This window comes from Providencia hangzhouensis (assembly GCF_029193595.2).
Lineage (GTDB): Bacteria > Pseudomonadota > Gammaproteobacteria > Enterobacterales > Enterobacteriaceae > Providencia > Providencia hangzhouensis.
Window position 1 is genome coordinate 403,699 of record NZ_CP135052.1, and the last position, 115,343, is coordinate 519,041.

Here is a 115,343-nt window from a genome sequence, read left to right on the forward strand (position 1 = left end):
CCCCAAAGTTTTCAACTCCTTATATTCATCTGTGCTTAGTGGCTGCACTTCCATCATTAACGAACTGAAATAAGGGCGAATGATGGGGAATGTGTGGCGGAAGTAGTCCATACCCACTTTACTTTGGTGCTCCCCTGTAACCAGTAATAAGCTATCAAAACCAATTTTGCGAATGGTTTCGCACTCATTGATGATTTCAGCGTCATTTAGCGTTTTTCGCTTAATTTTATTACTCATCGAGAAACCGCAATAAGTACAATCGTTTGCGCATAGGTTCGATAAATAAAGTGGCACGTAAAAGCCAACAGCATGGCCAAAGCGTTGGCGGGTGAGTTTCTGGGCTTTTTGTGCCATCAGCTCAATATAGGGACGGGCAGCAGGGGAAAGCAGCGCCATAAAATCATCGAGTGTGAGTATATCTGCCGCCAAAGCGTGTTCCACATCGACAGGTGTTTTACTGTTTATCCGCAGTGTCGTATCGTCCCAATCCAGTGCTTGTAAGCGTTCTTGGAAACTTGGGATCATGATAAGGCTCCTAAAAAACGGGTCAATGGGCTGGACGCTTGCGCCTGTTGCTTCGGCGCAGCTAACCCGCTTTGATAAGCTAACTCAGCGGCTTCGACCGCGAGTTTAAACGCTTTTGCCATAAGTGCAGGTTGCTTCGCTACCGCGATTGCGGTATTGACTAAAACGGCATCGGCACCCATTTCGATGGCTTCTGCCGCATGGCTTGGCGCACCAATTCCGGCATCTACGACGACAGGCACAGAAGCTTGTTCAATAATGATACGGAGCATTTCTTTAGTTGCTAAGCCTTTGTTTGTGCCAATCGGTGAGCCTAATGGCATCACAGCGGCACAGCCTACTTCTTCCAAACGACGACAAAGTACTGGATCTGCGCTGCAATAAGGCAATACAACAAATCCCTCTTTAACGAGCTGCTCAGCGGCGAGTAATGTCTCGATGGGATCGGGTAGCAAATAACGCATATCTGGATGGATCTCAAGTTTGACCCAATTGGTACCGAGGGCTTCTCGAGCTAGGCGCGCTGCAAATACCGCCTCTTGGGCATTTTTCGCACCGGAGGTATTCGGTAATAGTTTCACACCCAATTCTTGCAGTGGCTGTAAAATACCATCATCTTGCCCACGTAAGTCAATACGTTTCATTGCCATTGTCACCAATTGACTGCCGGATGCTTCAATGGCGTCTTGCATTAGGTTGGCGCTGGCAAATTTACCTGTTCCAGTAAACAGGCGTGAGTGAAAAGTTAAATCTGCGATTTTTAACATTATTAGCCCCCAGCGATAGCTTGAAATAACAAGATATTGTCTTGGTCATTAATGAGATGTGAATCCCACTGACTCTTCGGAATGATCACTTGGTTGATAGCAAGTGCAGTTCCCACTATTGGCCGGTTGAGAGTGGAAAATAATTGATTAACCGTCAGTGGGGCGTCGAATTCCATAGGTTGGTCGTTAATTATGATATGCATGTTTCTTCCCGACAGATTGGACATTGCAATGACGGCGTTAATTGCAATGTATTCCATTGTTGCTGTTTCCCATCAAATAAACGCAATTTACCGCTCAGTGAAGAGGGAAGGCCGACAAGTAATTTAATGGCTTCCAGTGCTTGCAGCGTGCCGATGATCCCAACTACAGGCCCTAATACCCCAGCAGTGCGGCAGTTGCGCTCAGGTTCATCTTGGTCTGGATATAAACAGGCATAGCAACCGGTGCTAAATGGCGGCTCAAGTACCATTAATTGGCCGCCAAACCCAACCGCACTACCGCTAACTAAGGTTGTATTGGTCATGACACAAGCGGTATTGACCGCATGGCGAGTGGCCATGTTATCGCAGCAATCAAGCACTAAATCGACTTGTTCAGCTAAAGGAATTAAAGTCTCAACATCCAACTTCTGTGCGACAACATGGGTTCTTACCAATGGATTGAGCCGATGCAGCCTATCTGCGGCAAGCTGGGCTTTTGGCTGGCCGATATCATCGGTATCGTAAAGTACCTGCCGTTGTAAGTTAGAAACGTGCAAGTCATCGTGGTCAGCTAGCCACAATTCGCCGACACCAGCCCCCGTTAAATAAAGGGACGCGGGGGAGCCTAATCCCCCTAAGCCGACAATGAGGACTTTGCTATTTTTGAGTTTTTGTTGCCCCTCGGGACTAATGTCTTCGAGTAGTAGCTGGCGGCTGTAACGCATGAATTCTTGGTCACTTAACATGATTGAATTCCTTAAATCATTACTCACCCTGTTTTATGATGATAAAGCAGGGCGAGTTATGTGATTAAAAATTGGCTAGTTGGCAGTATTTCGCTCAATTAAATCCAACAACGTTTCTGTTGCAGCGCGCCAATCATCGGCTTTGGTAATCGCACTGACCAGCGCAACACTACCTACCCCAGTTGCTAGCACTGCGGGGACTTTATCAATAGAAATTCCACCAATGGCGACAGTTGGGTAATCAGGCGTTGCTTCCACCATGGCTTTAAGCGTTTCTAAACCCTGAGGGGAAGAAGGCATTTCTTTCGTTTGTGTTGGAAAGATATGCCCCATAGCAATGTAAGAAGGACGCACGGATTTCGCGATAGCCAGTTCATGCTTATCGTGCGTTGATATTCCTAACCGTAAGCCCGCTTGGTGGATTGCTAATAAATCGGTAGTTTCCAAATCTTCTTGGCCCAAATGTACGCCATAAGCACCCAACTCGACCGCTAAGCGCCAGTAATCATTAATAAATAAACGTGCGTTATGTTTTTTTCCTAGCGCAATCGCTTGTTGAATATCATCACGAACATCGGCATCAGGTTTGTCTTTGATGCGCAATTGGATTGTGGAAACACCTGCATTAAGCAAGCGTTCAATCCATTCAACGGAATCCACAACGGGGTAAAGCCCAAGGCGTTGTTCGGTCGCAGGAAAAGGACTATTTGGGATAGATATAGCACTAGGCAATTTTGGCATTTTCATCCACCTCTGCGTTCACAATTTCAGCACCATGGTAGAGCTCGCTGCCATGAGCACGGAAGGCTTCTGACATCTGTTCCATACCGGCTTCTTTTTGTGCCGCGTAGTCACGAACTTCTTGGGAAATCTTCATTGAACAGAATTTCGGTCCGCACATAGAACAGAAATGGGCTATTTTCCCAGAGGCTTGTGGTAAGGTTTCATCGTGATATTTGCGAGCAGTTTCAGGGTCTAATGCCAAGTTAAATTGGTCTTCCCAGCGAAATTCAAAACGGGCTTTGGACATGGCGTTATCACGGATCTGTGCACCAGGGTGTCCTTTAGCAAGGTCAGCGGCGTGAGCTGCAATCTTATAAGTGATTAGCCCTTGCTTAACATCGTCTTTATTCGGCAATCCCAAGTGTTCTTTCGGGGTGACATAGCATAACATTGCACAGCCAAACCAGCCGATCATGGCGGCACCAATACCAGAAGTAAAGTGGTCATAACCCGGAGCAATATCGGTTGTGAGTGGGCCTAAGGTATAGAATGGCGCTTCGTGGCAATGTTCCAATTCTTCCGTCATATTACGGCGGATCATTTGCATTGGTACGTGGCCAGGGCCTTCGATCATGACTTGGACATCATATTCCCACGCAATTTTGGTTAACTCACCAAGGGTATGTAATTCGGCAAATTGTGCTTCATCGTTGGCGTCTTGGATTGAGCCTGGGCGCAGGCCATCCCCTAATGACAAGGAAACGTCGTAAGCGGCACAAATTTCACAGATTTCACGGAAGTGCTCATACAGGAAGTTTTCTTGGTGATGAGACAAGCACCATTTGGCCATGATGGAGCCACCGCGAGAGACGATCCCTGTTAGGCGCTTGGCGGTCATCGGTACATAGCGTAGTAATACGCCGGCATGGATAGTGAAGTAATCGACGCCTTGCTCTGCTTGTTCTAATAATGTGTCACGGAACATTTCCCACGTGAGATTTTCGGCGACACCGTTTACTTTTTCGAGCGCTTGGTAAATCGGAACCGTACCAATAGGCACCGGGCTGTTACGTAAAATCCATTCGCGAGTTTCGTGAATATAACGGCCAGTAGATAAATCCATGACGGTATCCGCCCCCCAACGTGTTGACCAAATCAGTTTTTCGACTTCTTCTTCAATGGATGAGGTGACCGATGAATTACCAATATTAGCATTAACCTTAACCAAGAAATTGCGGCCAATAATCATTGGTTCTGATTCAGGATGGTTGATATTGGCTGGGATAATGGCGCGACCCGCCGCCACTTCTTGGCGAACAAATTCAGGGGTAATATTCTCCGGTAAATTTGCGCCAAAGCCTTGGCCTGGATGTTGTTGCAATAAAACTTCGCCACGAATACGTTCACGCCCCATATTTTCGCGGATTGCAATAAACTCCATTTCAGGGGTTACGATGCCTTTACGTGCATAGTGTAATTGAGTAACACACTTGTTAGTTTGGGCTTTTAATGGGTGGGGGCGGTTGTTAAAGCGCAGATGATCAAGACCTGCATCAGCAAGGCGTTGTTGGGTAAAATCGGAACTTAAATTTTCGACAGGTACGGTATCAGCTCGTTCACTTATCCATGGCGCACGAATTTTTTTAAGACCTTTATGCACATTTAATTCAGAAACTGGGTCGCCGTAAGGGCCAGATGTATCATAGATAGGAACAGGTTCGTTATCTTCAAATTGTGGGTTGTCTTTATCGCCACCAATCAAGGTTTGAGAGAGTTGGATTTCTCGCATCGGGACTTGGATATCGTCTCTAGAACCTTGTAAATAAATGCGCTGTGAATTAGGAAACGAAACGCCAGAAACGGTATTAATAAAATTTTCAGCGGCATCACGTTGAGCTTTACGGGTGCGAGCGGGTGCTGCTTGTGGCGATAAATCAGCAGTAGGGATGATATTTTGTTCTGTATTATTGGACATAGCAATTTCCTGACATTGTCACGGCTATCACAGTTTTATGTGTAGCGGGTTTATCGAAAGAAAGTTGCTTGTCAGGAGTTCGGAGGAGTAATAAAAAGACATTGCGGCTAATTTTCCACCAAATGTGAGGTGATAAACTAACGCTGAGTGATTACTCTTGTTCCCTTCGCGGGTATTAACCCGATCAGGTTCCGCGGATCCCGAATTAACGGTCTCAGCCTGATGCATTGCATACTAGGCACTCCGACAAGAGATTTCAGTATAAGCTTTCCTCGTTATTCTTCAAGCGATAAGTGCGTTGGCTGCTCTCGGCTACCCAAGTCACATACTTATGTATGCTCCTTGGGATATCCTCATTTGCCGCCTTCTTCTCACTTGAATAATTTAGAGGAAAGTAAAATGGAATAAGGTTATTTCCTTGTTATTTTTCAAGGGATAAGTGCTTCCTCGTCATTCTTCGCGCGATAGGTGCGTCGATTTCATAGATTTACCCGAATCACATACTTATGTATGTGATTCGGGATAATTCTATTTATCTCCTTCCTCTAGCACGAATAATTTAGAGGAACCTTTGAAAAGATTAGTTAGTTAAAACCAAAATTAAAACCAAGTTTGAAATTAAAATTGGGCTTACAAACCCCAAGTATATTGTGGCCAATTGTGTTCGAGTGCGGCTTGCGTTAGGCGTTCGTCACCGTTGATAATAAATACTTCATCGGCGAATTGGCACATCGGGAGATCGTTGGCGGAGTCGGTGTAGAAATACACATAGGCGTCAGTGATCGGTTGGTGACGGACCCAAGCTAATAGGCGTTTGACTTTACCTTCCTTAAAGGTTGGAATACCGTCGATCTCTGTGGTGTAGCAGCCATCTTGTTGCTTGATATCGATCCCCATCGCGACATCCGCACCTAGTTTCGCAGCAATTTTTTTCACAATAAATGAAACGGTTGCGGAGATCACAATAATTGGGATCTCTTTAGCTCGATAATTTGCGATCGTTCTAATGGCGTCAGGGTAGACTCGCGGTAAAATCACGTTTTGTACGAAATCATCCAACCAGATATCCACTTGCCCAGCTTTTACATTGGCGATAGTTTGCAGGTTAAAATGTAAGTAAGTCGGCATATCTAATGTGCCTGCATTATATTGCGCCATCATGGCTTTATCTGCCTCCACAAATTGTGGGTCGCTAATGATTTGCTTGTCCCACAGATATTGTGTCCACAATACGCTGCTATCACCTTGAATTAACGTATCATCTAAGTCAAAAATGGCCAGTCGGTTTTGCATTATATTCCTATCTACTTATTAACTAAGTGTGCGAATTTCATTTTTATTAAACATAAGTTCAAGGCGAGTTCCAGGTTCAAATAAACGCTCAGATGAGCGGTTAAGTAAATCCACCGTCATATCACCTGCAGGGGTATTCACACTATAACGAATAATATTGCCAAGCAACTGATGGTCCAATATCACGGCATCAACAGGGTGAGAAATATGGCTACCGTATTGGCGCCCCGCTTCTTTGACATATATAGACTCAGGGCGGATAGCAAGTGTACCTTGTAAATTAAGGCCTAACATCGTATTGGCCTTTTCGGAATCAACAAGGTTGTAATGCCCCATAAACCGAGCGACAAATTCTGTTGCTGGTTGGGTATAAATATTCTCTGCCGTATCACTTTGCACGATCTGCCCTTTATTCATCAAAAAGATCCTATCGGACATGATCATCGCTTCGTCTTGGTCATGAGTAACAAAAATGGTAGTTAAGCTTAATTCACGTTGAATTTGGCGAATTTGCTGGCGTAAGTGTTTGCGAATCCGTGCATCAAGAGCTGAAAGCGGCTCATCAAGTAACAAAATTTGCGGTTTCATCACTAATGCTCTTGCAAGTGCTACTCGTTGGCGCTGTCCCCCTGATAGTTGATGGGGAAATTGTTGTTCTTTTCCTTGTAACTCAACTAATTCAATCACTTCAGCGACCGCTTTAGATCTGGCTTGGCTATCAAATTTACGCATTTTCAAACCAAACGCGATATTGTCAACCACAGTCATATTGGGAAATAACGCATAACTTTGGAACACCATGCCAACACCGCGTTGTTGTGCGGCTTGGTGGGTTACATTCTGGCGATTGATATAAAGTTCACCATGATTAAGTTGTTCAAGCCCTGCGATACAACGTAATAAAGTCGATTTGCCGCAACCACTTGGCCCAAGTAGGGTAATAAATTCGCCTTTTTCGATAGTAAATTGAATATCAGCAAATACTTGATTAGTGCCAAAAGACTTGGCTAAATTTTCCGCAATAACATAACTCATCATTCATCTCCTGAACGATTTAATCGCATTGCTAACCATGTCAGCAATAAGGTAAACAGAAAATATGACATCACCAGAGCAGAAGTGAAATGCCCGCTGGTTTGTCGCATATTGAAAAGATAGATTTGCAAGGTTTCATAACGTGTTCCCACAAGGATATTGGCAAACACAAATTCACCCATTAAAAATGAAAATGAAATTAATAATGAGACCAACATACCTTTGCGAATATTGGGTAACACAATCATCATAAAGGCTTGGAAGGTACTGGCACCCAGTAAATGCGCGGCATCTATTAAGTCATGTAAATTAATGCCTTGAAAGCTATTCGCAAGAGCACGATACATAAAAGGTAACGTGATGGTGAAATAAGTACCAATCAGGATCCAAGGTGTACCAACCAACATGAATGGTTCATCAGCAAATATTTGCAGCAAGCCAACCGATGAGACCACAGGCGGGATCGCAAAAGGCAAAATAATGAGTAAATCCATCATCCCTTTGAGTTTGGGGAACCGATAAAATACCGCAAACGTCATGGGTAAAATAATTAATGTGCTAACCAGTAACGTACCAAAGCAAATTATTAATGAACGACCAAATGCCATGAGAAAACGCGGGTCTTGCCACAATTGTAGATACCATTTAATCGACAAGGCATCAGGTAGCACAGTGGCTCCCCAAGAGCTGGCGATGGAATACAAAAATGTGGCAATAATAGGTAGCGCTAATAGGCTAGCAACACTGATTAGTACTAACTTATGAAGCAATAATCCAGAGGGTTTATTGCTATTGGTTATAACTGGGCTAATCGCATTATTATTTTGCATGGTAGCTCCGCTTGATTAACCAATGATGGATAGCCGTGATAAAAGCTAAGATAGTGATAAGTAGCATTGATAAAGCCGCAGCCATATTCGGCTCGAGAAATAAATCACCGGAAACTAAACTGGCAATTCGGATAGTCACAAGGTTGTAATTACCACTTGTTAACGCATAGGTACTGGCGTATGCGCCCATTGCATTAGCAATTAGGATAATAAAGGTGCCAAGTAGAGCAGGGGAAAGCACCGGAATAGCAACTTTTAGCCAATAGGTTAGTTTGCTTGCTCCCATCGTTTTTGCTGCGTCTTCCCATTCAGGTTTTAGTGCGTCAAAGGCGGGATAAAGCAACAGAACACCTAATGGGATCTGAAAATATACATACAACAGCATTAACCCGCTGGCGCTATAGATATTGAAATCTTCGATAATCCCCCATGACTTGAGTTGCAAGGTAATCGCCCCATTGAAGCCCAAAATAATAATGAATGCGAAAGCAAGAGGAACACCGCTGAAATTACTGGCCATGGTGGTGAAGGAAATCATTATCCGGCGAATTTTCCCTTGCATTTTATAAATGGAAAATGCCGTGATACTCGAAATGAATAAGCCAATTACACTGCAACTAATGGAAAGCCATAAGGTATTTTCAAACGCTTGCAAGTAAAAATCATTATTGAATACTTCAAGATAGTTACCTAATGACCATGCTTCTTCGTAGATAAAGCTATTAATGAGCACCCAAATCATTGGGGCGATTTGGAATAAACTAAATAGTACAAAGAATGGTAGCAGTAGCAGTGCAGCGCGCCAATGAAAACGAGCAAAGCGTTTTTTTAACATGGCAATTTTTCCCTGTGGTTGGAATGTCTGCTCACAGGAAGCAGGGATATCAGCCATTACAAACCTCCTCGTAATAGTGCATCACAAACAGGTTTATCCAGAGAGTTGGCACCAAGTAAACGACAGATGGTTCCACAAATCGCGGTTTGCTCAATATCGCAGGGTTGATGAGAAAATTGCGAACCGACGACAAACAATGGGACTAAACACTCTTCAGGAAGTGTCCCTCCGTGGCTACGATCATTATTCATCCCATGATCACTAGTGATCAGGATTTGATAACCTTGCTCAATCCATGTGGGAATATAATTCGACAGGATGATATCTGCATGGCGTGCTGCATTACGATATTGCGGCGAATCAAAACCGAACTTGTGCCCGGTGTCGTCTATATTCATAGGGTGAATCAATAAAAAATCAGGGTTAAATTGAGTGCGTAAATATTCCGCATCGACAAATAAGTGATCATCAGGGTAATGGTCTGCTTGATAAAAGCAGCCATGCTGGATAGCTAGCGATTCATCGTGAGTAAGACGGTCTCTTGTTGCGACGAAAGGCGCTCGGTTATACAGCTCACTCACCCAATAATAAGCGGCGGCGGCGGTCGTTTTGCCGGCAAGGCGCGCGAGAGAGAATATGCTGTCAAAATGGGATAAACGGATAATTTGGTTATTCACAATACCGCTTTTGACAGGAGGAACTCCCGTTAGTATGCACTCATATAAAGGGCGAGACATCGAAGGAAGCTCGCACTCTAATTGGTAAAGTGTTGCACTGTCGGCTTTGATTAAGCCGTTAAGATAGCCCATACAATGATGGGCTACTGAATAACTTAAACCGTCTAGGACAACAAGTATGACTTTCTCAGACATTAACTTTTCCTAAAATCAATACATTAAATTACTGCTGGTGGATCAAAACTTGTTGCTGCCACATTTTAGGGAGATTACGGGACGATTTTTCCCAGCCATCTGCATTTTTAATTGGCTGAACATTTTTATATTGTTCTTCTGGTAATAATTTGGCTTTAATATCGTCAGGTAATGTTAGATATTGTGCACGAATTGGCCGAGCGTAGCCTTCAGCAAGGTTTAATTGGCCTTTGTCACTGAAAATAAATTCACGAGCTAATTTTGCTGCATTTGGGTTTTTGGCAAATTTATTGATGATAGTGGTGTAACCTGAAATGACAGAACCGTCAGATGGGATCACGACAGTAAAGCGATCACGGTTGATTTGATCACGGTAATTCAGTGCGTTAAAGTCCCATAAGATGCCAACTTCGACTTCACCTTTTTCGATATTTGCGACAGTTGGGTCATTAACGGATAGGCGTTTTTGTTTGGCGAGTTCAGCAAAAAATTCAATGGCAGGTTTTAGGTTATTTTCGTCACCACCACGGGCAAATGCGGCGGCCAGTACAGCATTATTGGCTTGTGCAGCGATTCCAACATCCCCAACGGTGACTTTATATTTCCCTTTTAATAGGTCATCCCAGCTTTTCGGCGCATCTTTCACTAGATCATTATTAATCATAAAAGCAATTGACCCTGTATAGGCTAAAGCCCAATGGCCGTCTTTGTCTTTTGCCCAATCAGGAATTTGTGCCCAAGTTGTTGGTTTATAAGGTTGAGTCACACCTTTTTGCACGGCAACAGGCCCAAAAGAGGCACCTACATCACCAATATCTGCGGTCGCATTATTTTTTTCTGCGGCAAATTTGGCAATTTCTTGGGCGGAGCTCATATCGGTATCTTGATGCTTCAACCCATATTGCGTAGCTAAGTCTTGCCAAGTTCCTTTCCAATTAGCCCAAGAGTCAGGCATTCCAACGCTGTAAACTTGCCCTTCTTTTTTCGCTGCATCGATTAACTCTGCTAAATTAGCATCAGCAGCTAATGTCACACTGGATGCAGTCAATGATAGTAAAATCGCAGGAACGATAGTTTTCATTATTTTCTCACTTTTGAAGAACGGTGAACCGTATTGGTTACTTAGCATCCTAATTTTAAGAGGTGACAGTTAGTTGACCTTTTTATGACAGTTTTTAGACATTTTATGGAATGGAACGTCTAAAAAGTGTCAAAATTGATAATGAAAAATAATGAAACAAACGTTTGAATGACATTGCGCCAAAGAAGTGTATTGTGTCATTAATAGATTTATTTTTTCGACAATAAAAACTAACAAAAGATATGAAAAATGAATAAGTTAAAATTATCAGGAACTGAAAGTGGTTGGTGGTTTATCTGTTTTTCCGGGCGTTTGTGGCTACCTCATGGAGATATTCCACGAGGCATGGCAAAGGACTATTTGTTAGAAGGAAAAATAGCGACACCAATTGGTGAGTGGCAAGGGGAAATTGTCTGGTTGATAGCCGAAAAAATGCCATCAGATATGGCATCTCCCCGTATTGTTGCTGCGCAAGATGAGGGTTTATTTCGTCTCGCTGGGCGAGGCGTGCAATTGGCGGAGTTTTATCGTTCTCATCGTTATTGCGGCTATTGTGGTACTGCAATGCGCCATAGTGAAACAGAATGGGCGTGTTTGTGTGACCATTGCCATGAGCGCTATTACCCGCAGATTGCCCCTTGTATTATCGTGGGGATCCGACGTGATGACCATATTCTATTAGCTCAGCACCGGCGCCATTCGCAAAATCCATTATTTACCGTATTAGCGGGCTTTGTTGAAGTGGGTGAAACACTAGAAGAGGCTGTTATGCGCGAAGTCATGGAAGAGAGCAATATAAAAGTGAAAAATATTCGCTACGTATCTTCACAGCCATGGCCTTTTCCTCATTCTTTAATGATGGGCTTTCTCGCGGATTATGAGAGTGGTGATATTAAAGTAGACCCGAAGGAGTTGGTGAGCGCAAATTGGTATCATTACAATGAACTGCCTTTGATCCCACCCGCGGACACCATAGCTAGGCGTTTGATTGAAGATACGGTCGCATTGTGTCGTCAAAGTGATTATGAAACGGGAAAATAGCACAGCGCTGATATTGTTATCATTAACATGATACAATAATGAACTTCGCTCTTAGCCATTTGCGGCGGCCACTTATAATAATGGAGTAAATAATGACTGAGTTAAAAAATGACCGCTATCTACGTGCTTTGCTACGTCAGCCTGTAGATGTGACCCCTGTATGGATGATGCGTCAAGCAGGGCGTTACCTGCCTGAATATAAAGCAACTCGCGCTGAAGCTGGTGATTTTATTGCTCTGTGCAAAAACACCGAATTGGCTTGTGAAGTGACATTACAGCCATTACGTCGTTTTCCATTAGACGCTGCAATTTTATTTTCTGATATTCTCACTATCCCTGATGCAATGGGGCTTGGGTTATATTTCGAAACAGGTGAAGGCCCACGTTTTCATAAACCGATTATGAGCGCGGCAGATGTAAAAAACATCCCTATTCCTGATCCTGAAATGGAACTTGGTTATGTAATGGATGCCGTTCGTGCCATCCGTAAAGCCCTTGAAGGTAATGTGCCACTGATTGGTTTCTCTGGTAGCCCGTGGACACTGGCGACTTATATGGTGGAAGGTGGCAGTAGCAAAGCATTCACTAAAATCAAAAAGATGATGTACGAAGACCCGAACACATTACATTTGTTATTGGATAAACTGGCGGACAGTGTCATTTTATACTTGAATGCTCAAATTCGTGCAGGCGCACAGTCCGTGATGATTTTTGATACATGGGGTGGGGTGTTAACTAAGCGTGATTATTTACAGTTTTCACTGAATTATATGCATAAAATTATTGATGGCTTAATTCGTGAAAATGATGGTCGCCGTGTTCCTGTCACCTTATTTACTAAAGGTGGAGGCCAGTGGTTAGAGGAAATGGCGGCAACGGGTTGCGATGCATTAGGCCTTGATTGGACGACTGAAATTGCTGATGCTCGTCGTCGTGTTGGTGATAAAGTCGCTTTACAAGGTAATATGGATCCATCCATGTTATATGCACCACCTGCGCGTATAGAAGAAGAAGTGCAAAATATTCTATCTGGCTTCGGCCAAGGTGAAGGGCACGTATTCAATTTAGGCCATGGTATTCATCAGGATGTTCCACCTGAGCATGCAGGTGCATTTGTGGATGCAGTTCACCGTTTATCCCGCCAATATCATCAATAATTATCGTTTATTGATCTTCTAGGTTTGTGGTGTATTTATAGAATCTTGTAAGTACACCATTATCATCTATGATTAAGAATAATTTAATCTCATAAGCAATGGACGCATGATGGTTTTAGATACTCAATTGTTACGAAAAGAACAAACTAGGCAAGCTTCAAAAATCATTTTGCATGATGAACTTCCACCACTCAAACTGATTGGTGGAGCGGATGTGGGCTTTGAACAGCAAGGCGCTATTACGCGTGCAGTGGTAGCTGTATTATCTTGGCCACAGTTAGAACTTGTTGAGTATCAAATAGCACGAATACCGACTCAATTGCCTTATATACCGGGGTTACTTTCTTTTCGTGAAGTCCCTGGGTTAATGGCGGCGTGGGAAAAAATACAAAATAAACCTGAATTAGTACTCGTAGATGGACAAGGGATTGCACACCCACGGCGCTTTGGTGTTGCCTGCCATTTTGGGTTACAAGCTAATATAGCTACAATTGGCGTTGCAAAAAGCCGTTTATGTGGTGATGCGGTTGAGTTAAGTGAAGAACCCGAAAGTGTTCAGCCATTAATGGCAGGTGAAAATCAACTCGGTTGGGTATTGCGGAGCAAAAAACGCTGCAAACCATTATATGTTTCACCTGGTCATAAAGTAGGCTTTTCCTCTTCCTTAGAGTGGGTAAAGCAGTGTCTAAAAGGTTATCGGTTGCCAGAACCGACGCGTTTTGCTGACGGAATTGCATCAAATCGAACGTTTTTTAAGCGAATGAATGAGAAAATCAGCTAATTATCAGCAAAATATGTGGCATTGACAGATTTTCAGGTAAACTGCGAAGTATTAAGATTGATGAGTCAGAAATTATGTTAAGAAATCCCATTCATTTGAGGTTGGAAAAATTAGAAAGCTGGCAACATACAACTTTCATGGCAAGCCTATGTGAAAGAATGTATCCGAACTTTCAAATGTTTTGTCAGCAAACTGAATTTGCCGATGCAAAAGTTTATCGTTCCATCCTTGATTTAGTTTGGGAAACTTTGGTCATTAAAGATAGCAAAGTCAATTTCGACAGTCAGTTAGAAAAATTAGAAGAAATTATCCCATCAGCAGATGATTTCGATATGTATGGTGTGTATCCAGCTATTGATGCCTGTATTGCGTTAGGTGAAATTATCCATTCGAAATTGAGTGGTGAAACCCTCGAACACGCAATATTGGTTAGCGAAGCATCCATTCGTACGGTTGCCATGCTCGAAATGACTCAAGCAGGGCGGGAAATGACAGAAGAAGAACTCAAAGAAATCCCGGCCGTTGAAGAGGAATGGGATATCCAGTGGGACATTTTCCGGTTACTGGCAGCTTGTGAAGAGCGCGACTTAGAGTTAATTAAAGGATTAAAATCTGACCTCCGCGAAGCGGGGGTGAGCAATATAGGTATTACTTTAAGCTGATTTTTGCATTTTCATTATCGAAAACGTGACTTGACGCAGTAATGCTGAGTACTAAGACTTCACATTTGCCCCTACTCTGGTCTACATTTAGGGGCGAGAAGAAGTGGCTATCGGGGGCGTGTATCAGGGGCTGTCAATTTGGCATATCCGACGCACTCGATGCTTTGCAAACGATAAACACACTGTGTAAGGATAATTTATGAATAAGACTGAATTAGTTGATGCTATCGCAGAATCAGCGGACCTGACCAAAGTTCAGGCAAAAGCAGCATTAGAATCTACTCTGAATGCTATTTCTGAAACGCTGAAAAAAGGCGAACAAGTCCAACTGGTCGGTTTCGGTACTTTTAAAGTTAGCCATCGTGCTGCGCGTACTGGTCGTAACCCACAAACTAAAGCAGAAATCCAGATTCCTGCTACAACTGTGCCTGCTTTCTCTGCCGGTAAAGCACTGAAAGAAGCTGTAAAATAAGAACATTGTACAGCCGAATCACCAGAGGGGGTAAAAAACTACCCCTTTTGTTTATTCAAAAAGGGTTGCTGGTGTTGGGAACTATCTCAATGCTAAGCGCCTGTTCTTCTAATGCACCAAAGCTCCCTGAGTTTAGTGCAAGTGGTTTTATTGCCGATGATGGCGTCATTCGTATGTGGCGACTTAATGATGCAAAAAGCCAGCCTCTGGTCTTAATGGTGGTTTATAGCCCCTATAAAGGTACAGACACTTCCGTTAATTTCTTTGAATATCGTTCAGGCAATCTGTGGCAAATTCGCAGCCAAATCTTGAATCAAAAAAACGGTGATATCACCGAACAATTACGCTTCGATAAAAATAATGAGGTTATTTTTATGCAGCGTACTCAAGACGGCTATAAAACACCTCTTTCAACGGATGAAATTACGCGTTGGCGCTTTGAAGCTGAACGCATACTCGAGACAAACACCGCACTTATTGTTGGCGGCGTCAAACTCTATCAAGGTCGCTGGCATCAAGGTAAAGTGACGACTTGTGAAGGTGATGTACGCGAAGTGACTTTTGAGCCCTATGCTGAAAATTGGTTACAGAGCCGTGCGAAAGTGTGGCATTCCCAGCTAAATTTAGCGTGGTTGGAATCTTCTGAGGGGAATCAGCTTTTGATGGTAGCGGATACTGATTTTTGCCGCTGGCAGCCTTCTAAAGATTCGTTGTAATATCTCCGCTCGTCGTCTTTCGACCCACCGCTCGTCGTCTTTCAATCCATAGCGTTGTTGGCTGCTCTCAGCTACTTAGGTCACATACTTATGTATGCTCCCTAAGATATCTTCGTTTGCCGCCTAGCTCTGAATTGAAATACTTAGAGCCGATATTTTTGCTCGTCAACTCGTAGCCTTTCGACCTTCAGCATTGTTGGCCGCGGTGACTTAGCCTAGTCACCTTGCCGTCTAGCTACGAACAGAAATCCTTAGAGTGCTTGTTTGATAGTACAAACAACAATAAAAAAGCTGATAAAAGTATCCTCTTATCAGCTCAGTAAATGGTTTGGTGCTTTGTATTATTTTATGCGAGCAATAGCGCGGTAACCGATGTCGTTGCGGTAGAAGCTATCATTCCAGTGAATGGTTTTTGCCACTTCATAAGCTTTGGCTTGCGCTTTAGCGATATCATTACCTAATGCTGTTACGCATAGGACGCGACCACCGGCAGTCACGACTTCTCCATCTTTCATGCGAGTACCCGCATGGAAAACTTTGCTATCAGCCGCTTCGGTGGTTGGTAAACCTGAAATTACATCGCCATTGTGGTAGTCACCTGGGTAACCACCCGCAGCAATTACTACCCCTAAAGCAGGGCGCTCATCCCATAATGAATCTTTACCTGCCAGCTCACCTTTCGCCCCCGCTAAACATAAAGCGACTAAATCTGATTGCAAGCGCATCATGATAGGTTGAGTTTCAGGATCGCCAAAACGACAGTTAAATTCGATAACTTTTGGGTTACCTGCTTTATCAATCATTAATCCAGCGTATAAGAAGCCTTGATAGCGGTTTCCTTCTTGGTCCATGCCTTTAACAGTTGGATAAATAACTTGTTCCATCACGCGCTGGTGTATTTCATCTGTCACAACAGGAGCTGGGGAGTAAGCGCCCATTCCACCTGTATTTAGACCTGTATCACCATCACCGACACGTTTATGATCTTGGCTAGTTGCCATTGGAATGACATTTTCACCATCTACCATAACGATGAAACTCGCTTCTTCGCCATCAAGAAACTCTTCGATCACGATACGATGTCCTGCATCACCAAAGGCATTCCCCGCTAACATGTCATGAACAGCTTCTTTTGCTTCTTGCAGAGTCATGGCTACGATAACGCCTTTCCCCGCTGCAAGACCATCTGCTTTGATCACGATTGGCGCACCGACTTTATCTAAGTAAGCTAAAGCAGGTTCAATATCAGTAAAATTTTCATAGGCCGCGGTAGGAATATGATGGCGAGCTAAAAAGTCCTTAGTAAATGCTTTAGAGCCTTCAAGCTGAGCAGCACCTTTGGTTGGGCCAAAAATAGTTAAGCCAGCAGCCTTAAATGCATCTACAACACCAATAACTAATGGTGCTTCAGGGCCGACAATCGTTAAACCAATTTGCTTTTCTTTAGCGAATTGGAGCAGCCCATCAATATCTGTCGCAGAAATATTAACGTTCTCAAGGGATGGTTCTAATGCTGTGCCTGCATTGCCCGGGGCAACATACACTTTATTTGCTAAAGGGGATTGAGCCGCTTTCCACGCTAAGGCATGTTCACGGCCACCGCCACCAATAATCAAAATATTCATTACTAGGCTCCTAATAATTAGTGACGGAAATGACGCATATTAGTGAAAAGCATTGCAATACCATGTTCATTTGCAGCAGCAATCACTTCTTCATCGCGGATAGAACCACCTGGTTGGATCACACAAGTTACTCCAACAGCAGCGGCGGCATCAATACCATCGCGGAATGGGAAAAAGGCATCTGAAGCCATTGCACAGCCAGCGACTTCTAAGCCTTCATCTGCGGCTTTAATACCTGCAATTTTTGCAGAGTACACACGGCTCATTTGCCCTGCGCCAATACCGATAGTCATATCATTTTTGGCATAAACGATAGCATTGGATTTCACAAATTTTGCGACTTTCCAACAGAATAACGCATCTTTTAGCTCGCGTTCAGTTGGTTGGCGCTTAGTCACAACGCGAAGTTCTTCTTTTTCAACCATTCCTAAGTCACGGTCTTGCACTAATAAACCGCCATTCACGCGTTTAAAGTCTAAACTTGCAACTGGTTTGCTCCATTCGCCACATTCAAGTACGCGAACGTTTTGTTTAGTCTCAAGAATAGGCAATGCATCTTTAGCAACAGAAGGCGCGATAATGACTTCTACAAATTGGCGGTCAATGATCGCTTGAGCGGTTTCTTTATCTAATTGACGGTTAAACGCGATAATGCCACCAAAAGCAGACGTTGGGTCAGTTTTGAATGCGTTATCATAAGCTGTATGAATAGAATCACCGATAGCGACACCACAAGGGTTAGCATGTTTGACAATTACACAAGCAGGTTCTTCGAATGATTTAACACACTCAAGAGCCGCATCGGTATCAGCGATATTATTATAAGACAGGGCTTTACCTTGAATTTGTTGTGCAGTTGCAATAGAAGCTTCTTTTGGGTTTTCTTCTATATAAAAAGCAGCATCTTGGTGGCTGTTCTCTCCATAACGCATGTCTTGTTTTTTTATAAAATTTAAATTCAAGGTGCGAGGGAAACGGCCAGAAGGTTGGGTCGTATCACCATAATAAGGGGCAACTAATTCACCAAAGTAATTCGCAATCATGCTGTCATAAGCAGCAGTGTGTTCGAAAGCTTTTATTGCGAGGTCAAACCGAGTCGACCAATTTAGCGAGTTTTCGTGGTTATCCATTTCATCAATGATGGTTTGATAGTCATTACTATTTACCACAATTGCTACATCTTTATGATTTTTAGCCGCGGAGCGCACCATGGTTGGGCCGCCGATATCAATATTTTCTACAGCATCTTCAAGGGTGCAATTTGGTTTTGCCACTGTTTGGGCAAAAGGGTACAGATTAACAACGACCATATCGATAGGGGCAATATCATGCTGTTGCATAATGGCATCATCCGTACCGCGACGACCTAAAATTCCGCCATGCACTTTTGGGTGCAATGTTTTCACTCGACCATCCATCATTTCAGGAAACCCAGTGTAATCTGAAACTTCAGTTACGTTTAGTCCTGACTCAGCAAGTAACTTTGCAGTACCGCCAGTAGATAGAAGCTCAACACCACGTTGAGATAACGCCTTAGCGAATTCAACAACCCCTGTTTTATCAGACACACTAAGCAGGGCACGACGAATAGGACGAAGCAGTTGCATGAGATAGATCCCTTGGATTTGAATAAATAAGGCAATAACGAATATCAGTCAGTAAAAACTCAAAGAGCTTTTCTTATATACCTATTATATCTATTGATGAAAGCAAAGCGGAATTGGCCAGCTTTCCCTATAACAATATATAAGTCACTAACAATTTCAGAACATAAAAACAAAATCAATGCCGAAATTTCGAGCCAATTGTAACGCAAACGTTTGCGTAATGCGCGATAATTTTTAAATTATTTTCATGTTGTGGATAACTTCGTGTATAAGTCGGTATAAGTAGGGGTTTTGCTGTGTAATGCAGCAGTTGAATAAAAAAATGCAAAAAAGGGGTTGCCAGATTTTTCTGACTCCCTATAATGCGCATCCACTGACCGGGAACAAGACAACGCAAAGCGCGATGAACACTGAAACGGCAGCGAGAGATTCTGAAAAAGAAAAAGCAAAAAATTGCTTGACTCTCACGGAGGAAAACGTAATATACGCCTCCTCGCAGCAACGACCGAAAGGTTGGTTTTCATAAAGAAAAGCTGCAACGCTCTTTAACAATTTATCAGACAATCTGTGTGGGCACTCACAGGACACTATCAAAAAAATATTTGATTTTAAGTCTTGAAGAGTGACTAACACGTTAATTCATATATATGAACTAATAGGTAATATGTTTTCGCAAGAAGACATACGACAGTAAACATTCTTTGAGCATCAAGCTACTTTTAATTGAAGAGTTTGATCATGGCTCAGATTGAACGCTGGCGGCAGGCCTAACACATGCAAGTCGAGCGGTAACAGGGGAAGCTTGCTTCTCGCTGACGAGCGGCGGACGGGTGAGTAATGTATGGGGATCTGCCCGATAGAGGGGGATAACTACTGGAAACGGTAGCTAATACCGCATAATCTCTCAGGAGCAAAGCAGGGGAACTTCGGTCCTTGCGCTATCGGATGAACCCATATGGGATTAGCTAGTAGGTGAGGTAATGGCTCACCTAGGCGACGATCCCTAGCTGGTCTGAGAGGATGATCAGCCACACTGGGACTGAGACACGGCCCAGACTCCTACGGGAGGCAGCAGTGGGGAATATTGCACAATGGGCGCAAGCCTGATGCAGCCATGCCGCGTGTATGAAGAAGGCCCTAGGGTTGTAAAGTACTTTCAGTCGGGAGGAAGGCGTTGATGCTAATATCATCAGCGATTGACGTTACCGACAGAAGAAGCACCGGCTAACTCCGTGCCAGCAGCCGCGGTAATACGGAGGGTGCAAGCGTTAATCGGAATTACTGGGCGTAAAGCGCACGCAGGCGGTTGATTAAGTTAGATGTGAAATCCCCGGGCTTAACCTGGGAATGGCATCTAAGACTGGTCAGCTAGAGTCTTGTAGAGGGGGGTAGAATTCCATGTGTAGCGGTGAAATGCGTAGAGATGTGGAGGAATACCGGTGGCGAAGGCGGCCCCCTGGACAAAGACTGACGCTCAGGTGCGAAAGCGTGGGGAGCAAACAGGATTAGATACCCTGGTAGTCCACGCTGTAAACGATGTCGATTTGAAGGTTGTTCCCTAGAGGAGTGGCTTTCGGAGCTAACGCGTTAAATCGACCGCCTGGGGAGTACGGCCGCAAGGTTAAAACTCAAATGAATTGACGGGGGCCCGCACAAGCGGTGGAGCATGTGGTTTAATTCGATGCAACGCGAAGAACCTTACCTACTCTTGACATCCAGAGAACTTAGCAGAGATGCTTTGGTGCCTTCGGGAACTCTGAGACAGGTGCTGCATGGCTGTCGTCAGCTCGTGTTGTGAAATGTTGGGTTAAGTCCCGCAACGAGCGCAACCCTTATCCTTTGTTGCCAGCGATTCGGTCGGGAACTCAAAGGAGACTGCCGGTGATAAACCGGAGGAAGGTGGGGATGACGTCAAGTCATCATGGCCCTTACGAGTAGGGCTACACACGTGCTACAATGGCGTATACAAAGAGAAGCGACCTCGCGAGAGCAAGCGGAACTCATAAAGTACGTCGTAGTCCGGATTGGAGTCTGCAACTCGACTCCATGAAGTCGGAATCGCTAGTAATCGTAGATCAGAATGCTACGGTGAATACGTTCCCGGGCCTTGTACACACCGCCCGTCACACCATGGGAGTGGGTTGCAAAAGAAGTAGGTAGCTTAACCTTCGGGAGGGCGCTTACCACTTTGTGATTCATGACTGGGGTGAAGTCGTAACAAGGTAACCGTAGGGGAACCTGCGGTTGGATCACCTCCTTACCATTGAAGTGTTTTTGTGAAGTGCTCACACAGATTGTCTGATAGAAAGTAGAGCAATGGCTTTACGTGGGAGACTTATTCGCGAGAATAGGACTTACATGAAAGCACAAAAGTTTTTGTGATTTTCGTGTCCCCTTCGTCTAGAGGCCTAGGACACCGCCCTTTCACGGCGGTAACAGGGGTTCGAATCCCCTAGGGGACGCCAATTGCGCCGATATCGAGTGAAAGACGATGTCCCCAATAATGATTAAGCCAATTATATTGTAGTTGGTTTAACAATTATGCTCTTTAACAATCTGGAACAAGCTGAAAATTGAAAACAACGCACATTGTTTATCGCTTAAACAATGTGAGAGTCTCTCAAAATTTCAGACCTGAAATTTTCGGTCACAAACTCGAGCGGCATGCGCGAGCAGTGTGAAATTCAAGGCGGACAGCGCACAGCAAGCGCAGCGTACTTAGGTACGTGAGCATTGCGAGCACTGCCCAACGAAGAAGTTCACCACGCACAGCCATGACAGTAATGTGAACGTTGAAACAATTTCGGGTTGTGAGGTTAAGCGACTAAGCGTACACGGTGGATGCCTAGGCAATCAGAGGCGATGAAGGACGTGCTAATCTGCGATAAGCGTCGGTAAGGTGATATGAACCGTTACAACCGACGATTTCCGAATGGGGAAACCCAGTGCAATTCGTTGCACTATCGTTTGATGAATACATAGTCAAACGAAGCGAACCGGGGGAACTGAAACATCTCAGTACCCCGAGGAAAAGAAATCAACCGAGATTCCCCTAGTAGCGGCGAGCGAACGGGGAGCAGCCCAGAGTCTTAATCAGCATTAGCATCAGGAGAACGGTCTGGAAAGTCCGGCAGTAAAGGGTGATAGCCCCGTATCCGAAGGTGTTAGTGTTGTGAACTCGACGAGTAGGGCGGGACACGTGTTATCCTGTCTGAATATGGGGGGACCATCCTCCAAGGCTAAATACTCCTGATTGACCGATAGTGAACCAGTACCGTGAGGGAAAGGCGAAAAGAACCCCGGCGAGGGGAGTGAAATAGAACCTGAAACCGTGTACGTACAAGCAGTGGGAGCACCTTTAGGGTGTGACTGCGTACCTTTTGTATAATGGGTCAGCGACTTATATTCTGTAGCAAGGTTAACCGTATAGGGGAGCCGTAGGGAAACCGAGTCTTAACTGGGCGAATAAGTTGCAGGGTATAGACCCGAAACCCGGTGATCTAGCCATGGGCAGGTTGAAGGTTGGGTAACACTAACTGGAGGACCGAACCGACTAATGTTGAAAAATTAGCGGATGACTTGTGGCTGGGGGTGAAAGGCCAATCAAACCGGGAGATAGCTGGTTCTCCCCGAAAGCTATTTAGGTAGCGCCTCGTGAACTCATCTTCGGGGGTAGAGCACTGTTTCGACTAGGGGGTCATCCCGACTTACCAACTCGATGCAAACTACGAATACCGAAGAATGTTATCACGGGAGACACACGGCGGGTGCTAACGTTCGTCGTGAAGAGGGAAACAACCCAGACCGCCAGCTAAGGTCCCAAAGTCATAGTTAAGTGGGAAACGAAGTGGGAAGGCTCAGACAGCCAGGATGTTGGCTTAGAAGCAGCCATCATTTAAAGAAAGCGTAATAGCTCACTGGTCGAGTCGGCCTGCGCGGAAGATGTAACGGGGCTAAACTATGCACCGAAGCTGCGGCAGCGATATTTAGATATTGTTGGGTAGGGGAGCGTTCTGTAAGCCTGTGAAGGTGTGCTGTGAGGCATGCTGGAGGTATCAGAAGTGCGAATGCTGACATAAGTAACGATAATGCGGGTGAAAAACCCGCACGCCGGAAGACCAAGGGTTCCTGTCCAACGTTAATCGGGGCAGGGTGAGTCGACCCCTAAGGCGAGGCAGAAATGCGTAGTCGATGGGAAACGGGTTAATATTCCCGTACTGGTGATAATTGCGATGGGGGGACGGAGAAGGCTAGGCTATCCGGGCGACGGTTGTCCCGGTTTAAGGATGTAGGCAGGTGAATTAGGCAAATCCGGTTCACTACATGCTGAGGTCCGACGACGAGTCACTACGGTGATGAAGTAGCTCATGCCCCGCTTCCAGGAAAAGCCTCTAAGCTCTAGATTATCATTAATCGTACCCCAAACCGACACAGGTGGTCAGGTAGAGAATACTCAGGCGCTTGAGAGAACTCGGGTGAAGGAACTAGGCAAAATGGTGCCGTAACTTCGGGAGAAGGCACGCTGGCATTAGGTGAAGTGATTTACTCATGGAGCTGAAGCCAGTCGCAGATACCAGCTGGCTGCAACTGTTTATTAAAAACACAGCACTGTGCAAACACGAAAGTGGACGTATACGGTGTGACGCCTGCCCGGTGCTGGAAGGTTAATTGATGGGGTTATCCGTAAGGAGAAGCTCTTGATCGAAGCCCCAGTAAACGGCGGCCGTAACTATAACGGTCCTAAGGTAGCGAAATTCCTTGTCGGGTAAGTTCCGACCTGCACGAATGGCGTAATGATGGCCAGGCTGTCTCCACCCGAGACTCAGTGAAATTGAACTCGCTGTGAAGATGCAGTGTACCCGCGGCAAGACGGAAAGACCCCGTGAACCTTTACTATAGCTTGACACTGAACATTGAGCCTTGATGTGTAGGATAGGTGGGAGGCTTTGAAGCGTGGACGCCAGTCTGCGTGGAGCCAACCTTGAAATACCACCCTTTAATGTTTGATGTTCTAACGTTGCCCCATTATCTGGGGTGCGGACAGTGTCTGGTGGGTAGTTTGACTGGGGCGGTCTCCTCCCAAAGAGTAACGGAGGAGCACGAAGGTTGGCTAAGCATGGTCGGACATCATGCGGTTAGTGCAAAGGCATAAGCCAGCTTGACTGCGAGAGTGACGGCTCGAGCAGGTACGAAAGTAGGTCTTAGTGATCCGGTGGTTCTGAATGGAAGGGCCATCGCTCAACGGATAAAAGGTACTCCGGGGATAACAGGCTGATACCGCCCAAGAGTTCATATCGACGGCGGTGTTTGGCACCTCGATGTCGGCTCATCACATCCTGGGGCTGAAGTAGGTCCCAAGGGTACGGCTGTTCGCCGTTTAAAGTGGTACGCGAGCTGGGTTTAGAACGTCGTGAGACAGTTCGGTCCCTATCTGCCGTGGGCGTTGGAAGATTGAAAGGGGCTGCTCCTAGTACGAGAGGACCGGAGTGGACGCACCACTGGTGTTCGGGTTGTCATGCCAATGGCATTGCCCGGTAGCTAAGTGCGGAAGAGATAACCGCTGAAAGCATCTAAGCGGGAAACTTGCCTTGAGATGAGTCTTCCCTGACTCTTTAAGGGTCCTAAAGGAACGTTTAAGACTAAGACGTTGATAGGTTGGGTGTGTAAGCGTAGCGATACGTTGAGCTAACCAATACTAATGAACCGTGAGGCTTAACCTGACAACACCGAAGGTGTTTTAGAGAGATAGAGTTGTTTTCGAGAAGTGAGAAGCCGAAAGGTGAAGGACACGCAGCTTGTTTGAGATTGAGGTTCTGGTTTAGTGAAGAAAAAACTAAACGGGAACAAAACAGAATTTGTCTGGCGGCAATAGCGCGGTGGTCCCACCTGACCCCATGCCGAACTCAGCAGTGAAACGCCGTAGCGCCGATGGTAGTGTGGGGTCTCCCCATGTGAGAGTAGGGAACTGCCAGACATTAAATTAGTGAGAAAGCCACCCATAGGGTGGCTTTTTTGCGTTTGGAGAAAAAAAGAAAAACAGTGGATGTTGAGGTTAGGTGGGGTGCCTAAGTTTTAGTTCCTCAGTTCCTCAGTTTCTTAGCTCCTTAATGTTTTAATCCCTAATTTTAATCCTCTCTTCATCTCTTTTAGCTACTTTTAGGGCTCTCTCTATCTATCACCATCATTAATGAGAGTGCGTGATGCAAAGTAGTGAGTAACAACTCACAGATTGTTTAGGGTAGCGAAATTTTAATAAAATCAAATAAATATTGTGGGTTGGGTGTTTCCCCATCACGGTGATGAATGACATCGCTTGAGCCAAAGTAGTCAGTAACAACTCACTTGTTGAAGGAGACGGTGGCTGTTGGTGAAGGTGTGATAACAGGGGTAGGAGAAGTAATGGAGGGGGAGCGGTTGTATTGGTGCGCTGAATGGATATTGTGAATGCAAAGTAGTGAGTAACAGCTCACAGATTGTTTAGGGTAGCGAAATTTTAATAAAATCAAATAAATATTGTGGATTGGGTGTTTCCCCATCATGGTGATGAATGACATAGCTTGAATCAAAGAAGTCAGTAACAACTCACTTGTTGAAGGAGACGGTGGCTGTTGGTGAAGGTGGGATAACAGGGGCTAGGAGAAGTAATGGAGGGGAGCGGTTGTATTGGTGCGCTGAATGGATATTGTGAATACAAAGTAGTGAGTAACAGCTCACAGATTGTTTAGGGTAGCGGAATTTTAAGAATATCACGAGAGTACTGTGGATTGGATGTTTGCCCATCACTGTGATGAATGATACCGCTTGAGTCAAAGTAGTAAGTAACAACTCACTTGTTGTTTTGCGGAAAAGATAACTTTAAAAATATCAAATGAGTACTGTGGATTAGGTGTTTGCCCATCACGATGATGAATGACACCACTTGAGTCAAAGTAGTAAGTAACAACTCACTTGTTGAAGGGGATGGTGGCTGTTGGTGAAGGTGGGGTGGCAGGAGTTAGGAGAAGCAATGGGGGATAAGCGGTTGTATTGGTGTGACGAATAGATATTCTAAATGCAAAGTAGTGAGTAACAACTTCGGTTTAATATTTTAATTGAATTTAAATCGTCATCATAATTTGGAAGTCAGTATAGTAGCTAGGCTAAGAGCCCAATCAAATAACAGTATCTTAAATATAATTCACAGAATAATTGCTAATAGCTTATGGCAAATAAAAGTAGTAATCACTAATACAATATATTGAAGATAAGAAGGTTAATAGCTGTATATAATTATTAGAAATAAACTATAAGTTACAGTGCTTGAAATTATTTCATTTAACCTTGAAAGGCTCGACAAGACGGATAACATTAGTTAGATTATTTAGCATTCTAGAAGTCTAAACGTATAAACAGATAAAAGGGGGATGAATGATGCCTATTCGTTTACCAGATGAACTACCGGCAGTTAATTTCTTGAGAGAAGAAAATGTTTTTGTTATGACAACAACAAGAGCAAGTCATCAAGAGATCCGTCCCTTGAAAGTATTAATACTCAATTTGATGCCGAAAAAGATAGAAACTGAAAACCAGTTTCTGCGTTTGCTGTCAAACACACCATTACAGGTTGATATTCAACTATTACGAATTGACCAGCGAGAATCAAAGAATACCCCAACGGAGCACTTAAATACCTTTTATTGCGATTTTGAGGATATACAGGATCAAAACTTTGATGGCTTAATTGTAACGGGAGCTCCGTTAGGTCTGGTTGAGTTTAATGACGTATTATACTGGCAACAAATAGAAAGGGTGATAGCTTGGGCGAAACAACATGTGACATCAACCCTTTTCGTTTGTTGGGCTGTACAAGCGGCTTTAAAGGTCTTGTATGACTTACCAAAATGGACTAGAGAAGAAAAACTATCTGGTATTTATCAGCATGATACGTTAGAGCCGTATGCTTTACTCACTAGAGGGTTTGATGGATCATTTTATGCACCTCACTCTCGCTACGCTGATTTTCCGGAAGACCTTATTCGCCAGCACACTGATCTAGAGATTTTAGCAAGTTCACAGGAGGCTGGTGCTTATTTATTTGGGTCAAAAGATAAACGCTTAGCATTTGTGACAGGCCATCCCGAATATGATGGGGACACCCTTGCACAAGAATATTGGCGTGATCTAGATGCTGGAATTTCTCCTCAGATCCCATGCAATTATTTTAAAAATGATGATCCCAGCAACCCTCCGCTCGTGAGCTGGCGTAGTCATGGGCACTTGTTGTTCTCAAATTGGTTGAATTATTATGTGTATCAGATCACACCTTTTGATCTTACTAATATGGAACCAACGTTAGATTAAAAAAAGAAATATAAATTTAAAAATTATAATAAGATAAGTATTTTTACTGGTTATACCAGTTAAAGTTAGGCTTATATAGTAAAAGTGGTACCACAGTTAGTCTGAAAGCAGCTATTTATTAGCTGCTTTTTTTGTTTTCAAAGAAAAATTTTAAAAATACAGTTTTCTATAATTAGTTGATTTAACGACTATTTAACATTTTTGACTAGTTAAAGGAATGATTAATCAATTTGGAAACTTATTTAAAATTCATTATTATCAATAAGATATTTTACTTTTTAATTAAAATGGAAATCGTTTTTGATTTATTTCTGATTTGATCTTATGCTTATTTCATAGTCAACGATGAATGAGGGTTTGGTCGATGGAGCAGCAATTATCTATATCGGAATTAACATTCACAAAGAATATTGAACAGTTTGAAAGACAAGTGTTACATATTGATTCTATTGCATTTCTTTCTAAACTAGTTGAAGAGTTTCTTCCTCGCCGAGAAAAATTATTAAAAGATAGAGAGGTCAGACAGCAAAAGATAGATGCTGGTTCTTTACCTAACTTTATTTCAGAATTTGATTCCATAAAAAAATCAGATTGGAAAATTCAAAGTATCCCTGAAGATTTACAAGATCGCCGTGTCGAAATTACGGGTCCGGTTGAACGTAAAATGGTTATTAATGCCTTAAATGCCAATGTAAAAGTATTTATGGCAGATTTTGAAGATTCCCTTTCACCTTCATGGGAAAAATTGATCGATGGCCAAATCAATTTAAGGGATGCGATCCGCGGTGATATTTCTTATACCAACGAAAATGGAAAGGTTTACCAATTAAAATCAAATCCAGCAGTTTTGATTGCTCGTGTTCGTGGTCTTCATTTAGATGAAAAACATGTTTTATCAGGAAGTAAGCCTATTCCTGGAGGCCTGTTTGATTTCGCTATTTACTTTTTTAATAACTATCAAGCGTTATTAGAAAAAGGGAGTGGTCCTTACTTTTATATCCCAAAACTTGAGTCTTGTCAGGAAGCAAAATGGTGGAGCGATGTTTTTAGTCTGGCTGAAGACTCCGTGGGTATACCTCGGGGCACGATCAAAGCAACTGTACTGATCGAAACATTACCTGCTGTATTCCAAATGGATGAAATCTTATATCACATGCGTCACCACATTGTGGGGCTGAATTGTGGGCGTTGGGACTACATATTTAGTTATATCAAAACATTGAAAGAGCATGCTGACCGAGTATTGCCAGACCGCCAAGTTGTCACAATGACACAATCATTTTTAAGTGCCTATTCACGCTTATTAATTAAAACGTGCCACCGTCGTGGAGCATTTGCGATGGGGGGAATGTCTGCTTTTATACCGAGCAAGGACCCCGAAGAAAATGAAACTATTCTAGCGAAAGTAAAAGCAGACAAAGAACTAGAAGCGAGAAATGGCCATGATGGCTCTTGGATTGCACACCCAGGTTTAGCGGATACCGTTATGAACGTGTTTAATCAAGCACTTGGTGAGCGCCAAAACCAGTTACATGTATCTCGTGATTTCGATGAAGAAATTACAGCTGACCAGTTATTAGAACCTTGTGCCGGTGAGCGAACTGAAGCGGGGATGCGGGCTAATATTCGCGTTGCTGTGCAATATATTGAAGCATGGATTTCAGGGAATGGTTGTGTACCTATCTATGGTTTGATGGAGGATGCTGCGACAGCAGAAATTTCACGCACTTCAATTTGGCAGTGGATCCGCCACGGTAAAACCTTGTCCACCGGTGAAAAAGTCACTAAGGCATTATTTGAAGAAATGTTAGATGAAGAGTTACAGGTTATCCAAAAAGAACTTGGTGATAAGCGTTTTCAAAGTGGCCGTTTCCGTGAGGCTGCAGAACTGATGAGGCGGATTACTACACAGGATGAGCTTATAGAATTCTTAACTATCCCTGGATACCAATTATTAGATTAATTATCGTGAATAAAAAATTCGATAAACCCTACATATTCTTATAAAGGAAGTGGATCATGACAACATCGCGCTTAGAACAAATTGCCCAATTAGAAAATGAATGGAAACAACCACGTTGGAAAGGTATTACTCGCCCATATACAGCGGAAGAAGTGGTGAAATTGCGTGGTTCTGTGCATATCGAACACTCTTTAGCACGTAAAGGTGCAGAACGCTTTTGGGATCAATTACATGGTGGTTCAAAGAAAGGTTATGTAAATGCACTGGGAGCCTTAACGGGTGGGCAAGCGCTACAACAAGCGAAAGCTGGTATTGAAGCTATTTATTTATCAGGTTGGCAGGTAGCGGCGGACGCAAATACATCATCGAGTATGTACCCGGACCAATCACTTTACCCTGTCGATTCAGTACCATCGGTAGTTAAGAAAATTAATAATACATTCCGTCGGGCAGACCAAATTCAGTGGGCGAATGGTATTGGCCCTGACAACAAAGAGTATATTGATTATTTTTTACCTATTATCGCGGATGCGGAAGCGGGTTTTGGTGGCGTATTAAATGCCTTCGAACTCATGAAAAATATGATAGAAGCTGGAGCAGCTGCGGTTCATTTTGAAGACCAATTAGCCGCGGTTAAAAAATGTGGCCATATGGGGGGGAAAGTTCTTGTGCCTACCCAAGAGGCGATTCAAAAACTGGTTGCTGCTCGTTTAGCGGCGGATGTTTCAGGTGTGCCAACTATTTTAGTTGCTAGAACCGATGCTGATGCAGCAGATCTTCTAACATCTGACTGTGATGCCTATGATGCGGCATTTGTTACTGGGGAACGCACTTCTGAAGGTTTTTTCCGAACTAAAGCAGGAATTGAGCAAGCAATTAGTCGTGGGTTAGCTTATGCACCTTACGCAGACCTTGTTTGGTGTGAAACGTCAAAACCTGACCTTGAAGCGGCAAGACAGTTTGCTGAAGCTATTCATGCTAAATTCCCTGGTAAATTATTAGCTTACAATTGCTCTCCTTCATTTAATTGGAAAAAGAATTTAGATGACAGCACGATCGCACGATTCCAAGATGAGCTTTCAGCAATGGGGTACCGCTTCCAATTCATTACGTTAGCAGGTATTCACAGTATGTGGTTCAACATGTTTGACTTAGCTCATTCCTATGCACAAGGTGAAGGCATGAAGCATTATGTTGAAAAAGTCCAAGAGTGTGAGTTTGCTGCAATTAATAAAGGTTATACTTTCTCTTCGCATCAACAGGAGGTAGGAACAGGCTATTTTGATAAAGTGACAACAGTTATTCAAGGTGGCACTTCATCAGTGACAGCATTAACTGGCTCGACTGAAGAAGAGCAATTCTAGTCAGATTGTTTCCCTTTCAATCGGTGTTTCTGTTGGTTAGCTGTATCTGTTAATTTTTCAGGCACGTTTAGTGCCTGTTTTTTATTCAAAATAAGTCTGTATTCTTATAGGAGTGGTTATGATATTGACGACAGAACAGATAATAGCTCAGACCATTTTACAGGGTTTTGATGCTCAATATGGTCGTTTCCTTGAGATAACCTCAGGTGCACAAGAAAGGTTTGAGCAGGCAGATTGGCATGCAATTCAGCATGCGATGAAAAGAAGAATTCAACTGTATGATCACCATGTTGGTTTAGTTGTCGCTCAGCTACAGTTTATGGGGCTAGTTCAATCTTTAACACCCGATAAACTGGCTCAAATAAAAAATGTTTATAAAACCTTATTACCAGATTATCCAAGGTTTGAAATAGCAGAAAGCTTCTTTAATTCAGTTTACTGCCGGTTATTTCAGCATCGGGAGCTTACACAAGATAACTTATTTATTTTTACATCCCAGCCTGCAAGGCGTTTTTCTGTTTCTCCTAGGCCACTAGCTCGCGAATACTTTGTTAATAATAATTTAGAGGGGTTATTGTTCACAATATTAAGTGGGTTACCACTAAGGCTAAAGTGGCGTAATTTGGATTTAGATATTCATTGTATTATCAATGTATTGAAAACAAAATTTCCTGATATTGAAACCCAAAAAGTCAGTTTTCATATTGCAAATGAGTTATTTTACCGTAATAAGGCTGCTTGGCTAGTTGGTAAAATTTATATTAATGATGAGGTTCACCCATTCTTACTTCCTATTCATCATGATGATTGTCAGCGCATTTATATTGATGCGTGTTTAACTGAGTTTGATGAAGCCAGTATTGTATTTGGTTTTGCTCGGTCCTATTTTATGGTGTATGCCCCTTTTCCAGCAGCACTGGTTTTTTGGTTGAGGGAGATCTTACCCAGTAAGTCAATTGCTGAATTATATATGGCAATTGGTTGTCAAAAGCATGGAAAAACAGAGTATTACAGAGAATATCTCGCCTATATTAATTTTTCACGAGAGCAATTTACCGTTGCACCAGGTGTTAAAGGAATGGTGATGTTAGTCTTTACGTCCCCTTCTTTCGATCGTGTTTTTAAAATTATTAAGGATCAATTTGCGCCACAAAAGCAAGTAACACGAGAACGAGTTTTAGAATGCTATCGTTTGGTTAAAGAGCACGATAGAGTTGGCCGTATGGCTGACACCCAAGAGTTTGAAAATTTTGTGATTAGTAAGTCTTCCATCAGCGATGAGTTAATGGCGGAATTATTGAAAGAGGTTCCATCTCAAATTGAAGATTTAGGCGATAACATATTGATTCGTCATTTGTACATGGAAAGAAAGATGATCCCATTGAATATTTATATGGATAATGCCACTGACGCGCAATTACATAATGCATTAAATGAATATGGCTGGGCGATTAAACAATTAGCGGCTGCGAATATTTTCCCCGGAGATATGTTGTTTAAAAATTTTGGAGTAACGCGTCATGGCCGCGTTGTTTTTTATGACTATGATGAAATCTGTTATATGACAGAGGTGAATTTTCGTAAAATTCCTGAGCCATTATACCCTGAGCAAGAATTATCTAGTGAGCCATGGTATAGCATTAGTGAGCAAGATGTTTTCCCTGAAGAGTTTGCTTCTTTTATTTGCCAAAATGAGAAAATTCGTCATTACTTGCAACAATATCATGCAGATTTATTTTCCGCAGATTATTGGCAAAAGTTACAAAATAGAATTTTGGCGGGGCGCGTAGAAGATGTTTATGCCTATCGTGAGGAATTACGTTTTTGCCATAAATTCAGTGAGGTTGCATAACTATAATACGCAACTAATGGGAATAGTTACGTATTAATTAAAGGCAATTAAAAACGACTTAGCAAGCATTGAGTCGTTTTTCGGGAATGCTATTTTTTTGCGCCTTGTACAGCTTCTTGAGCAAGTTGGGTAATTTTTTCATAATTGCTTGAATTCAAAGCCTCTTCAGGCACTAACCAAGAGCCACCAATACACAGAACACTATCTAATTCTAAATAGTTAAGGTAATTATCTAGCGATATTCCACCGGTTGGGCAAAATTTGACTTGTGAGAAAGGGCCCGCAATGGCTTTTAGCGCCTTAACGCCACCATTGGCTTCCGCTGGGAAAAATTTGAACTCTTTCAGGCCATATTGCATACCAAGCATAAGTTCAGAAACAGTTGAAATTCCAGGGATTAAAGGAATATCTCCTTTGGTTGCTGCATTGAGTAATTCATCTGTCAAACCGGGACTAATTGCGAATTGTGCTCCAGCTTCAGTAACTTCAGCGAGTTGTTTTGCATTAATAACAGTACCTGCGCCAATAATAGCCTCAGGCACTTCTTTTGCAATGAGGCGAATAGCATCGATAGCACACTCCGTACGTAAAGTGACTTCTAACACTCTAATGCCACCTTTGACTAATGCTTTTGCAAGAGGAACCGCTTGTTCTAATTTTTTGATAACAATAACAGGGACGACAGGGCCTTGTTTTAATACGCTTTCAGCGGTCATTTTCCAATTATTCATTTTCTATTCCTATTCAATGAAAATAGATTAAAAATCAATACTACAAGCACCTTCTTCGGCACCTGATAAATGTCTTCTTAATGCACCGAAAAGCTCCCTTCCACAACCACTACGCTCAGCAGTTAAATCAGCCTCGAAGGGTTGGCGTTTATTGAGTTCTTCTTCATCAACTAGTAATTGTAATTCTCCAGTCAATGCATTTACCCTAATGATATCGCCATTTTTTACTTTTGCTAACAACCCACCATTATAAGCTTCAGGGGTGACATGAATTGCAGATGGTACTTTACCGGATGCTCCGGACAAGCGACCATCAGTAACTAACGCGACTTTGTAGCCTTTATCCATAAGTACACCCAGAGGAGGCATGAGTTTATGAAGTTCAGGCATGCCATTCGCGGATGGCCCTTGGAAGCGGACAACAATAATACAATCTTTATTAAGCTCACCTGCTTCAAAGTGTGATGCAATCTCATTTTGGTTGTTAAATACGACTGCTGGAGCTTCAATAACTTGATTTTCTTCAGGAACTGCTGATGTTTTCATCACGGCACGCCCTAAGTTACCAGAAAGTAATTTTGTGCCCCCATGAGGTGAGAATGGGTGTTCTATTTCAGCGATAACATCAGGATTAAACGAGGATTTAGGGCCTTCTCGCCATTCAAGTTGGCCATTATTTAGCCAAGGTTCCATGGTATAACGTTCCAGCCCGAATCCTGCTACGGTATGGACATCGTTATATAATAAACCTTTTTGTAATAGCTGGTGGATAAGCAAAGCTACGCCACCTGCGGCTTGGAATTGGTTGATATCCGCTTGGCCATTAGGATAGATACGGCAAATAAGTGGAACAATAGCTGAAATATCGGAAAAATCATCCCAATTGATAATGATCCCTGCGGCTCTTGCTATAGCAACAAGATGCATGGTTAAGTTAGTTGAGCCTCCCGTCGCGAGCAATGCGACGATACCGTTGACAATAACTTTTTCGTTAACCAGTTGACCGATAGGTAAGTACTGGCCCGATTGTTCAGTTAAACGCGTAATTTGTCGTGCGGCAGCCTCTGTTAATGCATCCCGTAGTGGAGAGTCAGGTGGTACAAATGACGCACCGGGTAGATGTAACCCCATGACCTCCATCATCATTTGATTCGAGTTGGCAGTACCGTAAAAAGTACAGGTGCCGATCCCATGGTAAGAGGCGGCTTCGGCTTCTAATAAAGCGAGTCGATTAACTTTGCCTTCAGCATACAGCTGGCGAATACGAACCTTTTCTTTATTTGGTAAGCCTGTTGCCATTGGACCTGCTGGGACAAATATTGCAGGAAGGTGACCAAATGAAAGTGCGCCAAGCATTAAGCCTGGAACAATTTTGTCGCAAATACCTAAATAGAGCGCACCATCAAACATATTATGGGATAGGCCAATGGCAGTTGACATGGCAATGACATCTCGACTTAGCATCGATAGTTCCATCCCATCTTGCCCTTGGGTTACGCCATCACACATTGCTGGGACACCCGCAGCGACTTGGCCAATTGAGCCAGCTTCTAATAATGCTTTTTTGAGTTGTTCAGGGTACTTGTCGTAGGGACGATGAGCAGAAAGCATATCATTGTAGGAATTGATGATTGCAATATCAGAGCGAGTCATGCTTTTAAGAATTTGTTTTTCTTCGCTTTGGCATGCTGCAAAGCCATGGGCAAGGTTACCGCAAGCGAGTGATGCTCGATGGACGGTCATACAACGAGCCTGCTCTATTTTTTTGAGATAAGCAGCTCGAGTTTTCAGTGAACGAGAAATGATACGTTGAGTGATGCGATCAAGTTCTTTATTGATCACTGAAGGATTTGTCTCTTTAGAGGTGGTCATGCTCATGATAATTGCTCCATAGTGCAGTAAAAAGATGAATCAAACTGCAAGTCAATTCGGGTTGTGCCTATCGTTATTTACTTGTGAACTATAGCATCAATGTTACCGGTAACATTGTTCAATGAAAGCGGAGGAGTTGCAATATAGAAAATGAATATTCGAAGCTATCTGTGATCTGAATCAAATTTATATTATGGTGTGGACAGGGTAGGAAATAGACAAATAAGCATGCTATAGTGGCTTAGTTGATGATTTTATCATCAAAATTCAATTAGATGATTGTCGAAGGTTAGGTTGTATTCATGAGAAGAGCGGCAGGATGTTAAGGCTAGTTATAGCTGCATTTATATTGTTATTGGCAAATTTTGTTAGGGCTGAGGTTATCTTAGCTTCGGGGTCATATAAAATTTTAACTGAAGTTTTTAATGAACAAACGGCAATGCAGTTACAGAATGCGTCACAAGCAGAAAAAATTGATGTATTGACCCGATATTTTTTAACTACACCTTACAATAAACAAACTTTGAATATGAGTCCGCTATCACCTGAAGAATTGGTGATTAATTTGAAGGAGATGGACTGTATGACATTCATAGAGTACATCGAGGCTTTTAAGCGTTCTAACAATTACGAGCAATTTGTTTCAAATTTAATCAATATTCGTTATATCAACCAAAATATTACATTTAAACATCGGCGGCATTTTTTCTCTGATTGGGCGCAAGAACCTGAGGCGATAGTGGTAGATATTACTAGTGAAATAAGCCCACACTTTATTCGGGTAAATAAACAACTTAATTTGAAAAATTATAATCAGCGATATATATCAGGCTTGCCTGTTAAAAGTAGACTAATAAACTATATTCCAGTTAAATATGTGGATGATGATTTAGTATTGAGATTAAATGTAGGGGATTACATCGGCGTTTATTCAAAGGATAATGGGTTAGATGTAAGTCATGTGGGTGTTGTAATACGTAGAGGTAATAAAACAATATTTAGAAATGCCTCTTCACTACGTAGAAATCTTCAGGTTATTGATATCGAACTGAACGATTACTTAAAAGGGAAGGCCGGGATTGTTGTTTTTAGGCCGAAATCAGATTATTAGCCTGACTATAGAGAATATTATAATAATAAGATAAATTATTAATCTGTTTTTTGATATAAAAAAGGGAAAACACAATTTTTGCGTATGTAAAAATTTAACATATAGAGTGAAAATTATTTAATAATAAAAAACAGATAATTATTTTTATTGGTTACTAATTATTTCTAGTAACATTTAAAATGTAAAAGTATATTAAATTATCGATTTGATCAAAAAAAACATATAGAAATGTAATTTAATTATAAAAATAAAAAAACTTTTATAAAGCAATGGATTACTTTACATATATTATTTTCCTCATTTTTTTTGTATATAAAAATGATGTTTGTCTATCAATCTTGTTATCTTTGATTGCTCATAACTATTTTAAATAGTTATGATTAATTTTATAATGAATAATACTAGCTAAATTATTTTTCTTATTTACATTTAGGAGATGGTTATGCATATAGCTAAAAAGAAAAATATTTATGCATTACTAGGTAATCATTTACGTAAGGCTAGAGTGAGTAAAGGGTTATCAGGAAATGAGCTGGGTTCGATTATTCATTTGAGCCAACAGCAAGTATCACGATATGAGTTAGGTATTAATAAGTTGAGTTTAGATAAACTAATTGAAATTGTAATTTTTTTAGATATTGATATTAATGAGATTACTAAAATCATTGCTAAGCAGGTTGAGTATGAAAAAAATGAGTTAGCGATAACCTAAGCAAGATAATTTTTATTTTCTTTTTATAACATTTTATGAATAATTTATTCCCTTTAAAAATGCCTAGTATAAAAAATAGGTTATAACTTATACGTTATAGAGAATTAGACGATTAATTTTGCATAGTACTCGAAAAAAATATTTCTATGGTAACTACTTAAAATTAAAAATTAAATTCTAGAAATAAGAATAATCAATTCAATATGTCTCTATTTTAAGGAGGGGGAGCTTATTAGTGATCATAATTATAATTTTTTCTGGCGCTTCTCTCTCTACTTTTTCCAATGTTCCCTACCATTTAATAGAAGGGGATGTTTTTCGTTAATAAGAAAACCTTTTTTGTTTCTAATATGAGCTAAAAAGGTTTTAACATGATGTATTTAAACATTTATTTCATTTTCTATTATCTATTTTTCTAAAAAGAATAAGCATTGTGATGTTGTTGGTGCATGAAAATTGATAGTATTGCAGACGACACAATGCTTAAATAAAGCTTAATGAATAATAGAGTAAGGCTATGGTTTGATGTTCAAATATATAGGGATATTGTTTGCTTTTTTACTATTATTAGGCTGTTCGGCCTCGAACAAAGGTTACTATCTTGATAACCGTTACCCATCAAAAAATAGTAGTCAGCGCATTCAATATGTCATTATTCACTACACCGTTTCCGATGATGCGCGTTCCATAGCCACACTAACGCAAGGCAAAGTGAGCTCCCATTTCCTCATACCGAGTGTACCTGAAACTAAAAATGGCCAGCCTGTTGTATTACAACTCGTTCCCGAATCATTAAAAGCATGGCATGCAGGTGAAAGTTATTGGCTACAGCATAATGGTTTGAATGATATTTCTATTGGAATTGAAATCGTTAATGCAGGGGGACAAAAGGATGCTAAAGGAAAGCAACTGTGGGCTCCTTACAATGAAGCGCAAATTGTGGCATTGATACCTCTCATCCAAGATATTATGCAGCGCTATAGTATTCCCCCAGAAAATATTATTGGTCACAGTGATATCGCACCACTGCGCAAGCAGGACCCAGGCAAGGCATTTCCATGGCAACGTCTTGCTCAACATGGTATAGGGGCTTGGCCTGACCCAAAAACAGTCACTAAATTTCTGGCGGGGCGTAATGCCAATGAACCCGCAAGCGTGTTACGAATTCAAAAAGCGCTTAATTTTTATGGATATTCAACAATCCCGCTATCAGGTAAGTTAGATCCACAGACGAAAAAAACATTGCGTGCTTTCCAATTGCATTTCCGACCGCGAGATATTGAAGGACAAGCGGACGCTGAAACAGAGGCTATCGCGTTGGCACTCATTGAAAAGTACCGTGATATGCAAAAATTTAAGTTATTTGAAAAGACTCTGAAGTTGCCTACTATTTCAACAAATCAGCAAGGTGATTAGAGGGCAGTAAAAAGCTTTGTAAGGTTAAGTGAAATACAGGTTGCTTTGTATTTCACTTTCACTGTTTAGCTAGCGGTTTGCGCCATATTCATGGCTTATTTCTTTTGCGGCTTTGATAACCATAGCGCCTAATTCAGTAATACGGTCGTCAGTGATACGTGATAATGGGCCTGAAATAGAAATGGCTGCGAAAGCTTCTTTGTGTTCATCATAAATACAAGCCCCAATACAGCGTAACCCTAATGCATGCTCTTCGTCATCATAAGAAAAACCTTGCTTTTTAGCCTGTTGTAAATTCTCTTTTAAAGCTGATGGGTTAGTTAATGTATAAGGCGTATAAGCATGTAAACCTTTACGGCTTAAAAGTGGAACCAGTTTGTCTTCTGGTAAGTTAGCAATGAATGCTTTGCCTGCCCCCGAGGCGTGTAATGGCAGTTTTCCTCCGATTGGTGCTGACATTCTCATTAGCGCATTGCATTGTACTTGGTCAACAATGACGGCATCGTACTCTGTATGGTCTAGGATAGCTAAGTTGACAGTTTCCCCCGATTCATCCATTAAGCGGCGTAGTATTGGGTGGACGAGGGCTAACAAATTACGACTCTCTAAAAAGCTGCTACCAATGATAAAAGCATGAGAAGCAATAACCCATAGGCCTAAATCACCAGTTTGGCGAACAAAACCATGTTGTTCTAAAGTCATTAAAAGGCGATGTGTTGTTGAGTTGGGTAAGCCAGCTTGCATCGCAAGGTCAGTGAGGGCAATTCCCCCTGTCGATTCGGAAATATATTCCAATAGTGTTAATCCACGACTTAATGATTGAACTTGTCCTGCTGCAGCTGCGCCACTCGCCGGCCCTTTTGCTTTTTTAAGTTTCTTAGTAATTGGTGCCGTTGCCATTAAGTCTCTCCTGACTGTCATTTAGCTTCTATTATGAACTATTTCACTTGAAAATACTCATCGGATCAGTGAAAAGTGTGCTCTTGTGCAACCTTGAAAAACTCTCATCATAACAGCGAATTTTCACGAGAGAAGTTGTGATAGGATGTTAAAGGTAAAAATTTGACTTATTTCTCAGTGTTCCATTTTAGGAGGGCAGTGCAGTGTCCGCAAAAGTTAATCAATTAGAACAAGAATTAAAAAAACGTATATTGGTATTAGATGGTGCAATGGGAACAATGATCCAACAACATAAGTTGTCGGAAGCCCAGTTTCGCGGAGAACGATTTGCGGATTGGCCGAGTGATTTAAAGGGAAATAATGATCTATTAGTCTTAACTCAGCCAGATATTATTCGAGATATTCATTCTCAATACTTTGAAGCGGGCGCGGATATTGTTGAAACCAATACTTTTAACTCAACATCCATTGCGATGGCTGATTATAAAATGGAATCACTTTCCGCTGAAATTAACGAAGTTGCTGCGCGTCTTGCCCGTGAATGTGCTGACGAGTGGACACGTAAAACCCCTGACCAGCCGCGTTATGTTGCCGGAGTTTTAGGCCCGACAAACCGCACTGCTTCTATTTCTCCTGATGTTAATGATCCTGCTTATCGCAATATCACCTTTGATCAACTCGTTGAAGCCTACCGTGAATCTACCCGATCTTTAGTAAAAGGTGGGGTAGATCTGATCATGATCGAAACCATTTTTGACACATTGAATGCGAAAGCCGCGATCTTTGCGGTAGAAACTGAACTGGAAGCTTTGGGTGTTTCTCTACCTATTATGATCTCGGGTACGATCACAGATGCTTCTGGCCGGACATTATCAGGGCAAACAACAGAAGCATTTTATAACTCATTGCGCCATGCGCAGCCGATATCATTTGGCTTGAACTGTGCATTAGGCCCGGATGAGCTGCGCCAGTATATTGCTGAATTATCAAGGATTGCGGAATGTTATGTCAGTGCGCACCCTAATGCAGGGCTACCGAATGCGTTTGGTGAATATGATCTTGATGCGCAAAATATGGCTGAACAAATTCATGAATGGGCAACCGCAGGGTTCTTAAATATTGTTGGTGGGTGCTGTGGAACGACGCCATTACATATCAAAAAAATGGCAGAAGCCGTAAAAGGTATCACACCACGTCAATTACCGTCACTACCTGTTGAATGCCGTTTATCGGGTTTAGAACCGTTAAATATTGGCGAAAAATCGTTATTTGTTAACGTTGGGGAAAGAACCAATGTGACGGGGTCGGCAAAATTTAAGCGGCTGATTAAAGAAGAAAATTACCAAGAAGCCTTAGATGTGGCACGTCAGCAAGTTGAAAATGGTGCGCAAATCATCGACATCAATATGGATGAAGGGATGTTGGACTCCCACGCGGCGATGGTGCGTTTCTTGAATCTGATTGCTGGTGAGCCAGATATTGCTCGCGTGCCAATTATGATTGACTCCTCAAAATGGGAGGTGATCGAGGCGGGGCTTAAGTGCATACAAGGTAAGGGGATCGTCAATTCAATCTCAATGAAAGAGGGGGTTGAGGCATTTATTGAGCATGCTAAATTATTGCGCAAATATGGTGCTGCGGTGGTCGTCATGGCATTTGATGAAGTTGGCCAAGCAGATACACGTGAGCGGAAAATTGAAATTTGTCGCCGTGCTTATCAGATCCTTACCGAAGAGGTGGGCTTCCCTCCTGAAGACATTATTTTTGACCCAAATATTTTTGCCGTAGCCACAGGAATCGAAGAGCATAATAACTATGCCGTTGATTTTATTGAAGTCTGTAAGGACATTAAGGCTCAGTTACCTCATGCGATGATTTCTGGCGGGGTTTCCAACGTCTCCTTCTCATTTAGAGGAAACGACCCTGTACGTGAAGCAATTCATGCTGTTTTCCTGTATTACGCCATTCGTAATGGAATGGATATGGGGATCGTTAATGCGGGGCAGCTCGCTATCTATGATGACCTGCCTACTGAATTAAAAGATGCTGTTGAAGATGTGATTTTAAATCGCCGTGATGACAGTACAGAACGTTTGCTTGAACTGGCGGAAAAATACCGTGGAGCAGGGGCAGGAGAGCAGCAAGTTCAACAAGCGGAATGGCGTAGTTGGGAAGTTGAAAAGCGTCTTGAATACGCATTAGTGAAAGGTATTACCGAATTTATCATTGAAGATACTGAAGAAACACGCCAACGTGCTTCCAGCCCAATCGAAGTGATTGAAGGCCCCTTGATGAATGGTATGAATGTGGTTGGAGACCTATTTGGGGAAGGAAAAATGTTCTTACCTCAAGTGGTGAAATCTGCTCGGGTGATGAAACAGGCCGTAGCCTATTTAGAACCTTATATTCAAGAGCTTAAGCAGTCAGGTAGTAGTGCAGGAAAAATCTTACTCGCGACGGTAAAGGGCGATGTTCATGACATAGGCAAAAATATCGTTGGGGTTGTTCTGCAGTGTAATAACTATGAAATCATTGATTTAGGCGTGATGGTTCCGTGTGAAACTATTCTAAAAACAGCACGTGAAGAGAACGTCGATATTATTGGGTTATCCGGTTTGATCACGCCATCTCTTGATGAAATGGTGCACGTAGCTAAAGAGATGGAAAGACAAGGGTTTACCTTGCCATTACTGATTGGTGGGGCGACAACATCAAAAGCACACACTGCCGTGAAAATTGAGCCTAATTATAGTGGGCCAACGACTTACGTGCAAAATGCCTCTCGAACTGTGGGGGTTGTCGCAGCGCTATTGTCAGCAACACAAAAAGCAGATTTTGTTGCGCGCACTCGCCGTGAATATGAAACGGTTCGTCAGCAACATGGCCGTAGAAGGCCAAAAACACCGCCTGTGGCACTGGATGTGGCACGCGCTAATGCGGTTAATATTGATTGGCAACATTACCAACCACCTGTGCCAAAATTTCTTGGTATTCAAGAAGTCACCGCATCTATTTCAACGCTGAGAAACTATATTGATTGGACGCCATTTTTTATGACGTGGTCTCTGGCAGGTAAATACCCGCGGATCTTAGAGGATGAAGTGGTCGGTTCTGAAGCGCGTAAGCTATTGAAAGACGCCAATAATATGTTAGATAAGCTTGATAAAGAAAACTTATTAACGCCAAAAGGTATTTTTGGCTTATTCCCTGCAAACCGGGTTGGCGATGATATTGAAATTTATACCGATGAGTCGCGAAATCATGTGCAAGTCATGGGGCTGAATTTACGCCAACAAACTTTAAAAACTGAGTTTCCAAACTATTGTTTATCTGACTTTGTCGCGCCAAAGGACAGTGGTAAAGCCGATTATATTGGGGCTTTCGCAGTGACAGGGGGCTTAGAAGAAGACGCGCTTGCTGATGCATATGAACAACAGCATGATGACTATAATAAAATTATGGTTAAAGCGCTGGCGGATAGGCTAGCGGAGGCATTTGCTGAATATTTACACCAACAAGTCCGCATGCAATATTGGGGTTATGCAGACGATGAAAACTTGAGTAATGAAGAACTTATTCGCGAAAATTACCAAGGGATCCGCCCTGCACCGGGGTATCCGGCTTGCCCTGAGCATACAGAAAAGGCAAAAATTTGGCAGTTACTGGACGTGGAAACGCAAATTGGTATGCAACTCACCAGTTCCTATGCGATGTGGCCAGGGGCCTCGGTATCAGGCTGGTATTTTAGCCATCCTGAAAGTAAATATTTTGCGGTAGCCCAGCTACAAAAAGACCAAATTGAGGATTATGCAAAGCGTAAAGGGATGTCGGTGACGGAGTTGGAGCGTTGGCTAGCGCCAAACTTAGCTTATGACCCGGAAGATTAAAACAAGATCAATACATTGATTTTTCATGCATTCGGCACCATCTTATAGGTAATACATTAGAGGGGGCCAATGATGAGCTATGAATTTATTATTGAAGAAGAACTGCCACGCTCGGCAGTTTTTCCTTATCAGATCCAAAACAGTGCGGCGCCTGAAACGTTCATGATGAGCGAAGACGCGGTGAGCGCTATGATGAGTGTTTTACAGATCATGGATAAGCTTGATACCGATGATTCACTGGGTGAGCACTGTTTTAATCAGATTTGGTTAAGAAGCGAGCTAACACCTGCAAGAGCAGAAGAAATTTACCTATTTTTAGAAGAAAATTTAGCAGTAGAACCCGTGCCTTCAGAGGACGAAATCGCGGCTTTTCATCAAGCCCAAATCGATGAAAATAAGCTGTTATCTCAAGAAAGCCCGAAAGACGGTATGGTACCCGTGCATAAATTTTCGACCAATGACGGTTGGTTGGTGACCACGAAAGAGTGTGAATGGATTGCGGAAGTGTTTTCACCAGAACTGGTGAGTGAAAACCACTTTGTCGTTTCTCAGATCTCTGAACTGTGTGAGATTAGCCACCGCACATTGGAAGCTCTGTTAATTGAGTGGGGTAAATTTAATTTATTTGCCAGTAAACACGGTGGTTACCGCGTTAACTAAGTACTGCGGCTTATTTCGGAGACAAAAGTTTCAGCAAGAAGCTGGCGTCTCCTCCGTTTTCTTAATAATTCCTTTGTTATTCTACTTTTTCAGCCAACATCCCTTATGAATTTTTTATTGGAGTGATATGTTAATGACATAACGCCAATAAATAGGTCATGGTGATGAAATTACGTTCTTTTCTGTTAGTTCTCTATGTTAGCGGTATTTCCCTTGCGCAAGCTGGCAATATCGTTGAAGCACCTTCTACGAAAGATAAACCGAATACGCTACATGCGCAGCCTAAAAGCGCGCCTATTCCTGATGAATTCAAAGCAAAATTGAAGCTAGCGAATGCCGGAGATGAAGAGGCAATGGTGGATGTTGGGCTTGCTTATATGGATGGGACTGAATTTTTAGCCGTCAATGAGCAAGAGGCTTATCGTTGGTTTAAAAAGGTGGCTGACCGAGATAATACAGATGGAGATTATTACCTTGGGATGTTATTGCAAAATCAGGAAAAATACCGACAAGCGGAACAATGGTATCGCCGAGGTGCTGAAAAAGGCGATGCTTATTGCCAATATGCGATGGGTTACTTATATGAACATGGTATTGGGGTTGAGCAAAATTTAAAGCAAGCGAAAGCATGGTATGCAGAGGCCGCGGAGCAAGAACATGCTAACGCACAGTTTGCGATGGGGTTGTTTTATCATGATGGGTTAGGTGGTGATATTGATTACCAGAAGGCTCGAGAGTGGTATGAAAGAAGTGCGGGAAATAATATTGCAGCCGCAGTGAATAACTTAGCGGTGATGTATGAAAATGGTGAGGGTGTAGAGCCGGACGCCGAAATGGCGATTTATTTATATCGTCAAGCTGCCAATATGGGCTCTGCGACAGCGCAAGTGAATATGGGTGATTTTTATCAAGAAGGTCATAGCGCAATAGAAAAGAATAGCTACCAAGCGATGTACTGGTATAAACGCGCTGCGCAACAGAACAATATTGCGGCCCAACTGGCGATTGCGAAAGCCTATGAGCAAGGTAATGGCGTTGGTAAAGACCTCGCTGAAGCCTTTATCTGGTATGAACGTGCGGCGCAAAACAAATCCCAAGATGCAGGAATGAAAGTGGCTGAATTCTATGAAAAAGGGTTAGGTGGCGTTAAAAAAGACCCCAAAAAGGCTATTGAGTGGTATATATCACTTGCCAACAGTGATGGTAAAGCGGCTCAAATTAAGTTAGCGGAACTGTATGTGTCTGGTGAGCTGAAAAATGTTGATGTGAATGATATTTTGAGTTGGTTGCTGATTGCGCAAGAAAATAACATCGAAGCTCAAAACCAGTTAGCTATCTTTTATTTAACGGGAACGGGTGTGGCGAAAAACACACACAGAGCACGGCAATTGCTGGAAAAAGCGGCATTTAAGAAAAATAGCGATGCCCAAAACAACCTTGCGGTGATGTATGCACGAGGCGAGGGCGGTGAGAAAAATATTTTTCGTTCAGTAATGTGGTTTGAACGAGCGGTAGAACTCGGTAATGAAACCGCAAAAAGCAACTTGGCACTTTTAAAACAGAATAAAGGCGTGACGGGAAAAATGTTGCAATACACTGGTAGTGTTGCGCAACCCAGCAAAAATGCTAGAGAGGATTAATTGTATAATATAGAAGGCGATCGAAATGATCGCCTTCTAGTATTTTGATCAAACTTCCACACTATTCGAATAAGTTACTGTGCAAGGTACGAACGATCTCTTCAGCATCATTTCCAGGTACCAATAAACAAATATTGTGGCTACTTGCTCCATAGCTGATCATGCGAATATTGAATGACTCAAGCGCCCCAAAAATTTGTCTCCCGAGGCCATTCACTTGCGACAGCTCATTACCAATGATTGCGACGAGCGCTAAATCTTCTTCCACTTCAACACGGCATAATGCGGATAGTTCTGTCATTAGCGCATTGGTGAGTAAACTGCCGTTAGTTCCCGTTGAACCTGTTGTGTCTAAGGTTAGGGCGACACTGACCTCTGAAGTCGTAATTAGATCCACTGAAATATTGTGGCGCAGTAAAATGGTGAAAATTTCCGCTAAGAAACCGCGTGCGTGCAGCATTTTTAGACTGTGCAAGGTGAGTAGCGTTTGTTTACGGCGCAGTGCTAATGCCCTAAATTGTGGTGGATTCGTGGTTTTATCACACACAATGGTGCCGCCGGCTTCGGGGGCTTTACTTGAACCGACAAAAACTGGGATCCCCGCACGTACTGCAGGAAGGAGTGTCGCAGGATGCAAAATTTTTGCGCCAAAGGTCGCCATTTCTGCCGCTTCATCGAAAGCAATTTCATCAATGCGTTGGGCACTCGGTACGACGCGAGGGTCAGTGGTGTAAATTCCAGGAACGTCAGTCCAAATATCTACACGTGATAAATTAAGGACTTCAGCTAACAAAGCGGCGGTGTAGTCACTTCCACCGCGCCCAAGAGTGGTCGTGCGGCCTTTTTCATCACGACCAATAAACCCTTGAGTAATGACAACCGACTCAGTAAGGCGTGGCATGAGTTGTTGTTCTGACAATGCTTTTAGCTGAGCAAGTTCTGGTTCAGCACGGCCAAAGCTGTCATTCGTTCTCATCACTTTGCGTACGTCAAACCATTGGGAGTTAGCATTACGTTGGCGTAGTACTTCAACAAATAGTAAGGTTGACATTAATTCGCCGTGGCTCACCATTTCATCCGTTAATGCATCAGAAGTGGCTAAAGCAGCCGAATCAGCTAAATGAGCAATATTATCGAGTAATCGATTGATTTCCTCACGAATAACATCAGCAGTTTGTAAGTTATCAATAATTGCGTATTGAATATCCTTCACTTTTTTCAGCAGTTCATTACGTTTATCAGCATCGCAACCTTCGGCCAGTTCGATTAATAAATTGGTAATGCCAGCAGAGGCGGAAAGTACCACAACTCGCACATTTGGGTTGGAGAGAACAATATTGGCGCTGTTGTTCATCGCTTCAAAGTTAGCGACGCTAGTGCCGCCAAATTTGGCGATAACATACTGATGATTGTCTGTTGAAGACGCTGCGATATTCATGGTGTCAATCCCTTTGGTTAAACCTAATCTTTATATAGATTTATCGGGTAAATAGGATTGCGTCAATCAAGAATCGAAGTAAATCAGTAATTCTAATGATAGGTAATTTATTATCGGTTTTCTCAATATACTCGTCATACTTCGAGCTGCATGGGTGTTGACTGCGCTCAGATAACCGAATCACATACTTTTGTATGCTCATCGGTCTATCTTCGCTTGTCGCCTATATGCAACTCGAATTATTTAGAGTATATACTCGTTATATTTCAATCAGTTTGGGTGTTGACTACGCTCAGATAACCGAGTCACAGACTTTTGTATGCTCATCGGTCTATCTTCGCTTGTCGCCTACATGCAACTCTAATTATTTAGAGTATATACTCGTTATATTTCAATCAGTTTGGGGGTTGACTGCTCTCAGATAACCGGATCATATACTTTTGTATACGTATCAGTCTAGAAAGTGTGTATTTTAATAAAATGGGTAATTAAGTCTGGAAAAGTGCGGCAGAATTGGGGAATATCAATATAACGCAGAAAACCGATAAGTCTCGTTTTCGTGACGGGGTACAATCTATTTCTATTTAAAATTATTTGGAGAGTGTTATCCATGAGAAGTATTAATCCAAGCCAGACGGCTGCATGGCGGGCGCTAGAGCAACATTTTGCGCAAATGAAAAATGTCCATATGCGCGATTTATTTGCACAGGATAAAGACCGCTTCACTCATTTTTCGGCAACGTTCGATGGTCAAATCTTAGTGGATTTCTCCAAAAATAGAATTACGCAAGAAACATTGGAACATTTATTGGCCTTAGCAAAAGAAACAGAGCTAGAAAGCGCCATTAACAGTATGTTCCAAGGTGAAAAAATTAACCGTACTGAAGACCGTGCGGTACTACATACTGCTTTGCGTAACCGCGATAACACCCCTATTTATGTTGATGGCAAAGATGTCATGCCAGAAGTGAATGCAGTATTGGAAAAAATGCAGCAATTTAGTCAGCGTATTATCAGCGGTGATTGGAAGGGTTACACCGGTAAAGCGATTACGGATGTGGTGAACATCGGTATTGGTGGTTCAGACCTTGGTCCATTTATGGTGACAGAAGCACTGCGTCCATACAAAAACCACCTAAACATGCGTTTTGTATCGAATGTGGATGGTACGCAAATTGCGGAAACACTGAAAAAGCTGAACCCAGAAACAACACTGTTTTTAATTGCGTCCAAAACCTTTACAACGCAAGAAACCATGACGAATGCGCATTCTGCTCGTGATTGGTTCTTGGCGGCGGCAAAAGATGAAAGTCAAGTGGCTAAGCATTTTGTGGCACTTTCAACGAATGGCGAAGAAGTCGCGAAGTTTGGTATTGATACCAACAATATGTTTGAATTTTGGGATTGGGTTGGTGGCCGTTATTCATTATGGTCAGCGATTGGTTTATCCATTATTTTATCGGTCGGCTTTGATAATTTCGTTCAATTATTGAACGGTGCCCATGCGATGGATAAACATTTCACCCAAACTCCGCTAGAAAAGAACATCCCCGTGTTGTTAGGTTTGATTGGCATTTGGTACAACAATTTTTTTGAAGCGGAAACTGAAGCGATTCTGCCATACGACCAATACATGCATCGTTTTGCCGCTTACTTCCAACAAGGTAATATGGAATCGAACGGTAAATATATTGGTCGTGATGGAAAACCTGTTACTTATCAAACAGGCCCGATTATTTGGGGTGAGCCGGGAACCAATGGCCAACATGCGTTTTATCAGTTGATCCACCAAGGAACTAAGATGATCCCATGTGATTTTATCGCACCTGCGGTAACCCATAACCCGTTAGGGGATCATCACGAAAAATTATTATCTAATTTCTTTGCGCAAACCGAAGCACTGGCGTTTGGTAAAACTCGTGAAGTGGTTGATGCCGAGTTTGCTGCGCAAGGTAAAAATGTCGCGGATATGGAATATGTTGCGCCTTATAAGGTGTTTGAAGGCAACCGCCCAACTAACTCTATCTTATTGAAATCAATCACGCCATATTCGTTAGGTGCATTGATTGCGATGTATGAGCACAAAATATTCACTCAAGGGGCGATTTTAAATATCTTTACTTTCGACCAATGGGGCGTGGAGTTAGGTAAACAACTCGCAAGCCGTATCCTGCCTGAATTAGAAAATAGTGATACCGTGAGTACCCATGATAGCTCGACCAATGGTTTGATTAACAGCTACAAAGCTTGGCGATAAATTAATAACGTATTATTTAAATAGTTAAATGTAAGGTAGGAAGTTCCTACCTTACATTGTTTAACTGACATACTGTCCATCAGGCTATTTTTTAATTAAACAAATTCATTTTGTTACGATATTAATGAATTTTATTATTATCGATAACTTGCTAGTAATTAAAAAAATTTTCACTATATTTTTACATTTTGTGTTGAAAATGTGACTTTTTATATAAATTGTTAGCTAACTTTAACCTTGTCGTAAAACAACGTGATATCCTATTGCGTAAGAAATACAGTAAATCATAACCATGTTATTCATGGTGGAATTTTAAGTAATGGATGAAACGCTTTTTACTTCTCAGCCGATTCACTGGCTGGCGGAGAACGATAAAAACGATAAAATAGTGCCTGCCAATATATTAGATTGGCTACTAGAGCTTGGCTCCATGACAAAACGTTTTGAGCAGCATAGCCAGCAAGTTACCGTGATACCTTATTTAGAGCGCTATGTATCGCAAGATAAGCTGAGCGCGGATGAAGTGCAGTCTCTACCTGAAAGCCCGCGTTATTGGGTCAGAGAAGTTGTCATGTATGGAGATGGCATCCCTTGGTTACTGGGCCGAACAATAATCCCTGAAGAAACACTGACTGATGATGACCAGCAACTGGTGGATATTGGGAGAATGCCATTAGGGCGTTATTTATTTAGCCGCGAGAGTTTAACTCGAGATTATATCCATATTGGTTCTTGCGCAAACAGGTGGGTACGTAGTTCTCGGTTAAGACTATCGAATAAACCGTTGCTGTTAACAGAAATATTTTTACCTGAATCACCTGCATATCGCTAACTATCCTAAGTACTTTGAGTTTTCAGGTCTCTGCAATGACACTATGCCAACAAATATAAATCAGTAAGTTGCCGAGTTTGGTGGTATTAAAATATACCTAATTTGAAGTATGATGGAATTCGAAAAGGAGCACGATAAAGTGGAGGGAAGTATGACGCTAAGTAAATGGCATGCATACAGCCGTTTAATGCGTATTGATAGACCCATTGGCTCATTGTTGCTATTGTGGCCGACGTATTGGGCATTATGGATTGCGGCTCAAGGTACGCCAAGTTTACATCTTTTGATTGTATTTACTGCTGGCGTATTCTTTATGCGTGCTGCTGGTTGTGTCATTAATGATTTTGCTGACCGCCATTTTGATGGCCACGTAGAGCGGACTAAACACCGCCCACTTCCAAGTGGGGACGTAACAGAAAAAGAAGCAAAAATATTGTTTGCAAGCCTTGTTGGCCTCTCTTTTCTGCTAGTTTTGACACTCAATTCCATGACCATTTGGTTGTCGGTTGCAGGGTTGGCTTTGGCATGGGTTTATCCCTTTGTTAAGAGAGTCAGTAATTTACCCCAAGTGGTATTAGGTGCGGCTTTTGGTTGGTCAATTCCAATGTCTTTCTCTGCTGTTGGTGAAACTTTGCCAGTTGTTTGTTGGTTACTGTTTTTAGTTAATATTATTTGGTCGGTGATCTACGATACTCAGTATGCAATGGTAGACCGCGATGATGATTTAAAAATTGGTGTGAAATCAACCGCTATTCTATTCGGGCAATATGACAAACTGATTATTGGTTTGCTGCAATTACTGATGGTTGGCTTATTATTGGTGATTGGCTCACTGGCGGGTTTAGGAACCCTTTATTATATTTCATTAGTGTTAGTTGCGGGTTTATTTATCTATCAGCAGCAATTGATGGTTAACCGTGAACGTGCGCCTTGCTTTAAAGCTTTTATGAACAATAACTTTGTCGGCTTAATATTGTTTATTGGTATTTTTATCAGTTATTTTTAAATTACAGTTATTGAGCCAAAGTGAAAAAGGTCATGTTATTTCTAACATGACCTTTTTTGTTTTATTGGCTTGAGAAAAGGCGATTAGCTTTTCACTTGTTCCGGAGATTGCGTGCTTTCAGTTGGTTTTTTTTCAGAAAACTCATCATCTTGACTAACACTTTCAATAGTTAAGCGAATCTCAGGTGACATCAATCGAGCCAGAACGGCATACAGTTTTTGCGCATTGGTGACAAAGATATCATTTTCATTATTATCAATGTAGCCTTCTTCTCTTAGGGTATCGACCAATGTGGAGAATACCGCTTTATCAAAGAATTCAGGAGCGTTGATACCGTGCAAAACAGAAAGGCGTTGTGCAAGGATACGGCTTTGTTTTTCTAGCGTATTACGGCTGATTTCAGGGCTCGCATTGAGTAATGATAATGTGATTGCATAACGTTGCAGAGTTTCACGTACGCCAGCAGCTAAGAGCTGTAATGGACGAATACGGCGAGGATTTAACACCACTATGTCGTCTTCTTTTAAGCAAATCAGCTTTTGGTTATTTAGCTCATCAATTAGCGTATCTACCGCCTCGTGTAGCTCATCACTGTTATAACGCATAAACAGTTCTGCTTTTAAGAACGGATAAATTTGGCCTACTTGATAGTGAATGTCTTGGCGACTAATGCGTTCATAGTGCAATACAATGCTAGCAATTAGTGATGGTAATACCAATAAATGATGGATATTGTTACGGTAATAGGTCATTAAGACGGCATTTTCGCGAGGAAGGATAATAATATCCCCCATGCTGTCTTTTTCGACTTCGAATTTATCCATTTGCAAAGCATGTTCTAACAATTGCTCTGCTGTTTTATTTGGGGTCGTCGCATCTGCGGTGTATGGCACATTGCGCAATAATTGCAGGTAACATTCGACTTGTTCAATCAGTTGCTCACGAGTGAGTGAGCGTTGACGAGAAGCCAGTAACGCAGTCGCACACAGGTTAATCGCATTGGCTGCGGCTGCATTATTAATATTGACCATAATGTTATCGGCTAACGAACTGACCGTTGGGTTTAGCCACGTTGGTCTTTGTGGTTCGATAGGGTCGATAGAGTCGCGCCAATCAGGCACGCGCTGGTTAAGGTAATGAGGTAATGAAATGGGTTGACCGAAGTTAACATACCCTTGGCCTAGGTTACGCAATTTACGTAAGCCGCGAACCATAGAGAAAAAGCCTTCTTTCTCTTTTTCTGCGCCGCGAAGTTCTTTGGCATAAGTTCCCACTTCCATCACATGCTCATACCCAATGTAGATAGGAACGATGGTGATAGGGCGTGAGTCACCGCGCAACATCGCTTGTAACGTCATTGAGAGGGTACCCGTCTTAGGCTGTAATAAACGACCGGTACGTGAGCGCCCTCCTTCCACAAAGTATTCGATGGAGTAACCTCGGGCAAACAACTCACTTAAATATTCGCGGAAAACGGTCGAATACAGTTTATTTCCTTTGAACGTACGGCGAATAAAAAAGGCCCCTAAACGGCGGAAAATCGGCCCTGCTGGCCAGAAATTGAGGTTGATCCCCGCGGCAATATGAGGTGGAACTAGCCCTTGATGGTATAGCACATATGAGAGCAGTAAGTAGTCCATATGGCTGCGGTGAGAGGGGACATAAACGATTTCATGGCCGTCTTGTGCAAGCTGGCGGACCCGTTCAGCGTGCTGAACATTGATGCCTTGATAAAGACGGTTCCAAGTCCAACTAAGAACCCTATCCGTTAAACGTACGGCTTCATAAGAGAAATTGGCTGCAATTTCTTCCATCATCCCAACGGCATTTTGTTGGGCTTTTTTGAGTGGAATTTTTTTACTGCGCGCTTCGTCTTCAACGGCTTTTTCAATCGCTTTAGACGTTAATAGCTTATTAAACAGCTCATAACGTGCAGGGAGTTTTGGTCCAACTGCCGCTAGGCGTTGGCGCGAATAGTGAATACGCGCGACACGGGCGAGTTTGTTGGCAATAATGGAGTCTGTGCCGTGGTCTTGTGCCATTTTCCCAATTGAGACAATGGGTGATAAACGCACGAAGCTGTCACGCCCTAACCATAAAACTGCAAAGAATTTTTGAATCCCATTTAACAGTTTCAATGGTGGTGCTGGAGTATGGCCTTCACGACCCGGTGAGCGGCCAAACATCACGGATGCAGGTAGCATTTGAATATCTAGATTTGGATTGTTTTTATGCAAATCTAAATAAGCATGGAATGTTTTTACTGAATCCTTGCGTGGATTCGGTGAATAATAGCGAAAAACACGTGGGCCATCATCGATAAAAACGTACGCCGGAAGCTTCGTTCCATTGATATCATTGTCGACCAGAGGGTCAGGCAGACCAATAGCTAAGCATTGATGCCGTAGCGTGAGGAGGTCAGACTTCGAATGATAAGGTAATACGTATAGGGTTGGCCTGTTGACATCAAGCTGCAACTCAGTGACGGGATCCGAAGGAATTAGTTTACTTTTTACCAATAATTTAAGTGGTAAATTCAACGTGTTGTAATATATTTTACGCCATAGTGACATAAATGATTATAGCCTCTTGTTAACAATGCTGCGCAATCATACCAGAAATACATGGTTAGATCTGTTACTGACAATTCACTTTGACCGTAAAAATCGATTATTGTTTGCATTTTTTAAGGAATAAATATGGCGAGTCAAGTTAAGGGGTTCACGCGAGTGATCAAAGCGGCGGGATATTCCCTTAAAGGTTTGAAGGCAGCTTGGGTTAATGAAGCCGCATTTAGGCAGGAATCTGTTGCTGCGATTATCGCAATCTTTATCGCATTTTATATAGATATCAGCTATATAGATAGAATTTTGTTAGTGAGTTCAGTTGTCCTCGTGGCAATAGTCGAATTATTGAATAGTGCGATAGAAGCCGTAGTTGACCGTATTGGTAGTGAGTATCATGAACTGTCAGGAAGAGCTAAAGATATTGGTTCCGCTGCGGTATTTGTGAGTATCGGCTTAGCGCTATTTATTTGGGCACTGGTATTATGGCAGCGTTATTTTTCTGGCTAAGGCGTTCGGGTGCTTAATAGGGTAAAAAGAAAGTAAATCGATAACAAATGCTTAAATTGAGCGATTTAACTGTTCCAAATCTTCATTTACCTGTATATACTCACAGTTTGACTGTATAAACAAACAGGGGAACGGAATGAAAGCACTGACGGCTCGACAACAGCAGGTTTACGATCTGGTGCGCGATCACATTTCGCAGACGGGTATGCCTCCTACACGTGCTGAGATAGCAGCAAGCCTTGGTTTTCGTTCGCCTAATGCGGCAGAAGAACATTTAAAGGCCTTAGCGCGCAAAGGGGTTATTGAAATCGTTTCAGGCGCATCCCGAGGTATTCGTCTGCTTCTTGAAGAAGAAACAGAAGACCAGGGGTTACCTCTGATTGGACGTGTTGCCGCTGGCGAACCATTATTAGCGCAGGAACATATTGAAAGTCACTATCAAGTTGACCCTGAGCTATTTAAACCACACGCAGATTTTTTGTTGCGTGTGAATGGGATGTCCATGAAAGATATTGGCATTATGGATGGTGATTTATTAGCTGTGCATAAAACGCAGAATGTCCATAACGGGCAAGTGGTTGTTGCTCGTATCGAAGATGAAGTTACTGTTAAACGTTTTAAGCAACAGGGTAACCGTGTTGAATTAATAGCAGAAAACCCAGAATTCGAACCTATTATTGTTGACTTACGTCAGCAAAATTTCACTATTGAAGGTTTAGCTGTTGGGGTTATCCGTAATAGTGATTGGTATTAAGTTCCTTTAGTCGCTAGCCGTAATAGTAGGCTACAGGCGGGAAGGACGATTGCAGGCAGATTTCATGGTGTTATTCTGAGGTCTGCCTGTTTTGTTTCTTTTATTTTATTTTATTTCTTTATCTTCTCTATTTTTTTTGCATTTCATCAAGCAATTTATCAACGCAGCTACTTATTTTTTCTTCTGGGCGATAGGTTGTTCATGGTTATGATGACAATGTTCGTGATCTTGGCAGCTATTCATTTCGTCACAATTTTTACATAAGCCGTGGTTTTCCACCACTGTATGTCTTAAGCGGAATTGGTGTTCATCTGCTAAATTAATGATTGCAGCTTCTATTGTTGTGCAATCACTTTCCGTTACGCTTCCACACTGGTCACAAATTAACATAACAGAGATATGGCTCGGGTTATCAAAATGGTGACAGACGACATAACTGTTCGTTGATTCAATTTTATGGATAAAACCTTGCTCCATTAAAAACTCAAGGCCACGATAAACCGTAGGCGGTTTAGCTTGAGGTTCAATTTCCCGTAGCAAGTCAAGTAAATCATAAGCGCTGATTGCACCATGCTGCTGTGCTATCAGGCGTAATACTGTTTCTCTTTGTGGTGTTAACCTGACGCCTCTTGATTGGCAAATATTCTCGGCCATTGCAAGGATTTTGTCTTCATTCATTCTTTTCATCTAATCGGCCTCAATATTCGAAAATGCAAACAATTACTGCTAATAAGCTTATCATATTTTTGAGATCAGGAATGCGCGGGGATACATTGTTTTATATTTATATTATTTCTATTTAAAGGGAAATATAAGCAAACGATTATCTGGAAAAACAGATAATTAGAATACTCAAAACCAGCCTATCCTCTTTGTTTTTCTTAAACAAAAAACTCGATGTTGTTTAACAAAAAACACACAAAACGTAAGGTTTTAGATTGCCATTTAGTGTAAATTTCAATTAAGACTTATCTTACGCTTATCTGTTGTAATGGTGTAATGAATCGTATATTAAGTTGTTTTTTCATTTCAATATTTTCAATGCATGTATTTATAGTTTTTAATATCACTTTTATTGAATTTTTAGAATTAAATAAAATGTGTGGTTTTTACATAACTAAATATAACCTGAAATATTTATAAGTAAGTTGACTTTATAAATATAAATTAATCTAAATGACGATCTTTAGTTATAGTATCTCTTCATTTTTTGGTGATTGCATCTATTTATATCATTATTTTAGTATAAAAAAACTAAGTTAGCATCCATTTTTGTGTGATTTTGACAATTAATATTGTGGTATTAATATTGGTATCAGAAAGAAACAAGGTATTTAAAAGTTCAGCATAATGTTTTTGTTTGTTTCGTTTTGTTTCAAACGGGAATAGCTAATGTGAATTTGAGATGAATTAAAAGTGTGGAATGCTTTTAAAGACAATTAGGTTTTATTCATACAGAATTCAAGTTGCAATAATAGCTGATTAAACTTTCATATATTTTATTTTTGTCCATTTTACTATTTCTATATTGATGTTGGTCTCTCATTTTCGGCGATACAGAAATAGTCTTTTTTTAAAACCAGTTCAATAATTTGGTTTTAAAAAAGGGTATTGAACGGATTTTAATATCCCCCAATGTTGACTTAATTAAATAGGTTGACAGTTAGTTATCCAGGCTCATGAAAATGGCATAGGTATTTGTAAACAATTATTGTGAACTTGGTTTTTAATAAAAATTGTGTCTTTAACTACTTACATGACGACATAAATACAGAGGTATTTACATATGTTATTCAACAAAAAATTAGCGGTTTTAGCAGTATTAGCAGGTTCTATGGTAGCAGGTTCTGCATTAGCTGCAGATGGTAAGAAAGGTGCGGAAGTAACATTCAAAGCCCAATTACGTGCTCAATCTTGTGATGTGTCTTCAACTACTACAGGTTCTGTTGTTGACTGGGGAACTTTCACTAAAGATGTAACTGATGCTTTAGCACCAAATGCAGTTTTAGGTGATGAAAAATCTTTTGATTTAGTTCTGTCTAACTGTTCTGCTGACGCAGCTGATACTTCAATGAACGTATTCGCTCAAGGTCAAGCAGCAGCTGGTTTCCCAGCACTGTTTGCTAACCAAGAATCTAAAGCTTTAGCAGTTAAATTAGCTTCTGGTGCAGTTAATATTACTCCTAACGCAGATGCAGTAGTGGTTATCGACCCTAAAGTTGCTAAAGATGGTGGTGCTGTCATTCCTATGAAAGCTAATCTGATTCTTACCAAAACTGGTGTACCTACTGATAAATTATCCGTACCAGTAACATTTACTGTATCTTATAACTAATAATATTAGTTAATACGAGTAAAGAGGCTTTTTAATTAAAAAGCCTCTTAATATTGTTTTTAATGATTGGACTAAGTAATGAAAGCAAAAGAATCGTTTTTAAGAAAAAAAGTAGTTAATGATTGTTATAGAGCTTTAATTCTACTGTTTTCATTAATTACTACTACTAACGTTTACGCTGCAGGTGGTGTTGGTTTAAATGCGACCCGAATAATATATGTCCAAGGTGAAAGTAGTGTATCGGTTGGCGCTCGAAATAATACAAATATTAATTATTTAGCAAAATTTTCGGTAAGCATGAATAATGATGGTTCAGCATCAAAAACGCCTTTTTCAGTTACACCTCCATTAATTAAAATCAACTCAGGGGCAACGCAAGATATTAGGATTTTTGCTCAACCGAATTCATTACCAACAGATAGAGAGAGTGTTTTTTATTTCTCTGCTACTATGATACCTGCTACTGATGGTCCTTTAGAAGGATCTGCAATGAATATTGGTTATAATAATATTATTAAGGTTTTTTACCGACCTTCAAAATTATCTATCTCACCATATGACGCATATAAAAACTTAGAGGTAAGCTCTAGTAGTACAGGTATTATTATTAATAATAATTCACCATACTATATTTCTTTAAATAAGCTCAGTGTTAATGGTGTTAAAATTGATTTAAATATGAAAAAGCGTAATACAATGATTTCTCCTTTTGACTCTTTCAGTTATATAACTCCGGCAAATAGCCGTAATGGTATAGTTAAATGGACAGTTATTAATGACTTAGGTGGCGAGGAATCTTTTAGTGGAAAAATCAATTAGTAACAAAATAAAGGCATTTATTTTAAGTGCTATTTATATTGTAATAGGCATGTGTTTCTTTATTGGAAGAGTTTCAGCTTTAGATATTGAAGTTATCGGCAATGTATCTAAAGGAACGTGTGAAGTATCATATGAATCGATGACGGTTAAATTTGATAAACCATTATTAACACCTCAAATTAAACCGAATGTTGACGATGAAACCTATGTGAAACCCTTTTCTTTAAAATATAGTTGCACTGATTTTAATCTATCTGATGGTCCAGCACCATTTAAAATGAAAATAACGCCTGGGATAGGAACTTTAGTTGATAATAGTAATAAAATATATCCAACTAATAATATTACTGGAGCTGCGTTTGTTTTAAAAAACTGTGATGAGAATAAGCTCAATTGTAAAGTCGTAAACCTCAATGCTGGCGGTGAAATTAGTTTTGATGTTACAGCTAATAGCCAATTAGAGAATCATTTTGAAGTAAATGTTGTCCAGCTTGGAACTACTCAGCCAATACCTGGAGAACTAGTTGCCTCTGTTGATATAGTATTACTTCAACCATAAGAATTAATAGGTGGTATTGACTGTGAAGCCTCTAAATAAAATATGTTGTAGAGTTACATTGGCTTTTTACGTGATGTTTTTTTCTTATTCTTCAACAGCTTTAGTACCAGGTACACACGATTTTACGTTTGATTTAACTGTGCCTAAAAATACCTGTGATATTGCTGTCACTAGTGATAGTGGTAAAAAGAATATTGTTGATTTTGGAAATGTGCCTTTATCTAAGTTTGGGGCGGATGCATCTAGTGGAAAGATTAAGAAAGCTTTTGATGTTGTAATCAGTAACTGTAAAACTAATAGCTTTGATAATAACTATATTAAATTAACTGGCAACTACACAATAAATGATGGTTTTTTAGATAATCCAGGAAAAACGTTTGCTGTAAGAATCTCTGCAAATGATAATGCAAATCAATCATCTGCAGATTTTATTACAGAAACTAATAATGTTTTATGGTCGAATATTAAAACTCAAAATGTAACTAAAACATTTTATGCTTATGTCATGTGTAAGAACCAAGTTGCTGATTGCTCGATAGATCAAAATATTGGGGCATTTAAAGCAACACTAACATTGTCATATTATGCAGATTAAATAGGTAAATGTGATGATACGGTTGATATTAACAATAATACTAGCTTGGCACTTTACCCTTCATGCTGGAGGATTATCTTTAGGCCAAAGTAGAGTTATTTTCACAGATTCAGATAAGAATAAGGTTGTTAGTATCCGTAATGAGGGTGAAAGCCCTTTATTAATTCAAATGTTATTATTAGATATAAAGGATGAGAAGAATGCTGATAGTTTTATAATTAGCCCTCCTTTATTCAAAATTAAAAGTAAAACAGAACATGCAGTTAGGATATATCCTGATAATGTTTCTAAGCTACCTAAAGATAGAGAATCAGGATTCTATTTGAAAGTAAGGGGTATTCCACCGACTAGCAAGAAATTAGAGGAAGGGGATACGCCTGAAATAGTTTTTGTAACAGCTATAATTATTAAATTATATTATCGGCCTAATGGTATACCTGAGCCAAATAAGAATAATTTTGAACAGGTAAAGTTAAAAAATAAGGATGGAAGGTGGCAATTTCATAATCCAACCCCTTATTATATGACAATTGTTGATTTTAATATGAATGGTAAGAACTATAATGATTCCATTTTAGTTTCACCATTTAGTTATTATAAATTAGAAAATACTAATGAAAGTATAAATGTAGCAAGTTGGCGTTTTCTTGATGATAATGGTGCTGGAACTGAAGTGTTTAGAATTAATTGAAATTTCTTTTATATTTATTAAATAACATATAATGATTTTTCAGCGCTTGCATATTTTGAATGTAAAGATAATCTAAGGCTAGAGGAATGGAAAACAAAATATTAAAACTTGGTTTGCTATCTTCATTGATAAGCTTATCTCTGTATTCATATGGTGACGATTATTTTGATCCGAGCATGCTTGAAAGTCAGCTAGGAATTGATGCTAGCCAGTTAGATTTATCTCAATTTAATTCATCCAATACTATTCCGGCAGGTGTTTATCGCTTACAGATCGAAATAAATAGAAACATACTATCCGAACAAGATGTTAATTTTGTTGCAAACTCAAAAGGTCTTGTTGTACCTGAATTTGATAAGACAATCTTGGAAAATTGGGGGGTTAATGTAAAAGCACTGCCGGGGCTTAATAATTTATCTCCAGATGTTAAAATATTATCACTTAATGACTACATTAAAGACGCAACAGTAAGAGTTGATGTTAGTAAGTTAAAATTAATAGTCACTGTCCCTCAAATATACATGGACAATAAAGTTCAAGGATATATTGATCCATCAATGTTAGATACTGGTGTTTCTGCATTATTTTTGAATTACTTCATTAGTGGTAATAAAAATAAAACAGATTCATCGTCTGGAACAAATAAAAGTGATAGTTTATTTGGAACATTGAATAGTGGCTTAAATTTAGGTCCTTGGAGACTGAGATCCAATATGAGTTACTCTTATTCTAAGAGTAATGGCGATACTGAATCATCTACTGACTTTACTAATACATATATAATGAGAGCCCTTCACTCCATTAAATCTACAATGATGGTTGGTGAAATATCTACAGGTAGTGATGTTTTTGATTCTATTCCATTCAAAGGAATTAAAATATCAAGTGATGAGGCAATGCTTCCTAATAGCCAACGAGGCTTTGCTCCTGAAGTTGCAGGTATTGCTCAGTCTAATGCGCAGGTTACTATTAGACAAAATGGCTATGTTGTTTATCAAACATATGTGTCACCTGGAGCCTTTAGAATTAAAGATATATATTCTTCAGGTAACGCGGGTAACTTAGATGTTACGGTCAAGGAAGAAGATGGAACTGAGAAAACTTTCACAGTTGCGTATTCCTCATTACCTGTGATGCTTAGACCTGGTGGCTATAAGTATGAGACCAGTGTTGGTCGCTATGATGGTGGGTATACCGTTGATTCTAAACGATCTGATTTCTTTTTAGGATCTTTAATTTATGGTCTACCTACAAATAGTACATTATATGGTGGCCTATTATTTGCGGATAATTATTTTTCAGCAGTAGCTGGCTTAGGTGTATCACTAGGCACTTTTGGTGCTTTATCTATGGATATTACCCATGCTACGGCTAATATGGATGGCGATTTAGGAGACCGCGCTGGACAATCATACCGTGTTCGTTATTCGAAAAGTATGATGTCGACAGGGACTTCTATCGATTTAACAGCTTTACGCTATTCTACTCGATCTTATTTTAGTTTTGCTGATTTCAATAACTATGACTATAAGTTGAAGGATGGGGTTGCGCCTTGGATTAACCAACGTCAGAGAGCGAGTTTTACCACTTCTATAACGCAAAGATTGGGAGAATATGGTAGTGTTTTCTTATCAGGAAGCATCTCTGATTACTGGGAAATCAACCGTGAAGTTCGTCAGATGGTGATGGGATATAACGGAACTTATAACAAAATAAACTATGGTATTACATACAGCATAGATAGGATAAAAGATAATACATCTTGGCCTGAAAATAGAATGGTATCAGTAAATGTCAGCATACCGTTCAGCATATTTACTAACAATGTGTTAGCGAAGGATATATATAGTACTTATTCATTTAGCCAGAATAATGACGGCTATATTGATCAGCAAGCAGGAATTTCAGGTAACTTGTTAGATAATAAAATTTATTATGGTATTACGCAAGGGTATGGGAATAAAGGCGTCGGGAATAGTGGTTCTTTAAGTGCTGGTTATTCAGGTTCCTCGGGTAATATTTCCTCTGCATATAGCTATTCTAAGAATAGTCAATCAATGAACGCAAGTGTCAATGGCGGCCTATTATTACATTCGGGTGGTGTTCTATTCGGGCGTACTATGGGGGATAGTATGGCGATCATTGAAGCTGAAGGTGCAGCTGGTACTAAGGTAAGTAACCAAGATGTAGAGGTTAATAATCGAGGTTATGCATTGTATCCTTATATATCTCCTTATAACGCAAATGTTATAAATATGGATGTCAACACACTACCTAATGATGTTCTTCTTAGAGAAACCAGTAAAACGGTTTATCCCGCAGCAGGGGCAATTGTTAAAGTTAAATTTGATACTAAAGTTGGATATCAAGCTGTTATCAACTTAAAAATGTCGAATGGTACTGTGCTGCCGTTTGGGGCTGTAGCATCGTTAATTGAAGAAAATGCAACCGAAGAAAATACAGGTATTGTTGGCGATAATAATCAGTTATTTATGAGTGGGTTACCTGATTCTGGTAAATTGCAAATTCGTTGGGGTGCAAATAGCAACCAACAATGTTTAGCGTCATTCTCTAACTTAGGCAGCATTAATATAAGTAAAGGACAGGCAATCCGTACTATCTCTATTAATTGCCAATAATTTGTTATACCGGACTCTTACCTTATTAAAATTTTAAGAGGGGCTATGAAATTTTTTATTAAAAATAAGTCAATTAATTCACCGTTAATATTGTTGATATCACTGATTTCATTCTTTCCAATGAAATCGATGATAGCAGCTCAGAACGGCGGTACAATGACATTAACATTAGAAGGTATTATTGACTTAGAGCACCCGAAGGCAGCAACGGATCCCTACTTAGTCGAAGGTAGGCTGTCTGGTCGAACTTCTACAACCTATAACTATATTTATGGGTCCAAAACTCAAGCGTGGACATCACCGGATTTTGCGATTTTTTCTATTTCACCTCGCAGTACATCTTGTGTTGATGAGCCTATTGTGGAAGGGGGGCCGAATGCAACTGCAGCCCTGCAGAAAGTTCCTGGAGTCAATAAAGTTGGAATAAAACTTACTCATGCTAGCGGCGCTTATGCCTATATTGTTCCTAGTTTAGGTTTTTCTGTAAAACTTTCAGGAAATAACAATATAGGTTCATCAGGATTCGTTAAAGAAAGCTATAGTGGTGTAGTATTCGAAGATGTACCTAATTTGGTGGATAGAAGTACTAAAGGCAACCGTCAGTGGAAGCTTTGTTACACACCACCGGATGGGACAAGAGCTCCTGGTGGTTATAATTCAAAAAGGAATGTTAGTGTATATATAGCAGGTCCAATGCAAATGTATGCACCTGTGCCTATACAACCTGGCCGTTACTCATATAGTGGAATTCCATTATATGTTGGCTCTTATGGTCAAGATAATGATCAAGATGGTGTTAGTACATTACAAATTTCAACTAGCTTGAACGTTGTAAGGGTTTGTAGTATTTCTGATGTTAGCCAAGACAATTTTACTATTATTGCTGGTAGAGAAACTGAGTTTTTCAGACAATCCAGTTTTAAATATAAATGTACAGCAGATAATAAACCAATTTACATTTCTGCGATCGCTCGTGAAGGAACTGTGGATTCAGCTAACCAACATAAGTTATGGTTCGACCGAACTGGTGGAAACATAACCTCTAATACGCCATATCTGTTAGCATTACCATATGCAGCTGGTAGTAGCGGAAGCTTAACTTGTAAGGACGAAGGAAAAGCGGGCTTATTGAATTTTGCTAACCAAGAAGAAACCTTATTAGGGTTAAACTCTGTTTCTAATGTAGTTCAAGATCTAAATATTAAGTGGGCTATTTGCTTAAATCCGAATACAGAGATAGGAAAGTATAGAGCACGTGTTGAAGTATCTATATATACTAAAGTTTAGCAATATCAGTGGAATTATTTTATTAAGAAAAATTGGGTGATAAAATGTTTTTCCGTTCACTAGGGTTAGTTCCATTATTTTTATCTTTATTTTTTGGTTTTATAAGCGTATCTTGGGGGGAGAATAGAACATTAGTTTTTCCCTACCAAAGAACAACATTTATTGAAGGTGAGAAAAGTGTGTCATTTAGAATTTTGAATGATACAGATAAAACACCTTATTTAATGCAATCATCTGTTGAATTATTAGATGAAGGTAGTGGTCTTGATATAAAAGAAAATAATATAAATATTCCTTTTATGGTCACTCCTCCACTTCATAAGCTGGAAGCTGGCAACTCTTATACTTGGCGAGTTATGTTTATTGGTGATAGTGATAAATTAGCGAAAGATAGGGAAACGGTTTATATTGTAAAATATAGAGCTATCCCTCCATTAGACAAAAACATGCGAGAAAATAATAGTAGTATTGATGTAAATACTATTCAAGTCCTTCACTTTAAAGTTTATTATAGGCCTAAGCAATTTGCTAATTTAACCATAGAAAATGAGCAAAAAAAGATTTCCTTTAGGCGAGAAGGAAATAATATTATAGTTAAAAATAATTCACCAATTTATATGTCCTTTGAAAGTTTGGCTGTTAATGGAGTATCCGTTGATTACAAAGAATTATTTAAGCCAATTAAGCCACTATCAGAGCAAATATTCATTTCAGATAGCAAAATCCGTGATGTAAATACGATTACATGGAGTGTGTTGGATGAATTAGTATTAGAATTGCCTAAAAATACATCCACACTGTAATTTACAGGTAATGTTATAGTATTTAGGGCTAGGAGTAACTTGATTTGTTTAATAATGTAATCCTATGTATTACTGAGAGATCCAAATGCAAGATATAATGTATAAACTGAAGGATTACGAGAAAGAAAAACTATCTACCTTTTTATTTTTTATTCTTTATTTTTTGTTTTTTTTCTCATCTCTAGCCTTTTCAAAATCCGATACTAACTTTCGTCTTGTCATCCATGGCGGAGCAGGGGATATTACAGAACGTTTACTCACTCTTGAATTACAAAAAGAGCATGAAGAGAAATTAAAGGAAGCATTACAGGCAGGATATTCCATTTTAGCTCAAGGTGGCGATAGTATAGATGCCGTTCAAGCGGCTGTGATCGTAATGGAAGACTCTCCGCTATATAACGCAGGTAAAGGGGCTTCTTTAACTACAGATAATAAAGTGGAATTAGATGCTTCTATCATGGATGGTCGCGATCGCAAAGCTGGCGCCGTAGCGGGTGTATCGAATGTAAAAAACCCTATCATGGCCGCCTATAAAGTGATGACTAAAACCCCTTATGTGATGATGGGAGGAACCGGAGCTGAACAATTTGCGAAATCAGAAGGGTTAGATATTGTTGATGAATCCTATTTTATTACTGAAAAACGCAGCGAACAATTAAAGAAAGTGAAAGAGATCAGCCGGAAACTCGATCAAGAAAAGGGAATTAACGCCTCGCTATTTATAGACCCGCTAATGTTTGATTATAAGTATGGCACTGTGGGTGCTGTTGCCGTTGATAGCCGCGGAAATGTTGCCGCAGCAACCTCTACAGGTGGCAGTACTAATAAACATTATGGCCGAATTGGTGATTCACCCATTATTGGAGCTGGAACATATGCGGATAATAATACAGTTGCAATTTCTACAACTGGTTTAGGTGAGGTCTTTATCCGAGGTGTTGCTGCTTATGATGTTGTTGCTCAAATAAAATACGGCAATACGCCATTGGCTGAAGCCACAATGAATACTTTGAATTCAGTGAAAGATATGGGAGGCACTGGAGGTATTATCGCTGTAGATAATAAGGGCAATTTTGTTATGCAATTTAATACTAAAGGTATGTTTCGCGGGATGATTGATCAAAATGGTGTTTCACAAGTTGCAATGTTTGGTTTTTAATATGTTATCTATTTAATTTTAATTGTTTTTTATTTTTAAGAATCGAATTTGAAATTACTAGTTTCCCATGTTGACGGTTTTGCCTACTTAAGCGTAATTGTTGGTAGGCTTTTTTTTTATTGGAGTTGGCATGTAAAAGCAGAAGAAGATTCATCTTTGATAATATAAAGATTATCACTCATTTTAGTTATATTAATATAGTACTTGATTTTATCTTTTTCTAATTGAATGAAATTAGAAAATAGCTTCTCAGGTATATTATCTGAATTGGTTACTGATGAAGATTTAAAGGTAACAACATAGTTACCATTGTGGTCAATCGCTAAGTAATTAAAATAAATTGCTCTATTAAGCCGGTAGATTTTTTTATCATCTTTTAAGTAGCCATACATATTCATGCGACCATAATTTTTTGTTGAAATTTGTAAATTAATCTTTGATTTCAAGCTCAACCCATTCTGTGTATTATTATCTTTAATCCATAATATTTCAGAATGGCAGATTTGAACATTGTGATTATTTTTATTGATAACAAAGGATGCGGTTGATGCGGTTGCGATTAAAAATAACGATACGGCAATATATTTTTTCATTCAAATTCTCTGATCATTAATCGATATGCAATCATGTTTAATGTTAATGCTGCTACAAATGCTGAGAGATATATTTTTATCAATGGAATAAGCTTGATTTAAGTCTGACAAAAGAATGATTCTTTTGGGTTCATCACATCGAATATTATATTTATCCAGCTTGCTATGTATTAGATTGATATTATCGCTAGAAACTTTAGCTAGCATATTAACCGGTGCTTGTATGATACATTTTTCACGTGAACTGACTGACAGGTAGTCACTCGTTGGATTTTCCTTAGCCATATAATACCAAAAAAATAAATTAATTAAATAGCATATCGCTATTGTTGAAATAGCTAATAGCAATATTTTTAAAGTTTTTTTGTTTAATGTTTTTTTGTTTTTATTTTTAATCGCGAGTGTCGTATTGATATTGCTACTATTGTCTTCTCCAGTTAATAATTCCGAGTTATTGGTATTTTCATCAAGTGATAAGTTTTCTGATACTGTGTTATCAGGGAGTTTTTGAGATAACTCTGAATTTTCGATATAGCCATGCTTACTTATATGAAGGGGACTAACTTCATTATTTTGTTCGTCAGATTTTACGTGTATAACGATATGACTATCAAGACGAAATCCTTTTTTGGGTACTGTAACAATACACTTAGGATCAATACTGACCTGCTCTAATTTTTTTCTTATTTCACTAATGTAAGTATTTAAATTATTATTAGAACCAACAAGGCCATATTCTTCCCATACATTCGTTAAAAGTTCATCTCGTGTTGCGAGTCCTTTTTTTAAATTTAATGAGATAATCTCATCGAATAATCTAGCAGCAGGTTTAGATAATTCAATAAATTGATTTTTATCATCTTTTGAGTATATTAAGCTTGTGTTTTTTTCGAAAATATATTTTTCGTCAATAGTGTAGTCATGTGACTCGTTCATAGATGCCGTCTGCTCTCTAATTAAAATAACGAATAGAAAATCTAAAAGTAATAACAGCCAATTTTAATAAATAGGCTGAATAAATATTATTATTTAACTTCTTGTTGTTATAGTTTAAATAGGGATTCAATTTACTGCAAGTTTTATGCGATGAGCTTTTTTGTAATTAATTAGCAAATTTATTGAATTGATACCTTGGTTGGGTTTAAAAACTGTATTAAAATAATTTTTAGGTGATTTAATTCATATTGCCTACATATTTGTTGTTAAAAAAATATATTAATCTAAATAAATCCATTCTTACCTATGGATGTTCTTTTGTGGGAATAATCCTAGGTATTTGCACTTAAATTAATGCCTTTGTTATTTTATGAGAGACAGAAGTTAATTTTGTAAAGTTTACACTTTATTAGGCGAAGAAATTAATCTTCGCCTAATATATTAAGGATTAATATTTATATTCAATACCTAACCAATAGTTACGGCCTTCTTCAATATAACCATTAGTGTATTCATAGGATTTATCAAATAAGTTGTTCACTGAGGTGTTAACAGAAATACCTTGGCCAAAATCATAATCTAAGCGCAGGTCAGTTTTAGCATAGCCACGTACTTTGCTTTCTGCATCAACATAATTAAATGCCCAACTTCTTGCTTCTTCGGTAATGGTAATGCTAAATGGATCGTATGGCGTGAATTTCACCCAAGCAAAGGCTTTGTGGGTAGGTAATTCGGCAACGTGTTTTACACTGTAGTGCTTAGGATCAGCGTGAATATATCCGTAGCTTAAACCAGTTTCCATCCAATCAGTGATTTGTCCGTTAGTCCCTAAATCAATCCCAAAGTAGTCAACTTTGCCACTATTGCGGTTTTCAAGCACGTATCCCCCATTTTTATTAGTACCAACACGATGGGCCATAATCGCATCAGAGACATGGTTGTAATAAATACTTGATGTATATGACCAAACTGGGGAGATATGACCTTTATAGGTCAAATCGTAAGTTAGGGCTCGTTCTGTATCAATATGAGGATTAATGATAAAGGTATCATCACTTTTCATTTTTTCTTTGGTATAGCGTTCTTTCTGTGTTGGGAAACGGCTTCTTTCTGATACCGAGAACTGTACGGTATCTTCATTTTCTAAATGGTAACGAGCCATCATTTCCCAGTTGAATGCATGTTGGCTATTACCATCATATTTTTCAAAATCTCCTGATTTGTAATCATAACGTTTGCCGTCGGCACTTTTGCGCCAATCGTAGCCAATACCAGCGATAATATCGAGATTATCTATCGCAACCCATTGATATTCTGTAGCAATAGAATAGGTATTATCTTTATAGCGGTCGAATGGGACATCTCTCTTTGCACGTGCGCGGTGAACGTCTTCTTTCCAGTGTGCGGCAAATGACAGCATATCTAATTCACGCACGGTGAAGTCAACACGCATGTCAGCCCCATTACTGTAGTCATCATAGCGGCTGTAGTTATAGATACCGTCTTTATAGTCTTTAACAGACCTATATTGATGGAGTGTATTCTTAAATGTGTCGTGGTACAGACGGCTCTGTAACGCGATATCATTGGTTATTTGGGTTGTTCCATTGAAATAAATACTTTCTTTATCATAAGCTGGCCATTGCCAAATTTGAGGTTTGGTGTTTGTTACACTCGGCGGGCTGTTTTTATCACCATCTTGCTTTAGATAGGTAACCACATACTCGTCAGCTTCACGGGGTATCCAGCCCACTTTCACCATCATACGTTTATCGTCTGTTGCAGAGTTAGGACGGCGTCCATTATTTCCCGCCAATGGGTTATCATTTTCTGAACTCGGGATCCCCATAAAACGCTGCTTATATTGGCTACCACTGACTTGAATAAAACCTAAGTCATTGCGGCCACCTAAGCGTGCACTAATATTGTGGGCATTATCTGCGCCACGAGCGAAACCTTGGTTTAAGCTGATATTGGCCTCAAAAGGTTTTTTAGGGGTAGCGGTGGTTAGGTTAATCGCTCCCCCCATCAAGTTTGGACCTTGTAATAGTGAAGTATATCCGGTTGATAGCTCAACGCTTGCGAGTTCGCTCGTCATAAAGCGCCCTAGGTCAAGGGTGCCATCATAAGGGACATAAGTTGGGATGCCATCAAAAAAGATAGGGACTTGGCGGCTATCAAATCCACGTACATTCACTTGGGTTTCGTTGCGATTACCTGATTTTTGAATGGATACACCTGGCATTGTACTCAGTGCTTGTGCAACGTTGGTTTTATTCAATTGTGTCATTTGCTCTTGCGTGATGACATTTGCATCCGCTGCTAATGGTGTACTCCAAACAGACATCACATCAGTGTTTTTTTCTGCTTTAGGGTCAGACGCGGCTTGTCCCTGTGCTGCGAATAAAGCCATCCCAACCAAATAGGTAATTTGTTTTATTTTCATTATGTCTTTCCAGTTTTATGAATAACGATATATTATTTTTTATATAACGATATGCGTCATTAACCATAAGCGAATGCAGCCTACGAGGTAGGCTGTTTTTACAAATGATTTTTTTAACGCTAACTACTTAGGTTACTGCTTAAAAATATGTACTTTAATATCTCGCGGCGCTGCGTAGTAAGGGGCTGATGTAACCAATAATGGCACCCCTGTTTGTGCGAATGCTTCGATTGTTTTTAAATTAATTCCACCTGCAATGGACAGTCGACAAGGCCGACTTTGTTGTTTGGTGAGTTCTTGTAGCCGCTGAATTTGTTCAATGGGCAATTTATCTAGCTGAATAATATCGGCTTGCGCATTGATGGCAAGAATGGCTTGTTCATAGTCATCCGCCTCAACAATAATCATTTTTTCAGGGGCGGCTTGGCGTAGTGTTTTAATATGACTCACCCAATCATTTGGATTTTCAAGGCATTGGCGATGATTGGTGAACAGTAAAATACTTTCTGCACTACCTGCTCGGTGAATAATAGCGCCCCCAGCCAAAATCGCAGTTAAGGCAAGGGGCTTAGTATGAGGAATGGTTTTTCGCGTGCACGCAAGTTGCCCATCAGGTTGATATTGATGCAAAATATTTACCATTTGCTGGGTGTAGTGGCTGACACCTCCACACCATTCCAGTACGTTTTGTACCGCTTTCCAGCCCTGATGTAAGGCCTCAATAGGCCCAATAGCACGAATTAAAACGCTTTGTGGGGCAACTTGTTGGCCATCTTGAAAGTGACAATCACAAGTGATACCAAGTTTCTCTAACATACGTCTGGCGATGGTGACTCCACTGATGCAGCCCCCAAATTTGGATGCAAAGGTCATCACCCCCATTTGAGACTGCAAGCCGAGCGCACGGGTGGTAAGGTCGCCGTACTGGATATCATCTAGCAGTAGTTGGTCGATTAATGCATCAGGCACATAAATCATAATATCAGTTCCGATTCATCGACCACATCCCAAGAGACCATTGCCCAATCTCTGGATGGATAAGGGATTGTTTTGCCTAGTGCCGCTTGTTCATCATAATACTGACGTAAGATAGCGGTTTCTTCTGGTGTAATATTTTTAAGGGACCAATTGACACTGTCAGTGAAAGTGTCAAAGCTATCAAATCCACCTTTATTTGGACTTTTAATAAAATCAACGCGTGCATTGATGCCCATTTGATGCAATATATTCACTGCATAAATATAGGTGGGTAAACGAACCACTTCGCGGCCTATTTTGCGAATTATTTTTTCATCAATAAATGTTGGGTTGATGGTATGGGTCGTGTATACCCGCAATTTTGTTTGGCGATTAAGCTTCAGTAAGGCTGCTTTTAAATCATCAACGAGTGTTGAGCGTGACGCTACTGAAATATCGACTTTGGGTAATGAACTCCAGTCATCTTCCCATGCCAGTTGTTCAAAGCGCGCATTGGGAATATTTAATTCTTTCGCCCGCAGTTCAGCCATTTCGAGCATGCCGCGGCTATAATCAATACCTATAGTTTCCTTGAATTCATTAGCAAGGCAAAGGCTAACGGAACCTGGGCCACAGCCCACATCAAGCAAAGTTTCAGCGCCTGCCAAATCCATTAATTCACGAAAGCGCACTAAGTATGGGTCATGGGGATTAGCGCAAGTTTGCGCCATTTGTTGTGCTTTTTTATCCCAATGCTCTGGCTCTTTGCGGCTTCGTTGGGCTTGTTGCATATGTTTCTGATACATTTTTGCAAAATCGATTTGATTAATTAACATGATCCCTGACCTTAACTAGAAAATGTTGATGGAAGCTGAAAGTGAGATTGAATGCTGTGTTTATCCACATTATAAAGTGCTGCCAAGTTAGTAAGTGTTAACATACATTTTGATAACCCTTGTCTGGCTTTTTGCTGTTTATCGAGCAAAATGACATTGTCAGCGATGGCTGCGGCATGCTGTGGGTGATGGGTTGACATCAATATCGTCATACCATGGGATTTAAGCTTTTCAATTTGCTCAAGCAAGCGAATTTGGTTACCAAAATCAAGGCTAGCGGCAGGCTCATCCATAATTAGAAGTAATGGTTTTTGTATTAAAGCCCTTGCTATCAATACTAACTGTTTTTCTCCGCCACTAAGCGTGCTGTATAGCCGTGTTGCCAAATGTGAAATGCCAAGGTGCTTTAGTTGTTGATATGCTAAATTTTTTTCGGTCTCTTTAGGGACTGAAAATAATGAAATATGGGGAGTTAAGCCCATCATGACCATATCGACTACAGTGAAAGTAAAGGGGGTATCATGGGCTTGGGGAACATAGGCGACAGTTTTGGCTATTTCGCGTGGTTTAAAAGTTTGAATTCCTTGCCCATTGAGTAGGATCTCGCCTTTAATTGCAGGTAATAACCCCAGTAAAGTTTTCATTAAGGTGGTTTTACCGCAGCCATTTGCACCTAATAAGCAGCTAATCTCCCCCTTAGGTAATGAAAGATTAATGCCATCAATGATAGCTGTGCTATGATAACCAATTGCGACCTCTTGCAAAGATACAATGCTCATCTCACCCGCCTTGTCTGCAATAAAATAGCTAAAAAGAAGGGCGCACCGATTGCAGAGGTTAAAATGCCTATGGGTAATTCAATCGCGGCGATAGTACGTGCTAAGGTATCAGTAATGAGTAATAAAATAGCTCCAATTGCCAGTGATGCAGGGAGCTGATAGCGAAAGTTAGCACCCACTATCATTCGGGTAATATGTGGCACAATCAAGCCTATCCAACCAATAATTCCAGCAATAGAAACAGCGCTTGCCGTGAGCAGTGTGGCACAAATAATGAAGGTAGCTCGAGTTAAACTGACATTGATCCCAAGGCTTTTAGCTTCTTCATCGGATAAGCTGAGTAAATTCATGCGCCAGCGCAATAATAATAGTGGAATAATACCGATAACCATCAGAGGTAATACTGACATTAAATCTGCTTGGGTAATTGATGATAACCCACCTAATAGCCAAAACGTGATGGAAGGCAACTGGGTGTAAGGGTCTGCAAGAATTTTCATCAATGAAATTGCTGAACCACATAACGCACTGATAGCGACACCGACAAGAACCAAAGATAAAATGGGGTCATGTTGACGCGCTAGTCGGGCAATAAAGCACACTAAAGTAACGGTAATTAGGCCACCAATAAATGCACTTAGCTGAATGTAAAATAATGATTGCCCAAAAAAAATACCGATAACAGCCCCCACGCCAGCACCCGCTGAAACCCCTAAAATATCTGGTGAAACCAATGGATTGCGGAACATTCCCTGATAAGCAGCACCTGCAATAGCCAGTCCTCCACCAATAACAATAGCGGCTAATGTGCGCGGGAATCGTATTTGCCAGAACACGGTTTCATGCCGCGGATTACTCAACTCGCTGTGAGAAGGTAACTGACTAATGAGCAGGTGGTAAAGCTCATTTAGTGTAAGTGAGTACTTACCACTTATTAAGGCGATAATAAAGCTTATTAATAAAACAGCGATTAATAAAAGGGATTTTCCGCCTTGTTTCAATACACCATTCATGATTTTTCCATGAGCCAATCAACCTGCTCTAAAGTCAGTGGAGAATGGTAAAAATGGGTAAAAAATTCAGCAATATCATGCTTGATATTTTCGGCAATACTCTTATCGAAATGGCTCTGTAGCCGTCTCATGCCGAGTAAGCGGTTAACCCCCGGAGGCCCATCTAACCAGCCAAATGGCATACCGCTGAAAACCAGTAACTGGTTGTTAGTAATGGCATCTAGCCCTTTCCATAATGCAGAGTTTGTGATCAATTCAATGGCTTCGTCATATTGCGTTATAATGATGTCAGGGTTCCATTGATATAATTGCTCCATAGAAACCGTTGTCAGTCCATGGAAGTTAGGGATATCAACTACATTACGCAAACCAAGCATTTCAATGGCTTCAGTATGAATTGAGCCTTTAGCGCCGGTTTCTAAACCTTTTGCCCCTCTCGCGAGGTAAAAACTTAGTGATTTCTGTTGGTTTTGATGAGCAAATAAGGCAGCATCATCAATATAGCGTTGAGCAAGTTGGCCTAACTTTTGAGCCTGTGGGATAACGCCTAAAACCTCACCGAGTTGCATAAGCTGTTGTGGCGCATCTTTTAACCCTCCAGCCATTAATAAATAAGGTACATGGGTTTGTTGGGCAACCTTTTCTGCTTGTGAAAGATAGGTATCATTAATATTACCAGTATCAATAATTAAATCTGGGTTATAGGATAGAAGCTGTTCTAAGGAAAGCGTACTGCCTCGACCTGCTAAACGACCATATACGGGTAATTCGAGCCATTGCGCTGCAAAAAGGCCACTGTGTCCTTTTTTCAGTGAAATTGAGGAAAATCCCACCATTTTTTCGGGAGCTAATGCGAACATCAATAGATCAGAAGGGGGGCCTGAGCTGATGACGCGTTGAATATCCTTTGGCGTCGGAAGATGACCAAATAAAGCTTTTTCAACGGCTGGACGAGTTTGTGCGAAGCTCGGCAAACTGTAAAAAGCAGCAAGTACTGCACTTGATTTAAGGAACTGCCTACGATTGATCGCCATAGTCTAATTTCATCTATTCGTTATAATAATAATTATATAGCGCGAAAATTAGCGGAGTCATGATAGAGAGTCAACTATAAAAATCGCATTGTTCGGAAAATTCGACATTTATGTGATGTAAATCAGTAACAAAGATTGCTATCCATTAACAGATAGCAGAACATGGTTATCGTTAACGAATTGGATATCGCTTTGAACTTATGAAGAAAAAAAGACCTTCTCTACAGGATGTTGCCGACCAAGTTGGCGTCACAAAAATGACGGTAAGTCGTTTTCTACGAAACCCAGAGCAGGTTTCAGAAGCTTTACGTGAGAAAATCGCCCAAGCTGTGGAGGCTTCCGGGTATATTCCAAATAAGGCGCCCGATATTTTATCGAATTCAACTAGCCATGCTATTGGGGTGTTGCTTCCTTCATTAACTAACCAAGTTTTTGCCGAAGTGATTCGTGGAATTGAAGCCGTGACAGACCGCCATGGCTACCAAACCATGCTCGCTCACTATGGTTATTTGCCCGAAAAAGAAGAAGAGCGGCTGACTTCACTACTTTCTTATAATATTGATGGTGTGATTTTAGCCGAACGGACACACACTGAACGAACGCTGCGTATGTTGAAAACCGCGGGGATCCCCGTTGTTGAGATTATGGATAGCGTTTCTCCTTGCCTAGATATTGCAGTTGGTATTGATAACTTTGAAGCGTCTCGCCAAATGACTCGGGCGATGATTGAGCGTGGCTGCCGTAAGGTTGTGTACTTAGGCGCAAGACATGATGAACGTACTTTTATTCGTTTAAAGGGTTATGAGCAGGCAATGCTCGATGCTAATCTTGAACCACGTAATGTGATGACGCAGGCTAGCTCATCGTATTCGCTAGGCGCCCAACTACTGCACGACTGCCGTGCTAAATACCCAGATACCGACGGCTTATTCTGTACCAATGATGACTTAGCGATAGGGGCTATTTTTGAATGTCAACGTTTAGGGATTCAAATTCCACAAGACCTTGCTATTTCAGGTTTTCATGGTCACGACGTAGGGCAAGTGATGACGCCAAAACTGGCGAGTATTTTGACGCCAAGAGACCAAATGGGGCGTAAGGCGGCAGAAGTCTTGTTGGCAAGAATGTCGGGTAAGAAGCTAACGGATACGCATTTTGATGTGGGGTTTTGTGTCCTTACTGGCGAAAGTATCTAATTATTCCTCGTCATACTTCGCGCTGTCGCGTTGTTGCCTGTACTCGCCAACCCTAGTCACATACTTATGTATGCTCCTAGGGCTTGACTCGCTTGGCGCCTAGCGACAACACGAACTATTTAGAGGAATGCTTTAAGGGGAGTAATAAAGTTTAAATATACTTTTTGTTTTTTGTTTCTATATTGATTGCGAGTTTTGCTTTGTTCTTTACCTGCCTCTTCTGAAGTCAGTTTGAGAGTATCATCACAGATCTGTTTTCTTCTTCACCAATTTGATTGCCAAATAAATCCGCACTGATGATAATGTTACCCGTAACTTGTTACCGGTAACAAAAACCGGTTTTTAACTAAAGCCAGGACAATAGTGAATATCTGAGGAGTTTCCTATGAATGATACCCAAAAACAAAACTATACATTTGTACTAATGGGGGTATCGGGTAGTGGTAAGTCTGCTGTTGCTACCGGTGTTGCACAGCAACTACAAGCTGCTTTCCTTGATGGTGACTTTCTTCACCCTAAATCAAATATTTTAAAAATGGCATCTGGCCATGCATTAAATGATGACGACCGTAAACCTTGGTTAGTCGCACTAAATAATGCCATTTTTGCAATGCAAAGAACCAATAAGATATCACTGGTAGTTAGCTCTGCACTGAAAAAAAGCTATCGTGATATCTTAAGAGAGGGGAACCACAACCTCTATTTTATTTACCTAAAAGGTGATGCGGTTGTTATTGAAGAAAGATTGAAAGCACGTAAAGGGCATTTCTTTAAGCCTGAAATGCTGAAATCGCAATTTGATGCCTTACAAGAACCTGGCGCGGATGAACCTGATGTGCAGGTTGTTGATATTCGCCCATCCTTAGAAAACGTGATTGAAAATACGTGTTCTACTATTCGTAAGATTGTCGCTGGAGATAACTAATGAATACCCCAGAAACATTAAGCACGTTAACGCTCGTGCTGACGGCAGTCGGCTCTGTCGTTTTACTGCTTTTTTTAGTGATGTATGCTCGTTTACATGCTTTTGTTGCACTCATGATTGTTTCTATTGGTGCCGGTTTATTTTCAGGTATGCCAGTACAACAGATCACGGAAACCATGCAAAAAGGAATGGCGGGAACCTTAGGTTTTCTTGCTATCGTAGTCGCTCTTGGGGCAATGTTCGGTAAAATTTTACATGAAACAGGGGCATTAGATCAGATTGCGAATAAGCTACTTAACCTATTCGGTGAAAAGAATGCTCACTATGCAGTGGGTGTCGCAGGGCTGATTTGTGCGCTACCACTCTTCTTTGATGTGGCTATTGTCTTGTTAATTGGTGTGGTGTTTGCGGTAGCGAACCGCACAGGCCATAACGTTGTTCGCCTTGCTATTCCATTATTTGCTGGGGTAGCCGCTGCGGCAGCGTTTTTATTACCGGGGCCAACACCAATGCTCGTTGCATCACAAATGGGGGCAGACTATGGCTGGATGATTTTAATTGGTCTGTGTGCTGCTATCCCAGGTATGATTTTAGCGGGGCCATTATTTGGTAAGTTTATCAGTAACTTTGTTCATATTGATATTCCAGCAGATTATCAAGCGCCAAATACAGAACATGGCAAAATGCCAAGCTTTGGATTTAGCTTGTGTTTAGTGCTTTTCCCGTTGGTATTAGTGGGTTTAAAAACAATCGGAACGCATTTAGTTGAAAAAGGAACCCCCCTTGAGCATTGGTTAGAGTTTATCGGTCACCCTTTCACCGCATTACTGTTAGCGTGTTTACTGGCGATTTATGGCCTAGGTTTCCGTTATGGTATGGATAAAGAAAAAGTCATGGCGATTTGTTCCGCAGCGATTCAACCTGCTGGGATCATTTTACTTGTGACGGGTGCTGGTGGCGTATTCAAACAAATTTTAGTGGATTCAGGTGTAGGCCCTGCACTAGGTGACTCTTTAATTGGTGCTGGTTTACCAATTGCTGTTGCTTGCTTTGTATTAGCGGGTGCAGTGCGTGTCATTCAAGGTTCTGCAACGGTTGCATGTTTAACAGCGGTAGGTTTAGTGCTACCTGTTATCAGTGAGTTAGGTTACTCAGGAGCACAGCTGGCAGCATTAGCTATCTGTATTTCTGGCGGTTCATTGATCTTAAGCCACGTGAATGACTCTGGTTTCTGGTTATATGGAAAATTCACTGGTGCGACAGAAGCGCAAACGCTAAAAACATGGACGGTAATGGAAACTATCCTTGGTACGACAGGGGCAATTGTCGGTATGGTGTTCTTCATGTTCTTGTAATGTATTTTATGAAAATACATCAGAGCTAAATGTATTGAATTAAAACGCCCGCTATTAAGTGGGCGTTTTGCTTATTTAGCTTAGGCTAATTTTAGGGATGATAATTTTATTATGGTGTTGTGGCGAATTAATGTGTTTAGCATGACCCGGTGATAATGCAATATGCTTCGTAAAAAATGAGGTTAGTCCTAAGTCGTGAGTAGAAAAGAAAATAATTGATTCATCTAATTCAAACTCTTGCTTCATTAATTGTAAGAATGAGAGTGCATCAGAGGTCGCCATAAATGATGTCGATTCGTCTAAGAATATCATTTCAGGTTGTTTTATCAGAGTCAGTGCGAGCTGTAACTTTTGTTTTTCCCCTGTAGATGCGGCGATATCGGTGATGAGTGTATCGTCTAAGGTTTCCTTACTAATCAGTAAGGATGGGCAACATAATTTGGTAAGGTGAACAATTGTATTGTTATCGAATACACCATAGAAATTAAAATTATCACGAATGCTGCCATGAATAAATGTTGAAATACCATTATGGTAGGCAATTTTTTCTGTTAAAAAGCATTGGGAAATTTCATCGATACCAATACCATTGATTGTAATATCCCCTGATGAGTATTCTGAAATCCCACATAATGCTTTCATTAGTGATGTCTTTCCTACGCCTGAAATACCAGTAATACCAATAACATCGCCGGGTTTGGCTTCAACATCAAGCTGATTAATAATGGTTTTACCATTAATGCTAACGCTAAGATTTTTTGCACTAAAATGTTTTATTGAATCTGTTGTTATACCATCTGCTTTGAAATGGATAAGTGGGTTGTTTTTTAACTGATCAATACTGGATTTGATATGAAATAGATGTGTTTTCACCATAAATAAGCGATTAATGGCACTTGTAATTGCACCAGAAAGTCGACTATTAATGATCATCACGGCGATAACAGAAGCCAAGCTTAGACTGCCTTCACCAATAGCCAAATAGCTAGCTACGTACATTACTATCATAGATAAAAACGTATTTACTTTGATAATTTCCATCCAATGGTGATTGGCCTCATTTAGTTTTAATTTTATTTTTTCATCTTCATTAGTTTTTATACTGATGTACTGTTTAAAATGGTTATCTCTGGCAAAACAAAGCTCATGTTTTTTTTGTTCCAATGAGTAGTACATGGCTGATTTTTCATAGTTTAAGGTATTCGCTCGGAGCATATTTTTATAGGAAAGAAAGCGGATGTGTAGGCATAAAAAGATAAGCCCAGCGTAATAGCTCAATAGCAATAATGAATAAAAACCTAACATACCAAAAATGCAAAATGAAAATAAAATGGCTAACCCGACATCATAAATAATTTGAGGCTTAATTTCCCAAACTTGTAAGATTGATGCTTCTGCTGTTCTCACTTTAATTGAGGCACTTTTACAACTAGATTGTTTTAATAAATTAATAAAATAGCGATTAAAAGTACTGATGTTAAGCTTTATTTTTTTTGTGTTCTGTTCATGAATAATGTGTTTAATAAAAAACTCTAAGCCAATAACGACAATGAAAATAAAACTAATATATAAAAGTGAGCTTATAGATTCACTATAAACTAAGCGGGAGTTAAAAAGATTTGAATATAAAGGTAATAATAGTGCGAATACAATTAAAGGTAATGACAATAAGCTAGATTTTGGTGTTAACTTAATCAGTGATTTATATATGCTCTCTTCATTGAGTGTGTTTTCACTTGCAGAAAATGAAAACAAATGTTTATTTTCAATTAGTTGTTGTGTTATTGCTATGTCGGTTGTTAGATTGGTTAGCTGGCCTCTATGATTTTTGATGATAATATATTTCCCATCTGCTATCTCCATAATAAAGAGAGCAGGTAGCTTTTTTTCATTAAAATCTGAAATAGAAGTGTATTGATAAGTGAAAAAATCATTATTAATAAATTCATTTATATTATTTAAGATATATTTATTATCATAAGAGAGTGCTGGAGAGGAAAATGGTTCTCCTAATATCTTAAAGTATTGATTAATAACATCATGGAAACTACTTTCTTTCATTTTCTTCACTCTTTAGGAAGCAAGCGTTAACCCCTTGATTATCCTCAATAGGTTTTAAGGCTTTAATGTGTACATTAGGCGTGTTTTTTTTAATTAATACCGTGTTATAGATGGTATAGGTCATTGCTGCGTCAAAAGATATGTTATTTCCATAACTGCAATAAACATCAATAGATTTAACCTTTTTATGATCAATTAGTTTTAAGGTGTCATGGCTAAACATTAACGATGTCATGATGCCATTGCCATTGCCATTGCCATTTTTATTGTCATTATTACTATCGGTATTTATAGATGAAGACGCTTCAGTATTGTGGTTATCAATTCCTATCAATGCCGCCTTGCCTTTATTTTTTTCAGCAGCCATTGTGCTTGATAACACATTAGCTAAGAGCACAGCCATAAGTAATGTCATGGTTGCAACAGCAGCAGATAATGCAGAAATAAAACCTAACATAAGTCACCAAACGTTAAATGTAATGTTATCGCTAATTAATGCGGTTAAATAATGAAGTACTGAAATCTCTTTACTAGAGATATAGAGCATCACTGGCAAACCGTCATGTTCTGGAAGGAGCTCCGTATTTTGTTCTGGTGTAATTTGTACTGAATAATAGCGTTCTTGGCTGTTCCGCTCCCTGTCACTAAAGGAATCAGCGCTGATTTTTGTAACTTTCCCGTTAATGATTTTTTTAAACCCAGGGGAGTTCACCACAATTTTGGCTGGTAGCTGTGGCGCTATAAAAGGGCGATACTTCGCTAATATTTTACCTTCAATAACCCGCGTACTTTGCTGTTTTTTAATCACCATCACTAAATTTGAGGCTTCAACATACGAACCTTTCTCTAAATCTTTTTCGATACTTAATACAATCCCGTCAGCTGGTGATAACACACTATTCGCTCTTATTTTATTGCGCAGTAATTCCATCTGACCACTGTTTTCTAATTTCTCTTTTTTTAGTCGATTAAGTAGAGTTTCATTTTCTTGTATTTCCCCGATAAGTCGTGCGGTATACTTCTTTTCTTGCAGTGAGATTTCTCGCAATAACCCTTGAGCATTTAATTCACCTGACGCTATTAGCGCGGTGGTGCGGCTGATTTCAGCATTATTATTGAGTTTTTCAATTTCAGGAGCTCTTGCATTTTTTAATAATAAGTCTTTCTTTTTCAGTATGTTAATTTGATTTTCTAGTTCGCTAGACTCTTTAATTTGTGAGATATATTTATCTCGTAAATTACTTATCTCCATGCGTAAGAGAATATGACCATAGAGTTCTCTATAGGCACTTAAAGTTTTACTTTGTAAGCCCTTTGCAAAGAAAAAATATTCAGATTCCGTATTTATGCTTCCATCAAGGATTTTATTTAACAGTTTTTTGTTTTCTTCTAATTCATTGATGCGTTCATTAGCAAAAGTAACGAGGCCGGATAAGGTTTTTTCTTGATGAAAGACATCTAAATTAGTATAGGAAAATAAAACTTGGTCTTTTTCTACCTTATCACCAGTTTTAATAGCGAACTGATTAATAAATCCAGAAGCCGGGCTCACTATTTCTAGTCGATTGGAGACTCCTGAGATAATCCCCTCTCCTGGAGAGGATATTTCTATTTTAGCTAATATAATATAACCGATAAATAATGACGTGATACCTAGAAATATTTTTAATTTTTTAGGTGCCCGGTTCAGTTTATTTAGATAACGTTTCAATTTCAGCTAACTTCCCTGTTAATTGGATATATTCCATTTTGTTTTTCATATCAGCAATCATTAATTCAGCAATGCGCCTTTCCATTGTTAACATATCAAATAGTGTGTTCACCATTTCATAGAAAGAAGATTGTGATATTTCATATTCCCTTTGTTGGCTTTTAATTATTGAGCGCATGGTCTTACGTTGTTCATGTAGCCCTATAAGTTCAGTCGAATTTGAATTAGCGATTAATTTTAAATTTTTAATTTTAGCTGTGGATTCTTTATATTTATAATCAGCTTTTCCTTTTGTTGCTTCATACAGTTTCAGTTGAGATTTTTCATTCAGAACTTTATCAAGGTCAAAGATATTTAATTTAACCTCCATTCCCATATAAGACTCGTTACGACTTCTAACTTGATCAATAAATCGTTCTTCGGCGATAAGATTAACATTTAAGAAGGGATTTTGTTGATAAGCATTTTCTTTCATTGCATCAGCTTGCATACGTAGCAAGTTATATTCGCTATTCTGTTGTGCATTTTCACTATCAATAATAGTTTCTTGTAATTTTTTTAATAGATTTTTTGGAACCGTTACACCTTTAGAAGGAAAGGTAATGCCTGATAAAAGCTCAATATTAGACTTATATTGCTCAATCTCTTTTTCTATATTTTGTAGCTCTGTTTCAATCCTCTGCATCAATAAAGAAGCTTGTTCAACATCACTGTATTTTGCTATGCCACTTTTATAGCGATGAGTAATAAGTTTGAAAATACTTTTAGCATTGCTATTTAAATCAGCTGTTGTTTTTGTTAGCTCATTGAGATAATAAATACCAATTAAGTTGTTAGTTGTCGAGGTGTAAAGTTCTTCTTTTTCCTTGTTTAGTGAAAGTGCTGATATTTTTAATTTTAAATTTTTTTCATTAAACCGGTGACTTAACGTAGTGTCATAGATCAATGAACTGGCAGTAATATTACTGTTAGTGCTGCCATCATGGCTTTTTATTTTTCCTGAAGCGGATATTTTTGGTAGATAATAATAATCTGTTTGTTTTGCTCTGAGGTTTTCAGATTCTAATTCTAACGCTTTTATTTGAACTGGATTGGAGTTTTTTAATACTCGGCCAATAAATGTTTGGAAGTTTTCTACATCTTGATTGGCTAAGCTACAAGTTGGTAGTGATAATGTTAATAACAAACCTAAGGTGATAGGACGCATGTGCTTACTCCATTGATAATAAAGTTAATAGTTTTTTTCTGCTCTCAATGGTATTTTCTTTTAGCCATTGTGTAGTTTGATCTATTTTTAATATTTCTTCTGAAATTTTTTCATTCTGATTGTTTTTGTTTATTTTTTCTTCTAATAAGTAGACGGCTAATTTTCTTTTCCAGTCATCGTCAGCTTCTTTTATTGATTGTAAAACCTCTAAGTGCTCTTGTGCTGTGGAGGATAAAGCCAGAAGATGTGAGGAAATATCAGTTGCTAGCTCATTGTTTTCGGTCACGGAAATCATTTTTTGCGCTATATTGATATTCACTTTCTGTAATGTGTTCAGGGTTTCTTGAATATGATTAAGTTCTTCTGAGTAGTTTGCAGATTGTTGTTGAGTTTTTTTATTTTCTTTTTGGTAAAAGAAATGAAAGAAATTCAAACTCACTAACAGTAAAACTGAAATAGAAACCCCAAGAATAGAGGTTAAGAATGCAAAGGACATTGAATTAAGTGCCATTGAGATAGATGAGATCATGGCGTTCATTTTTTCTGAGACATCACCTTCTCCTCCAAGTGATGCTGATATTGCGGTGATCATCCCTGTTAATCCAATAAATGTTCCTATTAATCCTAATGACACAGTAACGGATGCAGATAATTTCGTTTGGTTTGAGAGTAATGTATAGTTGCTTTTTTTATTTTTATTAAATAATCGATGAAATAAAAATATAACTAAAGGATAAATATAAATCCCAATCATGGTGTAGCTGATTTCAGGGGCAAGTAATAGACATTGCTGAACCATTTCACGTACCGATTGTAATAAAAAACAAGCGAGAAACGTTGCGGCATAAAAAAATAATCCAAGATAATACATGTTATTTGTAATCCCAATAAATGCATGAGTTCCAACCTGGGCAATATTCACTTGTTCCTTGTTTTAGAACAATTTCTTTATTAATTCCCAGACTCTTAATTAGTGATGCCATATAAAGAAGGTTGTAGGTGTTTTTTTCTTTACTGTGGCTGATTTTATCATTGATGTAACCACTGATAATAACTTTATTACTTTTGTTTTTAACTATTTCTTGTTTGATTAAAGAGGTTTCATTGCTTGATAAATGAATTCCACCTTTAAAATAAAGACGTTTATTTGGGATATCTATTTGTATTTTTTCAAATTTTAATTGTCCATAATTAATATGGGTTTCTGCAGTTTTCATTCCACTGAAAATAAACACCATAGAAACTAAAATAATTATACATAGTGTTCCACTTAACCCATCAACCATTGGGGCTAGTTCTTCATCAGAGTTATCATCATTTTCTTCCATATCTAATTCTTTTATTTTAGAAACAATTTTATTAATTCAGGATTATATTATAATCGCTATTGAAATGAACTCACTGGAATTGGAGCTCAAAAAAAAAGATTGTCAGACCACATTATCTTAAATGACGTTTTATTTTTAATTAAATGGATATAATCGGTTTCATTAACGGCAGCTTATGGGTATATAGCTGATAACCCCATTTATTAATATAATGATATAGAACATGACAGATAAAACTATCACAGATAAATTAAAAAGCATAGAAATCCAAAAGTTTAAAGTTCAAGGGCTTGATTTAATTGTAACTAAGCCAGATGGTTCTATTGAGAACATTAAAAATGGGCTGTCTGAAGTTATTTTAGGAAATATGACATTATTGACTGAGCAGGGCGAGATTCTTTCACAAGATGAAATTCTATCATCAATAACATTAAATGTCGGTGCTGATGCTATTTATATCAAAGAGCAATTGACGAGTGACATCATTGAATATACGGATAGCCAAGCCTCAAAAAAGAATAATGAGCAAATTGAAGGTGAGGAACAGCAATATGATAACCGACAAGACGATGAACAAAGTTTCAGTGAAAAACTGGCGGAGTTAAATCAAAAAAACCAACAATTAGAAAAGGCGCTTCAGACCTTGTCTTCTGAGAAAGATGAAAAAGAGGTATTACTAAGTTCGTCATTAACAAAGCTCACAGAAGCGAAAAACCAGCTAAATCAAAAAAATAAAGCAGAGAAAGCACAAGTCGAAGACAGCAACTTAACCTTTCCTTCACCATCTGCACCCGTTGTTATGCCAATAAGTTCTTCATCACCCTCTCAGACTGCAAATAAACCATTAGCACCTTCCCAGATAGCTAAACCTATAACACAGGTTTTTATTCAAGGAAAATTAAGCGAAGAATCCGACTCAGGGAAAAGGGGGGATAATATTACGAATATTAATACACCAATATTTACTGGGGTTATCTCTCCTGATAGTCAGGGTTATCTAACGATTAATGATAACAAATATTCGGTCACAGTGGATAAAGATGGAAAGTGGTCATTAAAAATCACTGAGCCGTTAGAAGATAAAGTATATGAATATTCATTAGTTGCTTTTTCCGGTGAAGGTAAGCCTGTGACGGTGAATGGCCAATTTGAAGTCGACACTCAGCTTGATAATCTCTCTGTTAGCCTTGATGGGCATTCGGATACCGAAACGTCGGCGGAGAGACTAACTAACAAGCAAGTTCCTACTTTTATAGGGAAAGCTGAAGCTGGTAGTACGGTAACGCTAACGATTGCAGGACAAACATTATCGGCAATTGCTGATGATAAAGGTACGTGGCGAATAACAGTCGAGAAACCATTGGCCGATGGAGTATCAAACTTCCAAATCACTGCCGTGGATCCTGCTGGTAACCAAAAAATCATCACTGAGAGCGTTACTATCAAAACATCAAAACCAGATGCTAGTGTACTGCTTGATAACTCAACGGTTTTTTTGACCAGCAAAGTAAAGCCAACGCTTACGGGAAAAACAGATTCGAATTCCAATGTCATCGTTAAGGTAGCTGGAAAAGAGTACTTCACTAAGGCGAATGAACAGGGTGATTGGTCACTCACTATTAGTGATAACTTAGCTGATGGCTCACATATATTAAATGTTAAGGTAACAGATAGCGTAGGAAATCAGGGTGTTTTTATCCAAAGCCTGATAGTCGACACGACACTACCGGCTGCGACCGCGACGCTCACCGAAAGCAGCGATTCCGGCGCCAAAGGGGACAATCTTACGCAACACCAAGCAGTCACTTTGGAAGGGATAACCAAACCGCAATCGGCGGTGGTGATCCAGTTTGCGGGGCAGGAGTACAGCACCCTTGCCGATAAAGACGGGCAGTGGCAAGTGGCATTACCCGCAGTCAATCAAGACGGTGAGTATGATTATCAAGTGAGTGTGACCGATACCGTCGGAAATATCGGGATGTCCAAGGGGCAATTCACTGTGGATACTCAGGTGGATAGCCTAGCGGTCCACCTTGATACACTGTCTGATAGTGGCAAGGTTGGCGACCATATCACTCAAGAGTCGCGTCCGCATTTTTCAGGCAAGGCGGAAGCGGGGAGCCGTGTCGAGTTGACGATTGACGGGCAACACGTGGTCACGACAGCGGATAGCCATGGGGCTTGGTCGGTGGTGACACAAAATGTATTCGCCGACGGCACCTATGATTATACGGTGAAAGCCACGGATATGGCAGGCAATAGCACCGTGGTTACAGAGTCCGTGCAGATAAAAACCACATTGCAACCGACGACGTTACAACTCAATAACCAGTCTGATTTGATGACTAACCAACCGCTCCCGACATTATCTGGGCAATCCGAGCCCCACGCGACGATACAGGTTTCACTGAGTGGGGAAATTTACTCAACGGTGGCCGATGCACAGGGCGCTTGGTCGATTATGGTCACCTCGCCGCTCGCGTCGGGAAGCCACTCGCTCAAGGTGCAGGTCACCGATATTGCTGGAAATAGCGAGAAAATCAGCGAGACGGTATGGGTCGACACGACGCTACCGGCTGCGACTGCGAAGCTCACCGAAAGCAGCGATTCCGGCGCCAAAGGGGACAATCTTACGCAACACCAAGCAGTCACTTTGGAAGGGATAACCAAACCGCAATCGGCGGTAGTGATCCAGTTTGCGGGGCAGGAGTACAGCACCCTTGCCGATAAAGACGGGCAGTGGCAAGTGGCATTACCCGCAGTAAGTCAAGACGGTGAGTATGATTATCAAGTGAGTGTGACCGATACTGTCGGAAATATCGGGACGTCCACCGGGCAGTTTATTGTCGATACTCAGGTGGATAGCCTATCGGTCCACCTTGATACACTGTCTGATAGTGGCAAGGTTGGCGACCATATCACTCAAGAGTCGCGTCCGCATTTTTCAGGTAAGGCGGAAGCGGGGAGCCGTGTCGAGTTGACGATTGGCGGGCAACACGTGGTCACGACAGCGGATAGCCATGGGGATTGGTCGGTGGTGACACAAAATGTACTCGCCGACGGCACCTATGATTATGCAGTCAAAGCCACGGATGTGGCAGGTAATAGCACCGTGGTTACAGAGTCCGTGCAGATAAAAACCACATTGCAATCCACGACGTTACAACTTAATAACCAGTCTGATTTGATGACTAACCAACCGCTCCCGACATTATCTGGGCAATCCGAGCCCCACGCGACGGTACAGGTTTCACTGAGTGGGGAAATTTACTCAACGGTGGCCGATGCACAGGGCGCTTGGTCGATTATGGTCACCTCGGTACTCGCGTCGGGAAGCCACTCGCTCAAGGTGCAGGTCACCGATATTGCTGGAAATAGCGAGAAAATCAGCGAGACGGTATGGGTCGACACGACACTACCGGCTGCGACCTCGACGCTCACCGAAAGCAGCGATTCCGGCGCCAAAGGGGACAATCTTACGCAACACCAAGCAGTCACTTTGGAAGGGATAACCAAACCACAATCGGCGGTGGTGATCCAGTTTGCGGGGCAGGAGTACAGCACCCTTGCCGATAAAGACGGGCAGTGGCAAGTGGCATTACCCGTAGTAAGTCAAGACGGTGAGTATGATTATCAAGTGAGTGTGACCGATACTGTCGGAAATATCGGGACGTCCACCGGGCAGTTTACCGTGGATAGCAATATCACGCTGACTGCACACTTAGACCCAGCGAGCCAAGACAATTCGAATGCGTTGATAACCTACTCAAAACGGCCACAAATTAGTGGAGAAGCAGATCCCGAAAGCAAAATTACCTCTGAGTTTAAAGGACAAATTAAAACGGTTTACGCCGATAGCCAAGGAAAATGGTCTCTGATTTTTGATGTTGATGCGAATGAAGGCAAGGATAATCACTACAAGGTCATCGCAGAGGACGCTGCTGGTAACAAAGAGACAATTAGTCAGAGTTTTACATACCTGCCCTCATCAGTAGGATCTGGAGACATTCACCCCCCGACTTTAACCGCCACATTAGATGCTGCGTATGATAGTGGAAAGCAAGGTGACTATATCACTAATATTAAAGCGCCTAAATTTACTGGGAACGCCACGGTGGGGGCTAAAGTTAGACTGACAATCGGGAATGAAAGTTTCTCTACATTGGCAGATAAAGTCACTGGAAATTGGGAAATCCAAGTTAAAGAGCTCGCGGAAGGGAATTGCCAGTATCTTGTGACGGCGGAACACCCAATAAATGGGCAAACAAAGGATATTTCTGGGAATATTTTTATAGATACTACTGCTCCTGTATCCACAATTGAACTAAGTACAGAAACGGATACTGGAACCAAAGGAAACTTTATTACTGCACATCGTAAACCTGTATTTACAGGAAAAAGTGAGCCGGGAAGTGAAATCACTCTGGAACTAAATAATGAGTCGGTTTCGACAGTTGTTGATAACAATGGTTTCTGGAGTTTATCTTTACCTAATGAATTACCAAAAGATTTTATTGGTGATTATAAAGTTACCGTTACGGATACGGCAAATAATCAATTTGAAACAATAGACACACTGACGATTAATTCGAGTAAACCGGAGATTACCGATGCTGCTCTGGCTTCACCTTGGAAGAGAGGTTATCATCATGGTGATAAATCAACCAATGATTTAGAGGCAACTTTTACAGGAAAAGTCACCCCTGGTTCAAGTTTACAATTTAAGTTTAGACTGAGTAAGAAGGATGAGCATATTTTCTCCATCTCAGACATTGATAAAAATGGAAATTGGTCTTTTAGCTTACCGCCAGGTTTTCTTAAAGTGGATCGCCGTTATGACCTTGATAATTTGGTATTAATTGCAACGTCTCCAGCTGGGTTGACGACAGAAAAGGTGATTGAAGAAAAAGGGATTCAAATAAAGGATTGCGTTTTAAATGTGGCATTTCAAGTTGCGGCAGAGTCGAGTAGCACTGGGGAAGTTGATAACTCACTAAGCTCAAGTCGTTCTCCAAAGTTACAGGGAAAGATTTCAGGGGCATCGGATAGAGATGAGCTTACAGGAACCATTTTTATTGGTGGAAAAACTTATTCAATAGCTTTTGGTAAAAGCAGAAGCTCATGGAATTTCAAAGTCCCCGACGATGTCCAATTACCATTGGGGGAAGTCCCTTATACCCTCAAATTTAAAGATGTTTATGGTTCGGTAAGGGAAGTATCTTCTTCTGTATTTATCAGTGATTTCAAGTTTTACCTTGACCCAGATACAGATTCTGGCCAAATCGGTAACCACTATACCAATCATAAAAAACCCGTTTATAAAGGCAAAATAACAGCCGGTGGCACGATCTCAGCCAAAGTAAATGGTAATAGTTATCCTATTCAAGCCAATGATCAGGGAGAGTGGTGTTTCGAAGTACCGATTAAAGGGGATGGCGCTTACCATATTAGTTTTATCCAAGACGATGGTACAGTTTCAGTTGGGCAAACAACACTTAATATCCTCACTAAGGCACCCATATTTAATCATTTTCAGGTTGCTGAGGAGCAACTTCATGCGGGTACACAAGTTGCGAATGTAACCAATCCTAAATTGGTTTTCACTTATAATGGAAATATGGATTATTACTTGATAAACGTGAATGGAAAAACGACTCGACATAATAAGCTAAAAACTAAATATAATGGCTCTAAAACAGTTTTTGCTAATGAGCTGGCATTACCTGACGGCGAGCATGTGGCAAAAATAACTGCATTTGATATCGCGGGTAATAAAACTGAGCATGAAGTAATTATTAAAGTGCTCAGTGATGAATCCGGTAAGACTGCCCCAAGTATTGAATTTGGTGTGAATGATAAACAATTAATTTCTGAGAAAGATGGCAAATTACTTTTCAACCAAAATGATTTAACACTCACGGGGACTACAAGCGTCGCAAGCCTAGTTACCATCAAAGACATAAATGGAAAAATACTTGGTACGACAAAGGCAAATAATCAGGGGAGTTGGCAGCTGAAATTACCCAGTGATGTTGTTCCTGTAGGTATTAAGGATGGTGAAAAAATTCAATTATCGGTTACGGCAAAGGATTTAGCTAATCGTGAAACGCAGTTTGAGTTTGATTTGGTATATGACATTACCCCACCAGTATTGAATGCGGTATTAGACGAACAATCATCAAATGGCGGCACTATTCATGTTAATCAACCAACATTTAATGGAACAACCAAAGTCAATTCGGAAGTACGCTTGACGATCAATGGAAATATTTATCACACGACTGCGGATCACGATGGTAACTGGCAAATTAAACTATCTGATAAAGAGGCCCTTGCTGAGGGAACTTACTCGTATGAAATCGAAGCTCAAGACATTTTTGGCCAAATTAGTCTACAACCTATCTCAGGCAATTTTACAGTAAAAACCATTGCTGTGGCGACCGGAGGGTTAATGTCAGACTCAGATTCGGGTATTCAAGACGATAATTGTACAAATATAAATAAGCCTATATTTACTGGGATAACTGAACCGAATGCGACAATCCGATTAGTTTTCGATAATAAAATTGCCTCAACATTTGAAACTATCGCTAATGAAAAAGGGGAGTGGTCTATTCACGTTGATACTGAGTTAAGTGAAGGTCTTCATGATTATGTCATTTTTGCGATTGATAATATTAAAGGTATTAAAGGACAAGTTTCTGGGCAATTGGTTATTGATACATTAGCACCTGACTACCTTATTGGTGGTGTGGTGGATCCTATAGACTCCAGCACTAAACAGAATATTTTAACCAGTATGACGAGGCCGACTTTTGCTGGGATTGCAGAGCCTAGCACTTATTTGGAAATCACAGTTGGTCAAGAGATCTACACGAATATCCTTGTTGATAAACAAGGGGAGTGGAGCTTTACGTTAACAGAACCACTAATCGATGGGACACATGATTATCATATAAGGGTAACTGACATTGCGGGGAACTTAGGGACAGACAATTTAACCGGAAAAATTACTGTTGATACTCAAGCGCCAGAAATTTTAGGGGGGCTAAATAACACCACTGACTCAAGCCACAAGGGCGATAATATAACGAATATCAATAAGCCAAAATTTAGTGGGGTGACAGAGGCTGAGGCAGTTATTGCGCTTGAAATTGACGGTAAAATCTATCAAGGGGTGGCGGATGAAAAAGGAAAATGGGCGATATCTGTTACTGATGCCTTGATTGATAAAACCTATGATTATCGTATTGAAGTTAAAGATGCCGTGGGAAATAGGCAGGCGCTTACAGGGCAAATGACGATTGATACTAAAGCCCCTGAGCTTGTTGGTCACTTAGATGTTATGACTGACTCTGGCGAAAAAGGCGATGATATAACTAATATTAATACGCCAAAATTCAGTGGGACAACGGAGCCAGACACTCAGGTATTTTTAACCATTGATAATCATACCTATGAACAAAAAGCGAATAAACTGGGTCAATGGGAAATATCGGTATTGAACCCATTAGCTGAAGGTGTGCATGACTATGAAATTAATGCATATGACAAAGCGGGTAATCAGGCACAGCAATCAGGAAAGGTGACTATTGATACCAAAGCCCCTGAGCTTGTTAGTGGCTTAGATATTATGACTGACTCTGGTGAAAAAGGCGATGATATAACCAATGTAAATACGCCAAAATTCAGTGGGACAACGGAGCCAGACACTCATGTATTTTTAACCATTGATAATCATACCTATGAACAAAAAGCGAATAAACTGGGTCAATGGGAAATATCGGTATTGAACCCATTAGCTGAAGGTGTGCATGACTATGAAGTTAATGTATATGATCAGGCAGGAAATCAGGCACAGGTTAAAGGTAATCTTACTATTTATTCCGATTTGCCCGATGCAACTGTAACGCCAATAGATAATACAGGCGGTACTCAGGTGGATATCCCGCCAATAGATACCTTAGCGCTTCCATCTGATATCGAGGAACACTATTTTTAATTGAATAATAGCCCTACCATGAAAATGGTAAGGCTAAAGTTTAAAGGTGAATAAAGTACTAAATCAAGGAATGGGGGAAGCTTGGCTGCGCATGAAAACTTTTAAATGCCAGTAAAAAATAAGGGACATCATCATAGCCGACTTCTTGGGCGATACGTGTCATAGGCATATTTTCTGTTCTAGATAATATCATTGCTTTGTTCATTCGGGACATTAAGCTAATTTTGGAAAAACATGTATATTCACTGGCTAGTCGTCGTTTAAGGGTTGAAGGACTCATATGGAGTTTTTTTGCGATAGTATCTAGAGTAAGGCATTGTTTACCTGCGCTATGAAAAATTAAGTCATACACTTTATCTTTTATCGAGATATTCATTGAGGCATATAATGTAGAGGAAAATTCATTCACCAGTAAAAAAAATGATAGAATAAAGTTTAAATGAATATGAATAACATTATGGCTGGTCGGTGAGTTAGCTTCTTTAATTGCAGAATGAAATACATCTTCAATAATCGGGTTTTCTTGTAAGCTAGTACAACAAATTTGGCTTATTGAGTGTGTCTTTTTCTTATTAATAAATAATGCTGCATGCTGTTGGTAAAAGGATTTTAACATATCGGTGGTCATTGGAAGTACATCTACAGCCAGCAGATTGTGATTATCAAGATTGATTATCTCAATTGAAGATCCTTTGGGGAGAAAACAGATATCTGCAGCCGTTAGTCTTTGCCATGGACCTTCTTCTATCCGTATTTCAATTTCGCCAGACCTCACTTTAAATAGTAGAGAGTGAGTTAGATAAAAGCTATTTTTTATTTTATTTGATAGGGTTTCAATATAGGTATGAAACGATTTAACACAGAAATTAGTCGACATTTTTGAACCTAAATAAATATTACCTACGATTATTACCGTAAAATTATTCTGGTTGTGTCAAAGAATTGTTCACGGCTTCCATATTTTTAACAACAAACCTTGAGCTTGCATAAGCTGAAAGATCGATTTGTTATTACTTCCTGACTTAATAAACTTCAGTGTATAGCGATGTGGTTTATTAAAAGGAACGCAGGGATACTAATTTTATATAGGGTATATTGATTTAATTACTGGTCACGATTTTTTATGTTTTTGAGAGAGAACAATAAATTCTTAACGAGTCAGTAATATTCCGAGAGTCATTATTTTAACTCATTGTTTTTATTTAAAATAATTATTTTTATTTTAATATTGGAATTATGTTTTTAGAGTAACAAAAAGATAAGTAAGAAAAAACAAAGTGAAATGACAACTATTAGGTGCTTAACATTAAAAAATAGTAGGAGTAAATAAAAAGGCAGAGTACGTTGAATATACTTCTGCCTTATCGTGCGTTGGACCAGTAATCAATTCAATATTTGGTTTAACTGACTATATAGGCCTTGTGCGCTCTTCTTATAACCCTCGACGGAGAGGTGCACATTATCAGGTCGTGCTAAATCTTGTGCTGCCCATGTGCGAATTGAACAAGGGCCACCCATAAAGGCTTGCCAGTCCCAAAATAGCGTATTTTCCTGAGCGGCAACTGTTTTTTGAATTTGAATCACACTCGTTAAATTCACTGGCATCTGAGCTTGGCAACTCGCCGCATCATTAAATTTAAGTGAATCATTCGGGCCGATAAGTAAAATAACGCTATTTGGCATTTGTTGGCGAATTAAGCGAATTTTGGCGCGTAAATTTTGCTCGTAAGCGGCTAAATCTAATGTATCGTTAAAAGCTTCATTGGTTCCATAGGCTAAAATCACCATATCAGGGGACATTTGAGCTAAGGTTTCGCTCCATTGTGGTTGCCATTTATCTGTCATACTCAGTGTTGCACCATTGAGCCCAAGAGCTGAAAACATTACTCCTGGTTTTTGCGAACGCACTAACCACCCACCAATTTTCAACCCATCACCTTTATTAACAGTAACTTGGGCTGGAAGCTGGGTATTTACAGGGGACGAAAATACCCACTGGTTGCCTGTGGCTGGCAATGCAACATTGGGGGAGACGGCAGGAGCGACACGCATTTGTGAGTCACTTGTGCTTTGGTATAGAGTTTGTAGCTGATAAGCACCTAGCGCAGGCTGTAAAGGCTTGAGCACTACTTTACTGTTGGCTGCTTGTGGCTCGGCAATTAGCCCACCCAGTGGGTAATCAAAGCGTTCATCTTTGCGGCTTGAAGCCAGTGACCACTCTTTCTTTTCGCTCATACGGTTAATGGTCGCTGTTCGTTGCCCAGGTACCGAAATCGGAGGAATGAAGCCTGGGCCCGCGTCACCATAACGTTGCTGAAATAATGTTCTTAAATTACCGCTGAAAAAGTCAGCGGCTGTATGTGAATCACCAATTTGGACAATGTGAACTTGTTGGTTGCCTTGGCGTAATTTATTCGCCAATTGTGGCAAATTAGGCTCTGAGTTATTGACCAACTGCCCTTGTGCAACGACTGGCTGGCCTTTAGGCAGGCTAGTCGTGCGAGTTTTGTCTGATGTGTTCTGGCAAGACAATAAGCCCAGCGACAAAAGCGCAATCACGCTACCCGCCAATATTTTGGACTTAGCTTGACACAGTTTGTTCAGTTTCATGAGGTTCCTTTTCTTCCTCTTCTTCGAAATGAATGAGTGAGAATACTTTTTCAGCAATCAATTGTTGACCTTTTCCGCTGAAATGGATCCCGTCACCACTTCGCAATTTAATGGTACTACTCGCATCACCGATATAGTCAGAATAGGTATCGCCTTTATATTTAAAGACATCATTGACCGAAAAGTAAATTTCACCGTTGTCTTCAACTTCAGATTGGTAGAGGCTACTTAAGAATTTCATGCCATCGGAGAGCGTATTTTTACGCATATTAGGAGGCCCAACCCAAATAACATCAACATTGTGCTGGCGAGCAGTCGATATTATATCACCAATTCGTTCACGGTACACTTTTTCCCAATCTTCACTTTTAAATTTGACGTATTTATAACCCGTCTGTGGTGGCATATCCCAAGGGTCGTTAGGTCCTAAAAAAATGACTAAAACCTTAATGTTGGGGTTATCATTCAATGCCTTAGCAATGGTTTGTGGCCAATTGAAAAAGCGTGGATACGCCAGTCCTGTACTTTGCTTGCTTAGGTTAATGCTATCGATATTATATTTTTTCAAGAGCATGTTTTTAACATGTGGAGCGACGCCTTGCATCATGGAGTCCCCCGCGAACAGGACTTGTTGGCCCTTTTCGATATTGGCAATATGTTTTGCCACGATTGGCTGATCTTTTTTGATTGTAAAACCACCAAAGTTAATTTTCTGGTTTTTCTCTCTAACTTGTGGCCGTTTAAGCCGCTCAGGGAAAGTAATCGATAAGCTTTCAGCTGGATAAATATAGCCATTTACGAAATGAAGACCAATTTGAAACTCTTTGGGGAAACTGAGTTTTTTATCTTTATTGGCCAGTTCAAGCTCTGCGGCTTGTTTGTCTTCCTGCGCTTTTTGCCCTGATGCGTAATAAGTGAATAAGCTTCCTGCTTCAAGCGCACCATCATGTAAATAAGCACCATAATCCCAGATAGGATTCCCTGCCATTTTTGCCCATGGGGTATCTTGGTGATATTTTTGCTGCCAAAATCGTTCTAGTGAGCTTTGATTCAACCAAATTAATAATAGGCCAGCAATTAGGACAATAAATAAAATCTGCCCAACTTTGATTAGGGTATTTTTAAACTCAGAAGTTAGCATAAATAAACCCCGGCATACCTGAAGGAGAAAGCATAAACATAATAGTTAGAATAATCGCGAGCGGAATAGGATAATAATACCAAGGAATGGTTTGGTATTTTTTTGCCACATAATGGTAGCCTTGTACAAAATAAGGGTAGGTAATCAGTAGTAGCCAAAATGCGATTAGTAAGCCTAGGCTTGCATTAATTGAAGCAATAAAACCAGGTGCAATGATTTGATTGGCCATTAACAGGGCATCATCAAATGAGGGGCTACGGAAGAAAACCCATGCAAAGCAGACAAAATGGAAAGTAATAATTCGTGACACCCAAACGGATAATGTTTTATTAGGAATCACTTGGGTCCATCCTAATTTTTCCATGCATAAACTCTTAAGATTGAGTAGCACAATTCCTAATCCATGAATGGCTCCCCAAACTACAAATGTCATTGCTGCACCATGCCATAACCCTGAAATGACCATCGCAAGGAATACATTGGTATTCATACGGCTAAAACCTTTGCGGTTACCGCCTAGGGGGATATAAATATAGTCGCGAATAAATGTAGATAAGCTGATGTGCCAACGGGCCCAAAACTCTTTTAAATTTGCAGCTAAATAAGGCGCATTAAAGTTAACAGGGACTCTAAATCCTAATAATAACGCGATGCCCGTCACCAGATTGGTATAACCTGAGAAGTTAAAGTAAATATTCCAAGCATAGGCATAGGTTGCTACTAGGATCTCTCCCGCATTGTAACCCACGGGAGAATCAAAGACTGGATTTACAAAATTTTCAGACAAGTAAGAGCTAAATAAAAACAATTTCACTAGTGCTAATGAAATAAGCAATATCGCTTTTCGAGGATCTAAAACCTCACGGCTTTCCGCTTGTATTTGGGGAAGAAAGTTCTTCGCGCGGTTGATTGGCCCTGCGACGATGCTCGGAAAAAATGCAAGATACAATGTTACATCAAAGAAATCGGCTTTAGGAATTTCTTTGCGACAAACTGATACCGTATAGCTTACCGAATGGAATACATAAAATGAGAGTCCAAGCGGTGCGAGTATTTCCAATATAGGAAGACCAACACTAAAACCAAATTTATCGAGTGTTTGCTGAATAGTCTCTTGGAAGAATGAGTAATATTTAAAGGTGGTAAAGAAGCCAACAATGACAGCGGTAAGAATACCGTATATCCATCGACTAGAGAGCCAATTGGTTGCCACGTTGGTAAGCAAATAAATAATCAGTGTGTAGCTAAATAAGATATAAGCAAAGTCAGGACTAAATGAATAAACAAAAAAATAGCTAGCAGTGATTAATAAGCCATTTTGTAACTTTGCACTGGGCTGACAACCCCAATAAATAAGAAAAAAAATCAAGAAAGAGCCAAGAAACTCAAAAGAGAAGAAATTCATATTAGACTCAAAGATGTTAATTATTTTGTTAGAAGGTTAGGGTATATGATATTTGATCTCTTTTTCTATGCAATCAGAATATTGCTTGTCATATTGCTCGTCATATTTCGAGCGGTGACTTTGTTGGCTACGTTCAGCTACCCTAGTCACATACTTATGTATGCTCCTAGGGGTAGCTTCTCTTGCCGCCTCGCCACCACTCGAACTATTTAAGGCAATAGAGTAAATCTAAAAAAACATAAAAAATGAATTAGTCGAATGAGTTAAGTAAGTTAAATACGGTTTGTGAGGGATAAAAAATCCACTTAGTTAAGTGGATTTTTTATGTCTTGTACCTGGTGATACAAAATTAAATGCGAGTGGCTGCTCTTTGCTGAGCTTGTGTAATCAATTCTTCATTACTCGCGTACATCTCTTGTAAATAGCGGTTATAAGTAGAACCTAACTCTGAGTACCCTTTCATATCATTGATTAACTTTTTAGTATCTAGCTCATCTTTTGATAGACGCTGTTTTGCTCGTGAAGTACGTAGTGACTCATAAGCATTATGGGTATTCATATTTTTCATATAAGCAGTCACGGTCTCTTCTACAGAAGAATATGTAGAATAGCCTTTAATCTTTCCTTGTTTGGTCTGGCAGCCACTACCGCAGCGCATACCAAATAAATTACCGTTTTGCAGAGCAAGTTGTGATGTACCCCAACCAGACTCTGTTGCTGCTTGTGTGGCAACTAAGTGTGTTGGCATGATGTCGACACGACTCAATAGTTTGTTCCAATTTAAACGTTTTGGATTACTACATTTCATACCATAGCTATTACAGATTTGTTCAAGACGGCGCAACTCTTGTGCGCTCCACTTCTTATTAGCTTGTACTGATAGCAACCAAGTACGTTCAGCCATAATCTGCTTATTCACTTTTTCAATAACAGGGACAACCGTTTTCAAAAATGCTTTCTTTCGAGGCGTACCAGAAGGGTATTTACGCAAGTCAGGGAGTGAGGTTTTAGCCTGACTTACATTCTGTTGCACAGTCTTATTAGTATACTCTTTATTGAGCATTGTGCTGGTACTGGTGGAGCCCATACTCAGGCTCGAAAATAAAAGTAAAAATAAGAAAGCGAAGACGGCGTTTGTCCTCATCGTTCGAGAGGGCATTTGCTTCTCCTAAGTATCTCTGAACAAAATTCGAGCGAATATTAGCAGATTAATTTTTCACGAGCTACATTTATCCGGATGACATTAAGGAAACTTCTGTATTATTTTGTGGATTTTTTTATATTAATATGAATGTATTGATTTTAAATGACCTAATGGTTTCGTTTGGTATATTTTCATATGATGAATGATAAGTTAAACTATTTATTCCCGTGGCGTTTGCGCTTTACTTAAGTTAAATTTGAGTAAAAAACACACAATTCATTTAGTTATTATAGGGTTATTTTGTCTGAAAAATAAGCAGTTGGTAGTCTGTTTTTTGACCGAAATGAGTTCTCCATCGTTTTATTAAAGCCTATCGAGGCGACAAAAGTGAAATAAGATTATTATCTGCAAATGAGTAAAAAGTGACATTTACCTTAAATTTTAAGCGCAACAATGTCAGGATAAAGTCCTATAGGGTGAGTCATATGGATATCACAAATAGTCCCTTTAAGGTTTTAAAATTTGTTGCAGTAAATCTTGTTGCTTCGCATCTTCCGCCAGCTGTGGAAAATCTGCCACTGTCCAATAAGAGGTCGGTTTGGGGAGCTGTTTCATATTTCCAGTAGGGAGCAAACGCAGTTGTGCGAGTAATGACAAATCATATTTGAGATAGCGGTCAGGCAACGTTAAAAATAAGCCTTCAGATGGCATAATTTGTGGGGGCATCAGAGGATAACGTTGGTCACTTGTTTGGTAATCTCTTGTTAAAACAAGAAATTTCTCTGGTACTCTACGGTAACTGTTCCACCATAAACCATCAACGCTATCAAATATTTTTCGCGTGGTTTTTCTATCTTTGCTACCGAGTTGGTGAAGGGCCAGTGGAAGAATATTTTCCATTGATTGAGAGTAAGTGGCTAAAGAGCCTGCTCGGCCTTGTAGTATCAAAGTTAAGGCGAGACGGGAACCAAGTAAATTTGAGTACAGGTCTTCAGGGGAAAATGCGGAAACCCCTTCAGAAAACCCCGGTACAGATTGATAGCCATACCACTGTGCAATTTCATGCCATACCGCGAGTTGGAAAGCCAATTTTGCGGCTAAGTAGGCGCTTAGTGTATAGCGCTGTTTGGCGGATTTCGGCGGTTCAAATGCACTGAAATGTATTTGTCTATCCGCTAATTCTTCACTCAGTGACAACGACCATTGTTGGCCTAGACGTGGGTAAATTTGGCTAAATAAGTAAAAAGTATAATCTGCAGTATCTCTGACATGGGAAATATCAATAAACCCGCTTTTATCCGTATAGAGTAAGCCTATTTTTTCATTACTGAGCCCCATTAATGCCGCAGAGGCACCTAAAAAGCTGTCATTATAATGATGTTCTCCTAGGCTATCTGCTTCAACGATATTATCGATAGTGTAAAACGGGACAGGTAATCCCCATAGCTCAGCTTGCAAGTTGTAGCCAAAGGCGCAGCAAGCGCGCAAACCTTGTGGTGGGGCTAAGGAAGCAATAATAGGCCAATTTTGTGAGGCTTCTTCAAAAGTATAGGGGGTAATGACAGGCTCAATAGTGGGTAATTCCAGTTTGTCATGACTTTGGCAGGCGGCTAATAAAAGTCCAATCCCCATTGCCAGAACCCATTTGAACATTAAAACGCCTCCCCAACTTGAAAATATACCCCTGTACTGTTGCGGCCGACACCGAAATCCAAGCGAACATTCATTCTTGGTTTAAATTCAAAACGATAGCCTACGCCAACGGTGGGCAACCAATGCCCTTGGCCTAATTCAGAGGCAGTATCACTCATGGTTCCTGTTCCTAGCCAGCCTACAACGCCATGACGCCAATCGAGTTTATGACGAAGTTCTATTTGGCTGGTGAATATATTGTTATCACGATAACGACCTTCATAATACCCGCGCATGCGGTTACCATTACCGAGTAATGATAGCTGGTTCCACGGTACATTTCCGGTTGAAAACCTCGCATAATTGTCGAATGCAATAACAGTCTCTTCGGCTAAGGCATGGTAATAGGCATATTGTAATTGGGTGGTTTGGAAACGTGTATCGCTACCGAGGGTAGGCGCAAAATAAGTATAGATGGCCTCAAAAGCTTGCCCATGATAGGCATTGGGCAGAAAATCTCGTGTGTCATAACTGTAGTATGCACTGATGCCTGAATTTAACACCGAACGACCCCCAATTGAATTGGAGAAATACTGTTTGGCGCCATCATCAGGATCGCTGGCATTGATTGATGAAAAGTTCCAACCAAGACCAATATAAGTCGAATCGGCTAATTGATATAAGACTCTTGGGGTTATTTGGAATTCTTGGGAATGGTACTTTTCTTTATTGTGATCGTTTTTCCCTGCAGAATATCCCTTACCCCAGTAATAAGTGGGAATATTGTTAATGGTGCCGGAAACAAATAACCGCCACTGGTCGTTATCAATAAAATTATAGTTGGTAAAATTTAAGCCAAACGCGCCTGTAGACGACGCAAAACCGCTTAAGCCAATAGAAGACGGCTGGGTTTGTTTATCTTCTTTATCTATTCGATATAAACCAACCAGCGCAGTACCAATACCAACGCCCATTTCGGGGGTATAAAATGGCCCCGGTAATACGCCCCAATCGACAGTTTTACTTTCATCAAAGCTATTTTTTCCACCGAGATCGTTTAACCAGCCATCGATTTGCTGGCGATCAGGGAGTAAATCAGCTTTAGCGGGAAAAATAATAAAAAGGCTGAGCAAGGCCAGCCTTTGGATAATTGCCGAATGCCACATTAAAAACGGAATTCCCCAGAAATATAAAAACTATTTCGGTTATTAAAACCGACTTCTGTTAACACATTAAAGTTTCTAGTGAGTTCGACACGGGCACCGATAGTATTATTCCATTTATGGGCAAGATGCTGTTTAACATCGAATTTTGCATCGTCTGGCGCTAATGCCATCAACCCACTCAATTCAGGCGGTAAATCTAGTTTATTAATATCACCTTTGAATCGTTGGGTAATATCTTGATACATGGCACCAGTCCAAATTTGTAGCTTTGTATTACCTTGACCAGGGATTAAAGGTTCAAAGATAAATTCATAACCAACCCGAGGAGTTACAACAAAAGCAGTAATGTCACCGTCTAAGATATCAAGGCTTGTTCTGGTATAGTTAAAATCTAATGTACTAAAGAATTGGTTATACCCACCAGCGAAGGTAACACCACCACCATACGTTTTTCCTTTATAATCTAATTCAAAAGGTAGATTTTTACCGATATCAATTATATTTTCTTTGCCAAAAATTTTGACCCGAGCTTTTACACTATCAAGATTTGTGGTTGATGTTCCTTTGGTTTTTCCATAAACGCCATATACGTTCATAAATGGAAAGACCCAAGTATCGAGTTTTAACATATGTGATTCATTCTTACTGCGTGTATGTCCTGTTTTAATCATTAAGTCATCATTTAAATCGAATTTAACAAAAGGAATATTTACGCCCTTTTCTGATTTAAAGGCTATTTTGTCAACTTTTATATCTTGACGTAGGTTCATATATCCGTAGCCGATCCCAAAAGGTTCCGGTAAATCATACCCTCGAGCGCGGGCTTCATCGCCCCAAATCGGCAGTACTCGTGACTCTGTGGTAGAAGAACGAGTAATGCCGCCTTCGCTGTTACTTTGTGGGACTCCAGACTCACTCACGGAGACCGAAAATAACGGACGATCACTATCGGCAAAGCTCACAGACATGCTCATAATAGAAGAAAGAATCAGTGCAGTACTGAATTGAATGCGTTTCATAAAATTGGCTCAATCTTTAGATAATAGAGAGGTGTAGTTAGGTATATCTATAATAGTTGGAATTTTAACATTGATAATTTTTTTATCGATAGCGCTTAATGCTTTTTTATGAAGATCTAAAACTAGATACCTGTATGTTAATTGTTTATTTAAGATTATCATTTTTCATACCTAAAATAGCTGCCGATGCAAGAAATAACATCGGCACGATAGGGCTGAAAATACTATTTTTTGTTTTGTTGATGAAACTTAACACGCTCATGAAAATAGGCTTTTAAATGGTCTTCCATTTGGTGAATCTTTTGTTCTAAGGCGTTGACCAGCACTTCATCGCTATTCATATCGAAAACGCGCTGCATCGCCAGTTCATCAACATATTCTTTTTGTGCCTTGGTTAAATCAGCCATATTTGAATTACCTTTATTGAAATAGAACTTTTGCTTTATCAATTTAAAGCAAATTAAAGAAAGTGCATTATTGTGCCTCAGTCAATACAGTATGAAAAGTAGAATAACTGATTGTCGAATAATGATTATTTATTAACTTACTTGCAATACGAAGGATCAAATCACAATCTCTGTTTGTTAAGAATAATCACAATATTCTTAATGAATATAAGCTGATATCCTCGCCAGAGTCACTTATTAATAGGTCTGAAAATGAATAATAAACAACACTACCTTGATACCGCAGCAGGTGAGGGTGAAAAAGAAGCATCAATGATGGTTGCTATCCCTGGTTCTGAGCTGACGTCTTTATTATTAGAGCAGCGTTTAGAAGAGCAAACTTATTTCACCGATGGTGAAATAGACTACATTCCTGAGGATGGCGGCTTTTTCTTTAGCTGTAAAAAAGATGAAGAAGAATTACGTTTTTATATCTCTTTAGTGGATAGCGACCCTGAATATACCATCAATCCTTATTTTGCCACTGATCCAATTAGCCCTGAGCTGTATGCAGAGGCCAGTGCTGCTCCTCAAGCAGTGATTGTTGAATGTTTATTTCAAGGGCAGCCATTAGCTAATTACCTTCAGCAGCTGAAAATTATTCAAATATTAGTGCCAGATTTATTACTAGGCTTGGATATTTCTGCCGCAGGGAAAGTGTTTACTCGTGAGTGGCTTAATTTCCAACTAATTGATGATTTGATGCCAAGCATTGATTCTTTGTATGTTGTTCATGCTATTTATGATCAAGAAGACAACGAAGACAAGCCGGAAGAAGAGCGTGCTCCGACCATGTATTGGTTCCATACTCACGGTTTGGCACGTTGTGGTTTATCGGAAGCAGAAATTATTATACCGCACCCGATTGCTTCTTATTATGGTATTCCCGAACTATTTTGGAGCTTCGTGAATAACAGTATTACTCACGGAAAAATCGTGTTTAATGAACCTATTTTTATTGGTCAAACCCAAGCAGGCTATGAGTATTTAGTTGCAGTACCGTTTGAAGAAGGGCTGTTGCATGTGGGTAAATCAACGCCAATTGATGACTTAAAACCACTTGAAGAGATGAATTTCGAGTTTGGTGATGCGTCATCAGAGCGTTTCATGGGGGATTGGCATGATCGAGACGAATCTCATCAGCACCCATCCGCGATGTTGTTTCGTGTGACACAAGAAAACCCGGTATTAGAAAGTTTCTTTGAAGGCTTTGAAGATCAAAACGCGATGATGTTTATGCGTACCGATGAAGAAACCGCTGATATGTCCCGTAAAGCCAAATTACGTTGGGAATATTTTACCCATATGTTAGATAACTACGGGCCAAAACCGGTCGCTCAGAAGAAAGGATTTTTTGCCAAATTCCTCGGTAAAAACGAGGAAGCTGAAGATTCGGAATGGCGCTTTTTAGTGAAATGCGGTATTGGTTACCATGATGCAGAAGAAGATTTCGATGGTCATGAACATATGTGGTTTGAACCTGTTTCTTGGAATGGAGACAAGTTTGAAGGGCGTTTAATTAACCATCCTTTTTATGTGAAAAATATGCAAGAAGGGGAAGTTTATCCATTAACGCGCGACGATATTACGGATTGGACAATTTATTTCCAAGACGGCAGTTATACCCCTGATACGATATATAAATTGTTAAGTGGCGCTCAAGTTCACTAACTTGTCATACTCGTCATACTTCAAGCTGCATGGGTGTTGACTGCGCTCAGCCAGCCGAATCACATACTTATGTATGCTCATCGGTCTGTCTTCGTTTGTCGCCTACATGCAACTTGAATTATTTAGAGTATATACGCGTCACGATTCAAACCGCATGGGTGTTGACTGCGCTCAGCCAGCCGAATCACATACTTATGTATGCTCATCGGTCTGTCTTCGTTTGTCGCCTACATGCAACTTGAATTATTTAGAGTATATACGCGTCACGATTCAAACCGCATGGGTGTTGACTGAGCTCCGCCAGCCGAATCACATACTTATTCAAGCTAGAGTACAAAGGTTTATGTTAGACTGGGCGCGCAATGCGCCCAATTTAATGATGAAAGTTTAACGCCATGAATGAATCCGAGCTTTACCAATATGCCTTGTTTATGCTTTCCCGCCGTGATTACGGTAAAGCCGAGCTATTTGCTCGTATGAAACGGCGTATGTATGAAAAAAATGAAGGTATTATTGATGAGCCTTTAATTGAATTGGTGCTTGAAAGACTAAGTGAGCAACATTTTCTTGATGATGACCGTGTCGCGGGGCTATTAATGCAAGGTTATCTGCGCAAGGGATATGGGCCATTGCGGATAAAACAAGAAATGCGGCAGAAAGGTTTCACTGAAACGGTTGTGGAAAAGCATTTTGCTACTCTAGATGTAGATTGGTTTGAAAAGGCCGCATTGGTTCGTAGTAAAAAATTCGGTGATGACCTTCCTCATGATTTCAAGGAAAAAAGCAAACAAATTAGATACTTACAGTATCGTGGCTTTTTTGGCGATATGATTTATGAGTTATTCAATGGTTAGTTTCCATATTATTAATTTATAAAATCACTTACTTTTCAACTGGTTGAAATAAAATCTGAACATAGTTTTTGACGTTGTTTATTTTAGATTAATCAGTGAATTGTGAGTTCGATCTTTCTTTTATCAATTTCATGTTAACGTTAACATATCTTTGATCATATACTGTGTTCATGTTCTGGGCAGCTCACTTCACGATAAATCAAAAAAGAGAAGAAAGCGCTAGCAATGATGTTTATTGGTTTAATTCAAATAGGTATTAATATGAAGATGTTACCGTTATCTGCGATTGTAGCGGCTTTTGTCATCCTATTCCCTTTGGTGGGGGATGCTCAAACGGATTTAAGCCGTATTGAGGCAAGGCTGGAGGCGTTAGAGAAAAGAGCTGAGTTGGCAGAACGACGTGCCGAAGCTGCTGAACAGAAAGCAGAAAAGCTCGAACGAGTGATGAATATGCATGAAACTACCAAACAACCCATATCAACCGTTGTTAAGGAGCCTATTTCCAATACAAATGTACCAAGGGAGAGTGAAGAAAAACCAACATCTGGGATCCAATATCACAATGATTACGGTGAACTTAAGCTTTATGGCGATGTTGAGTTCAATATGGATGGGGCGAGTCGTCAGGGACAAATTACATCTGTCAGAACGGCCCTTGGGAAAAACAACCAACCAAATAAGAGTGATAATTGGGATATTAATGGACGGATCTTGATTGGGGTAGATGGTAATCATTTGAAAGATAATGGAAATTATGCAGGGTTTTCTGTGCAGCCGCTTGCGGATATGACAGGAAAAATGAACCTTGATGATGCCGCTTTTTATTTCGGGCAAAAGGATCGCTGGCAAGTAAAGCTCGGCCGTTACGAAGCTTATGATATGTTCCCATTAGGACAAGATACGTTTGTACAGTATTCAGGCAATACGGCGAATGATTTATACAGTGATGGGGTCGGTTATATTTATATGATGAAAGAAGGGCGGGGGCGTTCAGGTGATGGTGGTAGTGTGCAACTTTCCCACTCATTAGATGATTGGTATTTTGAAATTAACGCATTGGTTGAAGATGGTACCGCTTTATTCGATGATTCTAATTACCATGGTTATCAGCTAGATAATAAGAAAAATGTTATTTATTTAAGGCCTGTGGTGGCTTGGCAGCCGAATGATTTTAAAGTGGCTATTGCGATGGAATCCCAAGTTATCAACAATGCCTATGGGGATAACGTTGATGGTCATTGGAAGGATATGTCCAAACGTAATGGATATGGTATGACTTTAGGATGGAATAGCGTAGAAAAAGACTCAGATAATGGCGTGCAGCTAACATTCAGTACTGCATACCTAGATGCAATAGCAGAAACAGATTTATCGTTAGGTGGCTATGCCTTGTGGCGTCGCGCTCAACTAGGTTATATCTATGCGCATAATAATATTAAAGATTTTAATGCAGTAAATATTTCGACAGACCCTAATTCAGTGTTGAATAACATCCCAGGTAAATATGATGTTCATACTTTATATGCTTCTTATGAGTTACCTCAAATTTTAGCTATAGATAATTACAAAATTTATCTTGGTGCTTATTACTCTAAAATTAATGCAGATAACCCTAATTTGATTAGTCATCATGATGATGAACGCTATGGTGTTCGTGCTCGCTTCAAATATTTTTTCTAGTCTAAGTTAAGCCGTTCTTCCTATGTGTTGTTAATAAATAGGAAGATCGGCTGCAAAATAACTATCAAAAAGATTTTTTATTTATTTCTCTTGTGTTTTAACGCATTTCTATATTAAAAATCATCTGCTGACATGATCATTGTCAGTGAATTTTGCTTAATGATTAGGCAGAGTAATTTTTTTTATAATTACAAAATAAGACAGGCAGGAGAAATAAATGATTGAGCTCTTAATCGGCGTTATTGTCGCCATTGGAGTTGGGCGTTATATCATAAAAGGGTATTCCGCAACGGGTGTGTTAATGACAGGAGGGATTTTACTTCTAATCATTACCGCTATTATGGGCAAAAGTATTTTACCAGGTTCTGTTCCGACGACGGGGTGGCGTGTAACAGATATTCTGGAATACATAAAATTCCTATTAATGAGCCGAGGTGGCGACCTTGGTATGATGATCATGGTGTTATGTGGGTTTGCATCTTATATGACTCACATTGGGGCGAATGATGTTGTGGTGAAAATCGCCTCTAAGCCATTAAAAATGATCAACTCACCTTATTTGTTGATGGTTGCTGCTTATATTGTGGCATGTTTGATGTCACTGGCGGTATCTTCTGCGACAGGCCTCGGTGTATTACTGATGGCGACATTATTCCCTGTAATGGTGAATGTCGGGATCAGTCGTGGTGCAGCAGCAGCAATCTGTGCATCGCCAGCGGCAATTATTTTAGCGCCGACATCTGGTGATGTTATCTTAGCGGCAAAAGCGGCTGAAATGCCATTAATCGACTTTGCATTTAAAACGACCTTACCGATTTCTATCGCGGCAATTGTGGCAATGTCAATCGCTCACTTCTTTTGGCAGCGTTACCTCGACAGAAAAGAAAATGTCACGACTGAAATGTTAGATGTGAATGAAATTAAAACCCATGCTCCTGCTTTCTACGCTATTTTACCTTTTACGCCAATTATCGGTGTTTTAGTGTTTGATGGTAAATGGGCGCCTGAATTGCATATTGTTACCATTATTGTTGGCTGTATTATTTTGGCTGCAATCATTGAATTCATCCGTAGCTTCAGCGCTAAACATGTCTATAGTGGCTTAGAAGTTTGCTACAAAGGTATGGCAGAAGCATTTGCAACGGTCGTTATGTTATTAGTGGCGGCTGGGGTATTTGCTCAAGGTTTAAGTACCATTGGCTTTATTAAAGGGCTCATTGACCTTGCACAGTCATTCGGTTCTGGTGCAATTGTGATGATGATTGCACTGGTGGTGATTACGATGTTAGCTGCGATGACCACAGGTTCAGGGAATGCACCGTTCTATGCATTTGTTGAACTAATTCCTCATTTAGCAAAACAAATGGGGGTCAATCCTGCTTACTTAGTGATACCAATGCTACAAGCCTCTAACTTAGGGCGGACTTTATCGCCGGTATCAGGGGTTGTCGTGGCCGTATCTGGTATGGCAAAAATCTCTCCGTTCGAAGTCGTGAAAAGAACGTCAATCCCAGTATTAGTTGGATTGGTTGTGGTTGTAATTGCGACAGAAATATTAGTGCCTATATATCTATAACATTTCAGTTTCTCAGGTAAAAAAATGGCTGAGCGAATAACTCAGCCATTCCTCGAATTAAAAATTAAATACTTTATATCTAAAATTTACTCTTTTAATTGATTGCGAAATTATTTTTTTACAGAATAATTACGTGGTATTTGTTCTTTTACGTTATTAACGAGATCTACCCCAAAAAGTTGAAAGAAATAGAGTAATTAAATTAGGTACTGTTGCCCATTTAATGCAAAATCTGCACATCTTATTTTAATAACGTTAATGATGAAGAACACAAGATGAGCACAATTGAAAAAGCAGTAGTTACAGAAGATAAACCTGTCAGTAAGTGGACTTATAAGGATTTCACTTGGGTACTTTCTTTATTTGGTACCGCCGTGGGGGCAGGCGTTTTATTCCTACCAATTAAAGCTGGTGCTGGGGGGTTTTGGCCATTAGTAGTATTAGCAATAATTGCAACGCCAATGATTTGGTTGGCTCATAAAGGGTTAGCTCGCTTTGTCTTATCCTCAAAAAATCCAAATGCCGATATTACCGATACGGTAGAAGAGCATTTTGGTAAAGTAGGCGCAAATATTATTACATTTGCCTATTTCTTTGCTATTTACCCTATCGTATTGATTTACGGTGTCGGTATCACGAATACTGTTGATTCATTCTTAGTAAATCAATTAGGAATAGACCCACTACCACGATGGTTATTGTCTGGAGTATTGATTGCTGCAATGACTGCTGGTGTGGTATTTGGTCGCGACCTTATGTTAAAGCTCACCTCCCTAATGGTTTATCCTTTGGTATTCATTTTGTTAGCTTTATCATTGTATCTAATCCCTGAGTGGAATATGTCCATGCTAGAGGTGGCTCCTGATTGGAGTGCAATGCCTGTGATTGTTTGGATGGCGATCCCACTTATCGTATTCTCATTTAACCATAGCCCAATCATCAGCCAATTTACTAAAGACCAACGTCAGCAGTTTGGTGATAATGCAGTGGTAAAAACGGATATGATTACTGGTGGTGCAGCATTGATGCTGACTGGTTTCGTGATGTTTTTCGTTTTCTCTGTGGTGTTATCACTAAGCCCAGCAGAGCTTGCCGTTGCGAAAGAACAAAATATCAGTGTGTTATCACATATTGCGAATATCAACCCATCGCCAATCCTATCTTATTTAGGGCCTATTGTTGCTTTCGCTGCGATTGTATCAAGTTACTTTGGTCACTTCTTAGGCGCTCACGAAGGTTTGGTTGGGTTAATTAAATCTCGCTCTTCTTTCTCTGTGAAGAAAATTCAAATGGCATCCATGTTATTTATTGTGATAACAACCTGGATTGTGACTATTCGTAACCCAAGTATTTTAGGCATGATTGAAACGATGGGGGCACCAATGATTGCCGCTATTCTATTCATTCTACCTGTTGTTTCGATGAATATTGTTCCTGCAATGAAGAAATTTAGCACTTCAAAATTGGCACAAATCTTTACTTTTATCTGTGGATTAGCGTCTATTACTTCGGTTATTTATGGTGCATTTTTATAGTTATAAATAAAGTGATATAAGAAACAGAGCCATGACCTGTAAAAGTCATGGCTTTTTTTATATCAATACGAACTAGGTTATATGGATAGACATTGATATAACTAATTTTTAAGCTGAGGGGTGTGATAATCACCCTCACCGTATCTATCAATATGAAATAATTTCAAGTGCAAGTAGTTGCTCGGTATCGTGGCTTAGGTAATATCTAAGGTTATCACAGCATTATAATAACGTAATCACTACCTCTGGCTGTAACTATTCCAGTGCGTTGCAACAAGGATAACTAATGAAATTAGAAACATTATCGATTCACGCCGGTTACTCTCCTGACCCTACCACTAAGTCCGTTGCCGTGCCAATCTACCAAACCACCTCTTATGCTTTTGACGATACTCAGCATGGTGCTGACCTCTTTGATTTAAAAGTCGCGGGTAATATTTACACTCGTATCATGAACCCGACTAATGATGTTTTAGAGCAACGAATTGCTGCGCTTGAAGGCGGTGTCGCTGGCTTGGCCGTTGCTTCTGGTATGGCGGCAATTACTTATGCGATTCAAACTATCGCGCAAGCTGGAGACAACATTGTTTCTGTAGCTAAATTATACGGTGGAACCTATAACTTATTTGCCCATGCTCTGCCGCGTTTAGGAATTGAAACACGTTTTGCGGAGCATGACGATCTCGCCGCATTTGATGCGCTTATTGATGATAAGACGCGGGCTATTTTTTGTGAGTCAATTTCAAACCCAGCGGGCTTTATTGTTGATATTGCGGCGCTCGCTGAAGTTGCACACCGCCATGGTATTCCTTTGATTGTCGATAATACGGTGGCGACACCTTATTTATGCCGTCCATTTGAACATGGGGCAGATATCGTCGTTCATTCATTGACAAAATATATTGGTGGTCACGGTACATCACTTGGCGGAATGGTTATTGATTCAGGTAAGTTTCCATGGACAAAATACCCGAATCGCTTTTCGTTATTGATAGAGCCGGATGTGGCATACCATGGTGTCAGTTATACCGAACATTTTGGTGCAGCGGCCTTTATTGCTCGTTGCCGTGTTGCGCCATTGCGCGGAACGGGGGCTGCATTATCACCGTTTAACGCATTCTTGATTTTACAAGGTTTAGAAACCCTCGCGCTAAGAATGGATAGACATACCGAAAATGCGCTAAAAGTTGGGAACTACCTGGAAAATCATCCACAAGTAGAGTGGGTGAAATATGCAGGGCTACCGAGTAACCCTGAACATGGCTTAGCGCAAAAGTATATGAACGGCAAGCCAGCAAGTATTATGTCGTTTGGTATTAAAGGTGGCCAAGAAGCAGGGGCACGCTTTATTGATGCCTTGAAACTGATTGTGCGGTTGGTAAATATTGGTGATGCTAAATCACTAGCCTGCCACCCTGCATCAACGACACATCGTCAACTTAATGATGCAGAGTTAGCGCAGGCAGGAGTTTCTCGGGATATGATCCGCTTATCAATTGGCATAGAACATATTGATGATATTTTAGCAGACCTTGAACAGGCGTTAGCTGCTGCCAAATAGTTTTACTTTGTATGAATAACAACCGGTTATGGTGAATACCCTGACCGGTTTTTGTTTATAAACTGCCGTACACTTTTTTGTATTAATGACTAATATTAAGAACGAATTAAATTTTCACCTTATTTTTAAATACTGAACTATTCTTTAAACACTCAGTCTTATTATTTGATTCTTATCTATTTTTGTATATGAATTGTAGTATTCATTTATTGATTGTTTATATACAGCGACCTTTCTACCAACTAACGTTTGATTTGTTTAAATGGGGTTTAATTGGCATAACGATAATAGCTAAATAAAAGAGCGTGTTTGCTCAAACGAAATAAATAAAATGATTAAATATCAATAAAAAGAATGGTTGAGATGAGATGATTATGGCAAACAATAGAATTGCCTACCTTAAATGGTGCCTGTTATTTGGTTTTGTCCTAGTGACCTATTTTTTACCCTTAAATGGTAGGTTACTGTGGCAACCGGATGAACTGCGGTATGCAGAAATTAGTCGGGAATTGATTATAAGTTATAACTGGAGTGTTCCTGAACTTTTAGATATTCGTTATTTTGAGAAACCTATTTTTGGTTATTGGGTAGGGGCTGTTTTCCAAATGTTATTTGGTGAAAATAACATTTCTGTTCGTCTTGGTGTGGTATTTAGTACATTAGCTAGTGGGCTATTTGTTTATCTTAGCGCTAAAATGGCTTGGAAAAACTCACGTCTCGCTTTCAACGCGGTGTTTATTTATCTTTCAATGTTGATGGTCTTTACCATCGGTACCTACAATATTCTTGACCCGATTGTGACAGCATTTATCACTATGGTGATTTTCTTTTTCCAATGGGGTTTAACGACAAAATACTTCTCTCATAAATTACTCGCTTTTATGATGATGGGAGTAGCCTGTGGGTTAGGGGTATTAACAAAAGGTTTTCTCGTTTTAGTGCTGCCAGTACTTGTTTGCTCTGTTGCCGCTATTTACTTTAAGCAATTCAAAGAAGTATTTGTTTTCTCGTTTGTTTCGCTGTTCACTGCTTTTGTCGTGTGCTTACCTTGGGCCTTTGTTATTGCCAGCCGTGAGCCTGATTTCTGGAACTATTTCTTCTGGGTTGAGCATATTCAACGTTTTATGGCGAATAACGCGCAAAACAAATCCCCATTTTGGTTTTATATCCCTATCTTGCTCGCTGCGGTATTACCTTGGCTAGGGTACCTTTTTGGTGCGCTACGACACGCATGGCAGCAAAAAGGGTTACATATTTATTTTCTATTATGGTTTATCGTGCCATTTGTTTTTTTCAGTATTACTAAAGGAAAATTACTGACCTATATTTTGCCTTGTATTGCACCGATCGCGGTTCTTATGGCAGCCTACATTGAAAAAATACTGACTGAGAAAAACACACTCACTATTCGTTTGAATGCATTGATTAACACACTGATAGGTGGCGTTATTGCTGGTGGAATTATTGCTTCTGCTTATTACCCTAAACTGAATGTATATCAGGCCGATGAAAGTGGAAAGCTATGGTTAGCCGCTGGCGCATTTATTTTTTGGTTATTGGTTGCGTTGCTTTCTTTCAAACAACGGTTTTGGTATTTAGCCGCAGTGTGTACGGTGGCAATTAGCTTAACGGTAGGGCATGTGATCCCATCTCGTATTGCCAGTAATAATACACCACAAGAGGTGATTGCGAAGTATCATCACCAGTTAGCTGATAAATCTGTATTGTTAACCAATAATGTCGGGCTAGGCACCACATTGGCTTGGGTACTTAAACGCAGTGATATTACGATGCTTCACCAAACTGGGGAATTAGGCTACGGGCTAAAATACCCAGATGCCGCTAATCGGTTTTATAGCTTAAAGCAGTTACCTGATTTATTAAAAAATTATCATTATAAAGATGTGGCGGTGGTCGTAGAAAGTTCTCAGCGTGAATTGTTGGACGCATTACCCGGCAACCCAATTATTATTCGGGAAGGTAATCTTGTTTTAGCTTTTTATGAAGGCCAATAGAGACAGTACGTTGGGATGTTATTTGATAATCGCCGCCATACCATTTAGGTTTGGCGGCTATTTACATTAGCGTGTAGGCTTATTTAAAGTGCTCGAGTTTGACGCTGAATGAGATTTTTCCAGACCTGCGGGGAGACCATGATAAATTAATAGCATGGCCATGCTATTACTCATTGCATTCACTTCCACTTCGTTGACTGTACGGCTGTTACGTTGATGACGGCTAGTTAACGTATTTCTCATTGGGACGTCTCCTCAGTTTCTTTGATTAGGCGATTCGCTTCGGCAAGCTCATAGCGCCTTGGTGTTAGTGCGGTTGCACTGTGATTACGGGCTAGCAAGGTATAAATGGTTGGTAAAACAAACAGGGTAAATAATGTGCCAACTAACATACCAGTGACTATCACTAAGCCTAAGCCAAAGCGGCTATTTGCTCCTGCTCCAGTGGCGAATAGCAGAGGAACTAAGCCAATCACCATTGCTGCGGTTGTCATTAGTATTGGGCGTAAACGAATTTGTGCTGCTTTGAGAATGGCATGTCGTCTATCTAACCCTTCATTGGCTTGTAATTCATTGGCAAACTCAACCATCAATATTCCGTGTTTACTGATTAAGCCAATCAATGTGACTAAGCCGATTTGGGTGTAAATATTTAATGTTGCATAACCAAGTGCCAATGGAATTAACGCACCACAAATTGAAAGTGGAACAGTAATCAAGATAATCAATGGGTCGACTAAACTTTCATATTGTGCCGCTAAGACTAAGTAAATAATGATGAGCGCCGCCATAAAGGCAAAGGCGAGGGTGTTTCCTTCTTGTTTATATTGGCGCGAATCGGATTGCCAGTCATGGCTAAAACCTGCTGGTAGCTCATTGGCAATATTATCTAAATAAGCAACAGCTTGGCCTAATGTGACACCAGGAGCAGGTATTGCTTGGAAAATTGCCGCATTTTGCTGATTAAATTGCGTGAGTTTATTCGGTTCAACTTGGGTATTGATATCAACCACCGTTGACAGTGGGATCATAGTTCCCGCTTCCGATTTCACATAATGGCGTGAAAGGGCTTCCGGTGTTAAGCGTTGGCTACGAATACTTTGAGGGATCACATCATAAGAACGGCCATCCATCCCAAAGCGGTTAATATAGTTTTCCCCCACTAATAAGGTCAGTGATTCCCCGATATCTTGCATACGAATGCCTAAGCTATTCGCTTTTGAACGGTTAATACGGACTTCTACCACTGGGTTGTTGTAGTCGAGGTCACTATCTACCACCATAAACAGACCGCTTTCACGTGCTTGTTGCTTGATCTCTTCCATGGTTTTATAGAGTACCGAATAATCTTGCGGACTTCTGAGAACCATTTGGATTGGCAAGCCACCCGTTGAACCTGGCAAGGCGGGTAACTGGAAAACGAAAATACTGTTCCCTTCGACATCACCGACGCGCCCTTGTAAGTCACCTTGGATCTCAGATGCGGCGCGGTCACGCTGCTCCCATGATGTCAAGTTAGTTCCCCCAAAGCTGGCGGAGGGGCCATCGGTTCCGTTAATAATCCAAGTACTTTCTGTTTCTGTCAACTCCATGAAAACATCATGTAATTTACGCGAAAAACGTTCTACATACTCGAGGTTAGCGTGTTGCGGAGATTTGATCGCCGTTAATACACTAGACTGGTCTTCCACAGGGGCTAATTCACGAGGAGCTGATTGATAAAGCAGTGGTAAGCTAATGAATACACCAACGGCAATAACACCTGTTAACCAACGGTTTTTCAAAGAGAAATTCAATACAATGGTATAGTAATGGGCTAAGGTAGAAAAGAAGGTTTCTGCCATACGTGCCATACGCCCTTCATTCT

General features: G+C 40.2%; 87 protein-coding genes, 1 tRNA gene, 3 rRNA genes and 1 riboswitch (2 of these 92 only partly in view). Of the genes, 46 read left to right on the forward strand and 45 right to left on the reverse strand.

Features of this window, described 5'->3' with window-relative positions; translation table 11 throughout:
• The 12 genes from thiH to PZ638_RS01840 all read right to left on the reverse strand — a co-directional run.
• A protein-coding gene (gene thiH, locus PZ638_RS01785; RefSeq protein WP_004264492.1) for a 2-iminoacetate synthase ThiH crosses the window boundary here: on the reverse strand, window positions 1-525 show its start. 597 nt of this gene lie to the left of the window's left edge; 525 of the gene's 1,122 nt are visible here — the first part of the coding sequence; the start codon lies at window positions 523-525; its stop codon lies beyond the left edge, outside the window.
• Window positions 522-1,292, reverse strand: a complete 771-nt coding sequence (locus tag PZ638_RS01790) for a thiazole synthase (protein ID WP_004264496.1) — start codon at window positions 1,290-1,292, stop codon at window positions 522-524. Before PZ638_RS01790 ends, thiH begins: the two co-directional genes overlap by 4 nt.
• Window positions 1,293-1,294: 2 nt before the next feature.
• Window positions 1,295-1,495, reverse strand: a complete 201-nt coding sequence (gene thiS / locus PZ638_RS01795; protein ID WP_004264499.1) for a sulfur carrier protein ThiS — start codon at window positions 1,493-1,495, stop codon at window positions 1,295-1,297.
• A complete protein-coding gene (locus tag PZ638_RS01800) occupies window positions 1,483-2,241 on the reverse strand; it encodes a HesA/MoeB/ThiF family protein (protein WP_004264502.1) in 759 nt (252 codons plus the stop codon). The genes thiS and PZ638_RS01800 overlap by 13 nt, the downstream gene beginning before the upstream one ends.
• Window positions 2,242-2,316: 75 nt before the next feature.
• A complete protein-coding gene (gene thiE, locus PZ638_RS01805) occupies window positions 2,317-2,982 on the reverse strand; it encodes a thiamine phosphate synthase (protein ID WP_094962821.1) in 666 nt (221 codons plus the stop codon).
• The gene (gene thiC / locus PZ638_RS01810) at window positions 2,966-4,939 is read right to left on the reverse strand and encodes a phosphomethylpyrimidine synthase ThiC (RefSeq protein WP_136135115.1); all 1,974 of its coding nucleotides are present in this window, start codon (window positions 4,937-4,939) and stop codon (window positions 2,966-2,968) included. The genes thiE and thiC overlap by 17 nt, the downstream gene beginning before the upstream one ends.
• A gap of 144 nt (window positions 4,940-5,083) precedes the next feature.
• Window positions 5,084-5,195: riboswitch (TPP riboswitch) on the reverse strand.
• Between the two features lie 374 nt (window positions 5,196-5,569).
• Complete coding sequence (locus PZ638_RS01815; RefSeq protein ID WP_094962819.1) at window positions 5,570-6,232, reverse strand: HAD family hydrolase; 663 nt, start codon at window positions 6,230-6,232, stop codon at window positions 5,570-5,572.
• An 18-nt stretch (window positions 6,233-6,250) separates the two neighbouring features.
• Window positions 6,251-7,267, reverse strand: coding sequence for an ABC transporter ATP-binding protein (locus PZ638_RS01820; RefSeq protein ID WP_094962818.1), 1,017 nt, complete (start codon window positions 7,265-7,267; stop codon window positions 6,251-6,253).
• Window positions 7,267-8,097: an ABC transporter permease gene (locus PZ638_RS01825; RefSeq protein WP_094962817.1), complete on the reverse strand. Its 831-nt coding sequence runs from the start codon at window positions 8,095-8,097 to the stop codon at window positions 7,267-7,269. The genes PZ638_RS01820 and PZ638_RS01825 overlap by 1 nt, the downstream gene beginning before the upstream one ends.
• Window positions 8,087-8,989, reverse strand: coding sequence for an ABC transporter permease (locus PZ638_RS01830; RefSeq protein ID WP_144140724.1), 903 nt, complete (start codon window positions 8,987-8,989; stop codon window positions 8,087-8,089). The genes PZ638_RS01825 and PZ638_RS01830 overlap by 11 nt, the downstream gene beginning before the upstream one ends.
• Window positions 8,989-9,804 carry an alkaline phosphatase family protein gene (locus PZ638_RS01835; protein ID WP_094962815.1) on the reverse strand — a complete coding sequence of 272 codons (816 nt, stop codon included), beginning with the start codon at window positions 9,802-9,804 and terminating at the stop codon, window positions 8,989-8,991. The genes PZ638_RS01830 and PZ638_RS01835 overlap by 1 nt, the downstream gene beginning before the upstream one ends.
• 28 nt (window positions 9,805-9,832) lie before the next feature.
• On the reverse strand, window positions 9,833-10,885 hold the full coding sequence (locus tag PZ638_RS01840) for an ABC transporter substrate-binding protein (RefSeq protein ID WP_094962814.1): 1,053 nt from the start codon (window positions 10,883-10,885) through the stop codon (window positions 9,833-9,835).
• 249 nt (window positions 10,886-11,134) lie between these two features.
• Between PZ638_RS01840 and nudC the strand changes: the two genes are divergently transcribed.
• The 6 genes from nudC (at window position 11,135) to PZ638_RS01870 (ending at window position 15,714) form a co-directional block, all read left to right on the forward strand.
• Window positions 11,135-11,926 (forward strand): NAD(+) diphosphatase, encoded by a 792-nt coding sequence (gene nudC / locus PZ638_RS01845; RefSeq protein ID WP_004264517.1) that lies wholly within the window; start codon window positions 11,135-11,137, stop codon window positions 11,924-11,926.
• A 92-nt stretch (window positions 11,927-12,018) separates the two neighbouring features.
• A complete protein-coding gene (gene hemE / locus PZ638_RS01850; protein WP_004264519.1) occupies window positions 12,019-13,083 on the forward strand; it encodes a uroporphyrinogen decarboxylase in 1,065 nt (354 codons plus the stop codon).
• Window positions 13,084-13,192: 109 nt separating this feature from the next.
• A complete protein-coding gene (gene nfi, locus PZ638_RS01855; protein WP_050763795.1) occupies window positions 13,193-13,864 on the forward strand; it encodes a deoxyribonuclease V in 672 nt (223 codons plus the stop codon).
• Between the two features lie 74 nt (window positions 13,865-13,938).
• Window positions 13,939-14,526: a YjaG family protein gene (locus PZ638_RS01860; RefSeq protein WP_004264521.1), complete on the forward strand. Its 588-nt coding sequence runs from the start codon at window positions 13,939-13,941 to the stop codon at window positions 14,524-14,526.
• Window positions 14,527-14,725: 199 nt separating this feature from the next.
• Complete coding sequence (locus PZ638_RS01865; RefSeq protein WP_004264522.1) at window positions 14,726-14,998, forward strand: HU family DNA-binding protein; 273 nt, start codon at window positions 14,726-14,728, stop codon at window positions 14,996-14,998.
• A 71-nt stretch (window positions 14,999-15,069) separates the two neighbouring features.
• A complete protein-coding gene (locus PZ638_RS01870; protein WP_311850632.1) occupies window positions 15,070-15,714 on the forward strand; it encodes a DUF1481 domain-containing protein in 645 nt (214 codons plus the stop codon).
• Between the two features lie 341 nt (window positions 15,715-16,055).
• Here the strand turns inward: PZ638_RS01870 and purD are convergent, their stop codons facing one another.
• Both purD and purH read right to left on the reverse strand, forming a co-directional pair.
• Window positions 16,056-17,339 carry a phosphoribosylamine--glycine ligase gene (purD, locus tag PZ638_RS01875; protein ID WP_206277596.1) on the reverse strand — a complete coding sequence of 428 codons (1,284 nt, stop codon included), beginning with the start codon at window positions 17,337-17,339 and terminating at the stop codon, window positions 16,056-16,058.
• A 17-nt stretch (window positions 17,340-17,356) separates the two neighbouring features.
• The gene (gene purH, locus PZ638_RS01880; protein WP_004264527.1) at window positions 17,357-18,946 is read right to left on the reverse strand and encodes a bifunctional phosphoribosylaminoimidazolecarboxamide formyltransferase/IMP cyclohydrolase; all 1,590 of its coding nucleotides are present in this window, start codon (window positions 18,944-18,946) and stop codon (window positions 17,357-17,359) included.
• Between the two features lie 301 nt (window positions 18,947-19,247).
• On the opposite strand from purH, the gene PZ638_RS01885 reads away from it, so the two are divergent.
• The 9 genes from PZ638_RS01885 to aceK all read left to right on the forward strand — a co-directional run bounded on the left by PZ638_RS01885 (window position 19,248) and on the right by aceK (window position 32,465).
• On the forward strand, window positions 19,248-19,472 hold the full coding sequence (locus PZ638_RS01885; protein WP_144140726.1) for a hypothetical protein: 225 nt from the start codon (window positions 19,248-19,250) through the stop codon (window positions 19,470-19,472).
• A 194-nt stretch (window positions 19,473-19,666) separates the two neighbouring features.
• Window positions 19,667-21,206 (forward strand): 16S ribosomal RNA (locus PZ638_RS01890).
• 129 nt (window positions 21,207-21,335) lie between these two features.
• Window positions 21,336-21,411: transfer RNA gene (locus tag PZ638_RS01895), tRNA-Glu, on the forward strand.
• 349 nt (window positions 21,412-21,760) lie between these two features.
• Window positions 21,761-24,666: ribosomal RNA gene (locus PZ638_RS01900) — 23S ribosomal RNA — on the forward strand.
• A 138-nt stretch (window positions 24,667-24,804) separates the two neighbouring features.
• Window positions 24,805-24,920: ribosomal RNA gene (rrf, locus tag PZ638_RS01905) — 5S ribosomal RNA — on the forward strand.
• The 16S, 23S and 5S rRNA genes sit together here with 1 tRNA gene alongside, the layout of an rRNA operon.
• Before the next feature lie 1,436 nt (window positions 24,921-26,356).
• A complete protein-coding gene (gene metA, locus PZ638_RS01910) occupies window positions 26,357-27,286 on the forward strand; it encodes a homoserine O-acetyltransferase MetA (RefSeq protein WP_094962873.1) in 930 nt (309 codons plus the stop codon).
• A gap of 364 nt (window positions 27,287-27,650) precedes the next feature.
• Complete coding sequence (aceB, locus tag PZ638_RS01915) at window positions 27,651-29,249, forward strand: malate synthase A (protein WP_164454919.1); 1,599 nt, start codon at window positions 27,651-27,653, stop codon at window positions 29,247-29,249.
• A 56-nt stretch (window positions 29,250-29,305) separates the two neighbouring features.
• Entirely contained in the window at window positions 29,306-30,613 is a 1,308-nt protein-coding gene (gene aceA / locus PZ638_RS01920) for an isocitrate lyase (protein ID WP_004261346.1), read from the forward strand.
• A gap of 118 nt (window positions 30,614-30,731) precedes the next feature.
• Complete coding sequence (gene aceK, locus PZ638_RS01925) at window positions 30,732-32,465, forward strand: bifunctional isocitrate dehydrogenase kinase/phosphatase (RefSeq protein ID WP_094962868.1); 1,734 nt, start codon at window positions 30,732-30,734, stop codon at window positions 32,463-32,465.
• An 89-nt stretch (window positions 32,466-32,554) separates the two neighbouring features.
• Here aceK and PZ638_RS01930 read toward each other — a convergent pair whose 3' ends face one another.
• Together PZ638_RS01930 and edd are read right to left on the reverse strand one after the other, a co-directional pair.
• Entirely contained in the window at window positions 32,555-33,196 is a 642-nt protein-coding gene (locus PZ638_RS01930; RefSeq protein WP_272674524.1) for a bifunctional 4-hydroxy-2-oxoglutarate aldolase/2-dehydro-3-deoxy-phosphogluconate aldolase, read from the reverse strand.
• A 27-nt stretch (window positions 33,197-33,223) separates the two neighbouring features.
• Complete coding sequence (gene edd, locus PZ638_RS01935) at window positions 33,224-35,068, reverse strand: phosphogluconate dehydratase (protein WP_414703354.1); 1,845 nt, start codon at window positions 35,066-35,068, stop codon at window positions 33,224-33,226.
• Window positions 35,069-35,387: 319 nt separating this feature from the next.
• Between edd and PZ638_RS01940 the strand changes: the two genes are divergently transcribed.
• The 3 genes from PZ638_RS01940 to PZ638_RS01950 all read left to right on the forward strand — a co-directional run bounded on the left by PZ638_RS01940 (window position 35,388) and on the right by PZ638_RS01950 (window position 38,307).
• Window positions 35,388-36,179, forward strand: coding sequence for an N-acetylmuramoyl-L-alanine amidase-like domain-containing protein (locus PZ638_RS01940; RefSeq protein WP_206277862.1), 792 nt, complete (start codon window positions 35,388-35,390; stop codon window positions 36,177-36,179).
• A 442-nt stretch (window positions 36,180-36,621) separates the two neighbouring features.
• Complete coding sequence (locus PZ638_RS01945; RefSeq protein WP_231136087.1) at window positions 36,622-36,891, forward strand: helix-turn-helix domain-containing protein; 270 nt, start codon at window positions 36,622-36,624, stop codon at window positions 36,889-36,891.
• Between the two features lie 525 nt (window positions 36,892-37,416).
• Window positions 37,417-38,307 (forward strand): N-acetylmuramoyl-L-alanine amidase, encoded by an 891-nt coding sequence (locus PZ638_RS01950; RefSeq protein WP_094962865.1) that lies wholly within the window; start codon window positions 37,417-37,419, stop codon window positions 38,305-38,307.
• 69 nt (window positions 38,308-38,376) lie between these two features.
• On the opposite strand, the gene iclR is transcribed toward PZ638_RS01950, so the two are convergent.
• Entirely contained in the window at window positions 38,377-39,207 is an 831-nt protein-coding gene (gene iclR, locus PZ638_RS01955; RefSeq protein ID WP_036958355.1) for a glyoxylate bypass operon transcriptional repressor IclR, read from the reverse strand.
• A 203-nt stretch (window positions 39,208-39,410) separates the two neighbouring features.
• Here iclR and metH point away from each other — a divergent pair, with 203 nt between their 5' ends.
• The 3 genes from metH to PZ638_RS01970 all read left to right on the forward strand — a co-directional run bounded on the left by metH (window position 39,411) and on the right by PZ638_RS01970 (window position 45,394).
• The gene (gene metH / locus PZ638_RS01960) at window positions 39,411-43,094 is read left to right on the forward strand and encodes a methionine synthase (RefSeq protein WP_094962864.1); all 3,684 of its coding nucleotides are present in this window, start codon (window positions 39,411-39,413) and stop codon (window positions 43,092-43,094) included.
• 69 nt (window positions 43,095-43,163) lie between these two features.
• Complete coding sequence (locus PZ638_RS01965) at window positions 43,164-43,754, forward strand: hypothetical protein (RefSeq protein ID WP_172412296.1); 591 nt, start codon at window positions 43,164-43,166, stop codon at window positions 43,752-43,754.
• A gap of 164 nt (window positions 43,755-43,918) precedes the next feature.
• Window positions 43,919-45,394 carry an SEL1-like repeat protein gene (locus PZ638_RS01970; protein ID WP_094962862.1) on the forward strand — a complete coding sequence of 492 codons (1,476 nt, stop codon included), beginning with the start codon at window positions 43,919-43,921 and terminating at the stop codon, window positions 45,392-45,394.
• Window positions 45,395-45,455: 61 nt separating this feature from the next.
• Here the strand turns inward: PZ638_RS01970 and lysC are convergent, their stop codons facing one another.
• Window positions 45,456-46,832, reverse strand: a complete 1,377-nt coding sequence (lysC, locus tag PZ638_RS01975; protein ID WP_004261326.1) for a lysine-sensitive aspartokinase 3 — start codon at window positions 46,830-46,832, stop codon at window positions 45,456-45,458.
• Between the two features lie 610 nt (window positions 46,833-47,442).
• On the opposite strand from lysC, the gene pgi reads away from it, so the two are divergent.
• The 3 genes from pgi to ubiA all read left to right on the forward strand — a co-directional run bounded on the left by pgi (window position 47,443) and on the right by ubiA (window position 50,927).
• Entirely contained in the window at window positions 47,443-49,089 is a 1,647-nt protein-coding gene (gene pgi, locus PZ638_RS01980) for a glucose-6-phosphate isomerase (RefSeq protein ID WP_272674517.1), read from the forward strand.
• Between the two features lie 319 nt (window positions 49,090-49,408).
• The gene (gene ubiC / locus PZ638_RS01985; RefSeq protein ID WP_094962860.1) at window positions 49,409-49,921 is read left to right on the forward strand and encodes a chorismate lyase; all 513 of its coding nucleotides are present in this window, start codon (window positions 49,409-49,411) and stop codon (window positions 49,919-49,921) included.
• Window positions 49,922-50,072: 151 nt separating this feature from the next.
• Entirely contained in the window at window positions 50,073-50,927 is an 855-nt protein-coding gene (gene ubiA / locus PZ638_RS01990) for a 4-hydroxybenzoate octaprenyltransferase (protein WP_036958350.1), read from the forward strand.
• A gap of 83 nt (window positions 50,928-51,010) precedes the next feature.
• Here ubiA and plsB read toward each other — a convergent pair whose 3' ends face one another.
• Window positions 51,011-53,500, reverse strand: coding sequence for a glycerol-3-phosphate 1-O-acyltransferase PlsB (gene plsB, locus PZ638_RS01995; protein WP_004261319.1), 2,490 nt, complete (start codon window positions 53,498-53,500; stop codon window positions 51,011-51,013).
• A 126-nt stretch (window positions 53,501-53,626) separates the two neighbouring features.
• On the opposite strand from plsB, the gene PZ638_RS02000 reads away from it, so the two are divergent.
• Together PZ638_RS02000 and lexA are read left to right on the forward strand one after the other, a co-directional pair.
• Entirely contained in the window at window positions 53,627-54,001 is a 375-nt protein-coding gene (locus tag PZ638_RS02000; RefSeq protein WP_272674516.1) for a diacylglycerol kinase, read from the forward strand.
• A gap of 136 nt (window positions 54,002-54,137) precedes the next feature.
• On the forward strand, window positions 54,138-54,755 hold the full coding sequence (gene lexA, locus PZ638_RS02005; protein WP_004261314.1) for a transcriptional repressor LexA: 618 nt from the start codon (window positions 54,138-54,140) through the stop codon (window positions 54,753-54,755).
• Window positions 54,756-54,926: 171 nt separating this feature from the next.
• Here the strand turns inward: lexA and zur are convergent, their stop codons facing one another.
• Window positions 54,927-55,442 (reverse strand): zinc uptake transcriptional repressor Zur, encoded by a 516-nt coding sequence (gene zur, locus PZ638_RS02010; protein ID WP_004261310.1) that lies wholly within the window; start codon window positions 55,440-55,442, stop codon window positions 54,927-54,929.
• 1,099 nt (window positions 55,443-56,541) lie between these two features.
• On the opposite strand from zur, the gene PZ638_RS02015 reads away from it, so the two are divergent.
• The 9 genes from PZ638_RS02015 (at window position 56,542) to PZ638_RS02055 (ending at window position 65,642) form a co-directional block, all read left to right on the forward strand.
• Window positions 56,542-57,090 (forward strand): fimbrial protein, encoded by a 549-nt coding sequence (locus tag PZ638_RS02015; protein ID WP_094962859.1) that lies wholly within the window; start codon window positions 56,542-56,544, stop codon window positions 57,088-57,090.
• A 78-nt stretch (window positions 57,091-57,168) separates the two neighbouring features.
• On the forward strand, window positions 57,169-57,909 hold the full coding sequence (locus PZ638_RS02020) for a fimbrial biogenesis chaperone (protein ID WP_004261304.1): 741 nt from the start codon (window positions 57,169-57,171) through the stop codon (window positions 57,907-57,909).
• Window positions 57,893-58,468 (forward strand): fimbrial protein, encoded by a 576-nt coding sequence (locus tag PZ638_RS02025; protein ID WP_112307371.1) that lies wholly within the window; start codon window positions 57,893-57,895, stop codon window positions 58,466-58,468. Before PZ638_RS02020 ends, PZ638_RS02025 begins: the two co-directional genes overlap by 17 nt.
• Window positions 58,469-58,490: 22 nt before the next feature.
• Complete coding sequence (locus PZ638_RS02030) at window positions 58,491-59,063, forward strand: fimbrial protein (protein ID WP_136135415.1); 573 nt, start codon at window positions 58,491-58,493, stop codon at window positions 59,061-59,063.
• A 13-nt stretch (window positions 59,064-59,076) separates the two neighbouring features.
• The gene (locus PZ638_RS02035; RefSeq protein ID WP_144141517.1) at window positions 59,077-59,754 is read left to right on the forward strand and encodes a fimbrial biogenesis chaperone; all 678 of its coding nucleotides are present in this window, start codon (window positions 59,077-59,079) and stop codon (window positions 59,752-59,754) included.
• Between the two features lie 86 nt (window positions 59,755-59,840).
• Window positions 59,841-62,393 (forward strand): fimbria/pilus outer membrane usher protein, encoded by a 2,553-nt coding sequence (locus PZ638_RS02040; protein ID WP_004261281.1) that lies wholly within the window; start codon window positions 59,841-59,843, stop codon window positions 62,391-62,393.
• 45 nt (window positions 62,394-62,438) lie between these two features.
• A complete protein-coding gene (locus PZ638_RS02045; protein ID WP_094962855.1) occupies window positions 62,439-63,680 on the forward strand; it encodes a hypothetical protein in 1,242 nt (413 codons plus the stop codon).
• A gap of 44 nt (window positions 63,681-63,724) precedes the next feature.
• The gene (locus PZ638_RS02050; protein ID WP_112307375.1) at window positions 63,725-64,483 is read left to right on the forward strand and encodes a fimbrial biogenesis chaperone; all 759 of its coding nucleotides are present in this window, start codon (window positions 63,725-63,727) and stop codon (window positions 64,481-64,483) included.
• 85 nt (window positions 64,484-64,568) lie between these two features.
• Window positions 64,569-65,642 (forward strand): isoaspartyl peptidase/L-asparaginase family protein, encoded by a 1,074-nt coding sequence (locus PZ638_RS02055; RefSeq protein WP_206277865.1) that lies wholly within the window; start codon window positions 64,569-64,571, stop codon window positions 65,640-65,642.
• A 116-nt stretch (window positions 65,643-65,758) separates the two neighbouring features.
• On the opposite strand, the gene PZ638_RS02060 is transcribed toward PZ638_RS02055, so the two are convergent.
• The 8 genes from PZ638_RS02060 to PZ638_RS02095 form a co-directional block, all read right to left on the reverse strand.
• The gene (locus PZ638_RS02060; protein ID WP_094962853.1) at window positions 65,759-66,235 is read right to left on the reverse strand and encodes a FidL-like protein; all 477 of its coding nucleotides are present in this window, start codon (window positions 66,233-66,235) and stop codon (window positions 65,759-65,761) included.
• Entirely contained in the window at window positions 66,236-67,171 is a 936-nt protein-coding gene (locus tag PZ638_RS02065) for a winged helix-turn-helix domain-containing protein (RefSeq protein WP_144141512.1), read from the reverse strand.
• 448 nt (window positions 67,172-67,619) lie between these two features.
• Window positions 67,620-69,617 (reverse strand): TonB-dependent receptor plug domain-containing protein, encoded by a 1,998-nt coding sequence (locus PZ638_RS02070; protein WP_144139587.1) that lies wholly within the window; start codon window positions 69,615-69,617, stop codon window positions 67,620-67,622.
• Window positions 69,618-69,749: 132 nt separating this feature from the next.
• Window positions 69,750-70,595, reverse strand: a complete 846-nt coding sequence (modD, locus tag PZ638_RS02075) for a ModD protein (protein WP_094962850.1) — start codon at window positions 70,593-70,595, stop codon at window positions 69,750-69,752.
• Window positions 70,592-71,410 (reverse strand): class I SAM-dependent methyltransferase, encoded by an 819-nt coding sequence (locus PZ638_RS02080; protein WP_144139585.1) that lies wholly within the window; start codon window positions 71,408-71,410, stop codon window positions 70,592-70,594. The genes modD and PZ638_RS02080 overlap by 4 nt, the downstream gene beginning before the upstream one ends.
• 11 nt (window positions 71,411-71,421) lie before the next feature.
• Window positions 71,422-72,189 (reverse strand): ABC transporter ATP-binding protein, encoded by a 768-nt coding sequence (locus PZ638_RS02085; protein WP_144139582.1) that lies wholly within the window; start codon window positions 72,187-72,189, stop codon window positions 71,422-71,424.
• Window positions 72,186-73,202 (reverse strand): FecCD family ABC transporter permease, encoded by a 1,017-nt coding sequence (locus PZ638_RS02090; RefSeq protein ID WP_164454921.1) that lies wholly within the window; start codon window positions 73,200-73,202, stop codon window positions 72,186-72,188. The genes PZ638_RS02085 and PZ638_RS02090 overlap by 4 nt, the downstream gene beginning before the upstream one ends.
• The gene (locus PZ638_RS02095) at window positions 73,199-74,236 is read right to left on the reverse strand and encodes an ABC transporter substrate-binding protein (RefSeq protein WP_004261244.1); all 1,038 of its coding nucleotides are present in this window, start codon (window positions 74,234-74,236) and stop codon (window positions 73,199-73,201) included. The genes PZ638_RS02090 and PZ638_RS02095 overlap by 4 nt, the downstream gene beginning before the upstream one ends.
• Before the next feature lie 200 nt (window positions 74,237-74,436).
• Here PZ638_RS02095 and gntR point away from each other — a divergent pair, with 200 nt between their 5' ends.
• From gntR to gntU, 3 genes are all read left to right on the forward strand, one after another.
• Window positions 74,437-75,432: a gluconate operon transcriptional repressor GntR gene (gntR, locus tag PZ638_RS02100; RefSeq protein ID WP_180312329.1), complete on the forward strand. Its 996-nt coding sequence runs from the start codon at window positions 74,437-74,439 to the stop codon at window positions 75,430-75,432.
• A gap of 385 nt (window positions 75,433-75,817) precedes the next feature.
• A complete protein-coding gene (gene gntK, locus PZ638_RS02105) occupies window positions 75,818-76,357 on the forward strand; it encodes a gluconokinase (RefSeq protein WP_094962846.1) in 540 nt (179 codons plus the stop codon).
• Complete coding sequence (gntU, locus tag PZ638_RS02110) at window positions 76,357-77,712, forward strand: gluconate transporter (protein ID WP_004261235.1); 1,356 nt, start codon at window positions 76,357-76,359, stop codon at window positions 77,710-77,712. Before gntK ends, gntU begins: the two co-directional genes overlap by 1 nt.
• A gap of 75 nt (window positions 77,713-77,787) precedes the next feature.
• Here gntU and PZ638_RS02115 read toward each other — a convergent pair whose 3' ends face one another.
• Genes PZ638_RS02115 through PZ638_RS02140 form a run of 6 tightly spaced genes read right to left on the reverse strand, consistent with a single transcriptional unit; the run spans window position 77,788 to window position 84,019 of the window.
• Entirely contained in the window at window positions 77,788-79,773 is a 1,986-nt protein-coding gene (locus PZ638_RS02115; RefSeq protein WP_112307379.1) for an ATP-binding cassette domain-containing protein, read from the reverse strand.
• Window positions 79,760-80,230, reverse strand: coding sequence for a hypothetical protein (locus PZ638_RS02120; protein ID WP_166185359.1), 471 nt, complete (start codon window positions 80,228-80,230; stop codon window positions 79,760-79,762). Before PZ638_RS02120 ends, PZ638_RS02115 begins: the two co-directional genes overlap by 14 nt.
• A 3-nt stretch (window positions 80,231-80,233) precedes the next feature.
• Window positions 80,234-81,484, reverse strand: a complete 1,251-nt coding sequence (locus PZ638_RS02125; RefSeq protein WP_094962843.1) for a putative HlyD family type I secretion protein — start codon at window positions 81,482-81,484, stop codon at window positions 80,234-80,236.
• Complete coding sequence (locus PZ638_RS02130; RefSeq protein ID WP_180312331.1) at window positions 81,465-82,691, reverse strand: TolC family protein; 1,227 nt, start codon at window positions 82,689-82,691, stop codon at window positions 81,465-81,467. The genes PZ638_RS02125 and PZ638_RS02130 overlap by 20 nt, the downstream gene beginning before the upstream one ends.
• 4 nt (window positions 82,692-82,695) lie before the next feature.
• The gene (locus tag PZ638_RS02135; protein ID WP_226617268.1) at window positions 82,696-83,613 is read right to left on the reverse strand and encodes a hypothetical protein; all 918 of its coding nucleotides are present in this window, start codon (window positions 83,611-83,613) and stop codon (window positions 82,696-82,698) included.
• Window positions 83,564-84,019, reverse strand: a complete 456-nt coding sequence (locus tag PZ638_RS02140; RefSeq protein ID WP_112307382.1) for a hypothetical protein — start codon at window positions 84,017-84,019, stop codon at window positions 83,564-83,566. The genes PZ638_RS02135 and PZ638_RS02140 overlap by 50 nt, the downstream gene beginning before the upstream one ends.
• Window positions 84,020-84,242: 223 nt before the next feature.
• Here PZ638_RS02140 and PZ638_RS02145 point away from each other — a divergent pair, with 223 nt between their 5' ends.
• Window positions 84,243-92,021 (forward strand): Ig-like domain-containing protein, encoded by a 7,779-nt coding sequence (locus PZ638_RS02145; RefSeq protein WP_275612218.1) that lies wholly within the window; start codon window positions 84,243-84,245, stop codon window positions 92,019-92,021.
• A 58-nt stretch (window positions 92,022-92,079) separates the two neighbouring features.
• On the opposite strand, the gene PZ638_RS02150 is transcribed toward PZ638_RS02145, so the two are convergent.
• The 9 genes from PZ638_RS02150 to PZ638_RS02190 all read right to left on the reverse strand — a co-directional run bounded on the left by PZ638_RS02150 (window position 92,080) and on the right by PZ638_RS02190 (window position 102,545).
• On the reverse strand, window positions 92,080-92,898 hold the full coding sequence (locus tag PZ638_RS02150; protein WP_144139574.1) for a helix-turn-helix domain-containing protein: 819 nt from the start codon (window positions 92,896-92,898) through the stop codon (window positions 92,080-92,082).
• Between the two features lie 506 nt (window positions 92,899-93,404).
• The gene (locus PZ638_RS02155) at window positions 93,405-94,631 is read right to left on the reverse strand and encodes an SGNH/GDSL hydrolase family protein (RefSeq protein ID WP_112307386.1); all 1,227 of its coding nucleotides are present in this window, start codon (window positions 94,629-94,631) and stop codon (window positions 93,405-93,407) included.
• Entirely contained in the window at window positions 94,603-95,772 is a 1,170-nt protein-coding gene (locus PZ638_RS02160; protein ID WP_094961456.1) for an SGNH/GDSL hydrolase family protein, read from the reverse strand. Before PZ638_RS02160 ends, PZ638_RS02155 begins: the two co-directional genes overlap by 29 nt.
• A complete protein-coding gene (locus PZ638_RS02165; RefSeq protein ID WP_206277679.1) occupies window positions 95,759-97,177 on the reverse strand; it encodes an MBOAT family O-acyltransferase in 1,419 nt (472 codons plus the stop codon). The genes PZ638_RS02160 and PZ638_RS02165 overlap by 14 nt, the downstream gene beginning before the upstream one ends.
• 349 nt (window positions 97,178-97,526) lie before the next feature.
• Window positions 97,527-98,336 carry a protein bax gene (locus PZ638_RS02170; protein ID WP_164454927.1) on the reverse strand — a complete coding sequence of 270 codons (810 nt, stop codon included), beginning with the start codon at window positions 98,334-98,336 and terminating at the stop codon, window positions 97,527-97,529.
• A gap of 492 nt (window positions 98,337-98,828) precedes the next feature.
• A complete protein-coding gene (locus PZ638_RS02175) occupies window positions 98,829-99,974 on the reverse strand; it encodes a DUF4056 domain-containing protein (protein ID WP_094961455.1) in 1,146 nt (381 codons plus the stop codon).
• On the reverse strand, window positions 99,974-101,119 hold the full coding sequence (locus PZ638_RS02180; protein ID WP_094961454.1) for a BamA/TamA family outer membrane protein: 1,146 nt from the start codon (window positions 101,117-101,119) through the stop codon (window positions 99,974-99,976). Before PZ638_RS02180 ends, PZ638_RS02175 begins: the two co-directional genes overlap by 1 nt.
• The gene (locus PZ638_RS02185) at window positions 101,119-102,138 is read right to left on the reverse strand and encodes a hypothetical protein (RefSeq protein WP_004261181.1); all 1,020 of its coding nucleotides are present in this window, start codon (window positions 102,136-102,138) and stop codon (window positions 101,119-101,121) included. The genes PZ638_RS02180 and PZ638_RS02185 overlap by 1 nt, the downstream gene beginning before the upstream one ends.
• A gap of 224 nt (window positions 102,139-102,362) precedes the next feature.
• The gene (locus tag PZ638_RS02190) at window positions 102,363-102,545 is read right to left on the reverse strand and encodes a hypothetical protein (RefSeq protein WP_004261179.1); all 183 of its coding nucleotides are present in this window, start codon (window positions 102,543-102,545) and stop codon (window positions 102,363-102,365) included.
• A gap of 252 nt (window positions 102,546-102,797) precedes the next feature.
• On the opposite strand from PZ638_RS02190, the gene PZ638_RS02195 reads away from it, so the two are divergent.
• The 7 genes from PZ638_RS02195 to arnT all read left to right on the forward strand — a co-directional run bounded on the left by PZ638_RS02195 (window position 102,798) and on the right by arnT (window position 113,476).
• Window positions 102,798-104,255, forward strand: coding sequence for a DUF4026 domain-containing protein (locus PZ638_RS02195; RefSeq protein ID WP_094961453.1), 1,458 nt, complete (start codon window positions 102,798-102,800; stop codon window positions 104,253-104,255).
• 395 nt (window positions 104,256-104,650) lie between these two features.
• The gene (locus tag PZ638_RS02200) at window positions 104,651-105,109 is read left to right on the forward strand and encodes a regulatory protein RecX (protein WP_004261175.1); all 459 of its coding nucleotides are present in this window, start codon (window positions 104,651-104,653) and stop codon (window positions 105,107-105,109) included.
• A 261-nt stretch (window positions 105,110-105,370) separates the two neighbouring features.
• A complete protein-coding gene (locus PZ638_RS02205; RefSeq protein ID WP_272674506.1) occupies window positions 105,371-106,789 on the forward strand; it encodes a carbohydrate porin in 1,419 nt (472 codons plus the stop codon).
• 217 nt (window positions 106,790-107,006) lie between these two features.
• Window positions 107,007-108,365: an anaerobic C4-dicarboxylate transporter DcuC gene (gene dcuC, locus PZ638_RS02210; protein ID WP_004261170.1), complete on the forward strand. Its 1,359-nt coding sequence runs from the start codon at window positions 107,007-107,009 to the stop codon at window positions 108,363-108,365.
• 275 nt (window positions 108,366-108,640) lie between these two features.
• Window positions 108,641-109,900, forward strand: a complete 1,260-nt coding sequence (locus PZ638_RS02215; protein ID WP_094961452.1) for an aromatic amino acid transport family protein — start codon at window positions 108,641-108,643, stop codon at window positions 109,898-109,900.
• A gap of 286 nt (window positions 109,901-110,186) precedes the next feature.
• Window positions 110,187-111,461, forward strand: coding sequence for a bifunctional O-acetylhomoserine aminocarboxypropyltransferase/cysteine synthase (locus PZ638_RS02220; RefSeq protein WP_206277685.1), 1,275 nt, complete (start codon window positions 110,187-110,189; stop codon window positions 111,459-111,461).
• Window positions 111,462-111,829: 368 nt separating this feature from the next.
• A complete protein-coding gene (gene arnT / locus PZ638_RS02225; protein WP_110592507.1) occupies window positions 111,830-113,476 on the forward strand; it encodes a lipid IV(A) 4-amino-4-deoxy-L-arabinosyltransferase in 1,647 nt (548 codons plus the stop codon).
• A 66-nt stretch (window positions 113,477-113,542) separates the two neighbouring features.
• Here arnT and PZ638_RS02230 read toward each other — a convergent pair whose 3' ends face one another.
• Together PZ638_RS02230 and PZ638_RS02235 are read right to left on the reverse strand one after the other, a co-directional pair.
• A complete protein-coding gene (locus PZ638_RS02230) occupies window positions 113,543-113,719 on the reverse strand; it encodes a hypothetical protein (RefSeq protein ID WP_004261134.1) in 177 nt (58 codons plus the stop codon).
• On the reverse strand, window positions 113,716-115,343 hold the 3' portion of the coding sequence (locus PZ638_RS02235; RefSeq protein ID WP_206277684.1) for a MexW/MexI family multidrug efflux RND transporter permease subunit. The gene runs 1,477 nt beyond the window's last position; 1,628 of the gene's 3,105 nt are visible here — the last part of the coding sequence; the start codon falls outside the window, past its right edge — the gene reads right to left on this strand; its stop codon occupies window positions 113,716-113,718. Before PZ638_RS02235 ends, PZ638_RS02230 begins: the two co-directional genes overlap by 4 nt.

Bases quoted from the DNA above. Each gene is read 5' to 3' on its own strand.
- ubiA (WP_036958350.1), top strand. From the start codon at position 50,073: ATGACGCTAAGTAAATGGCATGCATACAGCCGTTTAATGCGTATTGAT.
- PZ638_RS02070 (WP_144139587.1), bottom strand. From the start codon at position 69,617: ATGAAAATAAAACAAATTACCTATTTGGTTGGGATGGCTTTATTCGCA.
- PZ638_RS01940 (WP_206277862.1), top strand. From the start codon at position 35,388: ATGTTAAGGCTAGTTATAGCTGCATTTATATTGTTATTGGCAAATTTT.
- gntK (WP_094962846.1), top strand. From the start codon at position 75,818: ATGAATGATACCCAAAAACAAAACTATACATTTGTACTAATGGGGGTA.
- PZ638_RS01860 (WP_004264521.1), top strand. From the start codon at position 13,939: ATGTTAAGAAATCCCATTCATTTGAGGTTGGAAAAATTAGAAAGCTGG.
- gntR (WP_180312329.1), top strand. From the start codon at position 74,437: ATGAAGAAAAAAAGACCTTCTCTACAGGATGTTGCCGACCAAGTTGGC.
- PZ638_RS02160 (WP_094961456.1), bottom strand. From the start codon at position 95,772: ATGCTAACTTCTGAGTTTAAAAATACCCTAATCAAAGTTGGGCAGATT.
- lysC (WP_004261326.1), bottom strand. From the start codon at position 46,832: ATGAATATCGCAGCGTCTTCAACAGACAATCATCAGTATGTTATCGCC.
- PZ638_RS02200 (WP_004261175.1), top strand. From the start codon at position 104,651: ATGAATGAATCCGAGCTTTACCAATATGCCTTGTTTATGCTTTCCCGC.
- metA (WP_094962873.1), top strand. From the start codon at position 26,357: ATGCCTATTCGTTTACCAGATGAACTACCGGCAGTTAATTTCTTGAGA.
- PZ638_RS01800 (WP_004264502.1), bottom strand. From the start codon at position 2,241: ATGTTAAGTGACCAAGAATTCATGCGTTACAGCCGCCAGCTACTACTC.
- PZ638_RS02195 (WP_094961453.1), top strand. From the start codon at position 102,798: ATGAATAATAAACAACACTACCTTGATACCGCAGCAGGTGAGGGTGAA.
- PZ638_RS01840 (WP_094962814.1), bottom strand. From the start codon at position 10,885: ATGAAAACTATCGTTCCTGCGATTTTACTATCATTGACTGCATCCAGT.
- edd (WP_414703354.1), bottom strand. From the start codon at position 35,068: ATGACCACCTCTAAAGAGACAAATCCTTCAGTGATCAATAAAGAACTT.
- PZ638_RS02015 (WP_094962859.1), top strand. From the start codon at position 56,542: ATGTTATTCAACAAAAAATTAGCGGTTTTAGCAGTATTAGCAGGTTCT.
- PZ638_RS02035 (WP_144141517.1), top strand. From the start codon at position 59,077: ATGATACGGTTGATATTAACAATAATACTAGCTTGGCACTTTACCCTT.
- PZ638_RS01885 (WP_144140726.1), top strand. From the start codon at position 19,248: ATGCAGCAGTTGAATAAAAAAATGCAAAAAAGGGGTTGCCAGATTTTT.
- nudC (WP_004264517.1), top strand. From the start codon at position 11,135: ATGAATAAGTTAAAATTATCAGGAACTGAAAGTGGTTGGTGGTTTATC.
- iclR (WP_036958355.1), bottom strand. From the start codon at position 39,207: ATGGCAACGGCACCAATTACTAAGAAACTTAAAAAAGCAAAAGGGCCG.
- PZ638_RS02055 (WP_206277865.1), top strand. From the start codon at position 64,569: ATGCAAGATATAATGTATAAACTGAAGGATTACGAGAAAGAAAAACTA.
- PZ638_RS02095 (WP_004261244.1), bottom strand. From the start codon at position 74,236: ATGGCGATCAATCGTAGGCAGTTCCTTAAATCAAGTGCAGTACTTGCT.
- PZ638_RS01930 (WP_272674524.1), bottom strand. From the start codon at position 33,196: ATGAATAATTGGAAAATGACCGCTGAAAGCGTATTAAAACAAGGCCCT.
- PZ638_RS01965 (WP_172412296.1), top strand. From the start codon at position 43,164: ATGATGAGCTATGAATTTATTATTGAAGAAGAACTGCCACGCTCGGCA.
- thiE (WP_094962821.1), bottom strand. From the start codon at position 2,982: ATGCCAAAATTGCCTAGTGCTATATCTATCCCAAATAGTCCTTTTCCT.
- PZ638_RS02205 (WP_272674506.1), top strand. From the start codon at position 105,371: ATGAAGATGTTACCGTTATCTGCGATTGTAGCGGCTTTTGTCATCCTA.
- PZ638_RS02000 (WP_272674516.1), top strand. From the start codon at position 53,627: ATGGCGAGTCAAGTTAAGGGGTTCACGCGAGTGATCAAAGCGGCGGGA.
- PZ638_RS02040 (WP_004261281.1), top strand. From the start codon at position 59,841: ATGGAAAACAAAATATTAAAACTTGGTTTGCTATCTTCATTGATAAGC.
- PZ638_RS02175 (WP_094961455.1), bottom strand. From the start codon at position 99,974: ATGTTCAAATGGGTTCTGGCAATGGGGATTGGACTTTTATTAGCCGCC.
- plsB (WP_004261319.1), bottom strand. From the start codon at position 53,500: ATGTCACTATGGCGTAAAATATATTACAACACGTTGAATTTACCACTT.
- modD (WP_094962850.1), bottom strand. From the start codon at position 70,595: ATGATTTATGTGCCTGATGCATTAATCGACCAACTACTGCTAGATGAT.
- gntU (WP_004261235.1), top strand. From the start codon at position 76,357: ATGAATACCCCAGAAACATTAAGCACGTTAACGCTCGTGCTGACGGCA.
- arnT (WP_110592507.1), top strand. From the start codon at position 111,830: ATGATTATGGCAAACAATAGAATTGCCTACCTTAAATGGTGCCTGTTA.
- PZ638_RS02155 (WP_112307386.1), bottom strand. From the start codon at position 94,631: ATGAAACTGAACAAACTGTGTCAAGCTAAGTCCAAAATATTGGCGGGT.
- PZ638_RS02130 (WP_180312331.1), bottom strand. From the start codon at position 82,691: ATGCGTCCTATCACCTTAGGTTTGTTATTAACATTATCACTACCAACT.
- PZ638_RS01830 (WP_144140724.1), bottom strand. From the start codon at position 8,989: ATGGCTGATATCCCTGCTTCCTGTGAGCAGACATTCCAACCACAGGGA.
- PZ638_RS01835 (WP_094962815.1), bottom strand. From the start codon at position 9,804: ATGTCTGAGAAAGTCATACTTGTTGTCCTAGACGGTTTAAGTTATTCA.
- PZ638_RS01970 (WP_094962862.1), top strand. From the start codon at position 43,919: ATGAAATTACGTTCTTTTCTGTTAGTTCTCTATGTTAGCGGTATTTCC.
- aceA (WP_004261346.1), top strand. From the start codon at position 29,306: ATGACAACATCGCGCTTAGAACAAATTGCCCAATTAGAAAATGAATGG.
- PZ638_RS01865 (WP_004264522.1), top strand. From the start codon at position 14,726: ATGAATAAGACTGAATTAGTTGATGCTATCGCAGAATCAGCGGACCTG.
- PZ638_RS01950 (WP_094962865.1), top strand. From the start codon at position 37,417: ATGTTCAAATATATAGGGATATTGTTTGCTTTTTTACTATTATTAGGC.
- dcuC (WP_004261170.1), top strand. From the start codon at position 107,007: ATGATTGAGCTCTTAATCGGCGTTATTGTCGCCATTGGAGTTGGGCGT.
- purD (WP_206277596.1), bottom strand. From the start codon at position 17,339: ATGAATATTTTGATTATTGGTGGCGGTGGCCGTGAACATGCCTTAGCG.
- PZ638_RS02220 (WP_206277685.1), top strand. From the start codon at position 110,187: ATGAAATTAGAAACATTATCGATTCACGCCGGTTACTCTCCTGACCCT.
- purH (WP_004264527.1), bottom strand. From the start codon at position 18,946: ATGCAACTGCTTCGTCCTATTCGTCGTGCCCTGCTTAGTGTGTCTGAT.
- thiS (WP_004264499.1), bottom strand. From the start codon at position 1,495: ATGCATATCATAATTAACGACCAACCTATGGAATTCGACGCCCCACTG.
- hemE (WP_004264519.1), top strand. From the start codon at position 12,019: ATGACTGAGTTAAAAAATGACCGCTATCTACGTGCTTTGCTACGTCAG.
- PZ638_RS02170 (WP_164454927.1), bottom strand. From the start codon at position 98,336: ATGCCCTCTCGAACGATGAGGACAAACGCCGTCTTCGCTTTCTTATTT.
- pgi (WP_272674517.1), top strand. From the start codon at position 47,443: ATGAGAAGTATTAATCCAAGCCAGACGGCTGCATGGCGGGCGCTAGAG.
- PZ638_RS01820 (WP_094962818.1), bottom strand. From the start codon at position 7,267: ATGAGTTATGTTATTGCGGAAAATTTAGCCAAGTCTTTTGGCACTAAT.
- PZ638_RS02180 (WP_094961454.1), bottom strand. From the start codon at position 101,119: ATGTGGCATTCGGCAATTATCCAAAGGCTGGCCTTGCTCAGCCTTTTT.
- PZ638_RS02065 (WP_144141512.1), bottom strand. From the start codon at position 67,171: ATGAACGAGTCACATGACTACACTATTGACGAAAAATATATTTTCGAA.
- PZ638_RS01825 (WP_094962817.1), bottom strand. From the start codon at position 8,097: ATGCAAAATAATAATGCGATTAGCCCAGTTATAACCAATAGCAATAAA.
- PZ638_RS02045 (WP_094962855.1), top strand. From the start codon at position 62,439: ATGAAATTTTTTATTAAAAATAAGTCAATTAATTCACCGTTAATATTG.
- ubiC (WP_094962860.1), top strand. From the start codon at position 49,409: ATGGATGAAACGCTTTTTACTTCTCAGCCGATTCACTGGCTGGCGGAG.
- PZ638_RS02230 (WP_004261134.1), bottom strand. From the start codon at position 113,719: ATGAGAAATACGTTAACTAGCCGTCATCAACGTAACAGCCGTACAGTC.
- thiC (WP_136135115.1), bottom strand. From the start codon at position 4,939: ATGTCCAATAATACAGAACAAAATATCATCCCTACTGCTGATTTATCG.
- PZ638_RS02050 (WP_112307375.1), top strand. From the start codon at position 63,725: ATGTTTTTCCGTTCACTAGGGTTAGTTCCATTATTTTTATCTTTATTT.
- PZ638_RS01790 (WP_004264496.1), bottom strand. From the start codon at position 1,292: ATGTTAAAAATCGCAGATTTAACTTTTCACTCACGCCTGTTTACTGGA.
- lexA (WP_004261314.1), top strand. From the start codon at position 54,138: ATGAAAGCACTGACGGCTCGACAACAGCAGGTTTACGATCTGGTGCGC.
- PZ638_RS02150 (WP_144139574.1), bottom strand. From the start codon at position 92,898: ATGTCGACTAATTTCTGTGTTAAATCGTTTCATACCTATATTGAAACC.
- PZ638_RS02115 (WP_112307379.1), bottom strand. From the start codon at position 79,773: ATGAAAGAAAGTAGTTTCCATGATGTTATTAATCAATACTTTAAGATA.
- PZ638_RS02140 (WP_112307382.1), bottom strand. From the start codon at position 84,019: ATGGAAGAAAATGATGATAACTCTGATGAAGAACTAGCCCCAATGGTT.
- PZ638_RS02165 (WP_206277679.1), bottom strand. From the start codon at position 97,177: ATGAATTTCTTCTCTTTTGAGTTTCTTGGCTCTTTCTTGATTTTTTTT.
- PZ638_RS02060 (WP_094962853.1), bottom strand. From the start codon at position 66,235: ATGAAAAAATATATTGCCGTATCGTTATTTTTAATCGCAACCGCATCA.
- aceB (WP_164454919.1), top strand. From the start codon at position 27,651: ATGGAGCAGCAATTATCTATATCGGAATTAACATTCACAAAGAATATT.
- PZ638_RS01815 (WP_094962819.1), bottom strand. From the start codon at position 6,232: ATGCAAAACCGACTGGCCATTTTTGACTTAGATGATACGTTAATTCAA.
- PZ638_RS02215 (WP_094961452.1), top strand. From the start codon at position 108,641: ATGAGCACAATTGAAAAAGCAGTAGTTACAGAAGATAAACCTGTCAGT.
- PZ638_RS02185 (WP_004261181.1), bottom strand. From the start codon at position 102,138: ATGAAACGCATTCAATTCAGTACTGCACTGATTCTTTCTTCTATTATG.
- PZ638_RS02145 (WP_275612218.1), top strand. From the start codon at position 84,243: ATGACAGATAAAACTATCACAGATAAATTAAAAAGCATAGAAATCCAA.
- PZ638_RS02090 (WP_164454921.1), bottom strand. From the start codon at position 73,202: ATGAATGGTGTATTGAAACAAGGCGGAAAATCCCTTTTATTAATCGCT.
- PZ638_RS02120 (WP_166185359.1), bottom strand. From the start codon at position 80,230: ATGTTAGGTTTTATTTCTGCATTATCTGCTGCTGTTGCAACCATGACA.
- nfi (WP_050763795.1), top strand. From the start codon at position 13,193: ATGGTTTTAGATACTCAATTGTTACGAAAAGAACAAACTAGGCAAGCT.
- zur (WP_004261310.1), bottom strand. From the start codon at position 55,442: ATGAAAAGAATGAATGAAGACAAAATCCTTGCAATGGCCGAGAATATT.
- PZ638_RS02020 (WP_004261304.1), top strand. From the start codon at position 57,169: ATGAAAGCAAAAGAATCGTTTTTAAGAAAAAAAGTAGTTAATGATTGT.
- PZ638_RS02085 (WP_144139582.1), bottom strand. From the start codon at position 72,189: ATGAGCATTGTATCTTTGCAAGAGGTCGCAATTGGTTATCATAGCACA.
- aceK (WP_094962868.1), top strand. From the start codon at position 30,732: ATGATATTGACGACAGAACAGATAATAGCTCAGACCATTTTACAGGGT.
- PZ638_RS02190 (WP_004261179.1), bottom strand. From the start codon at position 102,545: ATGGCTGATTTAACCAAGGCACAAAAAGAATATGTTGATGAACTGGCG.
- PZ638_RS01945 (WP_231136087.1), top strand. From the start codon at position 36,622: ATGCATATAGCTAAAAAGAAAAATATTTATGCATTACTAGGTAATCAT.
- PZ638_RS02080 (WP_144139585.1), bottom strand. From the start codon at position 71,410: ATGTTAATTAATCAAATCGATTTTGCAAAAATGTATCAGAAACATATG.